The organism is Thioclava arctica, assembly GCF_040892615.1.
Taxonomy (GTDB): Bacteria; Pseudomonadota; Alphaproteobacteria; order Rhodobacterales; family Rhodobacteraceae; genus Thioclava; species Thioclava arctica.
Genome location: NZ_JBFRYC010000011.1, coordinates 1 through 108,144, shown reverse-complemented (window position 1 = coordinate 108,144; position 108,144 = coordinate 1). Strand labels below are relative to the sequence as shown.

101 protein-coding genes, 3 tRNA genes and 2 pseudogenes are annotated in these 108,144 nt (G+C 61.5%); 51 read left to right on the top strand and 55 right to left on the bottom strand.

From position 1 onward, the window contains the following. The 5 genes and pseudogenes from AB4874_RS15790 to AB4874_RS15770 form a co-directional block, all read left to right on the top strand. Window positions 1-181, top strand: a pseudogene (locus AB4874_RS15790) (FAD-dependent oxidoreductase); the annotation flags it as partial. After that, entirely contained in the window at window positions 181-420 is a 240-nt protein-coding gene (locus AB4874_RS15785) for a DUF2783 domain-containing protein (protein ID WP_368392683.1), read from the top strand. The pseudogene AB4874_RS15790 and the gene AB4874_RS15785, both read left to right, overlap by 1 nt. 67 nt (window positions 421-487) lie before the next feature. After that, window positions 488-1,525, top strand: a complete 1,038-nt coding sequence (locus tag AB4874_RS15780) for a TRAP transporter substrate-binding protein (protein WP_368392682.1) — start codon at window positions 488-490, stop codon at window positions 1,523-1,525. Next, window positions 1,522-1,968 (top strand): TRAP transporter small permease, encoded by a 447-nt coding sequence (locus AB4874_RS15775; protein WP_295533620.1) that lies wholly within the window; start codon window positions 1,522-1,524, stop codon window positions 1,966-1,968. Before AB4874_RS15780 ends, AB4874_RS15775 begins: the two co-directional genes overlap by 4 nt. Further along, complete coding sequence (locus tag AB4874_RS15770) at window positions 1,965-3,278, top strand: TRAP transporter large permease (RefSeq protein WP_368392681.1); 1,314 nt, start codon at window positions 1,965-1,967, stop codon at window positions 3,276-3,278. The genes AB4874_RS15775 and AB4874_RS15770 overlap by 4 nt, the downstream gene beginning before the upstream one ends. Here the strand turns inward: AB4874_RS15770 and AB4874_RS15765 are convergent. Next, window positions 3,275-3,736 (bottom strand): MarR family winged helix-turn-helix transcriptional regulator, encoded by a 462-nt coding sequence (locus AB4874_RS15765; protein WP_368392680.1) that lies wholly within the window; start codon window positions 3,734-3,736, stop codon window positions 3,275-3,277. The genes AB4874_RS15770 and AB4874_RS15765 overlap by 4 nt on opposite strands. Before the next feature lie 126 nt (window positions 3,737-3,862). Between AB4874_RS15765 and AB4874_RS15760 the strand changes: the two are divergent. After that, a pseudogene (locus AB4874_RS15760) lies at window positions 3,863-4,042 on the top strand (aldehyde dehydrogenase family protein); the annotation flags it as partial. A 256-nt stretch (window positions 4,043-4,298) separates the two neighbouring features. Beyond that, entirely contained in the window at window positions 4,299-4,550 is a 252-nt protein-coding gene (locus AB4874_RS15755; protein ID WP_368392679.1) for an aldolase/citrate lyase family protein, read from the top strand. Between the two features lie 18 nt (window positions 4,551-4,568). On the opposite strand, the gene AB4874_RS15750 is transcribed toward AB4874_RS15755, so the two are convergent. Beyond that, entirely contained in the window at window positions 4,569-5,024 is a 456-nt protein-coding gene (locus AB4874_RS15750; protein WP_295533647.1) for an Lrp/AsnC family transcriptional regulator, read from the bottom strand. 130 nt (window positions 5,025-5,154) lie between these two features. Between AB4874_RS15750 and hppD the strand changes: the two genes are divergently transcribed. After that, window positions 5,155-6,249, top strand: coding sequence for a 4-hydroxyphenylpyruvate dioxygenase (gene hppD, locus AB4874_RS15745; protein ID WP_368392678.1), 1,095 nt, complete (start codon window positions 5,155-5,157; stop codon window positions 6,247-6,249). A 1,162-nt stretch (window positions 6,250-7,411) separates the two neighbouring features. On the opposite strand, the gene AB4874_RS15740 is transcribed toward hppD, so the two are convergent. The 4 genes from AB4874_RS15740 to AB4874_RS15725 all read right to left on the bottom strand — a co-directional run bounded on the left by AB4874_RS15740 (window position 7,412) and on the right by AB4874_RS15725 (window position 11,055). Then, window positions 7,412-7,485: transfer RNA gene (locus tag AB4874_RS15740), tRNA-Gly, on the bottom strand. Between the two features lie 117 nt (window positions 7,486-7,602). Beyond that, window positions 7,603-8,169 (bottom strand): fasciclin domain-containing protein, encoded by a 567-nt coding sequence (locus AB4874_RS15735; RefSeq protein WP_368392677.1) that lies wholly within the window; start codon window positions 8,167-8,169, stop codon window positions 7,603-7,605. A 190-nt stretch (window positions 8,170-8,359) separates the two neighbouring features. Next, the gene (locus AB4874_RS15730; RefSeq protein WP_368392676.1) at window positions 8,360-10,381 is read right to left on the bottom strand and encodes an ASKHA domain-containing protein; all 2,022 of its coding nucleotides are present in this window, start codon (window positions 10,379-10,381) and stop codon (window positions 8,360-8,362) included. Window positions 10,382-10,512: 131 nt separating this feature from the next. Next, the gene (locus AB4874_RS15725; protein ID WP_295533632.1) at window positions 10,513-11,055 is read right to left on the bottom strand and encodes a peptidoglycan-binding domain-containing protein; all 543 of its coding nucleotides are present in this window, start codon (window positions 11,053-11,055) and stop codon (window positions 10,513-10,515) included. A 187-nt stretch (window positions 11,056-11,242) separates the two neighbouring features. Between AB4874_RS15725 and AB4874_RS15720 the strand changes: the two genes are divergently transcribed. Together AB4874_RS15720 and AB4874_RS15715 are read left to right on the top strand one after the other, a co-directional pair. Then, window positions 11,243-11,566 (top strand): 2Fe-2S iron-sulfur cluster-binding protein, encoded by a 324-nt coding sequence (locus AB4874_RS15720; protein WP_295533634.1) that lies wholly within the window; start codon window positions 11,243-11,245, stop codon window positions 11,564-11,566. Further along, on the top strand, window positions 11,566-12,324 hold the full coding sequence (locus AB4874_RS15715; RefSeq protein WP_368392675.1) for an FG-GAP repeat domain-containing protein: 759 nt from the start codon (window positions 11,566-11,568) through the stop codon (window positions 12,322-12,324). The genes AB4874_RS15720 and AB4874_RS15715 overlap by 1 nt, the downstream gene beginning before the upstream one ends. A 2-nt stretch (window positions 12,325-12,326) precedes the next feature. On the opposite strand, the gene AB4874_RS15710 is transcribed toward AB4874_RS15715, so the two are convergent. Next, entirely contained in the window at window positions 12,327-12,596 is a 270-nt protein-coding gene (locus tag AB4874_RS15710; protein WP_368392674.1) for a DksA/TraR family C4-type zinc finger protein, read from the bottom strand. 191 nt (window positions 12,597-12,787) lie between these two features. Here AB4874_RS15710 and purU point away from each other — a divergent pair, with 191 nt between their 5' ends. Both purU and AB4874_RS15700 read left to right on the top strand, forming a co-directional pair. Beyond that, complete coding sequence (purU, locus tag AB4874_RS15705) at window positions 12,788-13,678, top strand: formyltetrahydrofolate deformylase (protein WP_368392673.1); 891 nt, start codon at window positions 12,788-12,790, stop codon at window positions 13,676-13,678. 232 nt (window positions 13,679-13,910) lie between these two features. Next, the gene (locus AB4874_RS15700; protein ID WP_368392672.1) at window positions 13,911-14,387 is read left to right on the top strand and encodes a GNAT family N-acetyltransferase; all 477 of its coding nucleotides are present in this window, start codon (window positions 13,911-13,913) and stop codon (window positions 14,385-14,387) included. 156 nt (window positions 14,388-14,543) lie between these two features. Here AB4874_RS15700 and AB4874_RS15695 read toward each other — a convergent pair whose 3' ends face one another. The 6 genes from AB4874_RS15695 to rpiA form a co-directional block, all read right to left on the bottom strand. Further along, on the bottom strand, window positions 14,544-16,007 hold the full coding sequence (locus tag AB4874_RS15695; RefSeq protein WP_438273492.1) for a DegQ family serine endoprotease: 1,464 nt from the start codon (window positions 16,005-16,007) through the stop codon (window positions 14,544-14,546). 121 nt (window positions 16,008-16,128) lie between these two features. Beyond that, a complete protein-coding gene (locus AB4874_RS15690; protein ID WP_295536083.1) occupies window positions 16,129-16,329 on the bottom strand; it encodes a DUF2065 family protein in 201 nt (66 codons plus the stop codon). Further along, a complete protein-coding gene (hflC, locus tag AB4874_RS15685; protein WP_295536081.1) occupies window positions 16,329-17,249 on the bottom strand; it encodes a protease modulator HflC in 921 nt (306 codons plus the stop codon). The genes AB4874_RS15690 and hflC overlap by 1 nt, the downstream gene beginning before the upstream one ends. Next, entirely contained in the window at window positions 17,249-18,436 is a 1,188-nt protein-coding gene (hflK, locus tag AB4874_RS15680; RefSeq protein ID WP_295536079.1) for an FtsH protease activity modulator HflK, read from the bottom strand. Before hflK ends, hflC begins: the two co-directional genes overlap by 1 nt. 55 nt (window positions 18,437-18,491) lie before the next feature. Beyond that, window positions 18,492-19,847, bottom strand: a complete 1,356-nt coding sequence (gene gor / locus AB4874_RS15675; protein WP_368392671.1) for a glutathione-disulfide reductase — start codon at window positions 19,845-19,847, stop codon at window positions 18,492-18,494. A 127-nt stretch (window positions 19,848-19,974) separates the two neighbouring features. Continuing rightward, on the bottom strand, window positions 19,975-20,760 hold the full coding sequence (rpiA, locus tag AB4874_RS15670; RefSeq protein ID WP_295536073.1) for a ribose-5-phosphate isomerase RpiA: 786 nt from the start codon (window positions 20,758-20,760) through the stop codon (window positions 19,975-19,977). 592 nt (window positions 20,761-21,352) lie between these two features. Here rpiA and AB4874_RS15665 point away from each other — a divergent pair. Next, window positions 21,353-22,732: an L-serine ammonia-lyase gene (locus tag AB4874_RS15665; RefSeq protein ID WP_368392670.1), complete on the top strand. Its 1,380-nt coding sequence runs from the start codon at window positions 21,353-21,355 to the stop codon at window positions 22,730-22,732. 2 nt (window positions 22,733-22,734) lie between these two features. Here AB4874_RS15665 and AB4874_RS15660 read toward each other — a convergent pair whose 3' ends face one another. The 3 genes from AB4874_RS15660 to AB4874_RS15650 all read right to left on the bottom strand — a co-directional run bounded on the left by AB4874_RS15660 (window position 22,735) and on the right by AB4874_RS15650 (window position 24,467). Continuing rightward, window positions 22,735-23,328: a retropepsin-like aspartic protease family protein gene (locus tag AB4874_RS15660; RefSeq protein WP_295536065.1), complete on the bottom strand. Its 594-nt coding sequence runs from the start codon at window positions 23,326-23,328 to the stop codon at window positions 22,735-22,737. Between the two features lie 75 nt (window positions 23,329-23,403). Beyond that, window positions 23,404-24,045 carry a MarC family protein gene (locus AB4874_RS15655; protein ID WP_438273493.1) on the bottom strand — a complete coding sequence of 214 codons (642 nt, stop codon included), beginning with the start codon at window positions 24,043-24,045 and terminating at the stop codon, window positions 23,404-23,406. A 29-nt stretch (window positions 24,046-24,074) separates the two neighbouring features. Beyond that, window positions 24,075-24,467: a helix-turn-helix transcriptional regulator gene (locus tag AB4874_RS15650; RefSeq protein WP_368392668.1), complete on the bottom strand. Its 393-nt coding sequence runs from the start codon at window positions 24,465-24,467 to the stop codon at window positions 24,075-24,077. 196 nt (window positions 24,468-24,663) lie between these two features. Here AB4874_RS15650 and tatA point away from each other — a divergent pair, with 196 nt between their 5' ends. From tatA to AB4874_RS15610, 8 genes are all read left to right on the top strand, one after another. Further along, window positions 24,664-24,888 carry a twin-arginine translocase TatA/TatE family subunit gene (gene tatA, locus AB4874_RS15645; protein WP_295536056.1) on the top strand — a complete coding sequence of 75 codons (225 nt, stop codon included), beginning with the start codon at window positions 24,664-24,666 and terminating at the stop codon, window positions 24,886-24,888. Between the two features lie 70 nt (window positions 24,889-24,958). Beyond that, a complete protein-coding gene (gene tatB / locus AB4874_RS15640) occupies window positions 24,959-25,561 on the top strand; it encodes a Sec-independent protein translocase protein TatB (RefSeq protein WP_295536053.1) in 603 nt (200 codons plus the stop codon). Continuing rightward, window positions 25,558-26,427, top strand: coding sequence for a twin-arginine translocase subunit TatC (gene tatC, locus AB4874_RS15635; protein ID WP_368392667.1), 870 nt, complete (start codon window positions 25,558-25,560; stop codon window positions 26,425-26,427). Before tatB ends, tatC begins: the two co-directional genes overlap by 4 nt. Further along, complete coding sequence (locus tag AB4874_RS15630; protein WP_368392666.1) at window positions 26,424-27,266, top strand: ATP-binding protein; 843 nt, start codon at window positions 26,424-26,426, stop codon at window positions 27,264-27,266. The genes tatC and AB4874_RS15630 overlap by 4 nt, the downstream gene beginning before the upstream one ends. A 227-nt stretch (window positions 27,267-27,493) precedes the next feature. Then, window positions 27,494-28,192 carry a type 1 glutamine amidotransferase gene (locus AB4874_RS15625; protein WP_295536045.1) on the top strand — a complete coding sequence of 233 codons (699 nt, stop codon included), beginning with the start codon at window positions 27,494-27,496 and terminating at the stop codon, window positions 28,190-28,192. 3 nt (window positions 28,193-28,195) lie between these two features. Next, a complete protein-coding gene (locus tag AB4874_RS15620) occupies window positions 28,196-29,560 on the top strand; it encodes a glutamine synthetase family protein (RefSeq protein WP_295536042.1) in 1,365 nt (454 codons plus the stop codon). Between the two features lie 4 nt (window positions 29,561-29,564). Next, entirely contained in the window at window positions 29,565-30,866 is a 1,302-nt protein-coding gene (locus AB4874_RS15615; RefSeq protein WP_368392665.1) for an NAD(P)/FAD-dependent oxidoreductase, read from the top strand. Window positions 30,867-30,984: 118 nt separating this feature from the next. Continuing rightward, complete coding sequence (locus tag AB4874_RS15610; RefSeq protein WP_368392664.1) at window positions 30,985-32,274, top strand: DUF3422 family protein; 1,290 nt, start codon at window positions 30,985-30,987, stop codon at window positions 32,272-32,274. A gap of 19 nt (window positions 32,275-32,293) precedes the next feature. Here AB4874_RS15610 and AB4874_RS15605 read toward each other — a convergent pair whose 3' ends face one another. From AB4874_RS15605 to AB4874_RS15590, 4 genes are all read right to left on the bottom strand, one after another. Continuing rightward, window positions 32,294-33,121 carry an aldo/keto reductase gene (locus AB4874_RS15605; protein WP_368392663.1) on the bottom strand — a complete coding sequence of 276 codons (828 nt, stop codon included), beginning with the start codon at window positions 33,119-33,121 and terminating at the stop codon, window positions 32,294-32,296. A gap of 74 nt (window positions 33,122-33,195) precedes the next feature. Next, on the bottom strand, window positions 33,196-34,707 hold the full coding sequence (betC, locus tag AB4874_RS15600) for a choline-sulfatase (RefSeq protein WP_368392662.1): 1,512 nt from the start codon (window positions 34,705-34,707) through the stop codon (window positions 33,196-33,198). A gap of 118 nt (window positions 34,708-34,825) precedes the next feature. Next, window positions 34,826-37,045 (bottom strand): Hint domain-containing protein, encoded by a 2,220-nt coding sequence (locus AB4874_RS15595; RefSeq protein ID WP_368392661.1) that lies wholly within the window; start codon window positions 37,043-37,045, stop codon window positions 34,826-34,828. Between the two features lie 350 nt (window positions 37,046-37,395). Then, window positions 37,396-37,472 (bottom strand) — tRNA-Ile (locus AB4874_RS15590). Between the two features lie 134 nt (window positions 37,473-37,606). On the opposite strand from AB4874_RS15590, the gene purM reads away from it, so the two are divergent. The 3 genes from purM to rnd all read left to right on the top strand — a co-directional run bounded on the left by purM (window position 37,607) and on the right by rnd (window position 40,534). Beyond that, window positions 37,607-38,653: a phosphoribosylformylglycinamidine cyclo-ligase gene (gene purM / locus AB4874_RS15585; protein ID WP_368392660.1), complete on the top strand. Its 1,047-nt coding sequence runs from the start codon at window positions 37,607-37,609 to the stop codon at window positions 38,651-38,653. Beyond that, window positions 38,650-39,240 (top strand): phosphoribosylglycinamide formyltransferase, encoded by a 591-nt coding sequence (purN, locus tag AB4874_RS15580; RefSeq protein WP_368392659.1) that lies wholly within the window; start codon window positions 38,650-38,652, stop codon window positions 39,238-39,240. The genes purM and purN overlap by 4 nt, the downstream gene beginning before the upstream one ends. A gap of 130 nt (window positions 39,241-39,370) precedes the next feature. After that, complete coding sequence (gene rnd, locus AB4874_RS15575; RefSeq protein WP_295536019.1) at window positions 39,371-40,534, top strand: ribonuclease D; 1,164 nt, start codon at window positions 39,371-39,373, stop codon at window positions 40,532-40,534. Between the two features lie 45 nt (window positions 40,535-40,579). Here the strand turns inward: rnd and AB4874_RS15570 are convergent, their stop codons facing one another. Further along, window positions 40,580-41,077, bottom strand: coding sequence for a hypothetical protein (locus AB4874_RS15570; RefSeq protein WP_295536016.1), 498 nt, complete (start codon window positions 41,075-41,077; stop codon window positions 40,580-40,582). 123 nt (window positions 41,078-41,200) lie between these two features. Here AB4874_RS15570 and AB4874_RS15565 point away from each other — a divergent pair, with 123 nt between their 5' ends. After that, window positions 41,201-41,629: a SufE family protein gene (locus AB4874_RS15565; protein ID WP_368392658.1), complete on the top strand. Its 429-nt coding sequence runs from the start codon at window positions 41,201-41,203 to the stop codon at window positions 41,627-41,629. A 56-nt stretch (window positions 41,630-41,685) separates the two neighbouring features. On the opposite strand, the gene glpX is transcribed toward AB4874_RS15565, so the two are convergent. The 3 genes from glpX to AB4874_RS15550 all read right to left on the bottom strand — a co-directional run bounded on the left by glpX (window position 41,686) and on the right by AB4874_RS15550 (window position 44,391). Next, window positions 41,686-42,651: a class II fructose-bisphosphatase gene (glpX, locus tag AB4874_RS15560; protein WP_295536010.1), complete on the bottom strand. Its 966-nt coding sequence runs from the start codon at window positions 42,649-42,651 to the stop codon at window positions 41,686-41,688. Between the two features lie 126 nt (window positions 42,652-42,777). Continuing rightward, window positions 42,778-44,082, bottom strand: coding sequence for a homoserine dehydrogenase (locus tag AB4874_RS15555; protein WP_368392657.1), 1,305 nt, complete (start codon window positions 44,080-44,082; stop codon window positions 42,778-42,780). Between the two features lie 78 nt (window positions 44,083-44,160). After that, complete coding sequence (locus AB4874_RS15550; RefSeq protein WP_368392656.1) at window positions 44,161-44,391, bottom strand: hypothetical protein; 231 nt, start codon at window positions 44,389-44,391, stop codon at window positions 44,161-44,163. Window positions 44,392-44,502: 111 nt separating this feature from the next. Between AB4874_RS15550 and AB4874_RS15545 the strand changes: the two genes are divergently transcribed. The 13 genes from AB4874_RS15545 to AB4874_RS15485 all read left to right on the top strand — a co-directional run bounded on the left by AB4874_RS15545 (window position 44,503) and on the right by AB4874_RS15485 (window position 56,014). Beyond that, on the top strand, window positions 44,503-45,090 hold the full coding sequence (locus tag AB4874_RS15545; RefSeq protein WP_295536002.1) for a TetR-type transcription factor C-terminal domain-containing protein: 588 nt from the start codon (window positions 44,503-44,505) through the stop codon (window positions 45,088-45,090). 99 nt (window positions 45,091-45,189) lie between these two features. After that, entirely contained in the window at window positions 45,190-45,948 is a 759-nt protein-coding gene (hisF, locus tag AB4874_RS15540; protein ID WP_295535999.1) for an imidazole glycerol phosphate synthase subunit HisF, read from the top strand. Then, a complete protein-coding gene (locus AB4874_RS15535; protein WP_295535996.1) occupies window positions 45,948-46,256 on the top strand; it encodes a phosphoribosyl-ATP diphosphatase in 309 nt (102 codons plus the stop codon). The genes hisF and AB4874_RS15535 overlap by 1 nt, the downstream gene beginning before the upstream one ends. A 122-nt stretch (window positions 46,257-46,378) precedes the next feature. Next, the gene (locus AB4874_RS15530; RefSeq protein ID WP_368392655.1) at window positions 46,379-46,828 is read left to right on the top strand and encodes a tellurite resistance TerB family protein; all 450 of its coding nucleotides are present in this window, start codon (window positions 46,379-46,381) and stop codon (window positions 46,826-46,828) included. A gap of 141 nt (window positions 46,829-46,969) precedes the next feature. After that, entirely contained in the window at window positions 46,970-47,764 is a 795-nt protein-coding gene (locus AB4874_RS15525; RefSeq protein ID WP_295535991.1) for an ABC transporter ATP-binding protein, read from the top strand. Window positions 47,765-47,795: 31 nt separating this feature from the next. After that, window positions 47,796-48,518 (top strand): transporter substrate-binding domain-containing protein, encoded by a 723-nt coding sequence (locus AB4874_RS15520; protein WP_368392654.1) that lies wholly within the window; start codon window positions 47,796-47,798, stop codon window positions 48,516-48,518. A 43-nt stretch (window positions 48,519-48,561) separates the two neighbouring features. After that, window positions 48,562-49,443, top strand: coding sequence for an ABC transporter permease (locus AB4874_RS15515; protein WP_295535985.1), 882 nt, complete (start codon window positions 48,562-48,564; stop codon window positions 49,441-49,443). After that, window positions 49,440-50,267 carry an ABC transporter permease gene (locus AB4874_RS15510; protein ID WP_295535983.1) on the top strand — a complete coding sequence of 276 codons (828 nt, stop codon included), beginning with the start codon at window positions 49,440-49,442 and terminating at the stop codon, window positions 50,265-50,267. The genes AB4874_RS15515 and AB4874_RS15510 overlap by 4 nt, the downstream gene beginning before the upstream one ends. A gap of 3 nt (window positions 50,268-50,270) precedes the next feature. Beyond that, a complete protein-coding gene (locus AB4874_RS15505) occupies window positions 50,271-51,602 on the top strand; it encodes a glutamine synthetase family protein (RefSeq protein ID WP_438273491.1) in 1,332 nt (443 codons plus the stop codon). A 588-nt stretch (window positions 51,603-52,190) separates the two neighbouring features. Beyond that, window positions 52,191-53,378, top strand: a complete 1,188-nt coding sequence (locus tag AB4874_RS15500) for a site-specific integrase (protein ID WP_368392653.1) — start codon at window positions 52,191-52,193, stop codon at window positions 53,376-53,378. A 103-nt stretch (window positions 53,379-53,481) separates the two neighbouring features. Beyond that, on the top strand, window positions 53,482-54,174 hold the full coding sequence (locus tag AB4874_RS15495) for a hypothetical protein (RefSeq protein WP_368392652.1): 693 nt from the start codon (window positions 53,482-53,484) through the stop codon (window positions 54,172-54,174). 122 nt (window positions 54,175-54,296) lie between these two features. Further along, window positions 54,297-54,542, top strand: a complete 246-nt coding sequence (locus AB4874_RS15490; protein WP_368392651.1) for a helix-turn-helix transcriptional regulator — start codon at window positions 54,297-54,299, stop codon at window positions 54,540-54,542. Between the two features lie 320 nt (window positions 54,543-54,862). Beyond that, a complete protein-coding gene (locus AB4874_RS15485; protein ID WP_368392650.1) occupies window positions 54,863-56,014 on the top strand; it encodes a hypothetical protein in 1,152 nt (383 codons plus the stop codon). 140 nt (window positions 56,015-56,154) lie between these two features. Here AB4874_RS15485 and AB4874_RS15480 read toward each other — a convergent pair whose 3' ends face one another. The 5 genes from AB4874_RS15480 to AB4874_RS15460 form a co-directional block, all read right to left on the bottom strand. Continuing rightward, window positions 56,155-59,742, bottom strand: a complete 3,588-nt coding sequence (locus tag AB4874_RS15480) for an SIR2 family protein (RefSeq protein ID WP_368392649.1) — start codon at window positions 59,740-59,742, stop codon at window positions 56,155-56,157. A 654-nt stretch (window positions 59,743-60,396) separates the two neighbouring features. Then, window positions 60,397-60,473: transfer RNA gene (locus AB4874_RS15475), tRNA-Met, on the bottom strand. Window positions 60,474-60,673: 200 nt separating this feature from the next. After that, window positions 60,674-61,429: a LamB/YcsF family protein gene (locus AB4874_RS15470; protein WP_368392648.1), complete on the bottom strand. Its 756-nt coding sequence runs from the start codon at window positions 61,427-61,429 to the stop codon at window positions 60,674-60,676. A 3-nt stretch (window positions 61,430-61,432) separates the two neighbouring features. Then, the gene (locus AB4874_RS15465; protein ID WP_368392647.1) at window positions 61,433-62,452 is read right to left on the bottom strand and encodes a 5-oxoprolinase subunit C family protein; all 1,020 of its coding nucleotides are present in this window, start codon (window positions 62,450-62,452) and stop codon (window positions 61,433-61,435) included. After that, complete coding sequence (locus tag AB4874_RS15460) at window positions 62,449-63,219, bottom strand: 5-oxoprolinase subunit B family protein (protein WP_368392646.1); 771 nt, start codon at window positions 63,217-63,219, stop codon at window positions 62,449-62,451. The genes AB4874_RS15465 and AB4874_RS15460 overlap by 4 nt, the downstream gene beginning before the upstream one ends. A 320-nt stretch (window positions 63,220-63,539) precedes the next feature. On the opposite strand from AB4874_RS15460, the gene puuE reads away from it, so the two are divergent. Continuing rightward, window positions 63,540-64,955, top strand: a complete 1,416-nt coding sequence (gene puuE, locus AB4874_RS15455) for an allantoinase PuuE (RefSeq protein WP_368392645.1) — start codon at window positions 63,540-63,542, stop codon at window positions 64,953-64,955. Here the strand turns inward: puuE and AB4874_RS15450 are convergent. Beyond that, window positions 64,952-65,845: a LysR substrate-binding domain-containing protein gene (locus AB4874_RS15450; RefSeq protein ID WP_368392644.1), complete on the bottom strand. Its 894-nt coding sequence runs from the start codon at window positions 65,843-65,845 to the stop codon at window positions 64,952-64,954. The genes puuE and AB4874_RS15450 overlap by 4 nt on opposite strands. A gap of 134 nt (window positions 65,846-65,979) precedes the next feature. Here AB4874_RS15450 and AB4874_RS15445 point away from each other — a divergent pair, with 134 nt between their 5' ends. Together AB4874_RS15445 and AB4874_RS15440 are read left to right on the top strand one after the other, a co-directional pair. Continuing rightward, on the top strand, window positions 65,980-67,200 hold the full coding sequence (locus AB4874_RS15445; RefSeq protein ID WP_368392643.1) for an acyl-CoA dehydrogenase: 1,221 nt from the start codon (window positions 65,980-65,982) through the stop codon (window positions 67,198-67,200). Next, complete coding sequence (locus AB4874_RS15440; protein WP_368392642.1) at window positions 67,197-68,318, top strand: CaiB/BaiF CoA transferase family protein; 1,122 nt, start codon at window positions 67,197-67,199, stop codon at window positions 68,316-68,318. The genes AB4874_RS15445 and AB4874_RS15440 overlap by 4 nt, the downstream gene beginning before the upstream one ends. A 98-nt stretch (window positions 68,319-68,416) precedes the next feature. On the opposite strand, the gene AB4874_RS15435 is transcribed toward AB4874_RS15440, so the two are convergent. The 14 genes from AB4874_RS15435 to AB4874_RS15370 form a co-directional block, all read right to left on the bottom strand. Then, on the bottom strand, window positions 68,417-69,001 hold the full coding sequence (locus AB4874_RS15435) for a DUF1007 family protein (RefSeq protein WP_368392641.1): 585 nt from the start codon (window positions 68,999-69,001) through the stop codon (window positions 68,417-68,419). Further along, entirely contained in the window at window positions 68,998-69,783 is a 786-nt protein-coding gene (locus AB4874_RS15430; protein WP_368392640.1) for a hypothetical protein, read from the bottom strand. Before AB4874_RS15430 ends, AB4874_RS15435 begins: the two co-directional genes overlap by 4 nt. Window positions 69,784-69,790: 7 nt before the next feature. After that, window positions 69,791-70,438: a HupE/UreJ family protein gene (locus AB4874_RS15425; protein ID WP_295533152.1), complete on the bottom strand. Its 648-nt coding sequence runs from the start codon at window positions 70,436-70,438 to the stop codon at window positions 69,791-69,793. 117 nt (window positions 70,439-70,555) lie between these two features. After that, a complete protein-coding gene (gene pstB / locus AB4874_RS15420) occupies window positions 70,556-71,365 on the bottom strand; it encodes a phosphate ABC transporter ATP-binding protein PstB (RefSeq protein ID WP_295533150.1) in 810 nt (269 codons plus the stop codon). Continuing rightward, window positions 71,365-72,207, bottom strand: a complete 843-nt coding sequence (gene pstA / locus AB4874_RS15415; protein ID WP_295533148.1) for a phosphate ABC transporter permease PstA — start codon at window positions 72,205-72,207, stop codon at window positions 71,365-71,367. Before pstA ends, pstB begins: the two co-directional genes overlap by 1 nt. A 1-nt stretch (window position 72,208) precedes the next feature. Next, window positions 72,209-73,174 (bottom strand): phosphate ABC transporter permease subunit PstC, encoded by a 966-nt coding sequence (gene pstC / locus AB4874_RS15410; RefSeq protein WP_295533146.1) that lies wholly within the window; start codon window positions 73,172-73,174, stop codon window positions 72,209-72,211. A gap of 71 nt (window positions 73,175-73,245) precedes the next feature. Further along, window positions 73,246-74,301: a phosphate ABC transporter substrate-binding protein PstS gene (pstS, locus tag AB4874_RS15405; protein WP_295533144.1), complete on the bottom strand. Its 1,056-nt coding sequence runs from the start codon at window positions 74,299-74,301 to the stop codon at window positions 73,246-73,248. Window positions 74,302-74,624: 323 nt separating this feature from the next. Further along, window positions 74,625-76,529 (bottom strand): ferrous iron transporter B, encoded by a 1,905-nt coding sequence (gene feoB, locus AB4874_RS15400; RefSeq protein ID WP_368392639.1) that lies wholly within the window; start codon window positions 76,527-76,529, stop codon window positions 74,625-74,627. Continuing rightward, entirely contained in the window at window positions 76,526-76,810 is a 285-nt protein-coding gene (locus AB4874_RS15395; protein WP_295533137.1) for a FeoA family protein, read from the bottom strand. The genes feoB and AB4874_RS15395 overlap by 4 nt, the downstream gene beginning before the upstream one ends. A gap of 181 nt (window positions 76,811-76,991) precedes the next feature. Further along, window positions 76,992-78,425, bottom strand: a complete 1,434-nt coding sequence (locus AB4874_RS15390) for a hypothetical protein (RefSeq protein ID WP_368392638.1) — start codon at window positions 78,423-78,425, stop codon at window positions 76,992-76,994. 79 nt (window positions 78,426-78,504) lie between these two features. Then, window positions 78,505-79,845 carry an HlyD family type I secretion periplasmic adaptor subunit gene (locus AB4874_RS15385; protein ID WP_295533133.1) on the bottom strand — a complete coding sequence of 447 codons (1,341 nt, stop codon included), beginning with the start codon at window positions 79,843-79,845 and terminating at the stop codon, window positions 78,505-78,507. After that, the gene (locus AB4874_RS15380) at window positions 79,842-81,887 is read right to left on the bottom strand and encodes a type I secretion system permease/ATPase (RefSeq protein ID WP_295533132.1); all 2,046 of its coding nucleotides are present in this window, start codon (window positions 81,885-81,887) and stop codon (window positions 79,842-79,844) included. The genes AB4874_RS15385 and AB4874_RS15380 overlap by 4 nt, the downstream gene beginning before the upstream one ends. A gap of 56 nt (window positions 81,888-81,943) precedes the next feature. Next, window positions 81,944-84,118: a hypothetical protein gene (locus tag AB4874_RS15375; RefSeq protein WP_368392637.1), complete on the bottom strand. Its 2,175-nt coding sequence runs from the start codon at window positions 84,116-84,118 to the stop codon at window positions 81,944-81,946. A 170-nt stretch (window positions 84,119-84,288) separates the two neighbouring features. Continuing rightward, entirely contained in the window at window positions 84,289-85,770 is a 1,482-nt protein-coding gene (locus AB4874_RS15370) for a hypothetical protein (RefSeq protein WP_368392636.1), read from the bottom strand. A gap of 731 nt (window positions 85,771-86,501) precedes the next feature. Between AB4874_RS15370 and AB4874_RS15365 the strand changes: the two genes are divergently transcribed. Next, window positions 86,502-87,188, top strand: coding sequence for a response regulator transcription factor (locus AB4874_RS15365; RefSeq protein WP_368392635.1), 687 nt, complete (start codon window positions 86,502-86,504; stop codon window positions 87,186-87,188). Then, entirely contained in the window at window positions 87,175-87,696 is a 522-nt protein-coding gene (locus AB4874_RS15360) for a hypothetical protein (protein WP_295533124.1), read from the top strand. The genes AB4874_RS15365 and AB4874_RS15360 overlap by 14 nt, the downstream gene beginning before the upstream one ends. Before the next feature lie 77 nt (window positions 87,697-87,773). Here AB4874_RS15360 and AB4874_RS15355 read toward each other — a convergent pair whose 3' ends face one another. The 5 genes from AB4874_RS15355 to AB4874_RS15335 all read right to left on the bottom strand — a co-directional run bounded on the left by AB4874_RS15355 (window position 87,774) and on the right by AB4874_RS15335 (window position 93,079). Further along, complete coding sequence (locus tag AB4874_RS15355) at window positions 87,774-89,414, bottom strand: BCCT family transporter (protein WP_295533122.1); 1,641 nt, start codon at window positions 89,412-89,414, stop codon at window positions 87,774-87,776. Window positions 89,415-89,468: 54 nt separating this feature from the next. Next, the gene (locus AB4874_RS15350) at window positions 89,469-89,885 is read right to left on the bottom strand and encodes a universal stress protein (protein ID WP_368392634.1); all 417 of its coding nucleotides are present in this window, start codon (window positions 89,883-89,885) and stop codon (window positions 89,469-89,471) included. Between the two features lie 99 nt (window positions 89,886-89,984). Next, a complete protein-coding gene (locus tag AB4874_RS15345; RefSeq protein WP_368392633.1) occupies window positions 89,985-90,716 on the bottom strand; it encodes a COG3904 family protein in 732 nt (243 codons plus the stop codon). Between the two features lie 151 nt (window positions 90,717-90,867). Beyond that, on the bottom strand, window positions 90,868-91,263 hold the full coding sequence (locus tag AB4874_RS15340; protein WP_368392632.1) for a response regulator: 396 nt from the start codon (window positions 91,261-91,263) through the stop codon (window positions 90,868-90,870). Window positions 91,264-91,267: 4 nt separating this feature from the next. After that, window positions 91,268-93,079, bottom strand: coding sequence for an HWE histidine kinase domain-containing protein (locus tag AB4874_RS15335; RefSeq protein ID WP_368392631.1), 1,812 nt, complete (start codon window positions 93,077-93,079; stop codon window positions 91,268-91,270). Window positions 93,080-93,457: 378 nt separating this feature from the next. On the opposite strand from AB4874_RS15335, the gene AB4874_RS15330 reads away from it, so the two are divergent. From AB4874_RS15330 to AB4874_RS15305, 6 genes are all read left to right on the top strand, one after another. After that, window positions 93,458-94,549, top strand: a complete 1,092-nt coding sequence (locus AB4874_RS15330) for a LacI family DNA-binding transcriptional regulator (protein WP_368392630.1) — start codon at window positions 93,458-93,460, stop codon at window positions 94,547-94,549. Between the two features lie 19 nt (window positions 94,550-94,568). Further along, the gene (locus AB4874_RS15325) at window positions 94,569-95,930 is read left to right on the top strand and encodes an ABC transporter substrate-binding protein (RefSeq protein ID WP_368392629.1); all 1,362 of its coding nucleotides are present in this window, start codon (window positions 94,569-94,571) and stop codon (window positions 95,928-95,930) included. Window positions 95,931-96,016: 86 nt separating this feature from the next. Continuing rightward, window positions 96,017-97,252, top strand: coding sequence for a carbohydrate ABC transporter permease (locus tag AB4874_RS15320; protein ID WP_368392628.1), 1,236 nt, complete (start codon window positions 96,017-96,019; stop codon window positions 97,250-97,252). After that, the gene (locus AB4874_RS15315) at window positions 97,249-98,463 is read left to right on the top strand and encodes a carbohydrate ABC transporter permease (RefSeq protein ID WP_368392627.1); all 1,215 of its coding nucleotides are present in this window, start codon (window positions 97,249-97,251) and stop codon (window positions 98,461-98,463) included. The genes AB4874_RS15320 and AB4874_RS15315 overlap by 4 nt, the downstream gene beginning before the upstream one ends. A gap of 4 nt (window positions 98,464-98,467) precedes the next feature. Then, the gene (locus tag AB4874_RS15310) at window positions 98,468-99,739 is read left to right on the top strand and encodes an MGH1-like glycoside hydrolase domain-containing protein (protein WP_368392626.1); all 1,272 of its coding nucleotides are present in this window, start codon (window positions 98,468-98,470) and stop codon (window positions 99,737-99,739) included. Window positions 99,740-99,741: 2 nt separating this feature from the next. Continuing rightward, window positions 99,742-100,785, top strand: coding sequence for an ABC transporter ATP-binding protein (locus tag AB4874_RS15305; protein ID WP_368392625.1), 1,044 nt, complete (start codon window positions 99,742-99,744; stop codon window positions 100,783-100,785). Between the two features lie 46 nt (window positions 100,786-100,831). On the opposite strand, the gene AB4874_RS15300 is transcribed toward AB4874_RS15305, so the two are convergent. The 4 genes from AB4874_RS15300 to AB4874_RS15285 form a co-directional block, all read right to left on the bottom strand. Continuing rightward, window positions 100,832-101,404, bottom strand: a complete 573-nt coding sequence (locus tag AB4874_RS15300; protein ID WP_295533104.1) for a cob(I)yrinic acid a,c-diamide adenosyltransferase — start codon at window positions 101,402-101,404, stop codon at window positions 100,832-100,834. Further along, a complete protein-coding gene (locus tag AB4874_RS15295; protein WP_295533103.1) occupies window positions 101,405-101,608 on the bottom strand; it encodes a twin transmembrane helix small protein in 204 nt (67 codons plus the stop codon). It lies immediately after the preceding gene. 60 nt (window positions 101,609-101,668) lie between these two features. Further along, window positions 101,669-102,505, bottom strand: coding sequence for an SDR family NAD(P)-dependent oxidoreductase (locus AB4874_RS15290; RefSeq protein WP_368392624.1), 837 nt, complete (start codon window positions 102,503-102,505; stop codon window positions 101,669-101,671). A 118-nt stretch (window positions 102,506-102,623) separates the two neighbouring features. After that, window positions 102,624-103,124 (bottom strand): SH3 domain-containing protein, encoded by a 501-nt coding sequence (locus tag AB4874_RS15285; RefSeq protein WP_295533101.1) that lies wholly within the window; start codon window positions 103,122-103,124, stop codon window positions 102,624-102,626. 165 nt (window positions 103,125-103,289) lie between these two features. On the opposite strand from AB4874_RS15285, the gene parC reads away from it, so the two are divergent. Next, on the top strand, window positions 103,290-105,518 hold the full coding sequence (gene parC, locus AB4874_RS15280) for a DNA topoisomerase IV subunit A (protein WP_438273490.1): 2,229 nt from the start codon (window positions 103,290-103,292) through the stop codon (window positions 105,516-105,518). 15 nt (window positions 105,519-105,533) lie between these two features. On the opposite strand, the gene AB4874_RS15275 is transcribed toward parC, so the two are convergent. Continuing rightward, window positions 105,534-106,343: a DUF533 domain-containing protein gene (locus tag AB4874_RS15275; protein WP_368392622.1), complete on the bottom strand. Its 810-nt coding sequence runs from the start codon at window positions 106,341-106,343 to the stop codon at window positions 105,534-105,536. 81 nt (window positions 106,344-106,424) lie between these two features. Further along, a complete protein-coding gene (locus AB4874_RS15270; RefSeq protein WP_368392621.1) occupies window positions 106,425-107,798 on the bottom strand; it encodes a cytochrome P450 in 1,374 nt (457 codons plus the stop codon). Window positions 107,799-107,963: 165 nt separating this feature from the next. On the opposite strand from AB4874_RS15270, the gene AB4874_RS15265 reads away from it, so the two are divergent. Then, on the top strand, window positions 107,964-108,144 hold a 181-nt coding region (locus AB4874_RS15265), incomplete at its 3' end, for a GTP-binding protein (RefSeq protein ID WP_368392620.1).

Below are 108,144 nucleotides of genomic sequence, written 5' to 3'. Positions count from 1 at the left end.
AGGGTACGGGATGCGTGTGCTGGAACTGCCCGAGACCCCCGAGCTGCGCCAACGCTATCTGGGGCAGGCGGGGCAGGCTTTGTATCTGATCCGGCCCGATCAAATCGTGGCAGCGCGCTGGGCCGAGGCCGACGCGGACACGATCCAAGCGCAACTTGCAGCGATCACGGAGGGGCGATGATGAGCCTGATTACGCAACTCAATATGCAAGATCACGACGGGATTTATGAACGGCTGATCGCGGCACATCAGGGGCTGAGCGAGGCGCAAAGCGCTGCGTTCAACGCCCGCCTGATCCTGATCTTGATGAACCATATCGGCGATTCGCGGGTGCTTGAGGACGCCTTCGAACTGGCAGGTCGTGCCGGACAAGCTGCAGCCGAAAGCGCAACACCGCGCCCGATTTCGACAGGCGTTTGACGCGTTGAGATAACAAGAGGAAGCGCGGAATTCCGCGTGAATTCATCATTCAGGGGAGGAAACGATGATGAGTAAACTAACCAAACGAGCATTCCTGGGAACGGCCGCAATGGCGGGCGCAGCCCTTGCGTTGCCGGCAATTCCGGCGCGCGCTGATGGCGTCGATCTGGTGCTGTCGAGCTGGCTACCGCCGCGCCACCCGATTGTTGTGGATGCAATCAAGCCCTGGGCCAAGGATATCGAGAAAGCCACCGAAGGTCGCGTGCGCATTCGTGTGCTGGTCAAGCCGCTCGGCTCGCCGCCGTCGCATTTCGATATGGCGCGCGATGGCGTTGCCGATATCACCTACGGTCTGCACAGCTTTACCCAAGACGACCGGTTCAAAAACTCCCGCGTTGGTCAGTTCAGCTTCTTGGGCAATGATGCGGTGGCGATGTCGGAAGCCTTCTGGACGGTCTACACTGAAAAACTGGGTGCCGATAAGGAACACGCTGGCACGCATCTTCTGGGTCTATTCAACCACGGCCCCGGCATGATCCACAACAACAAGCGCCCGATCAACAAGATCGAGGATTTGCAGGGTCTCAAGATGCGCGTTCCGGGCGGCTATATCGCCGATCTGATGAGCCATTTCGGTGTGGAGACGATCTTTACGCCCTCGGGTGAGGTCTATGAGAAGCTCTCGCGCGGCGTCGTTGACGGGGTGACTTTCCCCTATGATGCGATCGCCTCGTTCAATCTTGCCGATTACCTGAAATACACCACGACCATTCCGGGCGGCATCTACAACACCACCTGGTTCCTCGTGATGAATTCGGGCAAGTGGGACGCGATCTCGCCCGCCGATCAAAAAGCGATCAACGACCTGTCCGGGCTGGCCTTTGCAACGCGTGTGGGCAAGGCATGGAACGGCGCCGATGATCGTGGCAAGGCGGCGGCTGAAAAGGGTGGCATGGTTGCCGAGACCGCGCCTGCCGGGGTGCTGGACGCGATCAAATCGCAGGCCGCTGTGCTGGAAGGTCAGTGGTCCGATGGCCTGGACAGCGCCTATGACGGGCGCGCAGCACTGGCCGAATTCCGCAAGATGACGGGCGTGTCCGTATGATTGCACGCGTCCGCTTCATTCTTGAGGCGATCGCAGCGGGTCTGGTGACGGGGTTGATCCTCGTCACCTGCATCGACGTGATTGGCCGCTATGCTTTCAACAACCCGCTGACTGGCGCGTATGAGATTACGCAGGTGCTGCTGGGCGCGCTGGTCTTTGTGGCAATGCCGTTGACCACGGGCAAGGGCGGGCATGTCGAGGTCGATCTACTGGTGCCGCTGCTGCCTGCTGTCGTGCAGCGCGCGCTTGCGCGGATCGGGGGGGCCGTCGCGGCGTTGGTCATGGCGTATTTCGCCTGGCGGCTTGTGATCCTGACGCAAGACCAGTTCCACACACAACTCGCAACATCGGGCCTCGGAATCAAGCTTTGGTATCTGGGCGTGATCGGCAGTCTTAGCTTTGCTGTCTCCGCGGTGGTCGCGATCCTTCGGAGGCCCACATGACGATCTCTCTTGTCGCGCTTGCCATACTGCTGGCGCTGGTGTTTTTGCGTGTCCCGATTGCGTTTGCGATGGCGCTGGTGGGCGGTGCCGGCTTTGCCGCGATGCGGGGCGTTGACGCTGCGGGGTCGATGGTGGGCAGCGCGGTGTTCGAGACCGGGATGAACTATTCGCTTTCGGTCGTGCCGCTGTTTATTTTTATGGGCAATGTGCTTGCCGGGTCAGGCATTGCGAGCGGATTGTTCACTGGCGCAGATCGGGTCTTCGGGCGCATGCGCGGCGGGCTGGCGATGGCCACGATCCTGTCTTGCGGTGGGTTCTCGGCGGTGTGCGGCTCGTCCTTGGCCACGGCGGCCACGATGTCGAAAGTGGCGATGCCTTCGATGCGCCGGTTTGGCTATCATGACAGTCTCGCCACCGGGTCGATCGCGGCCGGGGGCACGCTGGGAATTCTGATCCCGCCTTCGGTGATCATGATCATCTTTGGCCTGCTTACCGAAAGCGATATCGGCAAGTTGTTCATCGCGGGAATCGTGCCGGGCATTTTGGGCATCGGCCTGTATCTGGTTGCGGTGATGGTGGCGGTGCGCCTGAAGCCGGAACTCGCCCCTGAAGTGCGCAAACCCGTCGCGATGAAGCGCACCGATATCGTCGGCGTGCTGGCAACGCTGGCGCTATTTGTCTTTATCATGGTCGGAATTTATGGCGGGTTCTTCACCCCGATTGAGGCGGCGGGCATGGGCGCTGCAGCCGCTGTCGTCATCGCGGCGGCGGTTGGGGGGCTCAGGCGCAAGGCGCTATGGGGCGCGTTGATCGACGCGGCAATTGCCTCGGCGATGATTTTTGCGATTGTGATCGGGGCTGAAATCTTTGGCAATTTCATCACCTTCGCAGGGCTGCCCGATGCGCTGGCCGATTTGGTCAATAACCTTGGCCTTGGCGGCTATGAGGTGATCATCCTGATCGTGCTGATCTACATGGTGCTCGGCATGGTGCTGGAAAGCCTGTCGATGATCTTGCTGACCGTGCCGATTTTCTACCCGCTGATTTACCAGCTCGATTTCGGTTCGGGCATTTTGTCGAACCCCGATAACGCGTTGATCTGGTTTGCGGTGATCGTGGTCGTTGCAACCGAGATTTCACTGATCACGCCGCCAGTCGGGATGAACGTGTTCGTGCTGCGCTCGGTGCTGCCGGACGTGCCACTTTCGACGATGTTTCGCGGGATCTTGTGGTTCTGGGTGGCCGATATCGTGCGCATCACGCTGATCGTGGCCTTCCCGATCATCTCGCTCTGGCTGGTGGGCGGTTAGCGCGGGGCAGGCGGGTCTTCGCGCGTCTCGATGTCCAGTTCGAGCGTCTCGATCAGGGCATTGACGCCCTGTTCAAGCGCCTCGCGCTTAGCGGCTGGCATGGCATCCAGCATTGCTTGTGCACGCGCGTTCACCTTGCCGCGGGCCGTTAGGTAAAGGTCGCGCCCGGTTGCAGTGCATTCATATTCGCGCAATCGGCGGTCGCTGTCGGGTATATGGCGCGCGATCAGTCCCTTGGCCTCAAGGCGCGCGGCGGCCCGGCTGACCTGCACCTTATCAAGCGTCGTGCGCCGGGCGATGTCGAGCGAGCTAATGCGACCGACCCCGTCGAGGATGGACATCAAGCGCCATTCCTCGCGCGAGAGGCCGAATTCGCGCGCATACACATCTTGCAGGTTGCGCGAGAAGGCCTCGGCCGCGATGGCGAGGCGATAGGGGAAGAACTCTTCTAGCTTCATGCGAAATCCGATCTATGCGCAGCTATCTTAAAGGATTTCATTTGAAATGAAATGATCAACGTCAGCGCTTTGTCGGGATTGGTGATATCAAGGCGATCGCCTTTGTGGGCGAAAGCCGAGGCGCGTTCCAATGACCTGCAATACGGGCTGGCCGCGTATCTGTGGACGAATGATCTAAGCCGCGCGATGGGGATGACCGATGATCTACAGGCGGGGATGATCTGGGTGAATTTTGAGAATGCGCGCCATCTGCCCGCGCCCTTTGTTGGGATGAAGGCCTGCGGCATCGGGCGCGAGAGTGGCGATTGTGTTCGGCAAGGCGGGGCGCCGGATCGCTCTGGTGCCCTCGGGCCGTGGCTCGTGCCGTTTCGCGACGCCGCGCAGCTTGATGACATCGCGCTGACCACGCGTAGATCGGCCTGCTCATCCTGCACCACCGCGAAATGACGCTTGAGGATACTTTTGCGATTCACTCCGCACAAATGGTGCGAAAATTGGCGCAGGGCACCGCAAGCCATCCGGTGTCCGAGCGCGCGATGACAACCGCGCGGGGATCAAGCAGATGCTGGATATCGGCCCGGCTGATCTGGCGGCCGATATGGGGTATCTCGGAAATTCCGACGCGCCTGAGGTGCAAGCGGCTGTGCGCGATGCGCTGACCCGGATTCGCGCGGGCGGCAAAGCGGCGGGCATCCTGACCTCGGATCGCGCGCTGGCGCAAAGCTATCGCGACATGGGCGTCGAATTTCTGGCCGTTGGTTCGGATGTGGGCACGCTTGGCGCAGGGCTGCGCGCGTTGCGCGGCGCTTTTTAAGCACGGGCGACGCAGCGCCTAAATTGGCAGCGGCGCGTCTTGCTTGAGCTGGTTCATGACGATTTGGCTTTGCACGCGGGCGACCGTGGTATGCGCCAGTAGCACCTCATGGATCAGCCGGTGCAGGGCGGATAAGTCCGCGCAATAGACCCGTAGCAGATAGTCTGCCTCGCCCGTCAGCGTCCAAGCCGAGACGACTTCGGGTTGCAGCGCGATGAGGCGTGAAAAATTCTGCGCGGCCTCGGCTCCGTGACGCGTCATTTGCACCTGCACAAAGGCCTGCACCGCCAAGCCCAGCCGCTCGGCATCGAGTTTCGCCCCATAGGCGCGGATCAGCCCGTCTGCCTCAAGGCGCTGCCGCCGCCGTCCGATTTGGCTTGCCGACAGGTTCAACCGCTCGCTCAGCTCTTGCGAGGTCAGTTGCGCGTTTTGTTGCAGTTCCGCGAGGAGGCGTTTGTCGATGTCATCCAGCATGCGTAAAAAATGCATCTTTTGTTCAATGGCCGCAAGTCACACGCGTATTGGGCGCGACAATAAACACTTTTGCGCAAACCACGCGGGCGTCGGGGGGTAATCTGAAATCAGCGAACAGGAGGAGAAACCCATGGGACCATTCCCGCACGACGCCCCGCAAGCCAAGATTTCTGATGAAAACCCCGCCGGCACCGACGGGTTTGAATTCGTCGAATTCGCCCATCCCGACCCGCAGGAACTGCGCGATTTGTTCGCCAAGATGGGCTATGAACATGTCGCTACGCATAAAACCAAACCGGTCGAGTTATGGCAGCAGGGCGATATCACCTACATCATCAACGCAGATCCCGACAGCTTTGCTGCGCGATTTGTGGACGAACATGGCCCCTGCGCGCCGGCAATGGGCTGGCGCGTGATGGATGCGCAGCACGCGTTCGATCATGCGGTGAAGATGGGCGCAGAGCCTTATGAGGGCGCTGACAAAACGCTGGATTGGCCCGCCATTCGCGGCATCGGTGGCAGCTTGATCTATTTCACCGATCAGTATTACGCCACCTCGCCCTATAATGAGGAATTCAACTGGCTGAAGACGTCAAAGCCGAAGGGCGTTGGGTTTTACTATCTCGATCACCTGACCCACAACGTCTTCAAAGGTAACATGGACAAGTGGTTCCACTTCTACGGCGATCTGTTCAACTTTCGCGAAATCCGGTTTTTCGACATCGAGGGCAAATTTACCGGGCTGTTCTCGCGCGCGTTGACGTCGCCTTGTGGGCGTATCCGCATCCCGATCAACGAAGATCGCGGCGAAACCGGTCAGATCGTATCCTATCTCAAGAAGTATAAGGGCGAGGGGATTCAGCATATCGCAGTCGGGTCTGAGGATATTTATGCCAGCACCGATGCGATCGCCGAGCGCGGTATTCGCTACATGCCCGCACCGCCCAAGACCTATTACGACCTAAGCTACGACCGAGTGACGGGGCATGAAGAGCCGGTTGATCGGATGATGAAACACGGCATCCTGATCGACGGGGAAGGCGTGCTGGGGGGCGGTGAGACAAAGATTCTGCTGCAGATTTTCTCGAAAACGGTGATCGGACCGATCTTCTTTGAGTTCATTCAGCGCAAAGGCGATGACGGCTTTGGCGAGGGCAACTTCAAGGCGCTGTTTGAATCGATTGAGCGCGAGCAAATCGAAAGCGGCGAGTTGGTCGCTGAATAGCGCGAAGGTTCGAGAGAGCGCCTTAAGTGTGACTGGCATGCAAAGCGCCCATCACTATTGGAGGCATAGGGGCCCAAAATCGATCCGCTTTTGGGCCCCTGTAGAAAGAGACGCTCCCCAAGTCGGCTGGCATGTTTCCCTGTGCACGAGCCATCCACATGCGACATCCTCGGTGAACATGCGAGCGCTGCCCGGTCGGATGCCCTTCGTCATCGGGATGACGCTTGTTGAGACCTGCGATGGGGCGATGCCGCGTTCCCACGCTCGAACCTGATCGGAACCCTGCACAGCTCCGAAGGCGTCCTTCACGACGCGGCCACGTGTTCCATTCCAAGTCTAAGCGCGTCGTCTCCGCGCCGATAATCGACCCTGAGCTTCTGGTCATGCTCCTGCATGAAATGGCGCTGTCGGGTTCTGCTCAAATCAAGCCCCTTTTTCTGATGAACAACGGAGGGCGGCTGCAGCAGAAATTGCTCAAATGGCTTCGAAAACCCGAGCGCGAAGCCTGTCCGTTTTTTCTATCACGGAGTTGCAACGAAAGGATATCGCTCCCAAAGTCGACCTTGAGGCTGCTGAGGCTAAAGAGGCTGCGCCACTCATATTCCTGTAGACGGCCTTATCAAGGACGCTGCTAGAACATCTCGGGCGATCCATATGACCCGATATGAGATGAAGATTATCATCGCGATCAAGGTGCTCGCCGGCTTGCCGTATTTTATTAGGCAATGAGCTTTGTCCCCTCACGGGCGTTCAAAGCAACTCCGCTTTGCGCACCGATAGCTCGCACGGTGCGGGATACCCCTGACACGGCGCATATCTTGCCTAAGATTGATCCTGCTGTGGGAAAAACGGACCAGAATTTACGGCAATGCTGCTCTAGCGCGAATATCAGTTCCCCACGTGCGCTCGAAAGCCTGCGACAGGGTCGATGCACCCGGTCGAATTTCGGCGCGAGCCGTCGTGATTGTCATCTGTTGGGGCGGCAGAGACGAATCTTGAGGAAACAACCCCATGCTTTGGGACTTTCGTCGGAACGTTTCGGAAGCAAAGGTCGCTTCACTTCCCGAAATGGCCCCCGACGCCGTCCCCGATCAAAACCAGAGAAGCAAGCGAGTAAACTGATTTGTGTCTATAAATCAGTCGTGTATGTCGTGGATTCGCTTGGAGCGGGTAGCGGGAATCGAACCCGCGCGTTCAGCTTGGGAAGCTGACAGGCTACCATTACATCATACCCGCATGGCGCGCGAGACAGGTATGACAGCCGCGCGCCCCGGTCAAGGGGGATCGCGCAGCAAAACGCCCGGAGGGCAACGGGGCCATCCGGGCGCAAGATGTCAGCCTGAGGAGGGCAACTTACATCTTGGGTAGCATCACGGTGTCGATGACATGGACCATGCCGTTGGATTGTTTGACATCAGCGACCTCAACGGTGGCAATATCGCCCTTGGGGTCTTTCAGCATCACCTTGCCGTCTTTCATCATCGCGGTCAGGTTGCACCCGCCCAGCGTTTCGATGGTGGCTTTGCCTTTGCCCATCTCGATGGTTTTGACGATGTTCTCAGCGGTGATCACACCTTTTGCGACGTGGCAGGTTAGGATGTGGGTCAGCATCTCTTTGTTCTCGGGCTTCACGAGATTGGCAACAGTGCCGGCGGGCAGCTTGTCAAAGGCAGCATTGGTCGGCGCGAAGACGGTGAACGGGCCAGGGCCTGCCAGCGTGTCAACAAGACCAGCAGCTTTGACCGCCGCCACCAGCGTGGTGAGGTTGGGCGCCGCCGAGGCATTCGCCGCAATCGGTTTGTTGGAGAACATTTCCGCACCGCCCACCATCGGGTTCATGTTTTCTGCGAAAGCCGGGGCGGCCAGCGCAATCGAGGCGGCAATCATCGGGGCTGCGAATTTGCGGAACATATTGGTCATAGGTCTCTCCCTGGTATGAGGCAGGATCATTCCCGCCGTGATGCTAGGGTTACGAGACCTCCTGCCAAAGCTGATCACTTTGCGAGCATCACGAAGACGTGAGAAGCTTCGCAAGCCCCACTTTCACATTCATCTAGCCAGAAATACTCCGGGGGGCCCGCAGGGCGGGGGCAGCGCCCCCTCTGCGCGATCAGCCGCGTCGTCTGCGCCGCCTGCCACCCCCCTCGTCGCCTGATCCCCCGGTGTTGAAACTCACATAGGGCAGGGGCGCGATCTTGCGCAGCTCGAGGAAAGGCGCGGTGGCGTGGGGCAGGGCGTTGGCGGCGACGAAATGCTCTTGAAAGCGCGGCTCAATCGCGGTTTCGACCTTGGTGATGCGTTTCACCTGCGCCTCAATCGCGCGCCTCGCCTTCACCGAACACAGCGCCATGCGCGCGCCCGTTCCCGCCGCATTGCCCGCCGAACTAACCGCGCTTAGCGGTGCATCCGGAATCATGCCTAGCACCATCGCGTGTTTCGGGCTGATATGGGCCCCAAACGCCCCCGCCAGAACCACACGGTCGACCACATCCACCCCCATCTCATCCATCAACAGCCGCGCGCCCGCATAAAGCGCGGATTTCGCAAGTTGAATGGCGCGGATGTCGCCTTGGGTCACGGTGATGCGCGGGCCGTCGGGGCTGGCGTCATGGATCAGATATTCATGGGTGCGCCCATTGGGCACGCAGCGGGCGCTGCCCACCTGCGCCGCCGATCCGATCAGCCCCGAAGCATCCACGATCCCCGCCATGCGCATTTCAGCCACCGCCTCGATGATGCCCGAGCCGCAAATCCCGGTGATCCGGGGCGTGCCAAAATCGGGATCGGTGGACCACAGATCGCTGCCGATAATCTTAAAGCGCGGCTCTTTCGTTTCGGGGTCGATCTCGATGCGCTCAATCGCACCGGGGGCGGCGCGTTGACCGCTGGAAATCTGCGCGCCCTCAAAGGCGGGCCCAGTGGGCGAGGAGCAGGCCAGCACGCGGGTCGAATTGCCCAGTAAGATCTCGGCATTGGTGCCAACATCAACGATCAGAGATAGATCCTCGCGGGATTCCGGGGCCTCGGACAGCGCCACGGCGGCGGCATCTGCCCCCACATGGCCCGCGATCAGCGGCAGGATATAGACGCGCGCACCGGGCGCTGCATCAAAGCCCAACTCGCGCGCGGGCAGGTCCATGCTGTCTGACGTCGCCAGCGCAAAGGGCGCCTGACCCAATTCGACCGGATCAATCCCCAGCAGCAGATGGTGCATCACCGGATTGCACACCACCGTCGCCTCGACGATCTCGCCTGTGTCGATCCCGGCCTCGCCTGCCAGTTCGCGCGCCAGCTCGCCCATCGCGTCGCGCACGACCTGTGTCATCTCCACATCGCCGCCGGGGTTCATCATCACATAGGACACCCGGCTCATCAGATCTTCGCCAAAGCGGATCTGCGGGTTCATTTGCCCCGCGCTGGCCAGCACTCGGCCGTCATCCAAAGACACCAGATGCCCCGCGATCGTGGTCGATCCCAGATCAATCGCGATCCCGTAAAGCGAGGTCTCGCGCAGGCCGGGATAGAGCGCCGTCAGACGCGGCCCGTCGCCTTGATCGTGCACGGCAACGGTAACCTTCCAGCCCCCCTTGCGCAGCACGGGCTGAAGCGCGCGCAGCATCTCGCGATCCGCGCGCAGCCCCGCAATCCCCCACTGGCTTTCCAGCGCATGCGCCAGACGTTGAAAATCGCCCTCGGGGGCGTGCATGTCAGGTTCGGCCACCTCGATGAAACAGGCGCGCGTGGCCGGGTCCATTTCCATCACGCGCTCAGACGCCGCCTTGCGCACCACCTGCTTGTGGACCTGACTTTCGGGGGGCACGTCGATCACGACATCGCCCATGATCTCGGCCTGACAGCCCAAGCGTCGCCCCGGTTTCAACCCGCGCACCCGGTCGTAACGCTCTTCAACCGAATTGATCGGCGAGAGCGCATCTGCGTCCACATGCAGCCCGTGCTTGGGAAAATCACCATAACCGGGCGAGCATTGGCACTTGGAACAAATCCCACGCCCGCCGCACACCGAATCCAGATCGACACCCAGTTTGCGCGCCGCCGCCAAAACCGGCGTGCCGCGCGCCACGCGGCCCCGCTTGCCCGAGGGGGTAAAGATCACCTGTACATCATCGGTCATGTCGCGCTCCTGCCCGGTCTCGTCCGGGTCTGTCCCGGGACTTGCCCCTGTTCTAGGGCGTGCGCGCGCAACAGCAAAGCCCGCAACCGACGCGGCGGCCCCAGAAATCGTCATCATCTTCATGAGGGGGGTTAGGGCGTGTAGATATACAAACCCAATTCCTGCGCTGCGCGCAAACTCAGCGTTGGGCTATCCAGCCCGCGCGGCCCCTGATAGGCGGTAATCGCGCGCCCGGTGGCAGGGTCCAGCTTGCCATCGGCGCGGCCATGATACAGGCCCCGCGCCGCCAAGGCCCGCTGCACCATCGCCACGAATCCCGGCGTCAGATCAGACGAGCACATGGCGCGGAAATAGCGCGGCTTGCCAGCCTCGATCATGCGCTGCGCGCTCATCTCACGATAGATTGCGGGCTGGGTGATTGCGCCGGTTTTCGGATCACGCTGCTCGGGCACGACCTGCACCTGATCGGTCACGGTTTCGACCTGCGCGGGGGTGTTGATCTGGGCGTAGCAATTCTTGGAATCGGGCGCGGGGGCTTTGGCGGAGATCTCGGAGAGCAGGCTTTTGGGCGGCGGACGTTTGGGCGCGCCGGAAGAGGTCTGCTGACAGCCCGCGAGAGTCAGCGCCGCCATCAGAAGGGCAGCTTTCACGCCGTAACTAAGTCTGTGATGCACCGATGCGACCTCCGTCAACTTGCGCGCGAGACTACAAGACTGGGCGCGCGCGGCAATCCCCCGTGAACGCGCCGCTTCCCGCGAGCGCAGCCATCGCCCTCTGGTCAAACTGGACAAAGCACCTTAGATCGAAGGACGCCCGGTCGTATTTCGGGCAGAGCAATCAACGACAAAGAGGCCTGCTGACATGGCAAAGATCACCTATATCGAACATACCGGCACCCGTCACGAGATCGAGGTAAAGCCCGGCATGACCGTTATGGAAGGCGCGCGCGACAATGGCGTGCCCGGCATTGATGCAGATTGCGGCGGCGCCTGTGCCTGCTCGACCTGCCATGTTTATGTCGATCAGGATTGGGTCGACAAGCTGCCCGCCAAGGATTCCATGGAAGAGGATATGCTCGATTTCGCATGGAATCCCGATCCGATGAAATCGCGCCTGACCTGTCAGATCAAGGTCACCGACGCGCTGGACGGGCTGATCGTCAATATCCCCGAAAAGCAAATCTGATGCGCGCGGCGGCGATCCTGGCGCTTGCGCTGATCGCCGCGGCCCTACCTGCGCATGCGGAGTTGTCCGCTACCGCTCATTTTGCCAATCCTACCGAGCGTTACGGGCACGGCGCGCTTGGGCCGGGGCATGAATTTGAGAGTCTGCGCATCACCGTGCGCCGTTCGACGGGGGACGGCAAAGGTCTGTTCTCCGGCGCGACGAATTTGACCTATGACCTCACGCTTGGCCCTGATCTTGTTTGGGAAGACACTGCGCCGCGCGTGATGGATCTCGATGGGGACGGCGTGCCCGAAATCATCGTGGTGCAGTCAAGTCTGTCGCAGGGATCGCGGTTGATCGTGCTGACCTTGGACAAGGGCAAACCGGTTCTGGCCGTTGATGGCCCGTTCGTGGGCGAGCGCAATCACTGGCTGTCCGTCATTGGCGCGGGCGATCTGGATGGCGACGGGCGCCCTGAGATCGCGCTGATCGATGCGCCCCATCGGCTGGGCAAGCTGGTGATCTATCGCTACCTGCGCGGGAAGCTGACCGAAGTGGGGCGCGGTGGGGATGTCTCCAACCACCATTACGGAGCCGATCACGCGCTGGGCGGTCTACGCGATTGCGCGCAACAGCCCGAAATGATCGTGGCAAGTTTCGACTGGTCGCGCCTTGTTGCTTTGCGGCTGAGCCCTGATGGGCGCGTGACGCGTCGAGAGCTTGGGGCCGATACATCGCCCGCTGCCTTCGACGCAGCACTTTCCTGCAAAATCTAGGCCTATTTCAACTGGCTGTCCTTCGATGCCCGCCGGTTGATCCCGCCACGCCCGCGATTTTTCGCATCGCGTTCGCTGGCGCAGTCCACGCATAGCTTGACGCCGGGAATGGCGACGCGTCGGGCCTCGGGGATCTCTTCGCCGCATTCGGCGCAATAGGCCAAGCTGTCGCCCACGGGGCCGCGCTGCGCCTTGAGACGCGCCAATTCGTCATTGATCGAGGCTTCGATCTGCTCGCTCACCGCGCCGTCTTTTGCCCAGCCGCCTGCCATCTTTCACCTCCGTTTGCTTTCTCATAGATAGGGCGGCAAGGCCCGCAGGTCAAAACGCGCCCCGCGCCCCGCGCGCCGCTTTTCAGTGCCGCGCGGTCGTATTCCCCTCAGCCAAGGGGGTGCGAAACCCCGATTGTGGCTGCAACCTCTGCGCGCTAGAGATTTGCGCAGATTGTGAAAGGACCGCCCCCATGACCCAGACCGCCTATGTTCTCACCGTGGCCTGTCCCTCGACGCGCGGCATCGTTGCGGGCATCGCGAATGTGCTGGCCGATCAGGGCTGTAACATCACCGACTCGCATCAATACGACGACCCCAAGACGGGGCAGTTTTTCATGCGCGTCAGTTTCGTGTCCGAAAAAGGCGTCGCGGCCGAGGCAATCCGTGCCGCCTTCACCCCGCTGGCCGAGCGTTTCGAGATGGATTGGGCGGTGCGCGATGCGAGCCACAAGGTGAAGGTCATCCTGATGGTGTCGAATTTCGGCCATTGCTTGAACGACCTGCTCTATCGCTGGCGCATCGGCGCGCTGCCGATCGAGATCGTGGGCGTGGTGTCAAACCACCTGACCTATCAAAAGGTAGTTGTGAACCATGATTTGCCATTCCACCACATCAAGGTGACCAAGGAAAACAAACCCGAAGCCGAGGCGCGCCTGATCGAGGTGGTCGAGGAATCCGGAGCCGAGCTGGTGGTTCTGGCGCGCTATATGCAGATCCTGTCGGATGCGCTGTGCCAGAAAATGTCGGGCCGCATCATCAATATCCACCACTCGTTCCTGCCCAGTTTCAAGGGCGCGAACCCCTATAAACAAGCCTATGAGCGTGGCGTGAAACTGATCGGGGCGACAGCGCATTACGTCACCGCCGATCTTGATGAAGGCCCGATCATCGAGCAGGACACCGTGCGCATCACCCACGCTCAAAGTCCCGAGGATTACGTCAGCCTTGGCCGCGATGTCGAGGCGCAAGTCCTATCTCGGGCCATCCACGCCCATATCCACCACCGCGTTTTCATCAATGATAGCAAAACGGTGGTCTTCCCGGCATCGCCGGGGTCGTATGCGAGTGAGCGGATGGGGTGAGGGTGCTGGCGTTGCAATATGTTGCGAGGTCAGCTTAGCGGACAAAGCGACTATGATGGTCTTGACTCGCGGTAAGAGTAATCGAATATGCAAACCATGTTGACCATGATCGCGCAACCCAAGAGCTATTACCTCCGTTTTTGAACGGAGCGGTCAGTGATATTCTATCAGATGATGCCGCCACAGCGCGGCATTTTTCATTTAGCCCCTGTGGTCATACCAGGAGATCAAAATGAAAAATTTGCCCATAGACCAGACAGTAAAGATGCGAGATGCAACGCGGGCTGACTTACCCCAACTACTCTCAATGGTTGAGGCGCTAGCCAAGCACCATGAAGATGTTCCACCAATCACCGTCGAGGCCCTAGAACGGGATATTTTCGGAGATATTCCGTGGGTTTATGTCATTGTCTCGGAAGTCGACGGAAAGGTCGTTGGATACGCATCACTCTGCCCTCTAATACAGTTGCAGTTTGGAGTTAGGGGTATCGACATGCACCATCTATTCATTGAAACCGGTTTTAGGGGAGTTGGCATTGGTAGACTGCTCATCGAGGCATCAATGCGGAAAGCGCGCGAGCTATCTTGCTCTTACATGGTTGTAGGCACACATCCCGACAACTCAGCCGCTCAAGCCGTCTACACAGCTTGCGGATTTGATCGCCGTGATGGTTCACATCCGAGGTTCCGCATCTCCCTCACACTTTAATCTGTTGGATGAAATGGTGGTAGTTAAGGGCTCAAACCAGCTGTTCCCTACGCTGAAACCTACCATCGGCCAAAAGCGAAGCTCGCCATTTTGCCCGTCCATCCAAACCAAAAAGGCGCCCCGCAGGGCGCCTTTTCGCATCTCTCAGACGTCAGATCATTCCATCGGTAGCGCTACAAAGCGGGGTTCGCCGCCGCGCCGGATCAGGAGCAGGATGGATTTGCGACCGGCGTCTTTGGCCGCTGCAACCTGATCTTCGAAATCGGCCATTGAGGCGACCGGCTTTTGCCCGGCTTCGGTGATCAGATCGCCTGCGCGCAGGCCTTTTTCATAGGCGGTCGAGGTCTCGTCGATGGACTTGATGATCAGCCCCGAGGCCTCTTTGGTCAGGCCCATTTCGCTGCGCAACGCATCGGTCAGGGGCGTCAGGGTCAGGCCCAGCATGTCCTTCTCGACCTCTTGCGGGGCCTGCACGGCTTTGGGGGGCTGTTCGCCCTCGGCCAGCTCGCGCCGTCCCAAAGTGACCAGCAGAGTTTCGGTCTTGCCATCGCGCAGCACGGTGACGCGGACCTTTTCGCCTACGGGCGCATCGGCCACGCGCTTGACCAGATCGCGGGTGCTTTTCACCTCGCCGCCGTCAAACGAGGTGATCACGTCACCCGCCTCAATCCCGGCCTCTTTCGCGGGGCCATCGGGCACCTCGGACACCAGCGCGCCCTCGGGGGCGGGCAGGCCCATCGCTTCGGCCATGTCCGGCGTCACGTCTTGAATTTTAACACCAAGCCAGCCGCGCCGTGTCTCACCGAATTCCTTGAGCTGATCGACGACTTTGGACACCACATTCGAGGTCATCGAAAAGCCGATCCCGATCGATCCGCCATTGGGCGACAGGATCGCGGTGTTTACGCCCACCACCTCGCCTTGCATGTCAAATAGCGGCCCGCCCGAGTTCCCCCGGTTGATCGCCGCGTCGGTTTGCAGATAGTCGTCATAGCTGCCCGACAATTCGCGATTGCGCGCCGAAATGATGCCCGCGCTGGCCGAAAACCCCTGACCCAGCGGGTTGCCCATCGCCATCACCCAATCGCCCACACGCACCTTGTCGCTATTGGCAAACTTGACGAAGGGCAGGGGCGTTTCGGAGGTCACCTTCAAAAGTGCGATATCGGTTTTGGGGTCTGTCCCGACAAGTTTCGCCTCAAGGCGCTTGCCCGAGAAAAACTCGATCTCGATCTCGTCGGCACCTTCGATCACATGGTTATTGGTGACGATATAGCCGTCTTCCGAGACCACGAAGCCCGATCCCAGTGCGTTGGAGCGGCGCGGACGTGCCGGGCCTTTCTTGCCATCAGGGCCGGGCAGGCCGAAATCCTTGAACAGATCCTCAAACGGAGAGCCGGGCGGGAAATTCGGGCCGACATTCGTCGGCGCTGCAACCGTGGTCGAGGTGGTGATGTTGACGACCGAATTGCTGACCTGATCGACCAGATCGGCAAAGCTTTCCGGGGCTGCGCGTGCATAGGCGGGGCCCGATAGCGGCGCCACAGCCAGAGCCAGCGCCAGCATCGCCGCGCCTATCCCCCCACGCAGAGCCATTCTGGTCTCGGTGACGAATTTCATAAGCCTCTCCCTGTTGCGCAGCGCTCACGAAAGCCGCGCGATTTGCTCTCGGTTTCTTGAAATGTAGGGTCGCAGGGGCGCGAAGGGAAGTTTTCCTTTTCCGGAAAATGCACCCTAGCCGTTAAAATCCGACGCCAAAGGCACGCAGCCCCCACAAGATCGCAACCCCAAAAGCCAGCGTTATCAACCCCAATGCGCGCCGCCGCGCAGGGCCGAGGTCGCGCAGGAATTCCAGCGCCTCCTCGATACGCGAAGGGGCCAGCGCAAGCGCCAGCCCCTCGATCACCAGAACCAGTCCAAGACCGGTCAATAGCCAGATCATCACTGACCCGCTGCGCCTTGTGCAACTGACGAGGCGGTTTTCTTGGAAACCTCCCCGATCGAACGCAGGAAGTCGTCATAGTTGAAGTAAAGGCTGTCGGGCTGCGTCACCAAAGACGAGCTTTGCGATTTCATCGACTCTGAATAAAATTGCAACGCACGGTTAAAGGCAAAGAAGCTTTGATCCTTGGAATAGGCATCCGCATAGATCTTGTTCGCGGTTGCATCTGCTTCCCCCCGGATCACCTCGGCCTCTTTTTGGGCCTGCGAAGTCACCTCGACCACGGTGCGGTCTGCGGTTGCACGCACGCGTTGAGCCGCCTCGGCACCACGGGCGCGCTCGTCTGCGGCCTCGCGTTCACGTTCTGCCCGCATCCTGGCATAGGTGGCCGACAGGTTCTGATCGGGCAGGTCGGTGCGCGTCAGGCGCACGTCGATGACATCAACCCCCAGCGAGGCCGCCTCTTTGCGGGCCAAGTCGCGGATCTGGTTCATCAGCGGCGTGCGGTCTTTGGACAACACAGCCGTCGAGGGAACCGCCCCAAGCACCTCGCGAATTTTCGCGGTCAGCAGGCGATCAAGACGGTCGCGTGCGCCATCTTCACCACTGGTGCCCACAGCTTCGCGGAACCGCACCAGATCGGTGATGCGCCAGCGCGCAAACGCGTCCACCACAAGGCGACGATCATCAAGCGGCGTCACCTCAAGGGGCTGCGTGGTCAGGCTGAGGATACGGTCGTCATATTGCACGACCGTGTCGATCATCGGCCATTTGAAGCTGAGCCCCGGCTTGGTGATCACCTGTTTCACCTGCCCGAATTGCAGCACCAAAGCGCGATGTTTTTCATCCACTACGAAGAAAGAGTTCAGCCCCAGTGCCACGAGGATCACCAGAACACCGAATGCAAAAGGTCCACGCATTAGTTGCTCCCCCCGGTTGTCGTCGTCGTTTTGGCGGGGCTGGACGCGGTTGAACCAGCCGGACGCAGTTGATCAAGCGGCAGATAGGGCACTACGCCGTTTCCACCCGCCTTGGTATCCACGACGACTTTGTTGAGCCCGGACAACACCCGGCCCATCGTTTCGTAATACATCCGGCGCTTGGTCACTTCGGGCGCTTTTTCGTATTCCGTGAGGATCGAGTTAAAGCGCGCAGCGTCACCCTCGGCGGCGTTCACGATCTTGGCGCGATAGCCTTCGGCCTCTTCTTTAAGCTGAGCGGCCTCACCCCGGGCACCTGCAGTCACGGTGTTGGCGTATTTATCGGCCTCTTTTTCCAACCGGTCACGGACCTGTTGCGCGGCTTGCACCTCGCGGAAACTGTCGATCACCTCAGAGGGCGGATCGGCGCGGTTGAAGTTCACCCGCACGATGTTGATCCCCGCATCATAGCTATCAAGCGTGCCCTGAACGGCCGTTTGCAGATCGGCGGCAATCGCGCCACGGTCACGGTTCAGGACCGGCGCCAGTTGCGAACGCGCGATAATGTCGCGCATCGCGGATTCCGACACGGCGCGGATCGTGCCCTGCGGATCGGCGAGGTTGAACAGGTATTTCGCCGGATCGTTGATATTCCAGACCACCTGGAATTCCAGATCGACGATGTTCTGATCGCCCGTCAGCATCAGCCCGCTATCATTCGTGCCAGAGCGCCCCGAGCCGATATCGACCGTTTGCTCGCGCGTGACGGGCACCTTGGTGTAGGTGACGACCGGCCAAGGCGCAAAATTCAGACCCGGCCCTTTGGTCGCGATGTAACGTCCAAACATCAGCTCGACCGAGCGGTTGCCCTGATTGACCTTATAAAACGAGGAGAACGCCCAAAACCCTGCGACCGCGATCACACCGACCAGAATGGCCAGTTTGGCCGGGAAGGGGCCGCCAGCGCCGCCGCCGGTGGGACGATTGGGGCGACCATTGCCGCCGCGTCCGCCCATCAGCACCTTAAGCTGTTCCGAGCCCTTGCGCATGAAGTCTTCGATTTCGGGAATTTGGCCGCCGCCCTCGCCGGGGCGTCGCTGTCCGGGCCGTTTGTTGTCTTGCGGCTCGTCGCGGTCGTCATCGCCGCCGCCACTGCCACCGCCGCCCCAGGGGCCTCCGTTGCTCATATGGTCCTCACCTTTCCGTTATCTCCCGGAACACTTGGGCATTCCGTTCGTGATTTCAATAATGACGTACCGGGTTACGCATAGTCACCAGTTCTTCGGCCATCGTGGGATGGACTGCGCAAGTTGCATCAAATTGTTCTTTGGTCGCGCCCATCTTCATCGCGATGGCGACCATCTGGATCATCTCGCCCGCATCGGGCGCGACAATATGACAGCCCAGCACCGCGCGGCTATCGCGACACACGATCAGCTTCATCAGCACGCGGTCATCGGCCCCAGCAAACCCCGAGCGCATCGGTTTGAAGCTGGAGACATAGATCTCGGCCTGACCACGTTCGGCGGCCTCTTCCTCGGTAATGCCGCAGGTGCCGAACTCGGGTTGGGTGAACACGGCCGAGGCCACCAGTTCGTGATCCATATGTTTGGGTTTCGCGCCAAAAACGGTATCGGCAAAGGCATGGCCCTCGCGGATCGCAACTGGCGTGAGGTTGATGCGGTTGGTCACATCGCCCACCGCGTAGATTGAGGGGATATTGGTTTGCGACCACTGATCCACGACGATCTCGCCGCGCTCGCCCAGGGTGACGCCCGCAGCTTCCAGGCCCAGCCCCTCGGTATTGGGCACGCGCCCCGTGGCGTAAAGCACCGCGTCAAAGCGCGTCTCGCGCCCATCGCCGCAGGTCACGACCAGCTCGTCGCCCTGCTTGGTGATCTCGGTGATCACCATATGCGTGTGAATATTGATCCCGCGTGCCGCCATCTGATCGACGATCAGATCGCGCGCCTCGGTATCAAAACCGCGCAGCAGTGGCGAGCGGTTGAACTGCGTCACGCTCACGCCCAATCCATTCAGGATGCAGGCAAATTCGCACGCGATATAGCCCCCGCCCACGATCAGGATGCGCTTGGGCAGGGCCGCCATCTTGAAGATGTCGTTGGAGGTCATCACCAGATCGCTGCCGGGGAAGTCGGGCACAAAAGGCTGCCCGCCGGTCGCCACCAGAATATGCTTGGCCGAGGCGGTGCTGCCATCGGCGAGCGTCACCTCATGCGCACCAGAAACCGTGGCGCGCTGATCGTAGACGGTCACGCCCGCGTTGGACTGGCCCTTGCGATAGATTGCCTCAAGACGGTCGAGTTCGTTATCCAGCTTGGTGCGAAACGCCATCCAGTCGAAATCACCGCAGTGCGCGTCCCAGCCATAGGCGCGCGCCTCGCGGATTGACCCGGGTGCGGTCGAAGCGAATACCATCAGCTTTTTGGGCACACAGCCGCGGATCACACAGGTGCCGCCCATCCGGTATTCTTCGGCCAACGCGACCTTGGCACCGTATTCCGATGCCGCAATACGCGCCGCGCGCACCCCGCCCGAGCCGCCACCGATGACGAAAAGATCATAGTCAAAATGCATCGAATCTATTGCCTTGTTTCCGTGTCATCGCGTTGTCGGCGCACTGTGATCGCAGATCTGCGCCGTGCCCGAACCATCGCGCCCGACCGCCGCTTACACAGGCGATCCGGCGGAAGGCTGGCGTGTTTCATTCCATATCGTGGAAGATGTTGTCATCCTCGGCGAAATCGACTTTCTCATTGGCGATGCTGCCATCGTTGATATCGCGGATCTCGACCTTGCCATCAGAGCCGCCGATGATCACCATGTCGCAGATATCGATAAACAGCCCGTTTTCGACCACGCCCGGGATCTGGTTCAACACCAGCGCAATCTGGCGCGCATTGCCGATCCGGTTGAGATGCAGATCGACGATGTAATTGCCCTCATCGGTGACATAGGGCTGGCTGCCGTTCAGGCGCAGCGTGGTCTGCCGTCCCAGCACATCCATCGATTCCAGCAATTCCTCGATCAAGGCGCGCGAGGTTTGCCAGCCAAAGGGGATCACCTCAACGGGCAGCGGGAAGGCGCCCAGATGGTTCACCTCTTTCGAAGCATCGGTGATCACCACCATCTGATCGGACGCGGTCGCCACGATCTTTTCTTGCAACAAGGCCCCGCCGCCGCCTTTGATCAGGTTCAATTCGCGGTCGAACTCATCGGCACCGTCGATCGTGATATCAAGCCATTTCGCCTCATCGAGCGACACCACGTCAATGCCCACCTGACGCGCCAGATCGGCGGTGCGCGTTGAGGTTGGCACGCCTTGCAGGCGCAGCCCCTCTTGGCGCACGCGTTCGCCCAGACAACGCACCATCCAAGCGGCGGTTGATCCGGTTCCCATGCCCACGCGCATTCCGTCTTCGATCAGGTCAACGGCGCGGCGGGCGGCGGCGAATTTCGCCTTATCGATAGGGGAGAGGTCGGCAGGCATCGGTCACTCCATTATAGGGTATTTGCACTGCTTATAGGCAATCGCGCCAAGCGGTGCGAGCGCGAATTGACCCCCTGCGGCGTTTCGCAAGGGGCGCGCGCATCAGGCGCGCAGCAACTTTGCCAGCCCGCCGCGTCGCTTGGACAGACGACGTGCATGACCGGGGGGTAAAATTGCGCGCGCGGGCAGGGCGGATAGCGGTTTTTTTTGCGCAAGCGCTGCGCAGCCTGATCGCCTTGCTCGTCTCAATGCCGCGCAGCACTTGCGGGCCGGGCAGCAGGATTTCGGCGCGTACCCCTTGGGCAAAGTTGATCTCGGGGTGATCAAAGAGAAAGTGTAGTCATTCGATGCCGGGGGGCGTGGAGTTGGTATTGCCCTCAGCGCTCGTGTCCGCAGTGGCGTCGGACGCAGACGGATCTGTGCCTGAAATCGGCATCATTCCCCCGAATTGATCGCCTCGAACATTCCCCAAATTGGTGAAAATCGCGTCAGACATGCCTATTTTCTCGCTGCAAACGTCGCTTTGGGGCTGTTACGGCAGGGGCAAACCCGGCACTCTGCGGGCGTGGGGTCAACCGGGCAGGGAGAGCGGATGTTTCTCAGCGTTTTTGATATGTTCAAGATCGGCGTCGGGCCGTCTTCGTCGCATACGATGGGGCCGATGGTGGCGGGTGCGCGGTTTCTCGATACGTTGCGCAGCTCGCCCTTTGTGGCGCATGGGCTGCGGGTGCGGCTGCATGGCTCGCTGGCGTTTACCGGCAAGGGCCATGCGACTGATCGCGCCAGCATCCTTGGCCTCGCAGGCTTTACCCCCGAAGACTATGATCGCGACGCCGCCGATGCAGCGCTGGCAGCCAATGCGCGCGACAAGCGGCTCTGCCCGCCCGGTTTGGCACCGATGGTCTTTGATCCTGAAACCGATCTGATTTTCGATTATGGCCCGCCACTGCCAGCGCATGCCAATGGCATGGTGATATCGGCGCTGGATGCGCAGGGTGATGTGGTCCTGCAAGAGGTCTATTATTCGATCGGCGGCGGGTTTGTGCGCACCCAAGCCGAGCTGGACGCGGTCACCGATGCCGCGCGCGATGCCCCTTCGCCCGTGCCCTTCCCGTTTCGCACCGCCGAAGAAATGCTGGCGATGGCGCAAAGCTCGGGACTGTCCATCGCGCAGATGAAACGCCGTAACGAGCTGCGCTTTCGCGATGTGGCGACGTTGGATGCGGGGCTTGCCAAGATCTGGGCCGCGATGCGCGATTGCATGGAGCGCGGGCTGACCACCGACGGCGAGTTGCCCGGTGGATTGCACGTCAAGCGCCGCGCCCGCGCGATCCATGAAAGCCTGCGCGTGGATTGGGGGCGCAACCTGACCCCGCCGCATCAGATCAATGACTGGATTTCGGCCTATGCGATGGCGGTGAACGAGGAAAACGCCGCTGGTGGGCAGGTGGTGACTGCTCCCACCAATGGCGCGGCGGGGGTGGTGCCTGCGGTGATTCGCTATTGGCTTGATCATGTGCCCTCGGCCAGCGCTGCGAAAATTCCCGATTTTCTGCTGACGGCGGCGGCGGTGGGCGGGTTGATCAAGACCAACGCGTCAATCTCGGGTGCGGAATGCGGCTGTCAGGCCGAGGTTGGATCGGCGGCGGCCATGGCCGCAGCGGGGATGGCGGCGGTTCTGGGCGGCACGCCTGCGCAGATCGAGAATGCTGCCGAGATCGCGTTGGAGCATCATTTGGGCATGACCTGCGATCCGGTCAAAGGGCTGGTGCAGGTGCCCTGCATCGAGCGCAACGGTCTGGGCGCGATCAAGGCGATTTCGGCCGCGAGCCTTGCGTTGCGCGGTGACGGGACGCATTTCGTGCCCCTCGATGCCGCGATTGAAACCATGCGCCAGACCGGGCGCGACATGCACGAACATTACAAGGAAACCAGCCTTGGCGGTTTGGCCGTGAACGTGCCCAACTGCTGACCCTAGCGCTGCAAAATCAGCTTGCCGCGCGAAAATTCAACCTTCGCAAAGCGCGTCAGATAGGTCATTCCCAACAGCGAGGTGTCCATCTGCCCGCGATTGACCACTGCGCGCAGGTTCTGGTCGTGGATCGGCCCCAGATCGAAGCTGTCGATGCGGATCGGCGCGGTCGCCACGACCCCGTTCGCGGTTGAGGCCTGCCCGATATAGGCCAGCCCGTTGGTGTCGATGCCCGCCCGCGCGGCATCCTTTTGCGTCAGCACGATCTGGCTGGCCCCGGTATCGACCACAAAGCGGATCGGCGTGCCATTGACCCCGGCGGTCAGGTAATAATGGCCATCGGGGGCTTGGTTGACCTCAATCTTGCCATCGGTCATCACCGCTTGCTCGGGGATCACCACTTGGCGCTGGATGTCCGACCACAGGCCCACCGCCGCCAGCGTGCCCAGAAAGATCAGCCCCCAGATCGCGGCTTGTTGCAGGGTGCGCCCGGGACGGCGGCGAATTTCCAAGGCGAAATAGCCGCCTACAGCGATAAACAGCAGGCCGAGATAGACCAGCCTGCCCCAATTTTCGGTTATGATCGACTCTACCACGCGGGCCTCGTTACGCTACTCGCCTAGGACAAGATGTAGGGCGGCTGCACGCGAATTCACAGAGGGCGCTTTGCCTCAGCCCGCAAGGCCCATCAAGCCCGCACCGCGCAAACCGTCCAGAATGAATTGCACCGCCAAGGCCGCCAGCAACATCCCCAGCAAACGCGTGACCACCATCGTGCCGGTGCGCCCCAGCATTCGCTCAATCGGCGAGGCGAGCAGGAACATTGCCATCATGCAGGCCAGAACCGCATACATCACACCAATAATTGCACCGACATGCAGCCAGTCAGCGCCCGGCTTGCCCGCCAGCAGGATCATCGTGGCCAAGGCACCGGGGCCTGCGATCAGCGGTGTGGCGAGCGGGAAGACCGAGGGGTCGTGATCGGGCTCGACCTCGTGCTCCTCGCCTTGCTGCTCGCGCCGCTTGGTGCGCCGCTCAAACAGCATGTCCAACGCGGTCAGGAACAGCAAAATACCGCCGCCGATGCGAAAGGCGGGCATTGAGATGCCAATCCCGGCCAGAATCTTGTCGCCAAAGATCCCGAACAAGGTCAGCAACCCGCCCCCGATCAGCACCGCGCGGATTGCCACGCGCATCCGGGCCCTGTGGCTTTCTCCCAAGGTGAGGGCCACGAAGACCGGCGTGAGACCGATCGGGTCGATGATGACGAAAAGGGTCACGAAAGCGGTGATATATTCGGCGCCTGACACGATCCCTCCGGGGTTTTGTCCTCAGCGCGACCCTAGCCGTTCGCCTTATCTCCCGCCAGCCCTTCCGCCGCGTCTTGCGGGCGGGGCGGGGGCAGGGCGGCGCGGATCTTGGCTGCCAGACTGGCCGCCCCGGCGGCGAGGCGCGGATCGTCCACCTGCTCGGCCAGATCCAAAAGATGCGCCAGCGCGCTTTGCTCTTCATCGGTCAGCACAAGCGCGGGCAGCGCCACCGCACGGCGCAGAATATAGCCCACGCCGCGCTCGCCCTCGACGGGCACGCCATAGGCCGAGATTTCGGCCATGTCGCGCCAGATCGTGCGCTCGGAGACGTTGAGGTGCCCCGCCAGATCGCGCGCGCGATGCATTTTGCCATCGCGCAGGATCGCGATGATCTGTTGCAACCGCTCGTCCCGCGTCATGGCCATTTCGCTGCGTTCCTGTGTGATCTTGGGCGCGATGAGCCTAGCGCCCCCGAGGGCAACTGACAATGAACTGTCAGTAATCTGCGCCAAGACAGTGCTCATAGGGCGAATCTCTCTAGGATTGGGGCGCGCATGGTCATAAATACTTCCCTTGAACGAAGAACGCAGGCGGCGGGTCTGCGCTCGAGGGGAGAAAACAATGCTTAACAATATCGGCCTACCCGGCCTTCTGCTGATCGCTGTTGTGGTGCTGGTCCTGTTCGGGCGCGGCAAGATCTCGTCGTTGATGGGCGAGGTCGGCAAGGGCATCACGTCCTTCAAGAAGGGCGTCAAAGAGGGCACCGACGAGATCGAGACTGCCTCGCTTGAAGACGAGACCGAGGCGCGCGACATCACGCCGAAAAAAGAAAAAGACAAGGTCTGAGGTCTGATTGCGCATCATGCCGCGCGGCGTGATGCACCCGTGAACCGCTGACCGGAGGGTCTGATTTCGCATGCTCGATATCGGTTGGAGTGAACTTCTGCTGATTGGCGTCGTGGCGCTGATCGTGGTGGGTCCCAAGGACTTGCCCAAGATGTTTCATCAGCTTGGACGGATGACCGCCAAGGCCAAGGCCATGGCGCGCGAGTTCTCCTCGGCGATGGAGGATGCGGCCAAGGATAGCGGTCTGGATGAGGCGGCCAATTCGGTGCGCGATCTCAAAAAGCTGACCTCGAAAAAGTCGCTTGGGCTGGATGCGCTGGAAAAGGCTGCTGACAGTTTTGAGAAATGGGAGCCCAAAGGGCCCGGCGCAGCCAAACCCAATACGCTGCAGCCCGATCCCGAGGCCACGCCGCCCAAGCCCGCGCCCGCAAGCGCCGCAAAATCGGCGGCGAAGAAACCAGCGGCGAAGAAACCCGCTGCCAAATCGGCTGCGACGGCGAAAGCCGCACCCAAAGCCCCGGCAGCGAAAGCCGCAAGTGCCAAGAAAGCGCCTGCAAAGACCGCCGCCAAATCCGCGCCTAAATCAACGCCCAAAGCAACGGCGGCGAAGACATCTGCCAGCGCACGCAAGACCGCAGCGGCCAAACCCGCGCCCAAGAAAGATGACGCATGAGCGACCCCGATGACATGGAGCAAAGCGCTGCGCCGCTGATTGAGCACCTCGCGGAATTGCGCACCCGGATCCTGTATTCGCTGGGCGCGTTCGTGGTGGCAATGGTGGTCTGCTACACGGTGTGGAACCCGATTTTCAACTTTCTCACTCGCCCGGTCTGCCACGCGCTGTCCTCTCGCGGAGAGCAATGCGGGCTCTATCTGATCAAGCTGCAAGAAGGCTTCTTCGTCGCGATCAACATCTCTTTCTTGGGTGGGTTCGCGCTGTCTTTCCCGATCATCGCCTATCAGATGTGGCGCTTTGTGGCGCCGGGTCTTTATAAGAATGAAAAGAACGCGTTCCTGCCGTTCCTGGTTGCCTCGCCAATCATGTTTTTCCTCGGCGCGGCTTTCGCCTATTACGTGATCTTGCCGCTGGCGTTCAATTTCTTCCTTGGTTTTCAGCAAGGTGATATGGCCGCGCATCAAGGCAGCAATGAGATGGCCGCGATCGGCTTTCAGGGCTCGGTGCAGGAATATCTCAATCTGACGATCAAATTCGTGATGGCCTTTGGCATCTGTTTCCAGCTGCCAGTGTTGCTGTCGCTGATGGGCAAGGCGGGGCTGGTGTCCTCGGCAGGGCTTGGCAATATGCGCAAATATGCCGTCGTCGCGATCCTGATCGTGGCCGCGATTGCCACGCCGCCCGATGTCGTCAGCCAAGTGATTTTGTTCACCGTGGTCTATGGTCTCTATGAGATTTCGATCCAGCTGGTGAAGCGGATTGAAAAGACCCGTGAGGCCCGGATGCGCGCCGACGGCACATGGATCGACCCCGAAGAATGGGACGAAGATGAAGACGAGGGCGAAGACGAGGGGCGTTCATGAGCGATGATGCGATTGGCCGGATTGCCGAGGCGCTGGAACGACTTGCCCCCGCGCCGCAACCCGCCCCGGATATGACCTGCGCCGATGCCTTCATCTGGCACACCGCGCCTGACCGGCTGGAATCTGTCGCGCAGGTCTCGCGGGTCGATCTGGGGCTGTTGCACGGGATCGATCGATCGCGCGACACGCTATTGGCCAATACGCTGCAATTTGCGCGCGGATCGGCGGCCAATAATGCGCTGCTCTGGGGCGCACGCGGAATGGGGAAGTCCTCACTGGTGAAGGCGGCGCATGCGGCGGCGGTGGCCGAAGGCTTGCCGCTCAAGCTGGTGGAACTGGCGCGGGAGGATCTGCCCTCGGTCGGGCGGCTGCTGGCGCATCTGCGCGCTGAACCCGATCTGCGCTTCGTGCTGTTTTGCGATGACCTGAGCTTTAGCCATGACGATCAGCATTACAAATCGCTCAAGGCGGTTCTGGATGGCGGGATCGAGGGGCGGCCAGCCAATGTGATCCTTTACGCGACTTCGAACCGGCGTCACCTGATGCCGCGCGACATGATCGAGAACGAACGCTCCACCGCGATCAACCCCTCCGAGGCGGTCGAGGAAAAAGTGTCGCTTTCGGATCGTTTCGGGCTCTGGCTGGGCTTTCACCCCTGTTCGCAAGATGAGTATCTGACGATGATCGCGGGCTATTGCGCGGCCTACGGGGTGCAGATTGACGCCGAAACCTTGCGCGCTGAGGCAATCGAATGGCAGGCGACGCGCGGGTCGCGCTCGGGTCGCGTGGCGTGGCAATATTTTACCGATCTCGCCGGACGCCAAGGTATCGCGATCTGATTGCGACCGAACAGGGGGGCGCTGCCCCTCTTTGCTGCGCAAATTCACCCCGGGATATTTTGGGAATTTGGAAGCCAAACTTTTCTTCGCTTCCAAATTCCCAAAATATCCCGGGGGAGTCTCGTGTAACGAGACGGGGGCAGCGCCCCCCTTGCGGCGGCTTGCGGGTCGCATTAGCCTTTCGTCAAAGCGGCAAGTGCTGCACCCACAAAGCCCTCGGAGCTTTCATGAAAATCGGTATCCTTCAAACCGGCCAATCGCCTGATGTGCTGCGCGAAGAAGCGGGGGATTACCCCGATATGTTCGAACGCCTTCTAGCGGGGCGCGGGTTGGAGTTCGTGCGCTATGATGTCGAGAATATGGAGTTGCCGAAAGACGTGCATGACTGCGAGGGCTGGTTGATTACCGGCTCGCGTCATGGCGCCTATGAGGATCATCCATTCATCGCTCCGCTTGAGCAATTTATCCGCGATACGGTTGCGGCGAATGTCCCGCTGGTGGGGATTTGTTTTGGCCATCAGATTATCGCGCAGGCGTTGGGCGGGCGGGTTGAGAAATATCCGCAGGGGTGGGCCGTTGGTCCGCAGGATTATGATTTTGAGGGCGAGGCGATTACGCTTAACGCATGGCATCAGGATCAGGTGACGGAAATCCCGTCCACGGCCAAGCCCATAGCGCAAAACGATTTTTGTCGCTATCCTGCGCTGATATACGGGGATCGTGCGTTTTCGGTGCAGGCCCATCCAGAGTTTCGCGACGGCTTTGTTGACGGGCTGATGGCAACGCGCGGACAAGGCGTGGTGCCCGAACCTCTGATGCAGGCGGCGCGAGCGCGGCTGGGTCAGCCCAACGGATCGCAACGCATCGCCGAAATGATCGCGGATTTTTTCTTGCAAGACAGGGCGCTGGCGCGCCCGGAAAGCTGACAGATGAGCCAGACATCGGATTGGACCGACAAGATCCCGCAAGCGGCGCGTGACTACCTGAACGGGCGCCGCCTTGACGAGGTGGAATGTATCGTCGCCGATATTGCGGGGGTGGCGCGCGGCAAGGCGATGCCGGCCTCGAAATTCAAGTTTCAGGATCGGTTTTTCCTGCCGAACTCGATCTTTTTGCAAACGATCACGGGCGAGTGGACGGATAACCCCAGCGGTGCCTTTACCGAGCCGGACATGATCCTGACGCCTGATTTCTCGACCGCGACCGCCGCGCCTTGGACGGCAGATTGGACCTTGCAGATCATTCACGATGTCGAGGATCAAGAGGGCAATCCGGTTCCGATCGCGCCGCGCAATGTGCTCAAGCGGGTCTTGGCGCTGTATGAGGCCGAGGGCTGGCGCCCGGTCATCGCGCCTGAGATGGAATTCTTCCTCGTTGCGCGCAATATCGACCCCAACCAGCCGATCATTCCGCCGATGGGGCGTTCGGGGCGGCGCGCAGCGGCGAAACAGGCCTATTCGATGAGCGCGGTCGATGAATATGGCAAGGTGATCGACGATATCTATGATTTCGCCGAAATGCAGGGCTTTGAGATCGACGGCATCTTGCAAGAGGGCGGTGCGGGGCAGATCGAGATCAACCTTGCGCATGGCGACCCGGTGCATCTGGCCGATCAGATTTTCTACTTCAAGCGGCTGATCCGCGAGGCGGCCTTGCGCCACGATTGCTTCGCGACCTTCATGGCCAAGCCGATCGAGGGCGAGCCGGGCTCGGCGATGCATATCCACCAATCGGTGATCGACATCAAAACCGGCGAGAACATCTTTTCCAACCCCGATGGCAGCGAGACCGAGGCGTTCATGCACTGCATCGCGGGGCTGCAAAGCCATCTGCCGGCGGTGATTGCGCTGCTTGCGCCCTATGTGAACAGCTATCGTCGCTACGTTCCCGATTTTGCCGCGCCGATCAATCTGGAATGGGGGCGTGACAACCGCACCACCGGCTTGCGGGTGCCGATCTCGGGGCCTGCCGCGCGCCGGATCGAGAACCGTTTGGCGGGGATGGATTGCAACCCCTATCTGGGGCTCGCGGCGTCTTTGGCTTGCGCCTATATTGGGCTCAAGGAAAAGAAGATGCCCAAGCCCGAATGTCTGGGCGATGCCTATATGTCGGCCGAAGATGTGCCCGTGACCTTGGGCGATGCGCTGGATTTGATGAGCGAAAGCGCCCCGGTTCGCGATGTGCTGGGAGAGGAATTCTGTAATGTGTATGAGGCGGTAAAGCGCAATGAATACAAAGAGTTCCTGCAAGTCATCAGCCCGTGGGAGCGTGAACACCTGCTGTTGAACGTGTGATCTGATGGATCTGCTTTTCGCCAATGATCGCCAAGGTGAGCACGCGCCAAGCTATTATGCTGCCACCGCGCTGACGGATCGACGCTGGCCCGAGTTGAAGGGGCGGCACGACACCAATGTGTGTGTCGTGGGGGCGGGCTTCACGGGGCTGTCGGCGGCGCTGCATCTGGCGCAACGCGGCTTTGGCGTGACCCTGCTAGAGGCCCACCGTGTCGGCTTTGGCGCAAGCGGGCGCAATGGTGGGCAGGTGGGCTCGGGGCAGCGTCTTGAGCAAGACGATCTTGAGGCCGCGCATGGCCCCGAGATGGCGCGCAAGCTGTGGGATCTGGGCCAAGAAGCCAAGCAGCTGATCCGCGATCTGATTGCGGATCACGCGATCCCCGTGACCCTGCATCCCGGCATCGTTCACGCCTGCCGCACAGCCGCTGAGGTCACCCATTCCCATCATATGGCGGAAAAGCTGGCGCGCGAGTATGGCTATGATCAGGTGCAGCCGCTGGACCGGGACGCGTTGCACGCGATCTTGCCCTCCGATGCCTATCTGGGCGGCGATATCGACCGGGGCGCGGGCCATCTGCATCCTCTGAATTTTGCGCAAGGGTTGGCGCTGGCTTGTGACAAGGCCGGGGTGCAAATCCATGAGAATTCGCATGTGCATCACATCCGCCCCGGCGCGAAGGTGCGGGTGCAAACGCGCCACGGCCATATCGACGCCGATCATCTGATCTTTGCAGGCAATGGCTATATGGGCCAGCTTGCGCCGCGCGTGTCCAGCCGGGTGATGCCGATCAACAATTTCATCATCGCAACCGAGCCGCTTGGGGATCGCGTCGCGCAGGTCTTGCGCGAAAACGTGGCCGTAGCCGACACCAAATTCGTGGTGAATTACTGGCGGCTGTCCGAGGACAATCGTCTGCTGTTTGGCGGGGGTGAAAGCTATGGCTACCGCTTTCCCGATATCCTGAAAACCGTGCGCAAGCCGATGCTGGAGGTCTATCCGGGCCTCGCTGATACCCGCATCGACTACGCTTGGGGCGGCACGCTGGCCATCACCCGTTCGCGGATGCCCTATTTCGCGCGCCCGCTGAAGAATGCGCTCTCGGCCAGCGGGTTTTCCGGGCATGGCGTGGCGATGGGCACGCTGGCGGGCAAAATCATGGCCGAGGCGGTGGCCGGTCAAGCGGAGCCGTTCGATCTGATGGCGGGGCTGAACGTGCCAAGCTTTCCGGGCGGCGGCATGTTGCGCAGCCCGCTTTTGGCGCTGGCGATGACGTGGTTTGCGATGCGCGACCGGATCGGGCTGTAACGCGGCCCCCGCTGTGGCAGATTTGCACGATATACTGTTGCATACCCTCAAACGCTTGATTGCGGGGCGGTTTCGTCTCAGCAAGCAGTAACGGCACTGTGAGCCACAGGAATTTGCGATGGACCCGATATCTGATCACCCGCAGCGCTATGCGCTGGTCAACGAGCTTCACGCCCGCCCCTATCCAAGGTTGAGCGTGCCCGGCCATGCCGTTTATGTCGCCTTCAAAGAGCCCCATAATGCGGCCAATCGCGACCGCGCCAAGGATCAAGAGCATCTGCAAGCGCTGCTTACCCGCGCCGGCGCGACCCCGCCGCAAACCGGGATCACCCATTACGCGGGCAGGATCGGGCGCCATGAGCTGAAATGGGAAAGCCATACCGAGTTCACGACCTATCTCGCCTTTGCGCCCGGCACCTCGGCGCGCCCCTTTGACCCTGCCGAAACCGAGGTTTTTCCGCCAAGCTGGATCGCTTCGGGGCCGGGGGGGCGGCTTGCCGCCGTGCAGATCCGCATCGAGGAACTGCCCGCCAACCCCGATGATATCGACCCGTTCCTAGAGCAATGGTTCGTCGCCGAAAGCCTTGTATGCACCTGGGTGCTGGACGGGGCGGCGGTTGTGGCGGGCGATTTCCGAATTGATCCCAATGGTCAGATGCGGTTCGCGGTTTTCGTGCGTCCGGGCACCGGGCCGGGGCGGATCGGGCGCACGGTGCAGCGCCTGTGCGAGTTGGAAACCTATCGTGCGATGTCGATGCTGGGCCTGACGCGCGGGCGCGATCTGTCGCATCGCCTCAACGCCCTTGATCCCAAACTGACCGCATTGGTCGAAGGCATGGGCGATGATGCGCGCTCTGCCGAGGCGACGTTACACGGCTTGCTGGAAATCTCGGCCGAGCTGGAGAGCCTTGCGGTGCAGCACTCCTTCCGGTTCTCGGCCACGGGCGCCTATGAGGCGATCGTGCGTGAACGCGTCGAAAGCCTGCGCGAAAACCGCTTTGAAGGGCGTCAAAAGCTGAGCGAGTTCATGGCGCGGCGCTATGACCCGGCGGTGCGCACGGTGAAATCTGCCGAAACGAGGCTGCGTCAGATGGTGACGCGCGCGGCGCGTGCGGGCGAGTTGCTGCGCACGCGAGTGGATGTGGAACGCTCGGCGCAGAACCAGAAACTGCTGGAAAGCATGGATCGGCGATCAGACCTGCAACTTAAATTGCAACACACGGTCGAGGGGCTGTCGGTCGTCGCGATCAGCTATTACGCGGTCAGTCTGGCGGGCTATCTGGCCTATCCGGTGGCCAAGCAGGTCGGGATTTCGAAAGAGCTGATGGTTGCCGGGCTGACGCCGCTGGTGATCTTGATGGTCTGGCTGATGATCCGGCGCATTCATAACAGCGTGGGCAAGCACTAGGCCCGCCCACGCAAGTGCCTCAGAAATCTGCTGTTGCAGGGTCCGGCCCGATCCGGCCATCCTTGGAATCGAGCGCGGCGATCTGGGCCATCTCTTCCATGGTCAGTTCAAAGTCGAACACCGAGATATTCTCGCGCATCCGGTCGTGATTGGACGATTTTGGAATGGTGATCAGACCAAGCTGAATCTCCCAGCGCAAAATCACCTGCGCGGCGGACTTGCCATAGCGCGAGGCGATCTCGATCAGGGCGGGTTCGGTTAGCAATTCGCCTTGCCCCAGCGGTGACCAACATTCCGTCGCTATGCCCAGTTTTGCATGGGCGGCGCGCTGGCTGAGTTGTTGAAACCGCGGGTGCAGTTCCACCTGATTGAGCGCCGGGGTCACGCCGGTTTCATCGACCAGCCGCTCGAGGTTCTCGGGCAGGAAATTCGACACGCCGATGGCACGCACGCGGCCCTCGTCGCGCAGCCGAATGAACGCCTTCCAGGTCTCGACGAACTTATCTTTGGCGGGCATCGGCCAGTGGATCAGATAGAGATCAAGCGTGTCGAAGCCCAGCTTACCCACGCTTTCATCAAAGGCGCGCAGGGTCTCGTCATAACCTTGCTGATCGTTCCAAAGCTTTGAAGTTACGAAAATGTCTTCGCGCGCCACATCACTTTGCGCGATGCCTTTGCCCACGCCGAGCTCATTGCCATAAATGGCGGCTGTGTCGATATGGCGATAGCCGTTATTGAGCGCGCTCATGACGATGCCGGGCGCTTCGTCATCGGGCATTTTCCACACGCCAAGCCCGAGTTGCGGGATTTTCGTGCCATCGTTGAGGGTGATCATCGGGACAGACATGGAGGCTCTCCTTTATTGCGGTTGGCCACGAGGGTAGGGCGCAACGCAACAGAGGAAAGGCGATCACGAAGAAGCTATGGGTCCCCGCGCGGAAAGCGTTTGCGGTTCTCAAGATCGTTGAGATCCATGTGATTGCGCATATAGGCTTCGGAGGCCTTCTTGAGCGGCTGGTAATCCCACGGGTAGTGCCCGCCCTGTCGCAGCGCCTCATAGACGACCCAGCGCCGCGCTTGGCTTGCGCGCACATCCTGATCGAACCGCTCCACGCCCCAACGCTGGGCGGCCTCGGTTTTCAGCGCGGCGAGCGTATCGGCATGCGCAGGGTCGGTGGCGAGATTGGTCAATTCATGCGGGTCGGCCTGCAGATCGAACAGTTGATCGGGGTCCAGCGCGCAGAGGTTCAGCTTGAAACGCCCCTTGCGCAGGCTCACCAGCGGCGCAAATGACCCCTCGGCGGCATATTCCATCGCCACGGGGGCGGTGCGCGGAGTGCCGTGCGCCAGCGGCAACAGGCTTTGCCCGTCGATCCATGGGGCGATCTCGGCCAGCGAAATCCCCGCCAGATCGCATAGTGTCGGGGTCACGTCGATGGTCGAAACCGGATCGCTGATCAGCCCCGGCGCGAGGTCGGGGTCGCAGAGCATCATCGGCACGCGGGACGAGCCCTCATAAAAGCTCATCTTGAACCACAGCCCGCGCGCGCCCAGCATATCGCCGTGATCCGAGACAAACAGGATCGTGGCCTCTTGGCGCGTGTCTTGCAGCACCTGCAGCAGCGTTCCGATCTGATCGTCGAGATAGGACAGGTTGGCGAAATAGGCGCGGCGCGAACGGCGGATATCCTCAACGGTAATGTCGAAGGCCTGCCAGTCATTGGCCTCTAGCAAGCGCTTGGAATGGGCGTCTTGATCCTCAAAGGGGATCACGCCGACCTCTGGCTCCAGATGCGCGCAATCCTCATATAAATCCCAGTATTTCTGACGCGCAACATAGGGGTCATGCGGATGTGTGAAACTGACCGTCAGCATCCATGGGCGCGCATCATCGCCGCGCGCCAGATCATAGAGCTTCATGCGCGCCTCATGCGCGACATTGTCGTCATATTCCAACTGGTTGGTGATCTCGGCCACGCCCGCCCCGGTGACCGAGCCCATATTGTGATACCACCAATCGATCCGCTCACCGGGTTTGCGGTAATCGGGCGTCCAGCCGAAATCGGCGGGGTAGATATCGGTGGTCAGACGTTGCTCAAAGCCGTGCAACTGATCAGGGCCGACGAAGTGCATCTTGCCCGATAGGCAAGTCTGATAGCCCGCGCGGCGCAGATGATGGGCATAGGTCGGAATGTCCGAGCGGAACTCGGCGGCGTTGTCATAGACGCCATTGCGCGAGGGAAGCTGGCCCGACATGAAGGCCGCCCGCCCCGGCGCACAGAGTGGTGAGCCGGTATAGGCATTGGCAAAACGCACCGATTTCGCGGCCAGCTTTTTCAGATTGGGCAGATGCAGCCAGTCGGCGGGGCCATCGGGAAACAACGTGCCGTTGAGCTGATCAACCATCAAGATCAAGATATTGCGCTGGGTCATGGGGCTCCTCGCGGTCGGCGTGAGACAGGGCAGGGCGCGCCTTGCACGCCACTCTTTCCATCGCGTCTATCGAAGGCAGACCCCACGGCGCAACCCTGATCGCGCCCGCACCCCGCCCTTAGGCGGCCGCGATCAGTCGCGCCTCATAGCGTCTCAGGCTCGGGCGCGCCGCCGGATAGGCAAGCGTGCCCGCCGCCAATTCCGGGAATAACATCAACAGCTCACGCCGGGGGCCGTCCTCCATATCGCGCAGAGTGGCAACGCCGGGCTGGTAGCTTTCGCTCCACAGCCCGTCCGAGGACAGAATTTCATGCTGATCGAACATCAGGTGGATATAGATCACCTCTTGCACGCTTTCGTCGCGCGCAATCCCGGGCAGCCCGTCCAGATGATGCGCGGCGGCCAGCGCCTCGGGCTCGCCGCACAGCAACTCCGCGCGCGGCCCGGTCAACAGCAGCCGATGTTGCGGCGAAACCCGCATTTCGCGTATCGGCATGTCGGGGCCAAGTGCGCCCGGCGCGATCCGCATCGGGTAAAACGCTGGCGTGGCGCGCAGTTCGCACAGGTTAAGGTGGCGTCTGCCGATCCAGCGGATCGTCTGATAGCCATTGTCGCGCGTCAGCACGCGCGCGCCGACCTCGAGGTCCTCGACCAAGCGCTCTCCGTGCAGCGTTGCGATCCGCGTGCCGGGCGTGAAACAGGGGATCACGCGCTCGATATTAGTGAAACTCATCGTGCCGACGACATTGCCCGAGGGGTCGAGGAATTCGACCGAGCCATTCTCGGGATTGCCCGGATCAAAGGTGATATTCGTAAGGTCCTTGCCCCAGTCGCGCAGATCAAGCGTGTCGAAATCGGTGCCGCCCTCGCCCCCGTCGACGACATCGCCATTGGTCAGGTTGACGAAGGTGTCCTGATCATCGCCCCCCGAAAGCGTGTCAGCCCCCGCACCGCCAGTCAGCGTGTCATTGCCCGCGCCACCCAGCACGGTGTCATTGCCTGCGCCACCATCAAGGCTGTCATTGCCGCTGCCACCATCGACAAGATCGTTGCCCGCGCCGCCCAGCACAGTGTCATTATCCGCGCCTCCATAAAGGCTGTCATCGCCCCCCGCGCCGTCGATGTAGTCATTGCCGCCATTGCCGTAAAAGACGTTGGTGTAGCCGTCTGTTGGGTCGGTCGAGAATCCGTCAAACCCCACCAAACTGTCGCCATAGGCCGAGCCATAAATCCCATCCACGCCCGACAGCGTATCACCCGCCGCATCCCCGCCCGAGGCGGTGGCCGCGCCCAAGTTGATGTTCACGCCTGCGCCGCTATCGGTGTAATCGACGTAGTCCATGCCGCTGCCGCCGTTCAGCACATCCGCGCCCGCACCACCATGCAGCGTGTCATTGCCAACACCGCCCAGCAGGCTGTCATTGCCAGTGCCGCCATCCAGCGAGTCGTTACCCGCATCGCCTGAAAGCGTGTCATTATCCGCGCCGCCGATCAGCGTGTCATTACCATCGCCACCAACAAGGCTATCGGCCCCTGTGCCACCGTTCAGCGTGTCATTGCCTGCCCCACCGATCAGCGTGTCATTGCCAGCCTCGCCCATAAGCGAGTCGTTGCCCGCGCCACCATCGACGGAATCATTGCCCGTGCCCGCCATCACCGTGTCATTGCCCAGACCGGCCAAGACGGTGTCATTGCCAGCGCCCGCGCGGATATAGTCGTCATTGCCCGAACTGCCGGGCAGGCCGGCATCGTTGTTATCAACCTTGTCCGAGCCATTCGCGATCGGCTCGACATAGCTGCTATTGATCAGGTCGCCGCCCGACGTGCCGTCGATATAGCCATCGTCAAAGCCGGTTTGATAGCGATCCGCGCCGAGGTTGGTGTTGGTATAGCTGGTCGCGCTGTTCAGCAGGATCGACTGGATCGGCTTGGCCTCATAGGCGGTGGTATCGGCATTGGCGGTCATCTCCGGCGCAAGGAAAACTTTGCCATCCGTCGTTTGCACGATCACAGCGGACACGTTTGCCGTGGTGCCATCGACATAGGTCAGCGTGGCATTATAGACGACCAGACCATCATAGATCAGCGTTTCGGTGCCATTGCCGACATTGGTGATGATCTGATCGTTGGAGATGTTGTTATTGGTATCCAGCGCGCCCGAGGTGCCGCCATTATCAACGGTCGTCGCCGAGGTGATGTGTTGGTAAAGGGGGGCGGTGGCGGTCCCGAAGGTGGTTCCGGTGAAGGCATTGTAATTCTCCATGCTGGAGTTGCCTTCGGTCGGATCGATAAAGGTGGTCGAACTGTCCAGATAGATCCAGTTAAACGTGCTCGCCATCGCGCGGGTGCCCTTAGGTTGCGCGCAGTATCCTGGTGATCCGCAGACACATCTGGCCCGCCAGAGTGCGGGGCAAGCGGGATATCATCCCGTTTGATAGATCTGTTGAAAGAAAACTGGTTACTGCTCGGATACTTGTTCTTTGAGACTCAACTAACATCACTATTGTGCAAAGCAATGGGGATTTTCGTTGGGCTTATTTGTGGCGGCGCTGTGATTTGCTCTCCGTCGCCATAGTCTTTTTCGACAGGTCGGGCAGCATCCGCTTGCCACCACTCGTTTTCCGGACGGGGCGCGACAAGGCCGACTCTCGCACGAAAACGCCCAAGCAGAACCGCAAGGAGCGATACTGGTAGGCCCGGAGGGACTCGAACCCCCAACCAAGGCGTTATGAGCGCCCTGCTCTAACCAATTGAGCTACAGGCCCACCATTGCCTCTCCCTCTATCACGCGCGCACGCGGCGTCAAGAATTTGGCGTGCTTTTGGCCAACAGACGTTGCTTGACCCCGGGTCTTGCGCTAGGGCTGCGCCCCAGTTGACCCATCTTGGAGAGCGCCGCCATGACCGATAAGAAACCGGGCCTGACCTATGCCGATGCGGGCGTGGATATTGATGCAGGCAATGCTTTGGTCGAGCGGATCAAGCCAGCCGCCAAGCGCACGCAACGCCCCGGCACGATGTCGGGTCTGGGCGGGTTCGGCGCGCTGTTCGATCTCAAGGCCGCCGGGTATAACGACCCGATCCTTGTCGGGGCGACCGATGGCGTGGGCACCAAGCTGCGCATCGCGATCGATACCGGCAATGTCGACACGATCGGGATCGATCTGGTGGCGATGTGCGTCAATGATCTGGTCTGCCAAGGTGCTGAGCCACTGTTTTTCCTGGATTATTTTGCGTCCGGCAAGCTGGAACTGGATCAGGCCACCGCGATCATCAACGGCATTGCCGAGGGCTGCGCGCAATCGGGGTGTGCGCTGATCGGCGGCGAGACGGCGGAAATGCCGGGCATGTATCACAAGGGTGATTTCGACCTGGCGGGCTTTGCCGTCGGCGCTATGGAACGTGGCAGCGACCTGCCCGCAGGCGTGGCCGAGGGCGATGTGCTGCTGGGGCTGGCCTCGAACGGGGTGCATTCGAACGGGTATTCCTTCGTGCGCAAAGTGGTTGAGATGTCGGGCCTTGGCTGGGACGCGGATTGCCCATTTGCTGAAGGCGCGCTTGGCGCCGCTTTGCTCGCCCCGACTCGGCTGTATGTGACGCAGACGCTTGCGGCGGTGCGCGCGGGCGGCGTCCATGCGCTCGCCCATATCACTGGCGGCGGGCTGACCGAAAATCTGCCGCGCGTTCTGCCCGAGGGCATGGGCGCGCAAATTGACCTCGACGCTTGGGAATTGCCCCCGGTGTTCCGCTGGCTGGCCGAAACAGCGGGCATGGCCGAGGGCGAGCTGCTCAAGACCTTCAATTGCGGCATTGGGATGATCGTTGTGGTTGACCCCGCGCGTGCCGATGCGATCTCGGCACTGCTGGCGGAGGCGGGCGAAACCGTGACGCGGATTGGCACGCTGAGCGCCGGGCAGGGCGTGGCCTATACAGGGTCGCTGCTGTGACCTTGCGCGTCGCGATCCTGATTTCAGGCGGCGGGTCGAACATGATCAAGCTGCTTGAAAGCATGCGCGACGATCACCCTGCGCGCGCCGTTCTTGTCGCCAGCAATGATGCAAATGCGGCGGGGCTGCAAAAGGCCGCGCGCCTAGGTGTGGCGACGGCCGCGATTGATCATCGCCCCTATGGCAAGGATCGCGCCGCGTTTGAGGCAGAGCTGTTGAAACCGATCTTGGCAGCGCAGCCCGATATTGTCTGTCTGGCGGGGTTCATGCGCGTGTTGACGCCCGATTTTGTGGGCCGTTTCGCGGGTCGGATGCTCAATATCCACCCCTCGCTTTTGCCGAAATATCCCGGCCTGCATACCCATGCCCGTGCGCTTGAGGCGGGCGATGCCGAGGCGGGGTGTACCGTCCACGAAGTCACCCCCGTGCTGGATGACGGCCCGATTTTGGGTCAGGCGCGGGTCGCTATTGCGCCGGGCGACACGCCCGAAACATTGGCCGCGCGGGTGCTGGTGCAAGAACATCGCCTGTACCCGGCAGTGTTGCGCCGATTTGCCCAAGGCGATCGCACACCGCTGTTCACGTAGCCCCCCATCCGCGGCTTTCGCGCCACGGCTGCGGGATCGGCGTCTCCACGGTGCTTTTCATTTCGCGCGCGCCCGTCTAAAGGAAAAAGACCTTGCGGGATGACCCCGCGTTCCATTGCGAAAGCGCGCCATGCAGACCATCACTACGACCGACGCCCTCGCGGCCTATTGCGAAAAGGCGAAGTCAGAGCCTTACGTCACCATCGACACCGAATTTCTGCGCGAGCGGACGTATTGGTCCAAACTGTGCCTTGTGCAAATGGCCCTGCCAGACCGCGATGGCCAAGAGGGTGAGGCGGTGCTTGTCGATCCGCTCTCTGCCGATCTTTCGCTCGAGCCGCTTTATGATCTGTTTCGCCACAAGGCGACGGTCAAGGTGTTTCACGCCGCGCGTCAGGATCTTGAGATTTTCTTCATCGAGGGCAATGTCTTTCCCGATCCGCTGTTTGACACCCAGATTGCCGCGATGGTCTGCGGCTTTGGCGAGCAGGTGGGCTATGAGACGCTGGTGCGCAAGATCGCCAAGGAATCGCTGGATAAATCGTCGCGCTTCACCGATTGGTCGCGCCGCCCGCTGACCGAGGCGCAAAAGAAATATGCGATCGCCGATGTCACCCATCTGCGCCAGATTTATGAGTTCCTCGCAACGCAGCTCAAGGAGTCCGGGCGCGACGCGTGGGTCGAAGAGGAAGAAGCGGTGCTTCTGAATCCCGAGACCTATATCAACCGCCCCGAAGAGGCGTGGCAGCGGGTCAAAACGCGCACCAGTTCGGCCCGATTCTTGGGTATCGTGCGTGCGCTCGCGCAGTTCCGCGAAGGCTATGCGCAAAACCGCAACATTCCGCGCTCGCGCATTTTCAAGGATGATGCGCTGCTGGAATTGGCCTCGACCAAGCCTGTCACGCTAGATGACCTCAGCCGGTCGCGCCTGCTGCTGCGCGAGGCTCGGCGCGGTGAGATTGCCGAGGGGATCATGACGGCTGTGAAAGAAGCGCTGGAGGCCCCGCAGGACTCGTTGCCGCGCGTCTCGGATCAGGGCCAGCAATTGCAGGTCGATACTGCCTTGGCCGATCTTTTGCGCGTGCTGCTCAAGGCGAAATCGCAAGAGACGGGCGTGGCGGCCAAGCTGATCGCAAACTCTGCGGATCTGGATCGGATCGCGGCAGGAAAACGCGATGTCGCGGCCTTGCAGGGCTGGCGCGCCGAGGTGTTTGGCCATGATGCGCTGCGATTGGCCAAGGGCGAGGTCGGGCTGACCGCGCGCAGTGGCGCGGTCGAACTGGTCGATCTGTAGCGCCGGTCGACGGCGCTACTTAAGCAAGACGTTTGGGCGTGACGCTTAGCGGCGCACCGAGCGTGCGTTATTTGCACCCTCAACCACGATCTTACGCACAGTTTCCAGCTTGTAGTTGCTGATGAACGTGGCGGCAGAAACTTCGCGCGATTGCTGCGTCGACACACGGCGCGCATCTGCACTGTCCGCTGCGGGCGGCGTCAGCATGAAGCGATAGGTTATCGTGCCATTCGCATCGGGTTCGCCGTTATTGAGCGCGACCAGATCGGTTTGCCAATAGCCTTGCGTCGGGGGCAGGCCCATCGCGGTGACAATCGCGCCCGATGGGGCCTTGTCCACGCTCAGGCTGATCACCTGCGCGACCGGCTGCTGCCAGGGCTTGCCGATTTGATCGGGGTAGCCGCCCTTGGGCGCCAGCGTCGTCTGCGCCTCTGGCTGGCTTCTGCCAAACCAGTTGAACGGGTTGAGTTTGCTGCCGCGAATGGTGCCGCAGCCAGCGGTGGCAAGAGTCAAGGCAAGTGCCGCAATCAGGGCTTTGTTCATGGTCGCTCCGAAGCTGTCCAAGACCTCTGGTAGCCGATCACGCTGCTTTTGAAAAGCCGCGTCTGGACGCAGGCGGCTGCGCGCGTTACCCAAGAGCCTCGAGTTGATGCAAGGAACCCCGTGATGGCCCGCGAAGCGTTTGAAGAGATTGCCGAGACCTTTGAATTTCTCGACGACTGGGAGGACCGCTATCGCCATGTGATCGAGCTGGGGCGCGAATTGCCCGGGCTGGACGAGGCGGTCAAAGTGCCCGCGACCAAGGTGCATGGCTGTGCCAGTCAGGTTTGGCTGCTGCCACGGATTTCTGGCACCGGCCCCGATGCGCAGTTCGATTTTGAAGGCGAAAGCGATGCGATGATCGTGCAGGGGCTGATCGCGATCCTGCATGCGCTCTATTCGGGTCTGAGCGTGACGCAGGTTGGCGCGGTTGACGCGCCTGCGGAATTGGCGCGGCTGGGGTTGAACGATCACCTGTCGGCGCAACGCTCGAACGGGCTGCGCGCAATGATCGAGCGGATTCGTTTGCTCGCCGCCGAGGCCGCCAGCGCCTGAACCGGGCATGAAAAAAGGGGCCGCGCGGCCCCCTTTGACGTTGCAAGCGGCGGGTCTTACCGCACCGGGTTGCGATAGATCATCCGGCGCAGCGACCCGGTTTTTGAGCGCATCAACATCGTTTCGGTTTCGATATAGGTCGGCTCGCGCTTGACGCCCTTGACGATCGAGCCGTCGGTTACGCCGGTTGCCGCAAAGATCACATCCGAGCGCACCATGTCGTCGCGAGTGTAGATTTTGTCGAGATCGGTGATCCCGGCCTTGCGGGCGCGGCCGCGCTCGTCATCGTTGCGAAACAACAGCTTGCCCCACATCTGCCCGCCCATGCATTTCAGCGCCGAGGCCGCCAGAACGCCCTCGGGCGCGCCGCCGGACCCCATATACATATCAATCCCGGTAAAATCGGGCTCGGCGCAATGGATCACGCCAGCCACGTCGCCATCGGTGATCAGGCGGATTTTGGCACCGGTGCTGCGCACTTCGGCGATCATGTCCTCGTGGCGCGGGCGATCCAGAATGCAGACCGCTATGTTCTTGGGTTCGACCCCTTGCGCGCGCGCCAAAGCTTCGATCCGCTCGGTCGGGCTCATGTCGAGGCTGACGACATCTTTTTCATAGCCCGGCCCGATCGCGAGCTTTTCCATATACACATCGGGTGCATGTAGCAGCGAGCCGCGCGGCGCCATCGCGATCACGGTCAGCGCGTTGGGCATATCCTTGGCCGTCAGCGTGGTGCCTTCGAGCGGGTCCAGCGCAATATCGACCTCCGGGCCAGTGCCTGCGCCGACTTCTTCGCCGATAAACAGCATCGGGGCTTCGTCGCGCTCGCCCTCACCGATCACCACGGTGCCGCGGATGTCCAGCTTGTTAAGCTGCTCGCGCATCGCGTTCACCGCCGCCTGATCGGCCGCTTTCTCATCGCCACGCCCGATCAGATCGGCCGAGGCATGCGCCGCCGCCTCAGAGACGCGGGCAAGGCCCAATGAGAGCATGCGGTCATTGAAGTCACTCGGAGGGGTCATCTGTATCTTCCTGATTGCCTAGGGCGTTATCGATCGCGCACAGGTAAACCCCTCCGTGCGCGCAAGAGCAACCCTGTGAACGCTAACGGCGCGCCCGCTCGGCGGTTTTGGTGCGCTTGACGCGGCTTAGAGTTCCTCGATCCGGATCGCGACCGGCTCGCCCTCGACGACGCGGGTGGCGGGAAGGGCGGCAAGAGCGTGGTCGATTGCGTCCCGCGTGGTCTTATGGGTCACGATCAACACCGGTGCCGAGGTATCGGCATGGCCATATTGGCGCAACCGGCTGATCGAAACGCCCGATTCGCCCAAGATTGTCGCCACCTTGGCCAATGCGCCCGGCTTGTCGGCCAGTTGCAGGCGTAGATAATACGGCGCGGCAACAGAGGTCACGGCGGGGGTGGCCTGCATCAGACTGCCAGCCGGTTGGCCAAAGGTCGGCAGGCGCAAGCCGCGCGCCAGATCCATCACATCGCCCATCACGGCGCTAGCGGTCGGGCCTTCACCCGCACCCGCGCCGCGCAGCACGATCTGGCCGACCGCATCGCCCTCAAGTACGACCATATTGGTGCCGCCCGTGAGCTGCCCGAGCGGCGAGGAAGAGGGCACGAGGCAGGGGGTCATGCGCTGCTCCAACCCGCGCCCGGTCATCTGCGCAACGCCCAGAAGCTTGATTTTATAGCCCAAATCTCCAGCGCGCCGAATGTCGTCGATCGAGATACGCCCGATCCCTTCCAGCACCACATTGTCAAAGCTGACCTGTGTGCCAAAGGCAATCGCAGCAAGGATTGCAAGCTTGTGGCCTGCGTCAATGCCGCCCACGTCAAGGTTCGGATCGGCCTCAAGGTAGCCCAGTTGGCGGGCCTCTTCGAAGACCGTGTCATAGGGCAGGCCGGCCTCTTCCATCCGGGTCAGGATGTAGTTGCAGGTGCCGTTCATCACGCCCATCACCCGGCGCATCGCATTGCCTGCGAGCCCCTCAGTGAGCACCTTGATGACCGGAATGCCCCCCGCCACGGCCGCCTCAAAGCGGATCGCGCGATTCAGGCCCTCGGCCAGTTCGGCCAGCGCCTGCCCGTGATGGGCCAGCAGGGCCTTGTTGGCGGTCACGACATCTTTGCCCGCGCGCAACGCGGCTTCGGTGGCGTCCTTGGCCGCGCCCTCATGCCCGCCCATCACCTCGACGAAGACATCGACATCGTCGCGCATGGCCAGCGCCACCGGGTCGCTTTCCCATGCGTAATTTGACAGATCCGCATCGCGGTTCTTGGTGCGGTCGCGCGCCGAGATGGCGGTGATTTGAACCGGGCGTCCGGCGCGCGCGGCCAGCATGTCAGCATGACGTTGCACGATCTTGACCACGCCGATACCCACGGTGCCAAGGCCCGCAATGCCGAGGCGCAGGGGCTTGTCGGAAGGGACGGGCGCAGACATGGGAAACCTCGTGCAAAAACGGAATTGCGCCCTGTTAGCGGGAAACTGCGTTCCGTGCAACGGCGTGCAGCGCCGCCGCTATTGGGCGCTCAGATCGCGCTCATCCACCACTGTAACAGCACGCAGCGCCGCCGCGCGGGCCCGCAGCGCATCGGCGCGCGCCACAAGTGCGGAGGCGGGGCTGGGGGAAAGCGGCGCATCGCTGAGCAAACTCTCCATCGGGACAAGTGCGGGATAGCCCTGATCCTGCGTGCTCGCGCAAGCCGACATAAGGCACAACAAGGCCAAAAGGGAAGGGGCGCGCAGCATGCTCTCTCCTGATCAGATCGCATCAAGATATGGCGCATCCGCGCCCAGCACCAGTGCCGATTGGCCGCTTTCGGGTTTGATACTGAACAGGCGTTCAGTTAACGTCGCATCATGGCACGCAAAACGGGTTCGCATTCACAAATCACCGGTCCGAAAATCCGCGAGCAGGCGTTGCAGCTTTTCGCCAGCCACGGCTTTGCGGCCGTCTCTATGCGCCAGATCGCGGCGGCGGTCGGGGTGCAGGCGGGGGCGCTGTATCTTTACACGCCCGACAAAGAGGCGCTGCTGTTTGACTTGCTCAAGACCCATATGGATGAGCTGCTGGCCGCTTGGGCCGCCGAGGAGCGCGGGGCAGGGCCGATGGCCGCGCTCGAGGCCTTTGTGCGCTTTCACATCGGTTTCAACCTCAGCCGCGCCGATGCGGTGTTTCTCAGCTATATGGAGTTGCGCAATCTAGGCCCCGAGAATTTCGCAATGATCGAGGGGCTGCGGCGCGCCTATGAGACCGAGCTGGAGGAAATCCTCAAGGCGGGCCAAGAGGCGGGCGTCTTCCTGATCCCCGATACCAAGCTTGCCACGATGGCCATCATCGCCATGCTGACGGGCGTCACCACATGGTTTCGCGAAGGCGGGCGGCTTAGCCGCGCGATGGTTGCCGATATCTACTGGGACATGGTGCGCAAGGCGGTCGGCGCCTAGCCTCGGTCGGGTCATGTGCGCGTTGGCCCGGTTTGGCACAAAGCCCTCTTTGCGTTCGCCCTGTTGCGCGTTAAGAAGGCCCCAAAGGAGCCCCGCACCATGCTGAAAACCCGGATCATCCCCTGTCTTGATGTGGCCGATGGGCGCGTGGTCAAGGGGGTCAACTTCGTCAATCTGATCGATGCGGGCGACCCGGTCGAGGCCGCCAAAGCCTATGACGCGGCGGGCGCGGATGAGCTGTGTTTCCTTGATATTCACGCCACGCATGAAAACCGCGGCACGATGTTCGATCTCGTCACCCGCACCGCCGAGCAATGTTTCATGCCTCTCACCGTGGGTGGCGGCGTGCGCAGCCATGAAGACGTGCGCGCGTTGCTGCTGGCGGGGGCCGATAAGGTCAGCTTCAACTCGGCGGCGGTCGCCAATCCCGATGTGATCGCGCAGGCCGCCGACCGCTTTGGCAGCCAATGCATCGTCTGCGCGATTGATGCCAAAACCGTCGCGCCGGGCCGCTGGGAGATTTTCACCCATGGCGGGCGCAAATCCACCGGCATCGATGCGGTCGAATTTGCCCGCACGGTCACCGCCAAAGGTGCGGGGGAAATCCTGCTGACCTCGATGGATCGCGACGGCACGCGGGCGGGCTTTAACTTGCCGTTGACGCGCGCGATTTCGGATGCGGTCGATGTGCCCGTGATCGCGAGCGGCGGCGTGGGCACGCTCGATCACCTTGTCGAGGGCGTGATCGAGGGCGGGGCCAGTGCGGTGCTGGCGGCCTCGATCTTTCACTTTGGCGAATTCACGATCCGCGAGGCCAAGCAACACATGGCCGATGCGGGCATTGCGGTGAGGTTGTGATGAACACTCTGGAAACGCTTTTTGCCACGATCCAATCGCGCAAAGGCGCGGATCCTGACAGTTCCTGGACCGCCAAGCTGCTGGCCAAAGGCCCTGAAAAGGTGGCTGAGAAATTTGGCGAAGAGGCGATTGAGGCGATCATCGCAGCGGTCAAGAATGATCGCGAAAATCTGGTCTATGAGGCGGGCGATGTGCTGTATCATCTGCTGGTGATGCTGGCGGCGCGCGATGTGTCGCTGGCCGAAGTCTTGGCCGAGTTGGAGCGGCGCGAAGGCACCTCGGGGATCGCCGAGAAAGCCGCGCGCTAAAGGGTGCACCGCAACACTGCGCTTCGGCGCAGAGCTGTATGCGCGGCTGGCGCTTGGGAAACTCTGCGCACCTAGCTGTGACGTGACTTGTCCTTTTCGCGATTGAGCTTAATTGTAGAGTCATGTTTGGACGCTTGCTCAATATCTTGAATGATCCCGCCCCCGCGATCGATCCGCTGGCCTCTGACGAGCGCGAGCTGGCTTTGGCGGCGCTATTGGTGCGTCTTGCGCGCTCGGACGAAGATTATGCCGAGGCCGAGAAGGTGCGCATCGACCGCGTTCTGGCCGCGCGCAACGGGCTGTCGACGCAGGAGGCCAGCGAATTGCGCCACCACGCCGAAGAGGTCGAGGCAAGCGCGCCCGACACCGTGCGCTTCACCCGCGCGCTTAAGGATAAGGTCGCCTATGAGGACCGCGCAGGCGTGATCGAGGCGCTGTGGGATGTCGCGCTGGCCGATGGCGAACGCGACGCCCATGAAGAAACGTTGATCCGTCTCGCCTCAAAGTTATTGGGCGTGAATGATGTCGATTCGGCCTTGGCGCGTCGGCGCGTTGAGGAACGACGCAACTGATCATCGTGCTCGTAGCGCCTGTTTTTACGTCATCTGCCCGTGTTTTCGCCGCTTTTCCTTGGGTCAACTGTCACGACCCCGTTGCATTCCGCATCGAATTCGCGCCAGATTGACCAAACGGACAAAGAGAAGCTGCGCTGCGTGCCCCTAAAAGACCCTGCATCCCAAGATGCGCCCGTCATCGAAATCCGCGATCTTCACAAGAGCTACGGCTCTCTTGAGGTGCTCAAGGGCGTCTCGATCAAGGCATGTCGCGGTCAGGTGATTTCGCTTATCGGCTCCTCGGGGTCGGGAAAATCCACATTGCTGCGCTGCGCCAACCTGCTGGAAGACAGCCAGTCGGGTGAGATCTTGTTTGAAAATGAGAGCGTTCAGTGGAAGGGCCAAGGCCTGTCGCGCCGCCCCGCCGATCGCGCCCAAGTCACCCGATTCCGCACGAATCTGTCGATGGTGTTTCAGCAGTTCAATCTGTGGGCGCATATGACGATCTTGCAAAACGTCATGGAAGCGCCGGTCACCGTGCTGGGGCGCCCCAAGGCCGAGGTCGACACCCTTGCGCGCGCATTGCTCGACAAGGTCGGCATTGGCGACAAATGTGACGCCTATCCCGCCCAACTGTCGGGCGGCCAACAGCAGCGCGCCGCGATTGCACGCGCTTTGTGCATGGAGCCAAAGGCGCTGTTGTTTGACGAACCCACCTCTGCGCTGGACCCCGAGTTGCAGCAAGAAGTGGTCAAAGTGATCAAGGACCTCGCGGGCGAGCATCGCACGATGATCCTTGTAACGCATGACATGCGTTTGGCGCGTGATGTGTCAGACCATGTGGTCTTTCTGCATATGGGAAAGATCGAAGAAGAGGGCCCGCCAGAGGCTCTGTTTGGCGCGCCGAAATCGGAGCGCCTGCAACAATTTCTGTCGGCCACCGCGCCGGCGTGAAGTCAACCAAGATCAACGACAGGGATATAAAATGAAGAAACTCATCCTCACTGCTGCCGCCCTCATCCTGAGCGCGGGCGTCGCCGCGGCTGAAACCGTGCGCATGGGCACCGAGGGCGCTTACCCTCCCTACAACTTCATCGACGATAACGGCCAAGTTGCCGGCTTTGAGCGCGAATTGGGCGACAAGCTGTGCGAAATGGAAGGCCTGACCTGCACCTGGGTCACCAATGACTGGGATTCGATCATCCCCAACCTGCTGTCGGGCAACTACGACACGATCATGGCGGGCATGTCGATCACCGACGAGCGCAAGAAATCGATTGATTTCACGCAGGCTTACTACCCGCCGGCTGCCTCGGCCTATCTGTCGATCACGCCCGATGTTGACCTCAAGGGCGGCGTCGTCGCAGCCCAGACCGGCACGATTCAGGCCGCCCATGTGGCCGAAACCGGCGCAACGCTGGCCGAATATGCCACGCTGGATGACACCATCGCAGCCGTGAAAAATGGCGAGGCCGATGCGGTGTTTGCCGATAAAGACGCGCTCAAGCCGTTTGCTGGCACGGACGGGTTCCAGTTCGTGGGTAAGGATGTCGCGCTCGGCGATGGTATCGGCATCGGCCTGCGCAAATCCGACACCGCGCTGAAAGACAAATTCAACGCTGGCATCACCAAAATGAAAGCGGATGGCTCGCTTAACAAGCTGCTCGTGAAATACTTCGGCGCTGATGCGCTGACGTTCAAGAACTGATCGGATAGGGGGCGGGCCGCGCGGCTTGCCCCCAACCAAATAGATGTTTTCAACCTGCTCTGATCCCTCATCGCTTCATGGGCTGTCATGGATGCTGTGTTACCTGACCACGGGTAAGCAGATGCTGTTCTATGGCTCGTTCGGGATTGTGCTGGTGCTGTTGGTTGTCACCGCCCCCGTGGCGCTGCTGTTTGGCTTTAGCGGAGCGCTGGCGGCGCGTTCAAGGATCACCCCGCTGCGCTGGGTCGGTCGCGGCTATACGGCGATGGTACGCGGTGTGCCCGACATCATCTTTTTCCTCTTCGTCCCGATCGCGATGGATGAGGGGATCGAATATATGCGCAACCGAATAAAATGCCCCGACTGGAACCAACCGGTCTTTGCGGGCAACGAATTTCACGTCTGCGCGGCGGCGAAAATGCCGCTGAATTCTGCACCCCAAATCTATCACGAGATTTACGGCTTTTCGCTGGCTGTCATTGCCTTTGCGGTGGTGTTTGGGGCCTTCGCGGCCAATGTGCTGTATGGCGCAATGCAGGCGGTGCCGCGCGCTCAGCTTGAAACCGCCGAGGCTTATGGCATGACGCAAGCCCAAGTCACGCGCCGCGTCTTGATCCCGCAAATGTGGACCTATGCGCTGCCCGGCCTGTCCAATCTGTGGATGATCCTGATCAAGGCCACGCCGCTGCTGTTCCTGCTAGGCATCGAGGACATCGTCTATTGGGCGCGCGAATTGGGGGCCACGAAATCCACCGTTTACGCCTATCCCCATCCCGATTGGCGGGTCTATTACTTCCTCGTGCTGTTGGTGTTCTATCTCGTGATGACGAAGCTCTCTGAGATTGTGCTGAATCGCATCAATCGCAAACTGTCCTTTGGACAGGCGACGGCGGGTGGTGAAGCGCTGCGAAAGGCCGACATATGAGCTGTCTCCAGACCATCGCCGATTACGGCCTGCGCTCGGTTGGCGTGGGCGAACGGTTGTTGCCGCGCTCGGATTTCACGATGTGTCAGCAATTCACGCTGATCGGGTCTGGCATGGTGTGGAACATCTATTTCGGCGTGCTCGCGCTGCTGGGTGGGTTCTTCTTGGCCACCGCGCTGGCGCTTGCCAAGAACACCGAAACAAGGCTGATCCGCAAGCCCGCCGAATGGTTCATTTTCGTCTTCCGCGGCTCACCGCTGTTTATCCAGTTTTTCCTCGCCTATGAGGCGCTGGCGATGATGCCGCGTGCTGGCTTTCCGGTGTTTGGCATCACCGTGGAAACCGATTGGTTGACGCGGGCTTGGGCAGGGGCGCTGTTCGTGCTGTTTCTCAACACCTCTGCCTATGCTGCCGAGATTTTCTATGGCGCGCTGCGCTCGGTCCCCAAGGGGGATCTTGAGGCGGCGGATGCCTATGGCCTTTCGGGCTGGAACAAGTTTCGCCGGGTGACGTGGCCGACCATGCTGCGGCTCGCTTGGCCGTCTTACACCAATGAGGCGATCTTTCTGTTTCACGCCACAACGCTGGTCTTCTTCTCGGGCTTCCCGGCCTTTCGCCAAGAGGGCGATGCCCTTTATTATGCGAAATACTTCGCGGACAAGACCTTCAACCCTTTCATCCCCTATCCGATCGCGGCTTTCTATTTCATCTTGCTGACGCTATCGGTGATCACGATCTTTGGCTTTATCAACCGGCGTCTGAACCGCCATCTGCCGCACGAGCGGCGAATGAAAATGCGCTTCAGGCCACAAATCATCAGGTGAATTATGGACTGGCTGCACGATCATCCCGATGTGCGCACGATCCGCGTCGCGGCGGCAGATCTTAACGGGGTGGCGCGGGGCAAACGGCTGCCCGCACGCTTTGCCAACAAGGTCTTCAGCGAGGGCACGCGGTTTCCGTTTTCGGTGATGAACCTCGACATCTGGGGCGAGGATATCGAAGACAGCCCGCTGGTCTTTGAATCGGGCGATTGCGACGGGTTGTTGATGCCGACCGAACGGGGCTTTTTGCCGATGCCGTGGCTTGAGGCCCCGACCGCGCTGCTGCCGATCTGGATGTTCCACATGGATGGCAAACCTTACGCGGGCGATCCGCGTCAGGCATTGGCACGTGTGGCAGAACGCTACACCGCGATGGGCCTGACGCCGGTGGTCGCGACCGAGCTGGAGTTCTTCCTGATCGATGATTCCGGCAAGCAGTTGCGCGTGCCGCCCAGCCCGCGTTCGGGCAAGCGCCGCTCGGGTGGGGAGGTGCTGTCGCTGCGCGCGCTCGATGCGTTCGATATCTTCTTCACCGAGCTATACGACGCCTGCGAAGCGATGGATATTCCGGCCGATACCGCGATTTCCGAGGCTGGCCCCGGCCAGTTCGAGATCAACATGAGCCACCAGAACGATGCGCTCAAGGCGGCCGATGATGCGTGGCTGTTCAAGATGCTGGTCAAGGGGCTGGCGCGTCGGCACGGTTTTGCGGCCTCGTTCATGGCCAAACCCTATGACGAATGGTCGGGCAACGGCATGCATATGCATTTCTCGGTGCTCGACAAAGACGGCAATAACATCTTCAACGATGGCACCGAGGCAGGCTCGGACAAGCTGCGCCATGCTGTGGCAGGCTGTCTGGCCGCGATGGAGGGCTCGACGCTGGTCTTTGCCCCGCACGAGAACAGCTATGACCGTCTGGTGCCCGATGCCCATGCCCCCACCGGCATCGCTTGGGCCTATGAGAACCGGACCTCGGCGCTGCGTATCCCGGCCTCTGGCCCCTCTGCGCGCCGCATTGAACACCGCGTGGCCGGAGGGGATGTGAACCCCTACCTGATGATCGCCGCCGTTCTGGGGGCAGCCCTTGAAGGGCTCAGGGACGGCAAAGAGCCGCCCGCGCCAATCAAGGGCAATGCCTATGCGCTCGATCTGCCGCAAATGCCGACCGAATGGGGCGCCGCGATTGAGGCCTTCACCAGCAGTGAGATGATCGGACGGATTTTTGAACGTGAGTTGATCGACAATTTCGCGATGACCAAGCGCCAAGAGCTGCGCTACATGGCGGAACTGTCCGAACAGGAACAGAGCGAGCTTTATCTCGATACGGTCTAAGCGGTCTGCCCCGCCGATAAGGCGCTGCTTTGTCAGCGGGGCAGCGCCCCAGCTTGACTGCTATCTGCCGCCGTCCTCTGAATGGCTCATTCAGACCGAGCAGCGGCTCTTGCGACAGACGCCTCGACCTTGGCGCTGCGGTTGAGGCCTTCAACCGAATCGATCTGTGACCACAGTGTTCGGTGCGAAAGGTCGGGGCGGCAGATTCTGTGCAACGCCTCAAAACAGACGGTCAATCCGGGCAAGAGATTTGCGACCAACGGTCTTTTCGAGGTGCCGACCTGCTCTTCCTGCGGCGCCTCGCCCAAAACACAAAAGCCGCCCAGAGGGCGGCCCAAGTGTTTGGTATCTAGTAAAGATTTTATTGGTTGCGGGAGTAGGATTTGAACCTACGACCTTCAGGTTATGAGTCGGCCTCGAGGCTTTCGCATAGAGTTCGCCCAATTCCTCTCGAATACCCTATCTTATTGACGTGTAACGTTTTTCCTTGATTGGCGCTGCGCCGGGGTTCTACCCCTTACCCCGTGATATGCGCCCGGCTGCTTCCACTATGTTTCCACGAAAGCAGCCATGGATAAGGGGATGACTATGCCAAAATTGACGAAACGCGCCATCGATGCACTGCAACCTCAAGAGGCAGACTACTTCGTCTGGGATAGCGAGATTGTTGGCTTTGGAATCCGCGTGATGCGCTCGGGCGCAAAGACCTATCAGGCGCAATATCGTAAGGGCGGGCGGACGCGGCGGGTCTCGCTCGGGCGTCATGGCAACATTACCCCCGACCAGGCTCGGCAGAAAGCGCGCGAGGTGATGGGGATGGTGGCGAAGGGGGAGAACCCGGCAGAGGAAATTTCGCAGCACCGCCGCGCCCCGACCGTGGCGGCGCTCTGTGACCGGTTCTTCGCGGCGCACGCACAGGAGCGCTGCAAGCCCAGTACGCAGGCCGAATACAAGCGTGCACTGGAGCTGTTCATCAAGCCCGCCCTTGGTGCCTTCAAGGTCGTGGACGTGGAACGCAAGGACATTGCCGACCTACATCACAAGAGCCGCGCCACGCCCTATCAGGCCAACCGAACCCTTGGCGTCCTGTCCAAGATGTTCAATCTGGCCGAAGTGTGGGGCCTGCGCCCAGACGGGTCCAATCCGTGCCGCCATGTGCCGAAGTATCGAGAACAGAAGCGTGATCGCTATCTGAGCACCGCCGAGTTGCAACGCCTCGGCGCCGTTCTGAGCGCAGTGGAAGCCGAAGGCTCGGAAACGCCCTACATCGTGGCGGCCTTCCGGTTGTTGATCCTTACAGGCTGCAGGTTGGGCGAGATTCAGACCCTGAAGTGGGAATACATCACACCGCGCGGGATGGAGCTGCCCGACACCAAGACGGGCGCTCGGCGCATCCCTTTGCCTGATGTTGCGCGCGCTGTTCTGGCCGCCTTACCCCGTATGCCTGGCAACGCATATGTTGTCGCGGGCAAGATTGAGGGCCGCTACGCCACTGACTTTCAGCATCCCTGGCGTCGCATTCGGACGCGGGCCGGATTGGAGGGCGTCCGCATTCACGACCTGCGGCACACCTATGCCTCGAACGCTGTCTCCTCGGGGATGCCGATCCAGATGGTTGGGAGGCTGCTCGGGCATACGCAGTTGCAGACGACTATGCGTTATGCCCACCTCGCCGATGATCCAGTGAACCGAGCCGCAGAAGAGAACGCCGCTCGACTGAGCGCGGCCATTGGCGCGCCCACAGATCGGCGCCTTACGTTACGGGTGGTGAGCTGACCGATGGCCCTGTCTTTCTATTAATATAATAGAAGTCGCCTTGGTCGCCTTACATAAGGGGCCGAGTGAGCCCTTATCTTACATTACATAGGAGACGCCGCGCATGTCCTCCGCCTTCGATTCTCGACCGCCGACCTATTCAGATGATGCGATTGTCGCGTTGGCAGATCGGTACGGTTTCACCGAAGGATCGCGTGCTGAACTTAAAAAGCGGCTCAACGAGGCGGCTTGGATCTGGCTTCGCAATACAAGGATGACGACGCCAATCGCGGCACCAAGCCAAATCCGTAAGGAGCTCCAAGATGTTCACAAGCAGATGTGTCGCCTTCAGAGCGCATTATCGAACCTCTCGCCAAGCGCCCGACAAGCAATCCAGCGCGCAGAAAGTAACGCAGAGCGCCCTGCCATACTCGAAGAGCTTCGCGACCAGGTCAAATATCCCTTTGTAGGCTACCCTTCGCCCGATGGCAGTTTCGGGAATGTCCTACTCTCACTGGATGATCTTCGCGAACTGCTCGACGGTTTTGGCAGCTTGGTGTCGGACACCGCAGAAGGGCTATCCTCGCGTCCTGCGGGACGCCGCCGCGATCATGCCACTCGGATTTGGGTGAAGAACATTGCGGAGATTTGGACCGAGCTGCTTGGCCGTCCCTTCACCCGCGACGTAACGGATGCTGGGGTGCCAATCACGGAAGCTGCCCGCTTCTGCGTAGATACGTTCAAAGCCCTCGCACCCCGTGCGCCGCAGTCCCGAATTCTGACAGTCATGAAAGAGCATATCGCAGGGCGGCGCTGACCTTACTTGTAAGAAATAGCCCGCACTTTTGAAGCAATTTCTTACCAGTGCTTTCGCTCGCTTGAGAGCTGGCGGCGCGGCATGGTGCTCCTGAAGTAAATCAACGCAGGAGGAAGACACCAATGTCGAGCAAAGCTTCCACGACCCAAGAACCACGCGAGGCGATCGATTACTGGGATGGCTTTATCACCGAAATCGATGCCGCCGATTACGTATGTCAGAGCGTCCGCACTTTGCAGAAATGGCGTCTGACCGGTTTCGGACCGCAGTTCTATAAGCCGGGCCGCTCGGTACGCTACCGGCGCCGCGATCTTCGGGACTGGATCGAGAGCCGCCGCCGCGCCAGCACGAGCCAGGACGCCGCATAATGAGTTTTGCCCGCGTTGGGGTTGGCAGCACCGCGCGGGATTTTGGGGCCGGAAGGCTTCAACTGGGCGCGGGGCCATAAGGTCTCGCGCCCTTCCTTTGCCACCTTCCTGCCCGGTGCTCACCTGGGCGGAACCTCCCAACAATCGCCGCCGGGCGTCCGCGCCCGGCCCCAAAACAAAAGCTGCCCCGCCGGAGGCACCTTTGAGGGCGCGCAGCGCCCGATCTGCCCGCGAAGCGGGCGCAAATGAACCGGACGGCGGCACAGAGGGGGGTCTTGTAACACCCCCCTCCACTAATACGAAAGCGAAGGTCAGCGCAAATGAACGCAGAAATCTTGCATCGTGGGTTCGATGGACTGAGATTCACCGTGACAACCGACATTCTCCCTGAGCTGCGCGAAGAATTGGTCGCGGCCAAGGCCGAGGCGATCCGCACCAATGCGGATGCGATGATCGAACGTGGAGGCATTGCCTTTGCTGTGCGCCGCAAAGGAGGCATGGCCTTCTCGGCCCATACCGGCGAGTACGGTGCGGAGTGGTACTTCCTCGACCCCGAGAACCGCCCGGCCAACAATCCTGGCGTCACGGTCGATTTCCGGGCCTTCCTGCTTGCGAGCGGCGGCCTTCAGGCGGCACGCGTCCATTTCGAGGACTGCATGGCGGCGCTTGGCATCCCCTATGTGGAGACGCAGCTGCGGGTGTCCCGTGTGGATTTTGCCGTCGATATCCTCGCGCCCTGGTTCGAGCCCGAGAGGGAGGCCCTGGTGGCCCCGCAGGGCACGCGCGTGACCGAAGGGGCAGGCGTGGAAGAAACCGAGACGCATGGCACGGGCACCCGTATCACCGGCCTACGGGCTGGCGCTGTGGTCAACCGGCAGCTGGCGATCTACGACAAACGCGCAGAAGTAATCGCCAAGGGAAAGTCGGGCTGGCTGACGATCTGGAATCACGCGCGTACTGAAGCTGGGCGCCCTCTCCTCGACCTCACAGACCCCGACAAAAGCAGGGTGTGGCGTTTCGAGCTTCGCCTAGGCTCCAAGCAATTGCGCAATCGCTGGGAAATGCGCAATTGGGCAGACCTCGAGGCCATGATCGGAGATGCCTTCACCGACTTCGGCCAGCGCATGCGTTATTGCATCGTCGGCACAGATCGAAACCGCTCGCGCTGGCCCCTCCACGAGCTCTGGCAGGCCGTCACAGTGGCCATAGACGGCAGCTTGGCAAGCATGCGCTCGGGCGTGATCCCGCAAGACGTGAAGGCCGCCAATCGCGAAGAGCACAAGCGCATGCTGGACGGCCAATTGCTCGGCCTTCTAGTATCGCGCGCCGCCACCGAGGACATCGCCGACGCGGAGGCCTTCTACGCGTTTGTCCGGCGCCATGCGGGTGCGCTCATGGATGCAGGGCGAGAGCATCCGGTGCCGGTGGATGAGCGATTGGCAAAAGCGCACGCGCGGTATCGGTTTCGATGAAAAGGGCGGTGAACCGACTTTCGCTGTTGCCTCGCGATGAAGCGCACGGAACGTGGAAAGCAGACTTTCAGCTAAACCCTTGGTGGACACGGCATGTATTTTTGTCACTCACTGATCTCAAATCCGTTATCGTAACCGCGTTATCCTGTCGCCCGCCGCAACTTCTCAACCCTGCGATCCCCCGCAAGGTCGGGTATTGCTGCCAAGATCGCATTGATGATCTCGTCCATCCCGTAGACCGGACGCGCCACTTCCTCCGGGGCGATGCGGTCGAGGAGAATGAGGACCTCTAGCGGATGTTGCGCCGCCGCCGCGTCGAGATGGTGGAACCTATGGAATTCGGGCCACTCGGTCAGGCCCCGCAGATGCTGCGTAACTGCGGCCGCCAAGCGGGGAACGTCCTCGCCTCCGGCGAGCGCCACATCGATGAGATCAACCATGACGGCCTCGGTTCGCAGCGCGGCTTGGCGCGGCCAGACTGCGTCGAGGAGATGAACCATCCGGTCACGCACGGCCCCATTATGGGGCTCCTCCGTCAGCGACCGGGCATGGGATAGAACGGCGAGCCGGAACGGCTCGCTTGCCTGCCGCAGGACATCATCGAGAGCATCGTCAGACAGGCTGTCGTCTTCCCGCAGCCATGCAAACAGGAGCTGCGCTGCGACCCAATCCACCAACGACCGCCGCCGATCGTTACCTTCAACCGCAGCGGCGATCAGCGATGGGCGAACATATGCGAAGAAGTCTATTGGCAGTTCTCTATGCCAACGACTGAGCCCCGCGAGCAATACAGCGCGGCTGGGGCCCTCAAGATGAGGGAGGAGATGGGTCTGGACCCAGTTCGAGTCGTGGGCGTGCAGATATGGCGCTTGGCCAGAGAATATTGTCAATGCGTGGTCGCCGTGGGGCGGAGGCAGATTCACTAAGGCCTCCGCCCGCGCCCTCCATGTGTCGGGGAGGCCGGTGCGCTGATCGGCATCGGGCAGGCGTGGGTCTGCCATCATGGTCTCGGCGACGTGCCCAGCAGGCGCGTTGATCGCGCGGAAGACGTAATCTGGATCGTCCTCCTCGTCCGTGGCATCTGACCTTTCCATCATCGGGAGGATTTCGACGAGCCGGTCGAGCAAGGCATCGAGGGCGGGAACGACGTCGCGGTCCCTGGAACTCCTCTCGATCCAATGGCCGATGGCGCACCCTGCCTCCACCACGACGTTGTCGGAACAGTCCTCCAAGAGTGCCAACAGCTCCTCCATCGGGTGTCGATCCGCCGTGTTTGCCGCGTCGGTTAGGAGCGTGCGGAGGGCGTTCCCACGCATAGCAGCGTCAGCCGTCGATCGGCGGATCGCCTCGCGCGCGCGCTCGGGGTTGGTTTGGGTGAGGCCGAGGAATGGATTCGCTTCCAAGAGAAAGTCTTCGGTTCGCCCGGCACGCTCTGCCGCCGTCGCGACTACATCCTCAATGGGCACATCGGAGAGAAACTCATGGTTCGTATCGGTCCGAACCGGGCCGCCTCGCGACACGAAGGCCTGGACCGCATTCTCGACTTCATTCTCGTCCCAGTCCGGGACGAGGCTTCGCCACTCCTCTCTCAGTCGGCGCCAATCAATCCCAAGATCGACGCCCTCGCGAACGAGCCAGCCGACGGCATTCAAGCGCTGCCATGCACATGCCGCCTCGCGTCTTTCTGGTTCGAACCAAGACATCTCATCCGCGTCCGGCCCGGTCGCAAGCCGTTTCGCGAGCAACCTTCGATGCGTGACATCGAGGTGGACCCAACGATTCCGGAATACATGCAACACATCGCGACGGCTGCTGGAGTGCCAAAGGAGGGCGTTCGGCAACGACGAGAGATTTGCCGCGACGGTGGTTCCGTCGCTCCGCTGCGGATCAAGAGCATGCCAAAGGCGGAGACGATCAAAGAGGACAGGGCCGTGCGGCCACGAAGCGACCTCGCGGTCGAAGGCTGACCGGTCGTGTTCGCGGAGGCGATCCAGCTTATCGCAATAGCCAAATACAATGCCGCCCAGATTGTCGTCATACTGGTAGCGGTTCACCGCTGGGTCATCATGGCGCGCGAAGGGGGGAATTTGGTAAAGGTCGATCTTTGGATGCGCCTCTTGGAGGGAGGTAAACCGGACGAGATTGCGCCCTAACGCTGCGACGACCGACGAGAGAATGTCATCAGGCACTGACATCCGCCAGAAAGCTTCCCGGTAGTCGAGGTCGAGCTGCACCATCGCCAATCGGGAAGCTCCCGCCTCGCGGCGCGGCGGGACGGCGCTGAAGTCCCGGTTGAGGCATAGGCGAGGGCGGGCGTGATCCTCGAACCGGCGCAATGCAATGTACGTCCAGCCCGTCGGGGCGATCTCCTCTCGAAAGCGGTATTCGCGCATTGATGGATGACCGAGTGGCTCCTTCTCGATGTCATCGGCGCATTCAATAAGACGTTCCCAAGCGACCCATGCATCGGTCGGACCTTCGGATCTGCCGCGTCTGCGGGCGAGTTGCCACCGAAAGCTACGTCGCGGCGCGCCGCGGCGCGCCCACCACCAGATCGCAGCAGGTTCATCAGCTACGCATGCGAACCAAGCTTCCAGCGCCTCCACGCGGGGTGGAACTGCTTGCTCCTCGGCACTGACACCACGACCATGCGCCGAGGGGACACCCGCTTCGGACCGTGCGCGCATTTCGGCGTGGTCCTCATCCGTCCAGCATAATCCGTCCCAAGCGTCTTGCGGGATGTCGCGCGATGGACGTCCAGGATTAGTCGTATCGACGTTGATGACCGGATCGTCGTCCAGTCCGTATAGCGCAAAAGGGTCGAGGTCCGACTCTTCTTGACTGTAGCGATGCGGCGCCTCGCCGCCTGGCGCTCCATATCGGATGCAGCGGTCCAACACACAGATCCACTCCGCCGGGGGTGGATCGTCGACGTTAGCGAAGACCTTCGCTCCCTCAGTTGTGCTCACGAGGTCGGCTACCTGCCCGCGTTCGTGAGGTGCGAGATCGCGCGGACCCCGTCGCGCCATATCGACCATCGTCCTCCGCCATGTCGGCGCGTCTGCCACGCGGTCGGCCCACGCCTCGAGTGTGTCCCATAGCGCGGCATGATCATTCTCCGTCGCGTAGGGAATGGCTGTCACACCCCGGGCGGCCCAGCGGCGTGCAGCGTCCACTCCGGGCTGAAAAGCGTAGGCTCGCGCGGTCGGCGCGCCTATCCGCTTCAGTCCTTCGAGGAGGTACTGCATTGGCGGGTCGTCCGCCGCGTAGCCCAAGAACACGACGGTATGGCGTTCGAGCAGCGCGCGCATTGTCCGCGCCGCCCAGCCGTCCGCCACGTAAGCCCCGCCGAACGCGGCCCCAGACAGCACGAAGCCGTCGCCGTCCGGACCATCGCTCATTGCATCAACCGAGCCATGCAACTTGACAATTCCGCGAGCCCCTGGGTCGAGCTTGGGCGGGAGATGGACAGGAATGTTCGGGTCTGCCATCTCAAAAAGCCGGTCGAAATTGGTCGTCACGAGTCGGGGCACCTCATACGACCCACAAGCGAGGCGTAAGACCGTCTGGTGAGCCGAGAGATCTGCGTCTTCCGCGGGTGTTAGAATGTTGGCGACGGTCCGCTCGACGACCTCTCTCCCGAATTCCTCTTCCAGTAGTCCGAAGACCCTGTCGGGCGTGGCGATGCCGGAAAAGCCCGGCGGCAGTTCAATCGGCGGGTTCGCCAAGCGTAGCTGCGCCTCCGCGGCCAGTGCCTGTGCTGCGAGGCCGTCGGGGGCCGGTCGGAGGTGTCTCACAACGCTGTCGAGCAGGCCCTGGAATGTCGGCAGCCCCGCACGAGCAAGCGATACTCCCGCACCGCAGACGAATACTACATCGCCCGCATCTGCGGCTGCGAGGAGAGGGCGTGGTAGTGTGGGACCGTTAGAAATGAAGCGCATGGCTGCTATATACGGCGGGGCCGCCAAGATGTCAGGTCATAGAGTTTTGACGGGCATAGGAAAGCCGTGGCACAAGCCCGGTTCGTCCCGCATTTCCGACCGGCAAGGCCGCGTCCATGCTGCAAGCTGTGACGACCCTCCACTTTAGAGAGGCTGCGCCTCAACGGTCGGCCGCGAGTCAGATGTCGGCTGGGGACAAAGCGCTGTTCTCAAGCGCCAACGGCCGCTCTGGGGAAGCTGCACTGCGGCGCGAGGCGCCTCGACGAACGGCAGGAGAGGGCCGCAAGCGGCGTTCGCTCGTCGCGTTCAATCCAGATGGCGCATTTTGGCCACACCCGAAAACATCTCCCTGTTGCTTCCACAGTGCTTCCACGGTTCGTGGGCAAACGCAAAGAGCCACCCGAAGGTGGCTCTTAGTGCATTGATAATGCTTAGTTATATTGGTTGCGGGAGTAGGATTTGAACCTACGACCTTCAGGTTATGAGCCTGACGAGCTACCGGGCTGCTCCATCCCGCGCCAATGGGGGCTAGATAGGCCACCACGCGGGGAAGCGCAATGGCTTCACAGTAGAAAGTTTGAAGTTTTTTTGACACCGATGAGGGCGGGCGCAAATTTTCTTGGGCTGCGGGATGCGGACTGCACTGCGGCCCCTTTTTACAAAGGGTTCTGGGGGCTTGCGCGCCATCAGACCCGGACAGCTTGGCATGCTTGGTGCGTCAAAACGGGGCGATGGCAACGTCGGCGGCCTCAAGGCTTTGGCGCAACTTGCGCGCCACGCCAAGCGCGCCCGCTGTGTCGCCATGCACGCAGATCGTGTCGATCCGGCAAGGAATCTGCTTGCCAGATCGTGCAATGATCGCGCCCGCGCGCAGCATCTCCAGCATCCGCGTAGCGATCTCTGTGGGGTCGTGTAAAACCGCACCGGGGGCAGAGCGTGCGCAGAGCGTCGCATCGTCATTATAGCTGCGGTCGGCATAGATTTCGCCCGCCCAGGCGCAGCCCAGATCGCGCACCGCCTGATCCATGGCGGTGAGCGGTTGCACCATGATCACCAGATCGGGCTGCACGCGCAACGCCGCCTCAAAGCAGGTGCGCGCCAGCGCGGCGTCCTCACTCGCCATGTTTGACAGCGCTCCGTGCAGCTTGAAATGGCGCAAGGACCCGCCCGCAGCCCGCGCCATCGCTTGTGCGGCCCCCAGTTGATAGGTGATCAAGTTACGGATCGCGCCCGGTGACAGCCCCATCCGCCGCCGCCCGAAGCCCTGCAAATCGGGAAACCCCGGATGCGCGCCAAGTGCCACACCCTTGCGCTGTGCCAAATCCATCGTCGTCGCCATCACATCGGGATCGCCCGCATGAAACCCACAAGCGATATTGGCCGAAGAGATAACCTCCATCAGCCCAGCGTCATCGCCCGTCGCCCAAGGGCCAAAGCCCTCGCCAATGTCAGAATTGAGATCAACCTTGAGCATCGCTCACTCCTCTGGTTCGCGCCCGGCACTGACGCCGCTAATGAGTTGATAGCCCAGCAAATCAGGGATCGTGCGCGGATCGCGGATCAACGGTCTGATTTGGCGGCGCAGGTCTTGCAGCAGGGTCTTTTGGCTGGCGGCAATGCGGTCGGCCTCGGCCAATGAGACGTGGGTAAACTTCACAGGCGCGCCCGCGGGGGCCTGTGCGATGCGGGGGATGTCGCAGGCCAGAACGGTGCCAATGCGGGGATAGCCGCCAATCGTCTGGCATTCGCTGAGCAGCACGAAAGGGTGCCCGTCGCCCGTCATCTGAATATCGCCCTCTTGGATAAAATCCGAGGCCAGCCCGGCGGGGGCCTGCGCGGGAAATGGCGCCGTACCGGATTGGAGCAACACGCCCTGACGATTGCCCGAAGGCGCGCGCGTGAAAGTCGTTTTATCAAAGCGCGCAACGGTTTGCACATCAAACAGCCCCGTCTGCGGGCCATAGATATAGCGCAGTGGGCCGCCCTGAAACCGGGTGTCGCTGCGCAGCACCATATCCGCGTGATCTTGCGAGGTGTCGGTGCCAAGCGCAAGGTGCGTACCGGCCTGAAGGGCGCTTCCCAGACCCGCCGTCAGATGGGTTGAGCGACTGCCAAGCCGAGGTGCCACCTCTAGCCCGGCGGCAAAGGTGAGATAGCCAAACACCCCGGCGGTGGCCGCGCCAATGGTCAGGATCTCGCCGGGCTGCAGGTGGTGGCTTGCGTTCCAAGCAAGGGCGCGCGTGCCGATCTGGGCGCGCATCGGTGCCCCCGTCAACGCGAACCGACTGGGCACGCTCACCTCAAAAACACCTCCGAAAATTGGCATTTCCAAAGCCGCAATCGGGGCAGAAAGCCCTAGCAGCGCGGCGGCCTCATAAAGGGCAAGACGATCCGCCGCACCGCCACGAGACAGCCCCAGATGGGTCTGCCCGACGCGGCCCAGATCCTGCACGCTCAGCCCCGGTCCTGCCTTGTGAATGATGATCTGCGCCGTCATGCGCGGTTCTCACAAATCGCGCCGCCTGCGGGGTCGCCACTCTCCAACAGTGCCCGCAGTTGATCGCCAGAGACCGGCACAAGCTGTAGCGCATCGCCGGCGCGCAATGGCACGGCTGGCTCTGCATCGGGGCGAAACGGCGCAAAAGCGGTGCGCGCAATTTGGCGCCATCCGGTGGGCGAGGCATTGGAGAACAGCACCAACTGGCGCACCGCAACCGCAATAGCGCCTTTGGGAACCTGCGGGTTGAGGGTTTGCCTGCGCGCCAAATTCCACGCCTCGGGCAGCAGGCCAAGATAGGGCTGACCGGGTGCAAACCCGATGGCGAGCACGCGCAGCGGCGTGGCGCAAATCATCTCGATCGCGGCGTCGGGGCGCAGACCTGCAAGCTTGGCGGCCGCCTCAAGATCGGGGCCATTCTCGCCGCCAAACGCGGCGGGGATGCGCCAAACTCGGGTCGCCGGGCGCGGTGTTTCCGACTGCCAATCGCGTTCTGACAGAAGGGCGCTGATCTGGCGGGCACAGTCTGCACGGGTGATTTTCGTGTCGTCAAACCGAAACAGAACCGAGGTCAAACTGGGCAGCAATTCGCGCAAGAAGGGCAGGGCGGCGGTGCTGGCATGATCATAAAACGCTTGTGCCGCCGTGCTTGCCCATGGCTCTGCGCTTAGCGCGAACCGCACCAGAAGGCCATCTTGCCCAAACGGCAAAATCTGCACGCCCTGCGCCTGTGCGCTTGCGGGCAAAAGGGCGTCTTCAAGGATCATATCGGTTGTCGGCTCGAAAATGGCGGGGCAAAGGCGCGCGCGTATGTGCACCGCTTGCGGGTATACTCAAGCGGCGAAATCTGCGCTTTGATCGCCGCGTCATTCCCGTATAGGCGCGGCCACGCGACAGGTCGATAAGCAGCGGCCATTTGCGGGCACTCTCCGATGAATTTTCGCGATGACACCCAAGGACCATAGCCAATTTTCTGATACCCTGTCCATCGCCCTGCAGCACGCGGAGTTGCGCGGATGGGGGCTTTCCCTTTGGCGCGATTTACTTTCTTCTAAGGCGGTTAGAGACCATGACGGAGCGCCCCCTGATGACCCGCTACCCCCGCGACCTGCGCGGCTACGGCCGCACCACCCCCGATCCGCAATGGCCCGGCAGGGCGCGTGTGGGGATCTCGATGGTGCTGAACTTCGAGGAGGGCGGCGAGAATTGCGTGCTCCATGGCGATGCTGCGTCCGAGGCGTTCCTGTCCGATATCGCGGGCGCTGCGCAATGGCCCGGTCAACGCCATTGGAACATGGAATCGATCTATGACTATGGCGCGCGGGTCGGGTTCTGGCGGCTGCATCGGCTGTTTACCGGGCTGAACCTGCCGCTGACGATTTACGGTGTGGCGACAGCCCTCGCGCGGGCCCCCGAACAGGTCGCCGCGATGAAAGAGGCGGGCTGGGAGATCGCCAGCCATGGGTTGAAATGGGTCGAGCACAAGGACATGCCCGAAGCTGAAGAACGCGCCCAGATTGCCGAGGCGATCCGCTTGCACACCGAGGTCGTGGGCGAGCGCCCGCGCGGCTGGTACACGGGCCGTTGCAGCGTCAATACCGTGCGTCTGACGGCGGAAGAGGGCGGTTTCGACTGGATTTCAGACACTTACGACGATGATCTGCCCTATTGGGTCGAGGCCGGGGAACGCGATCAACTGGTGATCCCCTACACGCTTGAGGCCAATGACATGCGCTTTGCCACTGCGCCGGGCTATATCGAGGGCGAGCAGTTTTTCACCTATCTCAAGGACAGTTTTGATACGCTTTACGCCGAGGGGCTGGCGGGCGCGCCCAAGATGTTCTCGGTCGGGCTGCACAATCGCCTGATCGGGCGGCCGGGCAAGGTTGCCGGGCTGAAACGCTTTCTCGAATACGCGCGCGGGCATGAGGGCGTGTGGTTTGCCACGCGCGGCGAGATCGCGGCGCATTGGGCGGCCACGCATCCCCCGATCCGGCGCGAGCGCCCCAGCCAGATGTCGCGCGCACGATTTATTGAGGTCTTTGGCGGGGTTTACGAACATTCTGCTTGGGTCGCCGAGCGCGCCTTCGATCTGCAACTCGGCCCCGCGCATGATTGTCTTGAGGGCATGGCCTCGGCTCTTGCGCGGATGTTTCGCAGCGCCAGCGCCGATGAACGGCTGGGCGTTCTGACCGCGCATCCCGATCTGGCGGGCAAGCTGGCACAGGCGAAACGGCTGACGGCGGAAAGCACGAACGAGCAGGCCAGTGCCGGGCTGGATGCGCTCAGCGACGCCGAGCGCGCCACCTTCGAGGCGCTGAACACGCAATATACCAAGAAATTCGGCTTTCCTTTCATCATCGCGGTGAAAGACAACACCAAGGCGTCAATCCTGCACGCGTTTCATCGCCGCTTGGCCCATAACCGTAATAGGGAACTGGCCGAAGCCTGCGCGCAGGTCGAGCGGATCGCGTGGCATCGCCTGAGCGCGATGGGCCTTTAACGCGCGCCCAGTTCGGCGATCAGCCAGTCTTGGAACGCCGCTACCGGAGCGCTGCCCATCGTGCGCTCGGGCAGGATCAGCGAATAGGTCTCGCCCGTCTCGAACCGTCGGCTTGAGGCCAGAACCAGCCGCCCCTGCTCCAGCGCCGGGGTGGCGATGATCTCGGGCACAAGGCCAATCCCCATTCCGGCCCCCGCCGCATCCATAATCATGTCGAAATGGTCAAACCGCGCGCCGCGCAGGATGTGGCGCGGGTCGCTACCGCTGTCGCGAAACCAATCAAGCCAGAGCGTCGGGCGCGTCGATTGCTGCAACAGCGGATGGCTCAGCAGCGCGGCATCGTCCAGGCGCGCGCCGCCCTCCAGCCGCCCCGGCGCACAGACCGCCACCAGCGTCTCACGCAGCAGTTCCACCACACGCGTTCCCGGCCCTTCATGCTGTGTGCGCATAATCGCCAGATCGAACGGGTCGCTTTGAAAATCCACCGGATGCAGCCGGGCGGTGACATCCAGGCTGATCTGCGGCGCGATGCGCTCAAACCGGGCCAGTCGTGCAATCAGCCAACTGCGCGCGAACGAGGGCAGCACCGCGATGCGCAAAATCGCATCCGCCCCGCCAAAGGCCATCACCCCCATCGCGGCGCTGTCAAGGCTCGCCAAAACTCCCTCGGCGCGCTCCAGAAACGCTTGTCCTGCGGGCGAAAGGACCAGACGTTTGCGCACCCGGTTGAACAGCGCTACGCCCAGTCGTTCCTCCAATGATCCCAGCGAACGCGAAATCGCGCTTTGCGTCAGGTTCAGCTCTTGGGCGGCGCGGGTCGTCGTGCCATGACGCGCGCAAGCGGTGAAGGCCTGCAACTCGCTCACGGTCGGAATATAGGCTTTGCGCATCGCGACTCCCTTCATCGGGCAAGGGGTAACTTTATGCGAATAACTCATCATCTTCAAAATTAAAATCGTTTGCCTGTGCGCGCTACATGCCTAAGATTGCGCCCAACCCAAGACAGACAGGCCGCGAGGATAGCATGACCGACAGACCCGTAATCAAAGCCAAAGACGCCCCCGATCTGGGGCAATTCAGCTGGGACGACCCGCTGCGCCTTGACGATCAACTGACGGAGGATGAGCGGATGCTGCGCGACGCCGCGCGCGCCTATGCTCAGGACAAATTGCAACCGCGCGTCATCGAGGCCTATGAGCGCGAGCAGACCGACCCCGCGATCTTCACTGAAATGGGCGCGATGGGCCTGTTGGGCGCGACCATCCCCGAGGAATATGGCGGGTTTGGCGCGGGCTATGTCTCCTACGGGCTGATCGCGCGCGAGGTCGAGCGCGTCGATAGCGGCTATCGCTCGATGATGTCGGTGCAATCCAGCCTCGTGATGTATCCGATCTACGCCTATGGCAGCGAGGAACAGCGCCGCAAATACCTGCCCAAGCTTTCCAGCGGCGAATATATAGGCTGCTTTGGGCTGACCGAACCCGATGCCGGGTCCGATCCCGGCGGCATGGTCACGCGGGCGGAAAAAACCGCCACCGGCTATCGCATCACCGGCAACAAGATGTGGATCAGCAATGCCCCGATCGCCGATGTGTTCGTGATCTGGGCGAAATCCGAGGCCCATGGCGGCAAGATCCGCGGCTTCATTCTGGAAAAAGGCATGAAGGGCCTGTCCGCGCCGAAAATTGGCAACAAACTGTCCTTGCGTGCAAGCATCACCGGCGAGATCGTGATGCAGGGCGTCGAGGTCGGCGAAGACGCTTTGCTGCCCCATGTGCAGGGCCTCAAGGGGCCGTTTGGCTGCCTGAACCGCGCGCGCTACGGCATCGCTTGGGGCGTGATGGGCGCGGCAGAGTTCTGCTGGCACGCGGCGCGCAATTACGGCCTAGAGCGTAAACAGTTCAACCGCCCACTGGCGCAAACTCAACTGTTCCAGAAGAAGCTCGCCGATATGCAGACCGAGATCACCTTGGGTCTGCAAGCCGCGCTGCAAACCGGCCGCCTTATGGATCAGGCCAATGCCGCCCCCGAGATGATCTCGCTGATCAAGCGCAACAATTGCGGCAAGGCGCTGGACGTGGCGCGGCTGTCGCGCGACATGCATGGCGGCAACGGGATTTCGGGCGAGTTTCAGGTGATCCGCCACATGGTGAACCTTGAAACGGTCAACACCTATGAGGGCACCCATGACGTGCATGCGCTGATCTTGGGGCGTGCGCAGACGGGCTTGCAGGCCTTCGCATGAGCGCACCGCTTGAGGGTGTGAAAGTCGTCGAATTGGCGCGCATTCTGGCCGGTCCTTGGGCCGGGCAAGTGCTCGCCGATCTCGGCGCCGAGGTGATCAAGGTCGAGGCCCCCGAGGGTGATGATACCCGCCGCTGGGGCCCGCCCTTCATCGCGCGCGAGGGCGACGGCCCCGAGGGTCGCTCGGCCGCCTATTTCCACGCCACCAATCGCGGCAAGCACTCCGTCATCGCCGATTTTCGTACGCCAGAGGGCCAGAAAATCGTGCGTGATCTGGTGGCTGACGCTGATGTCGTGATCGAGAATTTCAAGCTTGGCGGCCTCAAGAAATACGGCCTTGATTACGATAGCCTCAGTGCACTCAACCCGCGCCTTGTCTATTGCTCGATCACCGGTTTTGGCCAGGACGGGCCCTATGCCAGCCGCGCGGGCTATGACTTTTTGATCCAAGGCATGGCGGGCTGGATGGACCTCACCGGCGATCCGCAAGGTGAGCCACAAAAGGTCGGCGTGGCTTTCGCTGACATCTTCACCGGGCTTTACGCGGTGATCGGCATTCAGGCGGCACTGGCCGCGCGCATCCGCACCGGGCGGGGGCAGTTGGTCGATATGGCGCTGCTCGACTGTGCGGTCGGTGTACTGGCCAATCAGGGCATGAATTTCCTCGCCACGGGCAGCGCGCCGCACCGTCTAGGCAACGCCCATCCCAATATCGCGCCTTACGAGGTGATTAGCGCCGCCGATGGCGACTTGATCTTGGCGGTCGGCAATGACGGGCAGTTCGCGAGGCTTTGCGCGGTGCTCGGTCTCGATCTGGCAAACCAGCCGGACTTCGCCACAAACGAGGCCCGCGTCGCCAATCGCGCCGCCCTGCGCGCCATCCTGCTGCCCGAGCTTGCGACATGGCCGCGCGATAATCTGCTCGCCGCGCTTGAGACCGCGACCGTGCCCGCAGGCCCGATCAATACGCTCGATCAAGTCTTTGCCAACCCGCAAGTGCAAGCGCGCCAGATGCGTATCGAGGCCAATGGCATCGCAGGCATTCGCACCCCGATCGTGCTGTCTGACACGCCACTGGCCGATCCGCGCCCGGCACCGAAGCTGCCCTCTTCCTCTTGATAAAAATATCCCGGGGGGAGGCGCGGAACGCGCTGGGGGGCAGCGCCCCCTGCCTGACCGTTGATTGTCGCCATTCGCCGCCGGGGGGGGCACCCATGCTACTCGCTACAGGCCAGCGTCAAGGCAATCGGAATATCGTCTGGGCCGCCATGCACGTCGGGCTTGTTTATCGCGATGTTGGGTACGCAGGTTTGTCTCTCAGCCAGCCCGCGAATGACCACCGGGTCGGATTTTACCGGCACCAGCCCGGTCAGGTTCTCGGGGTCATACATCTCGATGCGCAGGGCGTTGGGGTCTTCGGGCGTGGCCAAGCCAAGCGCGAAGGCCAGCGTCACCACGCCATCCTTCACCGTCGCCTGAAAGCCGTAAATCTGGGGATCGGGCAGTTGCGTCTCGCCCTTCCAGATCCGGGTGTAGTAATATGACCCTTCGGTGTTTTGCTTGGTCGCCTCATGCACCGCGTTCAACTCATCGCCGTCAAATTTGCCATCGCCATTCGCGTCATAGGTCTGCAGCAACCAATCCGAGACCGAGGGGTCGAAGGTCCAGCTTTCGCCGATATGGGTGATCTTTCCCTTGTCCATGCCCACCAGCAGACGCACCAGCAACTCATCCTCGGGATGGGCGGTCGCGGCCAGCGGGATCACGGTGCAAAGCAGGGCCAGTGCGAGGGGGCGGATCATGGTTGGAACTCTGGCTTTTTCTCGCCCGGCGGGGCGGCAGGGGGCGGGGCCCCGAAAGAGGGGAAGGCATCGGCTTCGGGCACGGCAGATTGCGCGGCAGGGGCGTTTTCCGAGGCGGCGTTTTGTGGCGGGACGTTCTTGGGTTTGAGCTTGTTGCCCATCAACGCCACGCCGCCATAGAGAACCCCGATCGCCACAAGCCAGCTGCCAATGATGCGACCCGCGATCTCAAACCACTCCGCGCGCCATGAGCGCAGGCTCAGCGCGACCGCCCCGATCAGCCAGACGCCAAGCGCCACCCCCGCGAGGCTGACCCAAGGCTTGCCGCCATAGCTGGGGTCGGACAATTTCGTGGCCAGCGCATACATCGCGCCCAAAATCAGCGCGGCGGGCAGGATCAACACCGGGCGCGGCGTCCGCCCCAATGCCAAGGTCGCCCCGATTGCGATGGCGGAAATCGGCATGGTTAGAAAGTGATGGGTGATCGCACCGGGGATCTGTTGCAGCGCGGCCATCATCTCGATGCGCAACGCAAACCCTGTCGCCAGCCCGATCCCCCAAAGCACGCAGGCGATCTGGGCAGAGCGCTTGGGCACCAGTGCCAGCGCGATGCCAAAGCCGAACAGGGGAAACAGCCGCTCGACGGCCAGCGCGTCGCGGATCAGCCATGCGCCAACCTCGCCGCGCTGCGCCACTGGCAGCAGTGCCAGCGCGATCAGCGTGCCCAACCCGGCCAGCACCCACAGATGGCGCAACCACGAAATCCGACCTGCGAAGGACAATGTTCTATCAGCTACCAAAGAGGCTCAGCCCCCCATCGAGAAAGCCCAATTGCCCCTTCATATAGCCAAAGGCCAGCACGAGGAAGCCACAGCCTACAAAGGCGATGAATGCCCCCAAAAGCTGCGACAGCCGCCCTTTCCAGACCGGGTTAAGCGCAAGTCCAACCCCCACGCCGATCACGTGGATGCACCCCGTCGCCAGCACGAAACCGATCGCGTAATCGGCCGGGTCGGCGGCCATCGGAAGCTCTGCGCCATGGGCATAGCCGTGATAGAACCCAAACACCGCAATAATCGCCAGCGACACCCATTCCGCAGGCGTCCACGCGGCGGCAATCGCCAAGCCCAGAACGACAATCGACAGCGCGATGCCAATTTCGATGCCGGGAACGGGCAGGCCCAAAATGCCAACGATGCCCCCGATCACCATGATCATCGGGAACGTGACGGGCAGCGACCAGACACGCCGTCCACCCATCTGCGCACCCCAAAGACCCACCGCGAACATCGCGAGAAAATGGTCATAGCCGCTTAGCGGATGCTCAAAGCCTGCGGTAAACCCGCCCGAGCCGGTGCTGGTGATATGGGCCGCGGCGATTTGCGGGATAAACAGCACGATCAGGGCCGTGAGAGCAGCAAGGCGGCGATGCGACATGGGCGATCTTTCGGTTGTGATTATGTCGCGGCATAATCTGGATCGGCCCCGAAAACTCAAGGTGGTAAAACGTCTCTGTCTCTCACCATCCGTTGAGAAATGTTGCGGCGCAAGCCGTCAGCCAAAGCGCCCGGTGATATAATCCGAGGTGCGCTCATGCTGGGGCCGGGTAAAGATTTGTGCGGTTTCGCCCGCCTCAATCAGGTCGCCCAGATACATGAATGCCGTGCGGTCGCTGACCCGGCTGGCCTGCTGCATGTTATGGGTAACGATGGCGATGGTGAAACGCGCCTTGAGCTGATGGATCGTCTCTTCGATCTTGCCCGTCGAGATTGGGTCCAGCGCCGAGGCAGGTTCATCGAGCAAGATCACCTCGGGCTCGACGGCAATGGTGCGCGCGATGCACAGCCGTTGCTGCTGCCCGCCCGAAAGCGACTGCCCCGAACTGCCCAGCTTGTCCTTGACTTCTTCCCACAGCGCCGCGCCGCGCAAGGCGGCCTCGATCCGCCCCTCCATTTCGGTTTTCGCGACCCCCATCAGGCGCAGCCCGAACGCGATGTTCTCATGGATCGTCATCGGGAAGGGTGTGGGTTTTTGAAACACCATCCCGACCTTGGCGCGCAGCCGGTTCAGATCGGTGCCCTTGGCCAGAATGTTCTCGCCATCCAGCAAAACCTCGCCCGTGGCACGCTGTCCGGGATACAGATCATACATCCGGTTGAGCACCCGCAATAGCGTGGATTTCCCGCAACCCGAGGGCCCGATAAAGGCCGTAACCTGATTTTCGGGCAGTTCCAGATCAATCCCTTTGAGCGCGCGGGTCGCGCCGTAGAAAAACTCCAGATTGCGGATCGAGATGCGCGATTTCGGCGCCGGATCGATGCCTTGAAACGTCAGCGGATTGCGGTCTCGGGTCAACGTATCCATCAGGATTTGTCCTTTTGCGAGGTAACAAGGCGGGCAAGGATCGACAGCGCCAGCACCGCCACCGTAATCAGCAGCGCCCCGGCCCAAGCCAGCGCCTGCCAGTTGTCATAGGGGCTCAGCGCGAACTGAAAGATGGTGATCGGCAGCGAGGCCATCGGCGCGCTCAGATTGAGGCTAAAGAAGTTGTTGCTGAGCGCCGTGAACAGTAGCGGCGCAGTCTCGCCCGAGATCCGCGCAATCGCCAGTAGCACCCCTGTCACCATACCCGCACGCGCCGCTTTATAGGCGATCTGGCGGATCACGATCCAGCGCGGGGCACCCATTGCCAGCCCCGCCTCGCGCAGTTGATCGGGCACAAGGCGCAGCATATCCTCGGTCGTGCGCACGACGGTCGGGATCACCAGGATCGCCAACGCCACCGCCCCCGCCAGCGCCGAGAAATGGCCCAGCGTGGCCACCAGCACCTGATAGACAAACAGCCCGACGATGATCGAGGGGGCCGAGAGCAAGATGTCATTCACAAAGCGGATCACCGTGGAGAGGCGCGAAAACCGCCCGTATTCGGCCATATAGGTGCCCGCGAGAATGCCAATCGGGGTGCCGATGAGCACGGCCATCGCGCTCATGATCAACGAACCGACAATCGCGTTGCGCAGCCCCCCCACCGCATTGGGCGCGGGGGTGTCTTGGGTGAACACCGCCAAATTCAGCGCGCCCGCCCCCTTCACCACCAGATGAAACAAGATCAGCGCCAGCACCAGCAGACCCAGCCCGGCGGCGGCGGTGCTCAGGCTCATCATCAGCGCATTGGTCAGTTTGCGCCGGGTCATTCGAACAGACATCTCACACCCCCGCTTTGCGTTTCATCCGTCGCAACATCCATTGCGCGCAGGCCAGAACGATGAAGGTGAGGATGAACAACACCAGCCCCAGCGCGATCAGCGAAGCGGTATAAAGCGGCGTCGTGGCCTCGGTGAACTCATTGGCGATGGCGGCGGAGATCGTCGTCCCCGGCGCAAGGATCGAGCCCGAAATGCGATGCGCGTTGCCAATCACAAAGGTCACCGCCATCGTCTCGCCCAAGGCCCGCCCCAGCGCCAGCATCACGCCCCCCACAAGCGCCGTACGCACATGCGGGATGACGATATGGCGGTTGACCTCCCAGCGGGTCATGCCCAGCCCATAGGCGCTTTCGCGCAGCATATCGGGCACCGTCAGAAAGATGTCGCGCGCCAGCGAGGCAATGAAGGGCAGCACCATCATTGCCAAGATCAGCCCCGCCGTCAGCATCCCGATCCCGTAGGGCGCGCCCGAAAACAGCATACCGATACCGGGCACATGCCCCAGCGTGTCGATCAAGGCGGGCTGCACCACCGATTGCATGAACGGCGCAAAGACGAACATCCCCCAGATCCCGTAGATGATCGAGGGAATCCCCGCGAGCAGCTCAATCGCGATGCCCAAGGGGCGGCGCAGCACGCGCGGGCAGGTCTCGGTCAAGAAAATCGCGATCCCCAGCCCAACGGGCACCGCAATCACCATCGCGATCACCGAGGTGACAACCGTGCCGTAAAGCGGTGCGAGCGCGCCGAATTTGTCGGTCACGGGGTTCCATTTTTCGGTAATCAGAAACCGCAGCCCGAATTCCTGAAAGGCGGGCCAAGCGCCCCAGCTCAGCGAGACAAACACCCCCAGCAAGACCGCCAACACGATCAGCGCCGCGCCCAGTGTCAGGGCAAAGAAAATCCGGTCTGCGCGCGCCGCCGGGTTTGCGCGTGCCCTGCCGCTGAACTCTTGCGTGATGGCCATTTTAGTCTCCGCGAAAATAGGCAAGGGGAGGGCTACCAATGGCAGCCCTCCCCACATCTCTTAGGGACAGATCAGTTGTTCATTGCCCAGACGGCAGCGCCGTCTTTGCCCTTGATCTGAGCCCATTCTTTTTTGATCTGCGCGACCACATTGTCGGGCATCGGGATGTAGTCAAGCTTGGCAGCCGCCGTGCCGCCATTGGCATAGGCCCAGTCAAAGAACTTGAGCGCTTCCGCTGAAGCAGCCGGATCTTTGGCATCGGAATGCATCAAGATAAAGGTCGCTGCCGTCATCGGCCACGTGTTCGCACCCGGCTGGTTGGCCAAGATCACACCAAAGCCCGGCTGGCTCGACCAATCCGCATTCGCGGCAGCAGCGGCGAAGGCGTCCGATTTCGGGGCCACGCGCTTGCCGTCTTTGTTGATCATATCGGTGTAGGTCATCTTGTTTTGCAGCGCGTAGGCATATTCGACATAGCCGATCGAATTGGCGGTCTGATCGACATTCGCGGCGACGCCTTGGTTGCCCTTGGCTCCAAGACCCACGGGCCATTCCACTGCCGTCGAGACGCCAATGTCGCTCTTCCAGCCCGCGTCAACAGCGGCCAGATAATAGGTGAAGTTGAACGTAGTACCCGAACCGTCCGAGCGATGCACCACGGCAATTGCGGCATCGGGCAGCTTGACCTGCGGGTTCAGCTTGGCAATCGCGGGGTCGTTCCACTTGGTGATCTTGCCCTCATAGATCGCGGCCAGCGTGGCCCCGTCCAGAACCATTTCGCCGGGCTTGACGCCATCGAGATGCACGACCGGAACGATCCCGCCCATTACGGTAGGAAATTGCACCAGCGTATTCTTGGCCAGCTCATCCCCGCCCAGCGGCTTGTCCGAAGCGCCAAAGGTCACGGTGCGCGCTTCGATCTGCTTGATCCCGCCGCCCGAGCCGATTGCCTGATAGTTCAGGCCGGTGCCGGTTTTTGCCTGATAGGTTTTCGCCCAGTCCGAGTAGATCGGGTAGGGGAAGGTCGCGCCAGCGCCCGACAGGTCAGCGGCCTGTGCGACGGCAGCATATGCGAGGGTCGCTCCGGCGAGGGCAGCGCCACGGGCGAGAATACGAAGGGTGATCATGATACGGTCCTTGTCTTGATCCCAGGTGATTGGTTCACCACCACGCCGAACGTTCGGGCATGGCTTAAACCCTTCGCTAGGGTCGGTTCTTGACAGTTCTGTAACGGGTTTCAGCATGCGCACGGCGCGCGTGATTGCTGCGCGGGGCTGAATTTGACGCAAAATCCCAGTCCCGCTTAGCGCATCGCGCAGCCCGCAAGGCTATGAAGTGGCTAGATACCTGACGCGCGAAGCACAGGTATGTGATGGGTTGTGAGCCAAAAGAGAGCGGTTTGGTGCGTATCGCGCCGCAAATACGTCGCGCGCGGATCGCGAATCGACGCTTAACCCGCGCCCAAGGACGCCGCGATCTGATAGGTCACCAGCGAGGCGAGATAGGCCAGCGCGAACATATAGATCAGCGCCACCCACATCCATTTCGCCGCGCCGGCCTCGCGCCGGATCACCGCCAGCGTCGAGATGCATTGCGGCGCAAAGATATACCACGCGAGCAGCGACAGCGCGGTGCCAAGGCTCCATTGCCCGGCCAGCGTGTGGATCAGCCCGCCATCGCCCGACACCGCATAAACCGTCGCCAGACCCGCCACAGCAACCTCGCGCGCGGCCATGCCCGGCACCAGCGCCACCGCGATCTGCCAGTTAAAGCCCAGCGGCGCCAACGCCGGAGCAATGAACTTGCCGATCATCGCCGCAAAGGAATAGTTAATCGCTGGGCCCGTCGCGCCTTCTGGCGCCATCGGGAAGGTCGACAGCACCCAGATGATCACCATCGCCCAGAAGATGACCGTGCCCGCGCGGCGCAAAAACACCCGCGCGCGTTGGTACAGGCCCAGAAAGATATTGCGAGGGCGGGGCAGTTTGTAATCGGGCAGGTCCAGCATCAGCGGCGCGTTGCGCTCTTCGCGCGAGAACAGGTAGCGCGCGACAAAAGCCACGACCAACACGCTGAGCACCCCCGCCGCATACAGCCCGAACATCACCAGACCTTGCAGGCTCAGCCCGGCGACCTTGATGGGCGGAATGAAGGCCGCGATGATCAGCGTGTAAACCGGGATACGCGCCGAGCAGGTCATCAGCGGCGCGACCAAAATCGTCGTTAGCCGGTCGCGTTTATTGTCGATCACGCGCGCCGCCATGATGCCGGGGATCGCGCAGGCAAAGCTGGACAGCAGCGGGATAAACGCGCGCCCGTTCAGCCCCGCCTTGCCCATGATCCGGTCCATCAGGAACGCCGCGCGCGCCATGTAGCCGAAATCTTCGAGCAGCAGGATGAAGAAGAAAGTGAACAGGATCTGGGGTAGGAAAATGAGGATCGACCCGATCCCGGCAATCACCCCATCCACAAGGAAACTCTGGATCAGCCCCTCTGGTAACAGATCACTGACCAGCACGCCCAGCCCCGTAAAAGCAGCGTCAATCGCATCCATAAACGGCGTGGCCCAGCTAAACACCGCTTGAAACATCGTGAACAGGATCGCCAGCAAGATCAGCGGCCCAGCAATCGGATTGAGCACCACCCGGTCGATCTTGGCCGACACCGTATCGGGTTCGGGCGGGCGGATGACATGGGCGTTGACCAGCCGTTCTGCCTCACGCATCGCGACGCGCAGATCATGCGAACTGGGCGCTTGCCATGTGCTTTCCTTGGCAAGTTCGACGCCTGCTTCCAGCATCGGATCGACACAGGCCCAGAGCGCATCCAGCCCGCCACGGCGCACAGCGGTCGCGGTGACAACGGGAATGCCCAGATCATCCGACAGCGCCTCATGGTCGATCTGCAAGCCACGATGGCGCGCGATATCGATCATGTTCAGGATCAGAACAATCGGCAGCCCGACCTTTTTCAGCTCGCCCACCAGACGCAGCGCGCCGCGCAGGTTCGTGGCATCGGCCACCGCGAGGATCATGTCGGGCACACGCTCGCCCTTGCGCTGCCCCAGCAACACGTCGCGGGTGACTTCTTCATCCGGAGAGCGCGCGCGCAAAGAATGGGTGCCGGGCAGGTCGATCACGGAAAACCGCCGCCCCGCCGCCGTGGTGGCAATGCCGATTTTGCGCTCGACCGTGACGCCGGAATAGTTGCCAACCTTCTGGGTGGCCCCCGTCATCGCGTTGAACAGCGCCGTCTTGCCGCAATTGGGCGCACCCACCAGCGCGGCCTCAAAGCGTTGCGCGTCGGGGTCTGGCAGGATGGCTTGGGGCTGGGATATGGCGGGCGCCGAACTCATTCCGCGAGGATCGCCATCGCCTCATGTCGGCGCAGCGCAACCGTGGTGTCATTCACACGCACGGCAATCGGGTCACGCCCGAACGGGCCTTCGTGCAGGATGTGAACCGAGGCACCCTCGATAAAGCCAAGCTCCAGCAAACGGCGTTCGAGTTCTTCGGGGTCAAACCCGCCTTGGGTCGCAACGGGCGAGACGGAAACCAGCGTGCCGCGAAAGCCACGGCGACATTCGCCAAGGGGCAACGCCACGGCGGCTTCGATTTTTTCAGGGCTGGCCATCATGCGATCAACTCCATGCCGGATACGACTCAATCTCTCGATCCTTACAATCAGGAGATAGCGCGCGATTTGATCTCTGACAATTCAACTCTGGTATTTTTCACGAAAATATGACGATTATTTTTGTCAGGAATAGCGCCGCCGCTGATATTCAAGGCAAAAACTGGCCCGATGGGGCCGTCGCTCAATGCGTTGTAAAGGGAAATTTTAGCCCTGCAGTCAGCGTGGTGGGGGCCATACCGCCGCCTTTCAGCGCCTTGATCTTGCCCAGTCCGACCGACAGGCTCATCGTGTCATTGAGCGCGTAATCGGCCTCTACCGCCACAGATCCGATCACGCCGCCGGCCACATCAACGCCGCCACCGCCCGCCGCGCCGACGCGCCCTTCAAGCGAAATCGCCCAGCGATCCGCGATCGGCTGACGCCAGCCGAGACCCAGCATCCCAATCGCGTAGCCCGCAACATCGCCGCCCAAAGCGGTCTGCGCATTGCCGGTGACATAAAGCTTGTCATTGAGGAACAGATCAATCGAGCTTTCCTGCATCACAGGCTTGCCCGTCGCCGTCGCCCCGGCTTTGCGAAACGCGGTATTGGGGTCTTGCATCGAAATCCCCAGCGTATAGGCCCAGTGTTGCGGCTGTGCGCTGACCGGTCCGGCCTCGACACTGCGCCGGAACACCCGCGTCAAACCGATGCGTGCCACTGTGGCGTTCATATCGCCATCGGGCGCAAGGGTTTTGCCGACCGACAGGTCAAAATCGGCCCAAGGCAGCAGCGCCACGCTGACGCCCAGCCCTGCATCCAGCAAAACGCCGCCCCCGGTATCGACCTGACCACCGCCGCCAAAGCCAAGCGCGGCTTGCCCGTAAACCGAGGCGCGTTGGCCCAGCGCGATGCGGTGGCGCAGTCCGCCAAAGATTTGCATATAGCCCTCGCCGCCACTCGCTGCACCATCGCCCGACAGCACCAACTCATTGCGCCCGCCCAGCAGAAAACTCGCCTCAGCGCCCGCCAGTTTCAAATTCGTCTGCGGCGCGCCGGTGCGGTCACGACTGCCGCCCATATCCGCATACGACCCCCGGATCGAGACCGAGCGCAGCGGCATCGACAGCGGTGATCCCGTCAGCGCGCGCTGATCTTCGCCTGCGCCGATATGCCAGGTCAGCCCCGCCGTCAGGGCCGTGTTTTCAATGTCAGCACCCGCGATTTTGATATAGCTCGCGCCGAGTTCCGCATCGACACGCTCGCTCAGCGCATAGCCAAAGCCAATCCCGGCGCGGGTCATGAAACCATCGCCCACGACAACCGCCGCGCCACCGCCTCCGCCCAGAAACAAAGCGGTGTTCAGCGAAATGCGCTCACTCAGCGCAAAGCGTTTGATGCCCTCGACGCCCCAGAAAAACGCGCCCCCGCCATCGCCCTTGGCCCCGGCATAGATCGACTGACCAAAGCTGATGCCGCGCCCCAGATCGCGCCCGAAATAGACCCGCGCCAAGCCTTCAATCGGGGTGCGCGGATTGTTCAGGCCCTCATAGCCCACTCCAATTTCAAACGCGTTCGCACCCACGGGCAGCAAGCTGGCGACAAAAGCGAGAAGCAAAAGGGAGCGATGCGACATCTAAAAAACCTAACTTTAAAACGCGGGACCAACTCATATGGCCCCGCGTTTTACGTAAGGTCAAACCCTGCGGCGGGCTTTAATGTTCGCGAAAGGCGCGTTGCATCGAATCCGCCACAGGCTTGGCGATATATTGCGCAAATGTGCGCGAAGCGGTCTCGATCATCACCAAAACGGGCATCCCTGGCATCGGCGCAAATCCCGGCACCCGGCGCAATTCGGATTGCGGCAGCCGGATGCGCGCCAGATAGACCTCGCGCGGGGTTGCCGCCGAGCGTTCGACAATCGCATCCGCCGAGATGTAATAGACCTCGCCCTTCAAGATCGGGGTGGTGCGCTGGTTCAGCGCGGTCAGGCGCACCGAGGCGGTCTGGCCAATCTTCACCGCGTCGATATCGGTGCGCGCGATCATCGTCTCGATGATCAGCGGCGCCTCAGAGGGCAGGATTTCGGCAATCACCTTACCCGCCTCGACCACGCCGCCCGCGCCCGAATAATTCAGCGCCACGACCGTGCCCGACACCGGGCTTTCGATCACAATACGCTTCAGGATCGAGTTGGCCTTGCGTTCCTGTTCGCGCACGCCGTCCAGTTCGGCCTGCACGGTTTCCAGCTCATCCAGCGCGGCTTGGCGGTGCGTTTCAATCGTCTGTGTCGTTTGCGCTTGATACTTCGCACGCATCTCCTCGCTTTCCGACACTTCCGCCGCCAGCCGCCCGATCTGACCATCAGCATCCGCCAGCGCGCGCCGGATCGCGTTGAACTCGGTGCGCCGGATCAGCCCGTTTTCGAACAGTTGTTTTTTGCTCGCATGATCTTCGGCCAACATCCCACGCTGGGCGCGCGTGGCCTCAAGCTGCGCGCTATAGCCCCGCATGCGGCTTTCCATCGCGGCGATATTGCGCGACAGCAGGTCCAACTCGCTTTCGACCTTGGCCTTGGTGACGTTGAACGACAGTTGCTGAGCATCCAGCATCGCGGCCACTTCGGGATCGGCGCGCGCCTCTAGCAGCCATTCGGGAAGGCGCAATTCGCGCCAGCCGTCATATTCGGCGGTGATGCGCGCCTCCATCGCCTCCAGCCGGGCGCGGCGCAAAAACAGCGCGCGCTCATTGGCCAGCGCCGAGGTCTCATCCAGTCGCATCAGCGGCTGGCCCTTTTGAACAAAATCGCCCTCGGAGATATGGATTTCCTTGATGATCCCGCCTTCGAGGTGCTGGATCATCTTGTTGCGCCCGGTCGCCACGAACGACCCCGGCGCCATGATTGCCGCCGCAAGTGGCGCGCTAAAGGCCCAGACGCCAAACCCGCCAAAAGCCGCGAGAAACACCACCAGCCCCATGATCACCATGCCCCGGATCGAGCGCGGAACCTCGGCAAACCAGCTTGCGCTATCGGATATGTCCTGACGATTGTTCATGCCGGAGCTCCCTGAAATGCGGGCGTGCGGCCCTGTGGCGCGACTTGGGGCTGTTGCGGGCGCTTGCGCCGTTCCAGCTCGGCGAGCACCTGCGCGCGCCAGCCAAACAGCGCGATATTGCCATCTGACAGCAGCATGATCTTATCGACCGCGCTCAGCAGCGAGGGTTTCTGCGTCACCACAATCGTCGTGATACCAGAGCGTTTCGCATGGCCCAAAGCGCGCACAAGAGCGGCATCGCCCAGCGTATCAAGGTTCGAGTTCGGTTCATCCAGCACCACGAATTTCGGATCGCCAAAGAAGGCGCGCGCCAACCCGATGCGCTGTTTCTGCCCCCCCGACAGCGGCGAGCCATCGCTGGACACCACGGTCTCATAGCCCTGCGGCAGGCTTGCGATCATGTCGTGCACATCGGCCAGATCGGCGGCGCGGTGAATTTCCTCGTCGCTGGCATCCTCCCGCATCCGCGCGATATTGGCCTTGATCGTGCCGGGGAACAGCTGCACGTCTTGGGGCAGATAGCCCAGAATTTCGCCCAGCTGGCGCGGATCCCAGTTGCGCAGATCCATCAGATCCAGCCGCACCGCCCCCGAGGTCGGCAGGATTGAACCCACCAGCATCTTGCCCAGCGTCGTCTTGCCTGCGCCGGAATTGCCGATGATCGCCAGTTGATCGCCCGGCGCCAGCGAGAAGGTCAGCGCATTGAGCACCACATGTTTCGTGCCTTGCGGGACATAGAGCAGCCGCTCGACATCCAGCCGCCCCAGCGGCTTGGGCAGGCGCAGCTTGTCATTTCGGCTTTTGGCCGAGGCCAGCAACTGCGCCACCCGGTCATAGGCACCGCGCGCCAGAAGAAAGCTGTTCCAGCCCTCGATCGCGCCTTCGATCGGTGCCAGCGCACGCCCCGCCACAATCGAGGCCGCGATCACCATGCCGCCGGTGATCTGGCCATCCAACGACAGCCACGCCCCCCAGCCCAGCATTGCGATCTGGGTGAACAGACGAAACATCCGCGACAGCGAGGCGGTATAGACGTTGCGGTCCTGCGCCTCGATCTGCGCCTTGAGCGATTGCGCGGTGTCGCGCCCCCAGATCGCGACTGCCTCGGGGATCATCGCCATCGCGTTGATGATCTGGCTGTTGCGCGACATGGATTCGAGATGCAGGTTGGCGCGGGTCTGCGCCTGATTGGCACGGCGAAACCCGTCGCTGGTGATCTTTTGGTTGACCCAGGCAAACACTGCCAGCAGCGCCGCCGTGCCCACCACGATCATCCCCAGATGCGGATGGATCAGGAACACCACCACCATGAAGATCGGCGCAAACGGCACGTCCAGAAACGACAGCAGCGTGCCAGATACCAGAAAGCTGCGCAGCGCGCCCAGATCGCCGAGCACCTGATATTCGCGCCCGTTGGAATGCAACGAGGCCTGCGCCGCCGCCGACAGAACCGGCGCACCCAGCCGCGCTGCCACATCGACGGCCGAGCGCATCAGAACCAGCCGGCGCAGCGCATCCAGTATCGTCTGCACCATGATCGCGCCCAAAATCACGATCGTGAGCATCACCAGCGTGTCGATGGAGCGCGAGGTGAACACCCGGTCCGAGATCTGGAACAGGTAGATCGGCACCGCGAGGATCAAGATATTGGTGGCGCATGTCATCAGCACCACAAAGGCCAGATTGGACCTGAGTTTGCGCTTCATCAGCGACAGCGTGCGCGTGTAATCCAGCGGCGCGACGCGCTGGTGAAATTTGGTGGCGGAAGGTGGCGCGGGTGGGGAGCCGGAGGCGTCTTTCGCGGGGACGTTTTTCACCCCCATAGGGCTTTCCACGCCACCTTCCTCCCGGGCAAGCGCCTGCGTTGGCGCCGTGCACTGCCCGGTTTCGTTGGCAGGGATTGCCCTGCCTTTGGTCCTACAGGATCGAAACCGTTCGGCGCGCATCCCGGCATCCAACACCAGCCGCTCCACCATGTCGGTTTTGCTTACATCCCCTTGGCGATCCGGTCCCCCACCGGTGGTATCCCCAATCTTGCTCACGTCACTCTCCCCTTCGAGTTTTGTGTGGATTTAGCGTGTTTTGGTGACCCCCACGGTCAGGCCAAGACACTGTGCAGCGCATCAAGAGAGCCCGAGTTCATCGTGTCTGGAATGAACCCCGCGCCCTCGACGAACCCGCTGCCCGGCCCGTCGTTGAAATCATCGCTCAAAAAAACCACCGCTTCGGAGGCCAGATCGCCTTGGGGCGCACTAAACGTGCCCGCCAGATCGAACGGCCCCTGATCACTAGCAAACATGCCCGCCTGATACAGAACCGCATCGCTGTAGCTGCCCGCCCCGGCCATGATCGTGCTGTCCACACCTGCGACCGTCAGCGACGCGACATTGGCCAGAATGTTGTCGCCCGCCGAGATATCCGCCAGCGCGTCATCGCCCGGCAACGCGACCGAGATCACATCGCTATCGCTGAGCAGATTGATCTGGGTCAGCGAGTCGCGGATCAGCAGGTCGCCCTCGATCCACAACACCCGCATCGCATCCAGATCGCCCAAAAGCGGGTCGCCAAACAGCCCCGAGACAGCGGCGTACGCAGCCGCGTCAGGCGTGCTTTGCGCCCCCGACTCGCTGGGTGCGGCGCTGTCACCGGTCCCCGCCATCGCGCCAAGCGCATCCAGCGTGGATTGGAAACTGCTCGACATCTCAAGGGCGGTGTCAGTGCCGAGATGGGTGATGCTGGCCTCGTTCCACAGCAGGTTGTCATGGCCTGAAAACAGCGCCGTCCCACTGCCGTTGCTGAGAAACAGATCATCGTCCAGCAGCACGTTGATTTGCTCAATCGAGGCAAGCTGCACCATGTCGCCGCCCACAAAGATCGCATCGAAATGCCCGCCCAGTTGCAACAGCAACTCAAGATTGGAGACAGTGTTGCCGCCGGTCGAAATCTCAATGTGATGGGTGCCGAATTCATAGCTGACCACATCGGAATCGTTGATGTGATTGATCTGGTAGGTGGTGTTGTCGATCATCAGATCGCCATCAATGCGCACCATCCCAAGCAGTTTCGCTCCCCCCGCCACGGCGGGTGCCAGGTCTTGGGCGGGATTGGCCAGCGTGTCTTGTGTCGCCAGATTGACGATCTGCGAACCGATGCCGCCGCCCATGTTGGGCGCGCCCGCATCACCGTTAAAACTGTCGAAATCGCGCAGCACGTTGATTTGCGAAATCAAGCTTAGCGATTGCGCCATGCCCGCCACCGCGATCACCGGCGCGTCGATCCAGTTATGTTGAATATGGATCTCATTCAACGCGAGATTATTGCCCGTGCTCAGGCTCTGATCTGCGCTTATGGCGCCGCCGCTCAGCGTTGGGCTGATTACCGTTCCCGCTGCGCCATCCTCGACCAGAACCTGACCTTGGGGTGTTTCGGTCGGGCTTGGCGCAGGGTTGCGCGCCTCCAAGCGATCGCTCAGCGTGGTTGGTGCGTCGCTGACAATCTGTCCGTTGAGCACCGGCGCGCCGCCAAAGACACTCGGGGCAGGGGCCTCTTGCGCGTCGGACCCCGCATCACCGTTACCCGCGTCTGTCTCTTGTGCTGCGTCAGGGACCCAAGGGCGATGATGAAACATCGCGACCTCAGCCCCCGCCGGGGCGTCTTCTGGATCAAGCGTATCAAGCCGGTCGCGCAGGACGCTGGCCTGATCTTGCACCGACAGCCATTGCACTGAGGTGTCGGGCGCGCCCAGCGTCTTGGCCGTTTCCACCAGATCCGCCATCTTGGCCGCAATCGCTTCGGACGAAAACGCGCCGGCGAACTGTTCGGGCAAGGTGAAAGGCTGCGACATCACGCTGTCAGTGTCGCTCAGATTGTTGATTTGCACCGTCAGGGTCGCCACCGAAGAGGGCGGCGCCAGCGTGACGAAAAAGCTTTGTGATGTGCTGGATTGAAACGACATCACGCTTTGGGGGTCATAGCTGTCCCCCGGATATACGGGCTGCCCCGGCTGCGGCAGCCGGACATGATCGGCATGGGGCAGCATCGGCACCGTCGGCGCGAGCGGCGGCGGCACTGCCAGACGCAATCCCGGCGTGAAGTCCTGCAACAGATAGTCGGATGTCACATGGACATTGACGTTCAGCAGCGCCCCCGGCTCTTTCTGAGCCAATTGGAGCGCGCGGAATGTATCATAATGCTGTCGGGCCGAAACCTGTTCGGTCGTCAGCTGAAACGCACCAATGAAATGGGCGATTATCTCTGTCTGACGGTCAAGCATTGTTCAGCTCCCTTGCGTTGGGCCGGGTCCAAAGAGGTCTGGGCGATGTGATCGTATCGCGATTGCCCCCCTCGAACTTGGCCGTCCCGTTTTGCGCCTGCCCATCTGTGTCGAGCCGGGCGCCGGGACGCAGACGCGCCCGGTTGCCCGGGCGCGCCGCAGGTCTTTGATCAGCTGGCGTCGTCGTCGCCGATATAGGTCGAGCTCATCGAGCCGCCGACAATCGTGGTATCCACGGCATTGCCAAGAACATTGGCGCCCATCACGATCGACTGGTTGAACGCGGTGGTGTCGATTGCCGCGCTGGCATCCGCATAGGATTGGCCGGTCACCATTCCGTCGTCACCATTGCCCGATCCCCAGCTGCCAAGGCCGCCCGCAGTGCCGCCATTGCCGCCCATCACCGAGCCGCCAGCACCCGAGGTTGCAAGACCACCCGTCGAGGTCGCCATGCCGCCCATGGCGTCAGCCGTCGAGCTTGAGGTGCCATAGCCCGCGGCACCATTGCCGCCATCAGCGCCAGCGCCGCCCATGCCCATACCGGCTCCCAGGCCTGCGCCCATGCCGATTGCGCCTGCCATCGAGCCGCCATCAAGAGCCGAGGAGAAGTCGCCCGGCCCCGGAGCGCCCAAGTTGGAGTCGCCCGTCACCGAGTCATTGGCCGACGAGGTGGCGCTGCCATCGGTCGCTTCTGCGCCTGCAGCCCCCAGACCAAGCCCAAGGCCCAGACCAAGACCCGCACCGCCAGCCCCGCCAGCGCCGCCATCTCCGCCCGTGCCCGCGGCATCAGACATCGACATGGCCGTGCCGCCGCCAGCAAGCGAAATGCTGCCCGTGGCAAGTGCCAGACCGCCATCAGCCGAGGGTGCGTCCGATCCGTTGCCACCCGTGCCACCTTCAGCCTTGATCCCGTCATCCGAGGTCGCAGCATTGCCCGAGATCGAGCCGGTAGCGTTGAACGTGCCGCCCGCATTCGACACCGAAGCGTTGGACAGCGTGTCATTGTCGGTGAGCTGGTTGGACATGTTATTAACCATGCCAACATCGTTGCCCGCACCATTAAGCGCATCGCGCAGAATGTCAGACAGGCTGACGTCGTTGCCCGGATCATAGCTGACATCGCCCTTCGCCATCAGCACATCGCCGACGGACGAGCTGCCAGCGAGATCGAAGTCAGCAAAGTCATCATCGGTGGGCACATAGCCTTCCATGTTCATGCCAACCTGCACGTCGACATTGGTCGCGCTGGTGTTCGAGCTGTGGTTCAGGTTGCCATTGAGATTGCCATTGAGGTTCCCGTTGCCATTCATGTTGGCGCTTGAGCTGTTCGCATTGGCATCCGAACCGGACGTGCTGCCTGAATCAGATTGGCTCCCGGCGCCTGCACCGGCAAGGGCACCCGCCCCGGCAAGGCTACCAGCCCCGGCCAAGCTACCAGCACCCGCCAGACTACCAGCGCCCGATCCGGAATCCGAGGTCGACCCGGAATCTGAAACATTGGTGGTGGTGGAGTTTTGATCCTGCATCTGGCCTTGCAGTTCAGCTTGCGCTTGCCCTTGGCCTTGCAGTTCCATCTGGTCTTGCGACTGATCCTGCGACTGGTTGCTGTCGGGATCGCCCATGTTGTTGTGGTGATTTCTCTTCGAAGACATTGTGTCTCTCCCTGTTAGACAGGGCCCGGCATCCGTCATTCATTTTTCAAACGGGTCTACCGAACCAGTTACGGGGTTTGATCGGGGTTTCCCCCGCCTCTCCGTTTGCCCTCAGACATGCCTCTCACGCAGCGCAAAACGATTGCTTTGCGCGAGACCCACTTCGACAGTTCCGTCGAGCTACTGAAAAGGATCACAGCCCCCTGCTGCGACCCTAATATCCTGTGTCAGCAGGGGGCCGCGACATAGTTAGCCATTGGGTGAACACGCCCGCAAAAGAGGTCAATTGCCTGAAAAAATTGCACTTAATTCACACTTTTTTGTGAGCTTTGTGCATCACGCCAAAAAATTTTGCGCTTGTCGTTAATTTTTATGCAACCATAACGAAATTGTAGTGACCACTAAAGCTTGTGGAAGGCGTCGCGGGACCCTCAATACCTGCTCTCGCGAAGCTTCTAATGTGTTGAGAATCAGTCGAATTTGCCCCAATTTTGACCAAATAGATCGCAATTCTGGAATCCCTTACCCCTAGGTAAACCGAATGATCGACGCTCGCCTCACGCCTTTGTGTTAAGATGTAGATCGTAGAGCGTGTGGGCTCTGCGATTGACATAAACGTCAATAGTTCTTGGTTGGGGAAAGGGGCCGCCATGAATGCGTTGCGTAAGAGTGAACTAGTGGGCTCTCGAATGAGTCCATCCTGTCATCATGATAATGCTGCAATCTGCTTCTTGGGGACGGGACAACAATTTTCGGAAACGGTTCTGCGTACGGTCGACGCGGAAATCTCGCCGGCCAAATGCCTGCGGATTTCTGATGTCGAGACGCTGTATGCGGACCTACAGGAAGACGGGCGGTTTGATGGGGTGGGCCATCTTTGCACGCTTATCGCGGATGAAAGCCAAGCCGAGGCCTTGATTGCCTTGTCGCAAGAGCCGAATGCGCGCTTCTCTCGGGTGAAATTCGTGATCGCCTATGAGAATGAAGACTATGGGCGCGAGTTGATGGATCGCTTTGGCGCGCAAATCATCTCCAACCAGATCAGCGTGCTGCCGATGAACGTGAATCTGACGACATGGCTCTTGATTTTGCGGATGGTGGTGTCGGGGGGGCACTATATCCCCCCTGTTCTGGTGCGCTGCCGCCCGAGCAATCCGCATCTGCCCGGTATGAACGGCTTTGACGCTGGCCCGGGGATTTCGTCGCAAAATGGCGAACGCCCGGTCACCGGTTTGACGCCGCGCGAAACCGAGGTGTTGGGAATGCTCGCTTCGGGTCAGCCCAACAAGATTATCGCCAATCAACTCTCTTTATCCGAGCATACGGTAAAGCTTCATATCCACCGCATTATCGGCAAATTGGGCGTCTCAAATCGCACCGAGGCGGCGATCTGGTTTCATCGCAATGGCGGCGCCTGAGGGGCCGCTGGGCGCACCACCGCCAGAGTTTGATACATTCCTGATGCAGATAGGGCGGATCAACTACGCTTGGACCAATACCGAGAGTTTATTGATTCACCTGATCGCAGGTTTGGCGCAAACCGACAAGGAAACGGCGGTGATCTTGCACCTGACGTTGAACACAACGCGGGCGCGACTCGATCTGGTCGAGCGATTGGCCAAGCGCAGCGCAAGCCCGGTGCCCGAAGCGGCGCGCGCACGCGTTATCAAAGTGGCAGGCCGGATGAAAAAAGTCTCCGGGCTGCGCAATCACTACAATCACTGTCTTTACGCCTTTGATGCGGGTGGCGGTCCGGTGCGCACGATCCAGATGCGTATCGCCGATCGCAAAACCAGCCTGCGGATTGGCGAAGAGGCCGTGCTGGATCGCGCCACGCTGGACGATCTGAACGCGGCCCTCGTGGAACTCGGGGCGCTGAATACAGAAATCTGGGCCATCGTGGCAGAATACGGCATGCCAGCCTAAAGCGAAGCCGCATCGCGACATGAAAAAAGCGACGGGATCTGACCCGCCGCTTTCGTCGTGGTTTTAGGCCAGACCGCTCAGCGCGGCTCGGCGCGCAAGCCCTTGAGGATCGCCCAACACATCACCAACAGCACCAAGGTAAAGGGCAGCCCGGTGGAAATCACCATCGCCTGCAACGCGCTGAGACCGCCGCCCACCAGCAGCACAATCGCCACCGCGCCTTCAAACGTCGCCCAGAACACGCGCTGGGGCACCGGGGCGTCGACCTTGCCACCGGCCGTGATCGTATCGATCACCAGCGAGCCGCTATCAGACGAGGTGACGAAGAACACGATCACCAGCACAATCGCAATCACCGAGGTGATCGAGGAAAGCGGCAGCCCTTCGAGCATCGCAAATAGCGACAGCGGCGGGTTGTAGTTATCGATCACCTGCGCTTTGACCGCCGAGGTCGCCGGGTCCGACAGCACTTGGTCAATCGCCACGCCGCCAAACACCGCCATCCACAGCACGCAGACCATGGAGGGGATGATCAGAACGCAGGTGATGAATTCGCGCACCGTGCGCCCCCGCGAGACACGCGCGATGAACATGCCCACGAAGGGCGACCAGCTGATCCACCACGCCCAGTAAAACGCGGTCCAGCCATCGCGATAGGCGTCATCGGTGCGCCCGATCGGGTTCGAGAGCGGGACGATCTCTTTGGCATAGGCCCAAAGCCCTTTGCCGAAATCCGTGAAAATCGCCAGCGTCGGACCTGCAAGCAGAACGAACAGCAACAAGACAGCGGCGATGCCCATGTTGATCTCAGACAGCAGCTTGACCCCGCCATCCAGACCGCGCAGCACCGAAAACAGCGCGATGCCGGTGATGATCGTGATCAAGATTACCTGCACCGTGATCGAGATCGGCACGCCAAAGACGTGATTAAGCCCCGCATTGGCCTGCTGCGCCCCGAACCCAAGGCTCGTGGCCAGGCCAAACAGCGTCGCAAACACCGCCAGAATGTCGATCACATGGCCGGTCCAGCCCCAGATCCTCTCGCCGAAAATCGGGTAAAATGCCGAACGGATCGTCAGCGGCAGGCCCTTGTTAAAAGAGAATAGCCCCAAGGCCAGCGCCACCACCGCATAGATCGCCCACGGGTGCAGCCCCCAGTGATAGATCGTCGCCGCCAACCCCATCGCCTTGGCGCGATCGACATTGCCGGGGATGATATTGCCGTCGGCATCAAAGGGCGAGGGCGTGCCCAGCGGGCTTGAAATCGCCATGTGATAGACTGGCTCAAGCACCCCAAAGAACATCAGGCCAATGCCCATCCCGGCGGCAAACAGCATCGCGAACCAACCGATATAGGAATAATCGGGCGCTGCATCTTTGCCGCCTAAACGGACCTTGCCCCAAGGGCTGACGATCAGAAACAGGCAAAACAGCACAAAGAAATCCGCCGCCGACATGAAGAACCAGTCGAAGGTCGAGGTCAGCCAAGGGCGCAACCAGCCAAAGACCGCACTGGCCTGTTCGGGCAGGGCCAGGGCGTAAAATACAAAGGCCATGATCGACAGCGCCGAGACCATGAAGACCGGGTTGTGCACGTCAAACCCGATCGGGCCAACGCTGCCTTCCAGATTGTCCTGACCGATCTCATAGTCGGTGTCGATCAGTTGCGTGTCGCCTTGGGGTGCGGGGATGCCCTGACTTTCGTCGGCTTCGGCCATGTGCCGTCCTCCTTGTTATTGTGTGTTGTCGTTGCGAGGGGGTGGCGGCGCGCCTTACGCGCGCACCAGAAATACCGAGGCTTTGGAATGCGAGGCCAGATGGCCGCCATGCGACGACCAGACGTAATCGCCCACATTGGGCAGATGGGATGCCATGACCACCAGATCGGCGCGCAGCTCTTGCACCGCTTGCGAGAGTTTGTGGTTCAGATCGACGGCCGGGTCATCGGCCACAATCATGTGGGCGCGCGCCCCCAGCCCATGCATCGCCGCCTGCGAGGCCGCGAATTGCACGAGTTTCTCGTGATAGTCTTCAGGGTTTCGCGCGATCGAACTCGGGACGTTCGCGGTCACGCCGACATAGGTGATCCGCGCGCCATATTTCTGCGCGAGATCGGCGGCAATCGTAAGCGTTTTGGCGAGTTTTTCCGCGTGGCGCAAATCCACCGGAACCATGATCTCGGTAAACATCTTTCCCCCATCACTGTGTTTTCACAGATCGTTGATGGGGAAAAGACTAGGGCAAGTTTCAATAGGGTCCAGCGATTGGGCCGAATTTCCTTAGCAAATCTAAGCACCCGTGGTCAGATGATAGCGCGTCAAATCCGGGAGGCTCAGCAGGTGAATGCGGTTGGGCGGGGTTTCCAATGCAGGCTCCAAAATGCCGACATCCACCCCCATTTCCGCAAGGTAGCGCATCACCCGCGCGGTGCCGTTTTGCACATCAGCGGCGGTCTGCGCGCTGTCTTGGGGGCTGGCAGGGTTGATATACCCCTGATTGACGCCCAGCCGTCCCTGCACATCAACACTCCGGTCTTGTCCGCCGGCAAACATATAGGGGCAGGCGGAATAGCAGATCGCATTTGCGCGCAATTGCGTGGTGACCCCGGCCGCGCGCAGCATCCGCCCGATCACCAGCGCCTCATGCAACGAGCCACCGGTGGAATTCATGCTGACGACGCGCACCGGCGTGCCTTGCGCGCGCCGCGCCGAAAGCTTGCGCGCGATGCGTGCGGCGTCTCCCTCTGCGATATGGCCGCGCAGCGTTATCTGCGCCCCATCCCCGCCAATCGCCAGTTCCGGTGGCATTTCTGCGTGCAGCGCCGGGTTTGCATCATCGTCATGCGGCGTGGCATTGGCGGCTTCAAGCCCGAGCGTCTGAGCATGCGAGGCTCCGCCATGATCGATCTCAAATCCAAAGACGATAAAGCCCAGCGCCGCCAACAGCCCGTTCATCGTGTGAAACGGTGCCGTGCGGCGCGGGGTCTTGTCGATTGGGGTGCGTGTGTTTCGTCCAGTCATGCGTCACCTCCCTTTGGCGCAATCAAGATATCAGGGAAGTATCGCGACACTGCGGGCGATCCGGCGAGGGGCCGAAACGTCGCACCCCGATCACGTTTACGCTAGGTTATGTGGTGGGTGTGCGCGCTTGCGGCGTAAAGCTTGGACCTGATCAGGCTCGGAGTTCGCTCTGCAGGCTCTCGCCAAGCGCCTGCGCCAATGTCTCGGGCATGGTGGGTTTGCCAAAGACCAAAACCTCGGGCAATACCGTTTGAAACGGCAGCGGCAGACGCTCGGCGGTGTTTACAAGCACCGGAATATGACGCGCGCGCAATTCCTTCACCAGCGGTTCGGAATTACCGTCCAGCAGGTTCATATCCAGCACGGCCGCATCAATTTGATCGGTTGCGATGAGGCTGCGGGCCTTGGCGAGCGTCGCCACGGGGCCGACCACCTCGCCACCGGCTTCTTCGATGGAATAGGCGATGTCATAGGCGATCAGCATTTCATCTTCTGCCACAAGGACTTTGCAGCCCCTGAGCCAGTACTCTTTCCGTTCGATACGCATCGAATTACCCTTTAATAAGCTCCATTGGCACGTGAATTCGTGCAAGGAACCCGTCAGCGGGCCACTCGGTTCCATAGGTGCCGCGCAACTGGCCGTGAATTGTCAGATCGATCAGGCGATTGCCAAAGCCGGTCGGGCGGGGCGGCTCCAGGCGCTCGGGGCAACCGCTTTCGTGCCAGTCAAAGGCCAGCATCGGGCCCTCATCGCCGGGGACAATTTGCCAACTCAAGTGCAGTTTGGCCGTTTCGCACGAAAGGGCGCCGTATTTCACCGCATTGGTAGCCAGTTCATGCAGCACCAGCGCGAAATTCGTCGCCCCCGCCTGATTGAGCAACACCGGCAGCCCCTCCAGCACCACCCGCAGGTCCTGCGCGCTGACATAAGGGGCAAGGATGGCGCGGATCAGCGCATCGAAATCGACCTCGCCGCGAAACCCGGTTTCCAGCGTCGCGGTCGGGCTGACCAGATCATGGGCGCGCGCCAAAGCGTTGATGCGCGCGCGCAACCCCTCGGCCATCGATGCAGGCGAGGTGGCATGGCGCGCGGTCATCCCGATCAGCCCTGACATCATCGCAAACAGGTTCTTGACCCGGTGGTTCAGCTCGCGCGCCAGAATTTCGCGGGCTTGGGCGACGGCGCGCTCATCGGTGACATCGCGCAGATAGATCAGCAGCGTGCCGTCTTCGGGAAACAACCGTGCCTCAAGGACACGCGCATCATGGGCCACCACATCGGCGGCCTGAGGCTGTTGGGTTGCGCGCGCACGTCCCATCGCGGCCTCCAACTCTGTGCCCTGCAAATTGGGGAATTCCTGCAATATGTTTGCGCCCAAAAACGCGTCGGCCAGTTTCGCACTATGGGCTCTGCGAACGCGTTCGCGCATCACGCCATTGGAATAGCGCACGCAATTCTCGGCATCGAGTTCCAGAATGCCGTCGCGCGTCACCTCGTGAAAATGGGCCAATCGCTCGGCGCTTTGGAAGGCGTTGCGCTCGGCGCGTTTGCGCTCGGTCACGTTCAGCAGGGTCGCAACCGCAAGGGGCGGGTCGCTGTCGATCCGGTGCGCCGAGATCAACAGATGCAGCGGCGCGCGCCCGGGTTGCTGAATGGTGACCTCCTCTGCGGTGATCACCTCATTGCGCAACGCGGCCCGGTTCAGCGGCAATGCCTCGTTGCTATAAGGCTGGCCGTTGGCATCAAACGCCTGCAGACCGGAATTGGCCAAGCCCGCCGAAACTTCCACCGCAGCGCCCATCAGATTGCGTGCCGTGTTGTTGGTATCAAGCAAGCGCCCGGTTCCCGCCTCAGCCAGCGCCACACCGATTGGCATCTGATCCAGAATGGCGCGAAACACCTCGTGTTCTTGATGGGCGAGGTTGGTTTGACGGCGCAGTCGAATTTCCGCCTCAACCCCGGCGGCCAGATCCAGCAGGGTGGCGTGGTCCTCATCGGTCCAGACGCGCGGCTCATGGCCGATCACGCAAAATGAGCCCAGCACATCGCCCTCAATCGTGCGCAGCGGAACGCCCAGATAGGCGATCACGTTCAGATCATCGACCGCGCCATTGTCGCGCACACGCGGGTCTTGGCGCGCATCCGACACGATCAAAGAGCTATCGTTCTCCACCACGTGGCGGCAAAACGAATGGCTCAGCGGGGTTTCGCGCAACCCGGCTGTGCTGTCGTCGACCCCGGTTTGCGATAGCAGGAATTGCCGGCTCTCATCGACCAGCGACACCAGCGCGACCGGTGTACCCACGATACGGGCCGCGAGCCGCGTTGCACGGTCAAACGCCTCTTGGCTCGGGGCGTCCAAAAGACCGGTCTGCTGAAGCGCGCGAAGGCGCTGAGGGTCAGAAATGCGTGACAGGCTTGGACCTCATTCGGGTGTTAATTTCGTCTTCATGTAGTTTCTACCAATAGTCATACAAACACCTTGGGCCTCAATCCCCTCTTATCTGATTTTTTCAATTTCCCCAGTGCTATGCGACATAGAGGGATCGAGACCCCACGGAAGCGGCAAAATGTGATCGCACCTTTGCGCGGCGATTTCGCCGGTGTGATTTCGATCCGTTTTGGCCCCCCTGTTCGAGTTGCGCGCAAGGGATTTTGGGTCGGAGTTCACCGACTCTTTATCGCGTCCGAAACCGGTTTCGGCTTTACGAAACCGGTTTCGTTCTCTTAGGCTATCGTCATGGAGGAGATTCGCGACACCAATTCGCAAGATCAAACGGCCCCCGCACGCCGGGTGCGCATTTCTGATCTCGCAACGGCGCTTGGGCTAACCAAGAGCACCGTTTCGCGTGCCCTCAACGATTATGCCGACATCGCCCCTGACACGCGTGAGCGTGTGCGCACAATGGCTGCGCAGATGGGCTACGCGCCGATGCCCTATGCGCAAGCTGTGCGTACGGGGCGGGTGCGTGCGCTGGGTCTCGTGCTGGAGCTCGATGCCCCCGACCGCTACGGCCCGTTCTTGGCGGATTTTTTGGGCGGCATCACGCAAGAGGCGTCGCTGGAGGGCTGGACGCTGACCATCGCCTCCTCGACCTCGCGCGCGGATATGGAAGCGACGCTGGCGCGGCTGTTGCAAGAACATAAGGTCGACGGGTTTATCCTGCCGCGCACGCGTATTCACGATCCCCGCGCGCTGTTTTTGCGCGCCAAAGGGGTGCCCTTCGTGCTGTACGGGCGCGTCGGGTATGGCCAGCCCGATCCGGGGCTGTCTTGGTATGATGTGGATGGCAGTGGCGCGATGCGCGATGGCGTGGCGCGGCTGGTCGCGCTGGGGCACAAACGGATCGCTTTTGTTGGTCCGTGCGAGGCGTACAATTTCGCGATGCTGCGCCGCGATGGCTATCGCGATGGGCTGGCGCTGGCGCAAATTGCGCATGACCCCGCGCTTGAGATCATGGGGGTTTCGGATCGCGCCGAAGGGGCGGCGGCTGCGCGCGCGTTGCTGGATCTGCCCGACCCGCCCACAGCGATCGTTTATGCTACCGATGCCACGGCGCTGGGCGCGTATGATGTGGCGCGCGAACGCGGCCTGACGATCGGGCGTGATCTGTCGCTGATCGCCTATGACGGCATCCCCGAGGGCCGCATGATCGAGCCCCCTCTGACGACCTTTGCGGTTGACAGTCGCCATGCCGGGGAACGGCTTGCGGCGCTGTTGATCGCGCAATTGCGCGGCGCGCCTGTCGCTGACTTGACCGAGCTGGTCTCGGCGCAATTGCAACCGGGGGGCTCGGATGGGCCGCCTATCTTCACCAAAAGAAAAACTTAATCGACCGGGAGGAAAATAAATGAAACTTATTCGAGGAACGGGAGTGGCCGGTTTGCTGGGCACGGCGGCTGTCGCGCTGATGCTGGGCGGCGTGGCGGCAAAGGCCGAAGCGATCAAATTCTGGACGACCGAGGAACAGCCCGAGCGTCTGGCCAAACAGCAAAAGCTGGCCGATGATTTCAAGGCGAAAACCGGCATCGATGTCGAGGTGATCCCGGTCACGGAAAGCGATCTCAACACCCGCGCGACCGCCGCTTTTGCCGCAGGCGATCTGCCCGATGTGATCTACACGCCGATCCAGAACGTGCTGCCTTGGACCGAGGCGGGCATTCTCGATAGCGCCGCGTCCAGCGATGTCGTGGACATGCTGGACCCGAAAACCTTCGCGCCCGGCGCGCTGAAAATGGTCGAAACGGATGGCGACTATGCCGCCGTTCCGGTCGATGGCTGGACGCAGATGATCCTGTATCGCAAGGATATTTTCGAAAAAGAAGGTCTGGCCCCGCCAACCAGCTTTGCCAATATCGAAGCCGCGCTCAAAAAGCTTAATAACCCGCCGAGTATGTATGGCTTCGTTGCCGCTACAAAGGTGGACGACAATTACATGAGCCAGGTGCTGGAGCAGATTTTTCTCGCCAATGGCGTTTCGCCGGTGGGCCCGGACGGGTTCAAACCGCTGGACGAAAAGAAGACCGTCGAGGTACTGAACTTCTACAAGGCTCTCGCCAAAGCCTCGCCGCCGGGTGACAATTACTGGAAGCAATCGCGCGAGTTGTATTTCTCGGGCAAGGCGGCGATGATCATGTGGTCGCCCTTCATCCTTGATGAGCTCGCCGGTCTGCGCGATAGCGCGCCGCCGATGATTGACGGCAATCCGACCTCGACCGCGCTGGCGCAGGATACGGGCGTTGTCACCAACCTGTCGGGGCCGTCCGATCCGGCGGGCGCAAGCTGGGCCGATATTCGCTATTTCGGGATCACCAGTGACGCCGATACGGCGGCGGCTGAGAAATTCGTCGATTACTCGATGAATGACGGTTATGGCGAGACGCTCTCGATCGCACCCGAAGGCAAGTTCCCGGTGCGTCGCGGCACCGATGCCGATCCCGCCAAGTTCACCACGCTTTGGGCGACCTTGCCCGTCGGCGTGGATCGCAAGGCACCGCTGAAGGATCTGTATGCGCCTGCTGTGATTGATGAAATCACCAAGGGTCTGGATACCGCGCAGCGTTGGGGCGTGACCGACGGGCAGTTGGCGCTGGCGTCGAAAATGCTCAATAGCCAAGTCATCAACCGGGTGGTGCGCGATTATATCGATGGCGGCATTTCGGCTGAAGATGCGGTCAAGAAAATGAACGACGAGCTGTCCAAGATCAACTGATCCGAGAGCTGTCCTTCGGGGCTGGGCGTTCGCGCCCGCCCCCTTTTGCGCGCCCCTTCAAGATGGGGGCAAGCCAGGAGACTGTCATGACCGATATTTCGCCGCCCAAAGGGCGCGGCGCGCTGGCGAAACGCGAAGCGCGTCTGGCTTGGGGCCTGCTGTTCCCGACCATCGCGATTGTGTCGCTGGTGGTGATCGTGCCGCTGCTTGCGATATTCTGGATCTCGGTTAAGCCGGTGAAGCTGGGCGACCTGCGCCCCGCCGAGATGCGGCTGCGGGTCAGTCTGCGCGAAGCCGGAGCGCAGCCCCAGATCGAGTATCGCGTGATTAACCCGTCGCGCGATCATGCGATCCACGGCGCGGGATTTGACAACACGCTGCCCGAGGGCGTGACCCTGACGGGCGATCTGCCCAAGGGATGTGCGCTGAGCGGGCAGGATTTGCGCTGCGAGTTTGGCGATCTGGCACCGGGGTTCAATGAGCGCTACCGGATCGACGCGCAGGTCACGGGTGATGCCAAAGCGGCCAATCGTGCGGTGCGCGACAGTGTCTCGGTGGCGCGCGGGCAGGTCGATAACATGCTGACCAACGCCACCTTTACGCTGGAGAATTTCCGTAAGCTGTTTGATGGCAGCGAATTCTGGTCCGTGCTTGGCGTGACGCTGTTTTACACCATCTTTGGCACGCTCGGCGCGCTGCTGGTCGGGCTGTTTGCGGCGCTGTTGCTTAACAAGGATTTTCGCGGACAGGGGATTTTGCGCGGGCTTTACCTGTTTCCCTATGTTGCCCCGGTGATCGCGGTCGCCTTCACATGGATCACGCTGTTCGATCCGTTTTCGGGCTCGGCCAATGCGCTGCTGATCCAGATGGGGGTCAGTCAGGGCGCGATCAATTTCTTTGGGCAAAAGCCGCTGGCGCTGATCATGGTGACGGTGTTTGAAATCTGGCGCTATTTCCCGCTGAGTTTTCTGTTCATCCTCGCGCGGATGCAAAGCATCGACAGCGATATGTATGAGGCGGCCGATATGGACGGGGCCTCGCCGTTCCAGAAATTCTGGTATCTCTCGATGCCGCAATTGCTGGGCATTCTATCGGTGTTGTTCCTGCTGCGCTTCATTTGGACCTTCAACAAATTCGACGACATTTTCCTGCTGACGGGTGGAAATGCGGGCACGCGCACGCTGACCGTCGATGTGTATGAGCAGGCCTTCGCGATCTCAAATATCGGCGCGGGGGCGGCGGTGGCGGTCGTGGTGTTTGGCTGTCTGCTGATCTTTGCGGCGCTCTTTTTCCGCACCATGAGCCGGGAGGAAGGGCTATGAAATTTCTCTACAAAGGCTATCTGACCGGGCCGATCATCGGGGCGCTTTGGGCGGTTGTGATGGCGGTGACTTTGGGCGTCGCGATTTCTTTTGCCACGGGCGAGGCGGCGCGGCCTGCGCTATGGGGCGCGTTGATCCTTGGCGTGTTGACGGGACTGGTGCATGTGTGGCGCGCCAATCGCTGGTTGAGCCTTGGGGTCGCGGTGGTCGTGGCGCTGGGCGTGTCGGCGATTGGGCTGGGCGCGCTGCAATTTGGTGCCGGCTTCGCGCCGGGCAGCCGTGTCGCGCTCAGCATCGTGCTGGCGGGAATAGTGGCCATGCCGCTTAATACGATCCTGAAGGACCTGCCTTTCGGAGCGACAAACCGACATGAATTCGAGGCGGCGGTGATCCGGTTTCTCACCGGGTTTGGCTATCTGTTCTTCACCGCCATCGTGATCATCCCGTTTTACGTGATGGTGATGACCTCGATGAAATCGCAACAGCAGTTGATGCTCAATCCGCTCGATTTCTCGCTGGAACTGTCCAAGGGCTGGCATCTGTTTGACAGCTATTACGAGCTGATGACGAAGTTCCATTTTGGCCGCTACCTGTGGACGAGCTTCTATGTTTCGGTGCTGACGGTGGCGCTGACGCTGCTGTTTTCGGTGCCCGGAGCCTATGCGGTGGCGCGGTTGCGGTTTTCCGGGCGCAAGGTGTTTTCGCGCGGGATTTTGCTGATTTACATGGTGCCGATGATCGTTTTGGCGCTGCCGATCTACATCGCCTATTCGATGGTAGGGCTGCGCAACTCGGTCTTTGGGATCGTGATGATCTATCCGGTCACCACCATTCCGGTCGCGCTTTATATGCTGCAAGGCTATTTCCGGGGCCTGCCGGTCGAAGTCGAAGAGGCCGGCCTGATGGATGGGCTGAGCCGCCTCAAGGTGATCTGGAAAATTACGCTACCGTTGGCGCTGCCGGCGCTGGCATCGGTCGGTTTGTATGTGTTTATGATTGCGTGGAACGAGTTCCTGCTGGCCTTCATGCTGCTGGACGATCCCAGCAAATTCACCCTCACGCGGGGCATTGCCTCGCTCAATTCCTCCGAGATCCCGCGTCAGCATTTGATGGCGGGCGCAGTGATTGCGACGGTGCCGATCATGGCGCTGTTCCTTGGGTTGGAGCGTTTCATGACCCGCGGCCTGACGGCTGGCGCGGTGAAAGGATAAGATGATGAATACCGAAACTCTGGCCGCGGATGCTGCGGTCTCTGAACGTAACGCCGAGGCGCGCGCGATCCTGACCGCCAATGATCGCGGTGGCTACACGGTGCCCACGGCGGGGCTGTATCCCTATCAGTGGAACTGGGACAGCGCCTTTGCCGCGTTGGGATTTGCGCAGTTCGATATGACCCGCGCCTGGGAGGAAATCGAGACGCTGTTTTCGGGTCAATGGGACAGCGGGATGGTGCCCCATATCCTGTTTCACAAACCCGATCCGGGCTATTTTCCGGGGCCCGATGTCTGGGGATGCAGCGGGCCGATTGCATCGTCGGGTATCACGCAGCCGCCCGTGGCGCTGAGTTTTGCGACTAGGTTGCTGGCTGCCGATCCGGCGCTGGGGGCTGCGAAATTTGCCGCCCTTTATCCGAAGATGCGCAAATGGGCCGATTGGTTTTTGCGCTGGCGGCGCGATGAGAAAGGCGCGATTTTCGTGATCCACCCGTGGGAATCGGGTCGCGATAATGCGCCTGATTGGGACAATGCGATGGATGCGATCGACCCGCAGGGCGTGGGCCATTACGAGCGCCGTGATACCCAGCATGTCGATGCCTCGATGCGGCCCACGAAATACGATTACGACCGTTATATCTGGCTGGTAAAGCGCGCCAAGGCCTTGGGGTGGGACGACGCTTTGATGGCGCAAGACAACCCGTTCCGGGTGGCCGATCCGACGATGCATTTCACCTTGATGCGCGGCGTGCGCGATTTGCTGGCGGCAGGTGCTGCGCAGGGCTTGGACGTTGATGGTCTGGCCGATCAACTGGCCGCGCTGGAGTCCGGCGCCGAGGCTTTGTTCAACCCCGGCATGGGATATTACGATAGCTATAATTGCGCCAATGGCATTTGGTCGAATGCGCTAAGCAATGCCTCGTTCCTGTGCTGGTTTGGTGGGCTCAAAGCGCCGCAGATGGAGGCGCATCTGGCGCGCGTTCTGGATGCAGCGCCTTATGGCGTGCCCTCGCTTGCGCCGTTCGATCCGCGTTTTGACGCCAAGCGATACTGGCGCGGCCCGACTTGGGCGATGATGAACATGATGATCGGCGAGGGCGCGAGCGAGCAGGGCGTGGCGCTGGGCGAGGAGGTGCGTGCGCGCACGCGCGAGGTGATCGGGAAATACGGGTTTGTTGAATATTTCGACCCGATGACCGGCGCGGCGGCGGGCGGCAAGGCGTTTACATGGACGGCGGCCGTGTGGCTGGCCTGGGCCGGGCAGGAGGGCTGAACATGGGGGCGATCACTCTCAAAGAGGTCGAGAAATGGTTCGGCGAGGCGCAGGTCATCAAGGGCATCGACCTTGAGATTTCCGATGGCGAATTCGTGGTGTTTGTCGGCCCTTCGGGCTGCGGCAAATCCACGTTGCTGCGCATGATCGGCGGGCTGGAAGATACTTCGCGCGGGGCGATCTCGATTGATGGGCGCGACGTGACCGATCAGCCCCCCAGCAAACGCGGGCTGGCGATGGTGTTTCAATCCTACGCGCTGTATCCGCATATGTCGGTGGCCGAAAACATGGGCTTCTCGCTGAAAATGGCGGGGGCGCCCGAAGCGGAGTGGCGCGCCAAGGTCAGTGCGGCGTCAGAAATTCTCAAGCTCGACCCCTATCTGGATCGTCGCCCCAAGGATCTGTCGGGCGGGCAGCGTCAGCGCGTGGCAATCGGGCGCTCGATCGTGCGCGATCCGACCGCTTTTTTGTTCGACGAGCCGCTGTCCAACCTCGATGCCGCCTTGCGCGTCGAGATGCGCCTCGAGATCGCGAGGCTGCATCGCAAGCTGCATCGCACGATGATCTACGTCACCCATGATCAAGTCGAAGCGATGACGCTGGCCGACCGGATCGTGGTGCTGGAATATGGGAGAATCGCACAGGTGGGCAGCCCGCGCGAGCTGTATGAACGCCCCGCCAACCTGTTCGTGGCGCAGTTCATCGGCAGTCCGAAAATGAACGTGATGCCCTGTTTGGCCTCGGGCGGGGGCTACAGTTTGGAAGGCGGGCGCGGGGGCGACAGCGCACCACCAAGCGCCACGCAACTGGGTATCCGACCCGAACATATCACGCTGGTCGCGCCGGGGGACGGGCAATGCGATGGCCGCGTCGATGTGGTCGAATTCCTTGGCGCGGATACGTTCATTCTGTTTGATTGCGGCGTGCTGGGCGCGATCAATGTGCGCGTCGCGGGTGATACCGATCTGGTGCCCGGCGACAGTGTTGGCTTGTCATTCGAGCCTGAAAAGCTGGTGTTTTTCGACAAGGACGGTCTTGCAGTCTAGCCGCTTGCGCCCGCGGGTGAGACGGGCGCAGACGGCTAACCAATCATCACCGGTTCGCGCCGGGAACCCACAGCACGTCATCCTGGCCGTCATTATTGGCGATGCGGGCTGCGACAAAGAACCAGTCCGACAGGCGGTTGAGATATTTCACCGCCCATTCGTTCACGCCCTCGGTGGTGGCAAGCTCGACCGCGCCGCGCTCGGCCCGGCGCGCGACGGTGCGGCACAGGTGAAGATGGGCCGCCAGCGCGGTGCCGCCGGGCAGGATAAAGCTGCGCAGCGGTTCGAGTTTCACGTTCATCGCGTCGATCTCGGTCTCGAGCCGGGTCACCTGCGTTTCGATCATCCGCAAGACCGGATAGCCCGCCTCACCGTCGCGCTCCATTTCAGGGCGCGCGAGATCGGCGCCCAGATCGAACAGGTCGTTCTGGATCAGTGACAGCGCGGCCTGCACCTCGGCGTTGGCATGCAACCGCGCCAGCCCGACAGTGGCGTTGAGTTCATCGACATTGCCATAGGCGGCGACGCGGGGGGAATGTTTCGCCACCCGCGCGCCATTGGACAGCGCGGTTTCCCCGGCATCGCCGGTGCGGGTATAGATGCGATTGAGAACGACCATTCAGCCACCTTTCCGAAGATAGACAAAGAGCAGGATCAGCGCGATCGCCACGGCCTGCGCCGCAATGCGCAAGCGCATCAGTTTGTTGGCGTGTTTGCGGTTGAAATCACCCCCACGCCCGAACCCCGCAATCCCGATCATCAAAATCACCAAGACCGACAGACTGGCCGCGGCTACCAAATAAAACAAAGGGTCGTTTCGCATAGAGTTCCTCTCCCGGTTCCCAAAGACATAGCTGGGACAGGGGCAAATGCGAAAGCTTTTTCACCCTTTCGCGAGCAACCAGTCGAGCGCACGCCCCGGAAGGATGCGCCGCGCCACCCCCATCAGATGAGTCGAGACGGTGATTGCGTAGCGCGGTTTCGGGTTGGGGGCTTCGAGCGCCTTGAGGATCGCGCGCGTCACCGCCGAGGCGGGCAATTCGAACTTGGCGGGGCCGCGGCTTTTGTAAAGCTGGTTGAGCAGGTCGTCTTCATATTGCTGACGACGCGCCGAGTTTTCCCAATCCACCCATTTCTCGAAATGCGTGATCGCGTTCTTGCGGAATTTCGAGGTGATCGGGCCGGGTTCAATCAGGACGATCTTGATGCCGGTGTCGCGCATCTCAAGACGCAGCACGTCGGTCAGGCCCTCAAGCGCGAATTTCGTGGCCACATAGGCGCCGCGCCAGCGATAGCCGACCATCCCGAGCACGGACGAGCATTGAATGATCCGCCCCTCGCCATTGTCGCCTTGGGCGCGCATCACCTTGATGGCGCGCGCGGTCAGGTCGTGCAGGCCGAACAGGTTGGTTTCAAAGATCTCGCGCAGCGCGCCGGTGGGGATGTCTTCGGCCGCACCGGGGCAGGCGAAGGCGGCATTGTTGTAAAGCGCATCCAGGCGACCGCGGCCGCGCGCGAGAGCCTCGTTGAAGCCCGCCTCGATCGAGGCCGGATCGGCCACGTCGAGTTGGAACGAGATCAGCCCCTCTGCGCGCAGGCGTTCGCAATCTTCTTCCTTGCGGCACGTGGCCAGCACTTTCCAGCCCGCCGCCTTGAGCCCATGCGCTGCGTCGTAACCGATGCCCGAGGAGCATCCGGTGATCAGGATTGTCTTGGCCATCTGTCCCGCCCTATCTGTTCGCCGCCGCAGACACCCGAAAGGGTGCCCTTGGCGGCTCAGCCTCCGGCGGGAGTATTTCGAGCTAGATGAAAAGGCAAGGTTTTGGCGGCGTTGCGCGTCAGTTTGCGGGCGTCAGGAAGCGCGCGGCGACCCAGCCCTCAATGCCGTCGCCTTCGATCTTGATCTGCGCCCAGCCCGATCTTTGCGCAATGACGAGCACCTGTTCGCCGCGCTGGATGCGGTCTAGCGCGCTGTTGGAGGTCGAGGGCCCCGAGCGCACATTGAGCGATTTTGCCGAGACAACCCAGAGGGAGCCGCCCGCGACCTCGGGGGGCTCGGTCGTGCGATATTCGGGTGAGGGTTTGAGCGAAGGGCCGGGCATGCGCGACTTTGCGATGACAGGTGTGACCACGGCAGCGACGGGCACCACTTGGGGTGGCGCTTGTGTCGCAATCTTGTCAGGTGCGTAAAGCGGATCAGGCGTGCTGGCGGTGCGCGTCACCTGCGGCTCAGAGTCGCCCCCGATCTGCGCTTTCGCGCCATCATCGGGCATCTCTCGTCCCAGCACAGACAGGGTCACAAACAGCCCCGCAAGCGTGACCAACAGCAGTTTTCCCATAATACCCCCCAGACCCGTGGCAGAATCGGATCACGTTTAGTTTATCACATTTTGCTAGGGGGCTTCGTTGGGGAATTCCGCAGTTGGCCAAAAAATGGGGCGCCGGGATGTACTGCTTCGTTTTCCCGCTGGACCGGGACGCGGCGCGGCTTTACACCCTAGATCATGAGCAATGACGACGAAAATCCCCTATCCATGGTTTCCGAGCCGCTGAGCCGAGCGATTGGCGAGCGCTATCTGACCTATGCGCTGTCCACCATCATGCACCGGGCGTTGCCCGATGCGCGCGATGGGCTCAAGCCGGTGCATCGCCGCATCCTGTTTGCGATGCGCGAGCTGAAGCTGTCGCCCACCGGGGGCTTTCGCAAATCGGCCAAGATTTCGGGCGATGTGATGGGTAACTATCACCCGCATGGCGATGCTGCGATCTATGACGCGATGGCGCGTTTGGCGCAGGATTTCGCGATGCGCTACCCGCTGGTGAACGGGCAGGGTAACTTTGGCAATATCGACGGCGATAACCCCGCTGCGAGCCGGTATACCGAGGCGCGACTGGCCGCCCCGTCCGAGGCGTTGCTGGATGGTCTGGCCGAGAATTCGGTCGATTTCCGCCCCAATTATGATGGCACGCTGGAAGAGCCGATCGTGCTGCCCGCCGCCTTCCCGAATCTGTTGGCCAATGGTGCCAGCGGTATCGCGGTGGGCATGGCGACGAACATTCCGCCGCATAATCTGGATGAGCTGGTGCAGGCCTGTCTGGCGATGATTGCGAATCCCGCGATCCCCGATGATGATTTGGTCGATCTGATTCCCGGACCCGATTTTCCCACTGGTGGCGTGCTGGTCGAGCCGAAGGAGAATATCCTTGAGGCCTATCGCACCGGGCGCGGGGCGTTTCGGTTGCGCGCGCGTTGGGAGAAAGAGGATCTGGGCCGTGGTCAATGGCAGATCGTGGTCACCGAGATTCCCTATCAGGTGCAGAAATCCAAGCTGATCGAGCGTTTGGCCGAGGTCATCCAGACCCGCAAAGTGCCCGCTTTGGCCGATGTGCGCGACGAAAGTGCTGATGATATCCGCATCGTGCTGGAGCCGAAAACCCGTACCATTGAGCCAGAAATGCTGATGGGGATGCTGTTCAAAAGCTCGGATCTGGAACTGCGCTTTAGCATGAACATGAACGTGCTGATTGACGGGCGGGTGCCCAAGGTTTGCTCGCTCAAAGAGGTGTTGCGCGCCTTCCTTGACCATCGCCGCGAAGTGTTGATCCGGCGCAGCCAGCACCGGATGGACAAGATCGATGCGCGTCTTGAGGTGCTTGAGGGCTATATCATTGCCTTCCTCAACCTTGATCGGGTGATCGAGATCATCCGCTATGAGGATGAGCCCAAAGCCCTGTTGATGGCCGAGTTTGAGCTGTCGGATGTGCAGGCTGAGGCGATTCTGAATATGCGGCTGCGCAGCTTGCGCAAACTCGAAGAGATGGAGCTGAAACGCGAGCATGAAGCGTTGACGCTTGAGCGCGCGGGGCTTGTGGAGTTGCTGGCCTCGGACAAGCTGCAATGGAAGCAGATCAGCAGCGAGTTGAAGGATATTGCCAAGAAATTCGGCAAATCCGCGCCCGGTGGCGCGCGCCGCACCGGCTTTGCCGAGGCGGGCGAAGTCGAAGAGGTGCCGATCGAGGCGATGATCGAGCGCGAGCCAATCACCGTGATCCTGTCCAAGATGGGCTGGGTACGCGCGATGAAGGGGCACAATGCGCTGGATGCCGAGGTCAAGTTCAAGGATGGCGACGGTCCGATGTTCGCCATGCATGCCGAGACCACGGATCGTATCGTGCTGATGGGCGCGAACGGGCGGGCCTATACGGTGCTGGGTGCCAATCTGCCCGGCGGGCGGGGCATGGGCGAGCCGGTACGCCTGATCGTCGATCTGCCCAATGAGGCCGAGGTGACGCATCTGTTGCTGCCCAAGCCGGGCGAGAAATATCTGCTCGCCTCAAGCGATGGCGATGGGTTCATCTGCCCCGGTGAAGAGCTGATCGCGCAGACGCGTTCGGGCAAGCAGGTGCTAAATATGCGCGGCACGGCCAAGACGATGGTGTGCGCCAAGACGAGCGGCGATCATGTCGCCTGTGTTGGTCAAAACCGTAAGTTGCTGGTGTTTGCGCTGGATGAATTGCCCGAAATGGCGCGCGGCAAGGGTGTGCGACTGCAAAAGTATAAGGATGGCGGGTTGTCTGATGCCACCACCTTCACGCTGGCCGATGGTCTGAGCTGGAAAGATCCGGCTGGACGTACGCGCACCGAGCTGGACTTGAGCGAGTGGGCGGGTAAGCGCGCCTCGGCGGGGCGGATGGCGCCGCGCGGTTTCCCGCGCGACAACCGGTTTAACTAGGCGGCTTCCCCGCGCTCAGGTGTAAAGCGGGGGCACGCCAAGCTGGGCGTGGACGTGATTGACCGATTGATGATCCAGCCCAAGCGCCCTGGCGAAGCTGTCCAGATATTGCGCCTCGGTTTGATTATCGAGGTCAATCGCGGTGACCGACATCGTATAGGCCTGCGCCTCGAGTCCGTCGGGGATTTGGCGCGCCAGACCTTGGGCATCCACCGGCGCGGCAAGTTCGTGCTGCACGAAGGCGCGCTCTTCGGGGCTGATATCGCCAAGCTGGCCCATCAGTTTCTTCTCTTCATTGGCGTCGATCTTGCCATCGGATTTCGCCGCCTGGATCATCGCCTTGAGCATCAGCGCCGCTGCCGCATTCTGCGCCGCGCTGGGCGGGGTAGCGGGTTCGCCGCCATTGGCGAAGGCCGAGTTAAGCTGATCGCCAAAGCTTTGCGTGGGGGCCGCTTGCGCCGAGCCGCCGCCCAACATGCCACCCAGCATCCCGCCAAGACCGCCGGCGGCACCCCCGGCTGTCAACTGGCCCAGCAAATCGCCCAAGCCTCCGCTGGTCTGGCCGCGTGGCGAGGACCGGGTGGCGATGGTGCGTGATCCGGCACCGCTGAGGCTTTCGAGCAAGCCGCCCAAGCCGCCTGCGGGCCCTACGCTGCCCGAGGCGCTTGATCCGCCCAGCAGCGAGCCCATCATATCCGCAAGACCGCCGCCGCCCGAGGTGCGGGCGCTGGACGTGCCGGCGGAGGCGCTGCGCCCCATGCTTGAGACGCCTTTGGCGACGGCAATGCCGATTGCCACTTTCGCGAGTGTTCCGACCAGAGACATTTTGTTCCCCCCTGTAAAGTTTTACGGGGGAACTTTACCCGCCGTGACGCGCAGGGCTATGGGAAAAACTTCGCAATCTACTCACATCGCTTGGACAGTGAGCCAGATGCCGCCCTTGGGCCGGGTTGTGATAATCATCTCGGGGACCGGATCTTTTCCCGGCACGGCGGTGAACGCAAAGCGCGACAGCAGCGTGGCCAGAATGATCCCGGCCTCTTGCAGCGCGAACCCCGCGCCGATGCAAATGCGCGGCCCCGCGCCAAAGGGCAAAAAGGCGTAGCGGTCATGGGTCGGGGTGGCAAAGCGTGCGGGGCGAAACGCATCCGGTTCATCCCACAGCGCGTGATGGCGATGCAGCGCGTAGATCGGCAGCATCACCGTATCGCCGCGCCGCACCTCGCGACCCAGCAGGCGATCGGGCTTTTGTGCGGTGCGCGAGAGGAACCCGGCGGGGGGGTAAAGGCGCAGGCTTTCCTGCACGATCTGTTGGATCAGGGGCATTTTATCCAAGTCCTCGACGCTTGCCACTCGCCCACCCAACACTGCTTGCGCCTGTTCGCGCGCGGCGGTCTGGATGGCAGGATCGAAAGCGCAGAGATAAAGCGCCCAAGCCAGCGTCAGCGCGGTCGTTTCATGCCCCGCCACGATGAAGGTCAGCAGATTGTCTCGCAATTCAGCGGCATTAAGCGCGCGCCCGGTTTCAGGATCGCTTGCGCCTTTGAGCAGGTCCAGCAGGTCGGGCAGTGGTTTCGCGCGGCCGCTGTCGCGTGCGGCGATGGCGGCATCGGCATGGCGCTTTAGCTCGCGCACGATATGGGCCGAGGCGATGCGATGCGGGCGGGGCACCCAGCCGGGCAGGGCGAAAAAATCAAGCAGCGAAACCTTGGCGGTGCGTGCAATATAGGCGTCGATCGCGCGATGGATCGCGGCACGGTCAAACCCCTCATCGCCCGAGAAAGTGACCTCAGAGATCACTTCGAAGGTCGCAGTGACCATTTCCTGATGCAGATCGACCGCGCGCCCGGTCCCGGCATGTTGGGCGATGCGAGCAACGCTTGCTTGGGCTGCGGCCTGCATGACCGGGGCCAGCGCTTGCATGTTGCGCAGCGCGAAAACCGGCGCGGCGGCGCGGCGCTGCCAGCGCCATTCCGCGCCTTCGGCGACAAACAGCCCCTTACCGACCGCCGGGCCAAGGATCAGCTTCGTCACGACCGATTTGGGATAGTCCTCGACGCGGTCCTTGAGGATATGGCGCGCGGCGTCCGGGTCCATCACCATATGCCAACGCGCCCCGGTATTGCCCGAAATGATCGGCGCATATGTGGCCAATTCTGGTATGATTTCCAGCAGGTTGCGCCGTGCGGCGCGCAGGCTGGCGACAATGCCCAGCGGTTTGCGCCCAAGTGGGGCGCGCGCGGGAAGCCGCAGCGGGGCAGTGGGTGTGACGCGATCCATCTTGCGAAGGTAGGCGTGCGCGCGCGATTGCGCAAACTTTCCACGGGGCCAGATGGTGGATTTCGACGATCCGGGCTTGATTTTTTCCCGCCAGCGCAATAGGTAGCGCGCGATATTGACTCGGGCCCGCGCTAGCGGCCCCCTAAAGCAGAGGCGCCCCGCGAGATGGCAAAGGAAAAGTTCCAACGTAACAAACCGCACGTCAACATCGGCACGATTGGCCATGTTGACCACGGCAAGACGACGCTGACGGCGGCGATCACCAAGTATTTTGGTGACTTCAAGGCCTATGACCAGATCGACGGCGCGCCCGAAGAAAAGGCACGTGGCATCACGATCTCGACCG

Bases quoted from the DNA above. Each gene is read 5' to 3' on its own strand.
- AB4874_RS15665 (WP_368392670.1), top strand. From the start codon at position 21,353: ATGTTTCTCAGCGTTTTTGATATGTTCAAGATCGGCGTCGGGCCGTCT.
- AB4874_RS15375 (WP_368392637.1), bottom strand. From the start codon at position 84,118: ATGCTTGACCGTCAGACAGAGATAATCGCCCATTTCATTGGTGCGTTT.
- AB4874_RS15605 (WP_368392663.1), bottom strand. From the start codon at position 33,121: ATGTCTGTCCCGATGATCACCCTCAACGATGGCACGAAAATCCCGCAA.
- AB4874_RS15485 (WP_368392650.1), top strand. From the start codon at position 54,863: ATGAACGCAGAAATCTTGCATCGTGGGTTCGATGGACTGAGATTCACC.
- AB4874_RS15465 (WP_368392647.1), bottom strand. From the start codon at position 62,452: ATGACGGCGCAGATCATCATTCACAAGGCAGGACCGGGGCTGAGCGTG.
- AB4874_RS15720 (WP_295533634.1), top strand. From the start codon at position 11,243: ATGGCAAAGATCACCTATATCGAACATACCGGCACCCGTCACGAGATC.
- AB4874_RS15460 (WP_368392646.1), bottom strand. From the start codon at position 63,219: ATGATCCTTGAAGACGCCCTTTTGCCCGCAAGCGCACAGGCGCAGGGC.
- AB4874_RS15495 (WP_368392652.1), top strand. From the start codon at position 53,482: ATGTCCTCCGCCTTCGATTCTCGACCGCCGACCTATTCAGATGATGCG.
- AB4874_RS15610 (WP_368392664.1), top strand. From the start codon at position 30,985: ATGGACCCGATATCTGATCACCCGCAGCGCTATGCGCTGGTCAACGAG.
- tatA (WP_295536056.1), top strand. From the start codon at position 24,664: ATGCTTAACAATATCGGCCTACCCGGCCTTCTGCTGATCGCTGTTGTG.
- AB4874_RS15505 (WP_438273491.1), top strand. From the start codon at position 50,271: ATGGACTGGCTGCACGATCATCCCGATGTGCGCACGATCCGCGTCGCG.
- purM (WP_368392660.1), top strand. From the start codon at position 37,607: ATGACCGATAAGAAACCGGGCCTGACCTATGCCGATGCGGGCGTGGAT.
- AB4874_RS15320 (WP_368392628.1), top strand. From the start codon at position 96,017: ATGACCGATATTTCGCCGCCCAAAGGGCGCGGCGCGCTGGCGAAACGC.
- feoB (WP_368392639.1), bottom strand. From the start codon at position 76,529: ATGAGTTCGGCGCCCGCCATATCCCAGCCCCAAGCCATCCTGCCAGAC.
- AB4874_RS15305 (WP_368392625.1), top strand. From the start codon at position 99,742: ATGGGGGCGATCACTCTCAAAGAGGTCGAGAAATGGTTCGGCGAGGCG.
- rpiA (WP_295536073.1), bottom strand. From the start codon at position 20,760: ATGCCTGCCGACCTCTCCCCTATCGATAAGGCGAAATTCGCCGCCGCC.
- AB4874_RS15775 (WP_295533620.1), top strand. From the start codon at position 1,522: ATGATTGCACGCGTCCGCTTCATTCTTGAGGCGATCGCAGCGGGTCTG.
- AB4874_RS15445 (WP_368392643.1), top strand. From the start codon at position 65,980: ATGACCGACAGACCCGTAATCAAAGCCAAAGACGCCCCCGATCTGGGG.
- AB4874_RS15275 (WP_368392622.1), bottom strand. From the start codon at position 106,343: ATGTCTCTGGTCGGAACACTCGCGAAAGTGGCAATCGGCATTGCCGTC.
- AB4874_RS15695 (WP_438273492.1), bottom strand. From the start codon at position 16,007: ATGAAATTCGTCACCGAGACCAGAATGGCTCTGCGTGGGGGGATAGGC.
- AB4874_RS15595 (WP_368392661.1), bottom strand. From the start codon at position 37,045: ATGGCGAGCACGTTTAACTGGATCTATCTGGACAGTTCGACCACCTTT.
- AB4874_RS15690 (WP_295536083.1), bottom strand. From the start codon at position 16,329: ATGATCTGGCTATTGACCGGTCTTGGACTGGTTCTGGTGATCGAGGGG.
- tatB (WP_295536053.1), top strand. From the start codon at position 24,959: ATGCTCGATATCGGTTGGAGTGAACTTCTGCTGATTGGCGTCGTGGCG.
- AB4874_RS15535 (WP_295535996.1), top strand. From the start codon at position 45,948: ATGAACACTCTGGAAACGCTTTTTGCCACGATCCAATCGCGCAAAGGC.
- AB4874_RS15385 (WP_295533133.1), bottom strand. From the start codon at position 79,845: ATGAACAATCGTCAGGACATATCCGATAGCGCAAGCTGGTTTGCCGAG.
- pstC (WP_295533146.1), bottom strand. From the start codon at position 73,174: ATGGCCATCACGCAAGAGTTCAGCGGCAGGGCACGCGCAAACCCGGCG.
- AB4874_RS15370 (WP_368392636.1), bottom strand. From the start codon at position 85,770: ATGTCTTCGAAGAGAAATCACCACAACAACATGGGCGATCCCGACAGC.
- AB4874_RS15325 (WP_368392629.1), top strand. From the start codon at position 94,569: ATGAAACTTATTCGAGGAACGGGAGTGGCCGGTTTGCTGGGCACGGCG.
- AB4874_RS15435 (WP_368392641.1), bottom strand. From the start codon at position 69,001: ATGATCCGCCCCCTCGCACTGGCCCTGCTTTGCACCGTGATCCCGCTG.
- AB4874_RS15700 (WP_368392672.1), top strand. From the start codon at position 13,911: ATGAAAAATTTGCCCATAGACCAGACAGTAAAGATGCGAGATGCAACG.
- AB4874_RS15360 (WP_295533124.1), top strand. From the start codon at position 87,175: ATGGCGGCGCCTGAGGGGCCGCTGGGCGCACCACCGCCAGAGTTTGAT.
- AB4874_RS15440 (WP_368392642.1), top strand. From the start codon at position 67,197: ATGAGCGCACCGCTTGAGGGTGTGAAAGTCGTCGAATTGGCGCGCATT.
- AB4874_RS15765 (WP_368392680.1), bottom strand. From the start codon at position 3,736: ATGAAGCTAGAAGAGTTCTTCCCCTATCGCCTCGCCATCGCGGCCGAG.
- AB4874_RS15395 (WP_295533137.1), bottom strand. From the start codon at position 76,810: ATGATGGCCAGCCCTGAAAAAATCGAAGCCGCCGTGGCGTTGCCCCTT.
- AB4874_RS15620 (WP_295536042.1), top strand. From the start codon at position 28,196: ATGAGCCAGACATCGGATTGGACCGACAAGATCCCGCAAGCGGCGCGT.
- hisF (WP_295535999.1), top strand. From the start codon at position 45,190: ATGCTGAAAACCCGGATCATCCCCTGTCTTGATGTGGCCGATGGGCGC.
- AB4874_RS15490 (WP_368392651.1), top strand. From the start codon at position 54,297: ATGTCGAGCAAAGCTTCCACGACCCAAGAACCACGCGAGGCGATCGAT.
- AB4874_RS15315 (WP_368392627.1), top strand. From the start codon at position 97,249: ATGAAATTTCTCTACAAAGGCTATCTGACCGGGCCGATCATCGGGGCG.
- rnd (WP_295536019.1), top strand. From the start codon at position 39,371: ATGCAGACCATCACTACGACCGACGCCCTCGCGGCCTATTGCGAAAAG.
- AB4874_RS15565 (WP_368392658.1), top strand. From the start codon at position 41,201: ATGGCCCGCGAAGCGTTTGAAGAGATTGCCGAGACCTTTGAATTTCTC.
- AB4874_RS15470 (WP_368392648.1), bottom strand. From the start codon at position 61,429: ATGCTCAAGGTTGATCTCAATTCTGACATTGGCGAGGGCTTTGGCCCT.
- tatC (WP_368392667.1), top strand. From the start codon at position 25,558: ATGAGCGACCCCGATGACATGGAGCAAAGCGCTGCGCCGCTGATTGAG.
- pstA (WP_295533148.1), bottom strand. From the start codon at position 72,207: ATGTCTGTTCGAATGACCCGGCGCAAACTGACCAATGCGCTGATGATG.
- AB4874_RS15270 (WP_368392621.1), bottom strand. From the start codon at position 107,798: ATGGATCGCGTCACACCCACTGCCCCGCTGCGGCTTCCCGCGCGCGCC.
- AB4874_RS15300 (WP_295533104.1), bottom strand. From the start codon at position 101,404: ATGGTCGTTCTCAATCGCATCTATACCCGCACCGGCGATGCCGGGGAA.
- hflK (WP_295536079.1), bottom strand. From the start codon at position 18,436: ATGAGCAACGGAGGCCCCTGGGGCGGCGGTGGCAGTGGCGGCGGCGAT.
- AB4874_RS15630 (WP_368392666.1), top strand. From the start codon at position 26,424: ATGAGCGATGATGCGATTGGCCGGATTGCCGAGGCGCTGGAACGACTT.
- AB4874_RS15555 (WP_368392657.1), bottom strand. From the start codon at position 44,082: ATGTCTGCGCCCGTCCCTTCCGACAAGCCCCTGCGCCTCGGCATTGCG.
- AB4874_RS15780 (WP_368392682.1), top strand. From the start codon at position 488: ATGAGTAAACTAACCAAACGAGCATTCCTGGGAACGGCCGCAATGGCG.
- AB4874_RS15515 (WP_295535985.1), top strand. From the start codon at position 48,562: ATGTTTTCAACCTGCTCTGATCCCTCATCGCTTCATGGGCTGTCATGG.
- AB4874_RS15545 (WP_295536002.1), top strand. From the start codon at position 44,503: ATGGCACGCAAAACGGGTTCGCATTCACAAATCACCGGTCCGAAAATC.
- parC (WP_438273490.1), top strand. From the start codon at position 103,290: ATGAGCAATGACGACGAAAATCCCCTATCCATGGTTTCCGAGCCGCTG.
- AB4874_RS15340 (WP_368392632.1), bottom strand. From the start codon at position 91,263: ATGCGTATCGAACGGAAAGAGTACTGGCTCAGGGGCTGCAAAGTCCTT.
- AB4874_RS15735 (WP_368392677.1), bottom strand. From the start codon at position 8,169: ATGACCAATATGTTCCGCAAATTCGCAGCCCCGATGATTGCCGCCTCG.
- pstB (WP_295533150.1), bottom strand. From the start codon at position 71,365: ATGGATACGTTGACCCGAGACCGCAATCCGCTGACGTTTCAAGGCATC.
- AB4874_RS15345 (WP_368392633.1), bottom strand. From the start codon at position 90,716: ATGACTGGACGAAACACACGCACCCCAATCGACAAGACCCCGCGCCGC.
- AB4874_RS15295 (WP_295533103.1), bottom strand. From the start codon at position 101,608: ATGCGAAACGACCCTTTGTTTTATTTGGTAGCCGCGGCCAGTCTGTCG.
- AB4874_RS15730 (WP_368392676.1), bottom strand. From the start codon at position 10,381: ATGACCGATGATGTACAGGTGATCTTTACCCCCTCGGGCAAGCGGGGC.
- pstS (WP_295533144.1), bottom strand. From the start codon at position 74,301: ATGATCACCCTTCGTATTCTCGCCCGTGGCGCTGCCCTCGCCGGAGCG.
- AB4874_RS15770 (WP_368392681.1), top strand. From the start codon at position 1,965: ATGACGATCTCTCTTGTCGCGCTTGCCATACTGCTGGCGCTGGTGTTT.
- AB4874_RS15650 (WP_368392668.1), bottom strand. From the start codon at position 24,467: ATGGCCATGACGCGGGACGAGCGGTTGCAACAGATCATCGCGATCCTG.
- AB4874_RS15715 (WP_368392675.1), top strand. From the start codon at position 11,566: ATGCGCGCGGCGGCGATCCTGGCGCTTGCGCTGATCGCCGCGGCCCTA.
- AB4874_RS15310 (WP_368392626.1), top strand. From the start codon at position 98,468: ATGAATACCGAAACTCTGGCCGCGGATGCTGCGGTCTCTGAACGTAAC.
- AB4874_RS15290 (WP_368392624.1), bottom strand. From the start codon at position 102,505: ATGGCCAAGACAATCCTGATCACCGGATGCTCCTCGGGCATCGGTTAC.
- AB4874_RS15520 (WP_368392654.1), top strand. From the start codon at position 47,796: ATGAAGAAACTCATCCTCACTGCTGCCGCCCTCATCCTGAGCGCGGGC.
- AB4874_RS15285 (WP_295533101.1), bottom strand. From the start codon at position 103,124: ATGGGAAAACTGCTGTTGGTCACGCTTGCGGGGCTGTTTGTGACCCTG.
- AB4874_RS15450 (WP_368392644.1), bottom strand. From the start codon at position 65,845: ATGCGCAAAGCCTATATTCCGACCGTGAGCGAGTTGCAGGCCTTCACC.
- puuE (WP_368392645.1), top strand. From the start codon at position 63,540: ATGACCCGCTACCCCCGCGACCTGCGCGGCTACGGCCGCACCACCCCC.
- AB4874_RS15570 (WP_295536016.1), bottom strand. From the start codon at position 41,077: ATGAACAAAGCCCTGATTGCGGCACTTGCCTTGACTCTTGCCACCGCT.
- AB4874_RS15710 (WP_368392674.1), bottom strand. From the start codon at position 12,596: ATGGCAGGCGGCTGGGCAAAAGACGGCGCGGTGAGCGAGCAGATCGAA.
- AB4874_RS15355 (WP_295533122.1), bottom strand. From the start codon at position 89,414: ATGGCCGAAGCCGACGAAAGTCAGGGCATCCCCGCACCCCAAGGCGAC.
- purU (WP_368392673.1), top strand. From the start codon at position 12,788: ATGACCCAGACCGCCTATGTTCTCACCGTGGCCTGTCCCTCGACGCGC.
- AB4874_RS15750 (WP_295533647.1), bottom strand. From the start codon at position 5,024: ATGCTGGATGACATCGACAAACGCCTCCTCGCGGAACTGCAACAAAAC.
- AB4874_RS15425 (WP_295533152.1), bottom strand. From the start codon at position 70,438: ATGTCGCATCGCCGCCTTGCTGCTCTCACGGCCCTGATCGTGCTGTTT.
- AB4874_RS15755 (WP_368392679.1), top strand. From the start codon at position 4,299: ATGCTGGATATCGGCCCGGCTGATCTGGCGGCCGATATGGGGTATCTC.
- AB4874_RS15785 (WP_368392683.1), top strand. From the start codon at position 181: ATGAGCCTGATTACGCAACTCAATATGCAAGATCACGACGGGATTTAT.
- AB4874_RS15500 (WP_368392653.1), top strand. From the start codon at position 52,191: ATGCCAAAATTGACGAAACGCGCCATCGATGCACTGCAACCTCAAGAG.
- AB4874_RS15530 (WP_368392655.1), top strand. From the start codon at position 46,379: ATGTTTGGACGCTTGCTCAATATCTTGAATGATCCCGCCCCCGCGATC.
- AB4874_RS15350 (WP_368392634.1), bottom strand. From the start codon at position 89,885: ATGTTTACCGAGATCATGGTTCCGGTGGATTTGCGCCACGCGGAAAAA.
- AB4874_RS15390 (WP_368392638.1), bottom strand. From the start codon at position 78,425: ATGTCGCATCGCTCCCTTTTGCTTCTCGCTTTTGTCGCCAGCTTGCTG.
- AB4874_RS15510 (WP_295535983.1), top strand. From the start codon at position 49,440: ATGAGCTGTCTCCAGACCATCGCCGATTACGGCCTGCGCTCGGTTGGC.
- glpX (WP_295536010.1), bottom strand. From the start codon at position 42,651: ATGACCCCTCCGAGTGACTTCAATGACCGCATGCTCTCATTGGGCCTT.
- betC (WP_368392662.1), bottom strand. From the start codon at position 34,707: ATGACCCAGCGCAATATCTTGATCTTGATGGTTGATCAGCTCAACGGC.
- AB4874_RS15615 (WP_368392665.1), top strand. From the start codon at position 29,565: ATGGATCTGCTTTTCGCCAATGATCGCCAAGGTGAGCACGCGCCAAGC.
- hflC (WP_295536081.1), bottom strand. From the start codon at position 17,249: ATGCGTGGACCTTTTGCATTCGGTGTTCTGGTGATCCTCGTGGCACTG.
- AB4874_RS15550 (WP_368392656.1), bottom strand. From the start codon at position 44,391: ATGCTGCGCGCCCCTTCCCTTTTGGCCTTGTTGTGCCTTATGTCGGCT.
- AB4874_RS15330 (WP_368392630.1), top strand. From the start codon at position 93,458: ATGGAGGAGATTCGCGACACCAATTCGCAAGATCAAACGGCCCCCGCA.
- hppD (WP_368392678.1), top strand. From the start codon at position 5,155: ATGGGACCATTCCCGCACGACGCCCCGCAAGCCAAGATTTCTGATGAA.
- AB4874_RS15625 (WP_295536045.1), top strand. From the start codon at position 27,494: ATGAAAATCGGTATCCTTCAAACCGGCCAATCGCCTGATGTGCTGCGC.
- gor (WP_368392671.1), bottom strand. From the start codon at position 19,847: ATGCATTTTGACTATGATCTTTTCGTCATCGGTGGCGGCTCGGGCGGG.